We start from the raw sequence: 115343 nt of genomic DNA, 5'->3' as shown, positions 1-115343 counted from the left end.
ATTACACCAGCTTAGGGGCCGTGTGGGACGTGGTGCCGAGCAAAGTTTTTGTATTTTAATGACCGGGCATAAATTATCTAATGACAGTAAAACCAGGCTGGAAACCATGACCGCCACTAACGACGGATTTGAAATTGCGGAAGTTGACCTCAAACTACGTGGTCCCGGGGATATTATGGGCACACAACAAAGCGGCGTGCTCAACCTTAAAATTGCCGATATTGTAAAAGACAACCAGATATTAAAATCGGCGCGCTATCACGCGATGCAAATTTTAAAAGAAGATCCCAATCTGTCACTGGAGAAAAATAAGGTAATACGCTTTACTTATGCTCAGGTAGCCAAACATAAGAATATTTGGAATTATATTAGTTGAAGAAGCGGAAGACAAGAGACAAGATAATAGAACAAAGACATAAGAATCAAGAATCACTTTTCTGTAAATATTTCTCAAACTCCGGTTAAAAATCCCAATTTTTTATTTAATCTCAATACTAAATTTATTTTGAGTGTTGTATTTTTCGGGTTTTTCCTGAGAAACCATCCACCTGTCATAAGCGGCTTTTCGTAGCCATTGCACCTGGTAATCGTTCTGTAATCCCTCATCTTTCGCTGCTGCTGCGGCCAGTTTTGAAGCCATTTTATAATCAGCGCTATTATCGCTGTGATGATAAATAAAAGCGCTGTGAAATTTATCTCTGGATTTTGTGAGCTCTCCTTCGGCGTTAATTTGCTTTACTTTTTCCAGCCGCAAAACATCTCTTTCCTGCAGTTTACTAAACATGGGGATAAAAGATCTTAATTGCTTCCGGTCACTTTGATCTGTTTTGTATGCATATTCCAATTGTTCACTAATTGTTCCAGATTTTAGAAGCGCTGGTTCATAAGGCCTAAACAAACCAGCAAAAATCCCGATTAGACATATTCCAATTAGAAGAATTGCCGATTGAAAAAGGATTTTTTTAGACTTCCGGAATATTCTTATTAAACCCAGAATTATTAGGAAAACTAAGCCCAAAAATAAAACGGTAAGTAACAACCACTCAGACCAGCTTACCAGGTAAGAAAAGAGTACAGTGATAATTAATAAAGCGAAGATTAGTATTTTTTTCATAGCATCAAATTATTCAGGATAAATTTATCTACTACTATAAGTACGACGTAGATACCTGGATGTTACAGATTTTCCGAATTATACTTTTTTCGATTATCATCTTCAGAAATAACAAGTTTTAATTTTTGAATAATCAACTATGTTGGAATATTCCGCAATGCAACACATAGAATCGATTTTATAAATCTAGCGACAGTAAGCATCACTGCTATTTTCTATCAGTTTAAATCTCGATTATCGAGTAAACGTCCAGGAGATTCCTCCTTCGTCGGAATGACAGTACGAATGTCATTCAGAGTGGAGCTTGCGGAACGAAGAATCTCTCCTTTTACTGAGATCCCTCCTACCTTGGAATGAGCTAATTACAACTATAATAACTTTATTAAACTACAACCGATAAAAATTAAAATTTCAATTATGCCAAAACTATTCGTAATACTATCTTTGCGAATTGAAAATACGAAAACATGAAAATTTCATATAACTGGCTTAAGCAATTTATAAAACTACCGGAGGCTTCCGAAGAAACGGGGGAATTACTAACCGATCTGGGGTTAGAGGTAGAAGGTTTGCAAGGTTTTCAGAGTATAAAAGGGGGCCTGGAGGGCATTGTTGTGGGTCACGTACTGGAGTGTAAAAAACATCCCAATGCAGATAAATTACAGCTTACTACTGTAGATCTTGGTAACGGGGAGCAGGTTCAAATTGTTTGTGGTGCGCCAAATATTGCAGCGGGCCAAAAAGTTCCTGTGGCAACCATTGGCACTACCCTTTATGATGAAACGGGGAAAGAATGGCCTATTAAAAAAGGTAAACTTAGAGGAGAAGCCAGTTATGGGATGATTTGTTCTGAAAAAGAATTGGGACTGGGAGAAAGTCACGAAGGTATTATGGTAATGCAAGACGATCTTGTTCCCGGGACTCCCGTAGCCGATATTTTTGAAATTGAAAATGACAAAGTTTATGAAATTGGGCTAACACCAAACCGCGCCGATGCTATGAGCCATTGGGGCGTTGCCCGGGATATTAAAGCCGGTTACACCCAGCAGGGAAAAAACCTGGAACTTATCACACCTTCAGTAAGTAGTTTTCACGTAGATAACAGAAGCCTTAAAATACAAATTAAGGTAGAAGATTCTTCCCTGGCACCACGATATTGCGGGGTAACTATGTCTGGTTTAAAAATCGAAGAATCCCCAAAATGGTTACAAAACAGGTTAAAAGCCATTGGTATTGGCCCTAAAAATAACGTAGTAGATGCTACCAATTATGTGATGCATGAATTGGGACAGCCACTACATGCGTTTGATGCTGCCAAAATCTCCAGAAATCAAATTCAAGTGAAAACCCTGGAAAAAGGCACTAAATTCACCACTCTAGATGATGTGGAACGCGAGCTGCACGAAGAAGACCTTATGATTTGTGATGCAGACAAACCCTTATGTATTGCTGGCGTTTTTGGAGGCGCCAATAGTGGAGTAACTACCGCAACCACGCAAATCTTTTTGGAAAGCGCCTATTTTAATTCGGTAAGTGTTAGAAAAACAGCTAAAAGGCACGGTTTGAGCACTGATGCCTCCTTTAGGTTCGAGCGTGGTATAGATCCAAATATTACTGAGTATGCCTTAAAACGCGTCGCTCTTTTAATTAAGGAAATTGCAGGCGGGGAAATCACCAGTGATATAGATGATTTTTATCCAAAAAAAATTGAAGATTTCCAGGTTTTCTTAACCTTCGATAAGGTGAATAAACTAATTGGGGAAAACCTGCAGGAAGAAACGATTAAGTCTATTTTGGCTTCCCTGGAAATTAGGGTAAACAATGTTACCGAAACAGGGATGGGCCTAACTATTCCAGCTTATCGCGTAGATGTGCAGCGGGAAGCAGATGTAATTGAAGAGATCTTAAGGGTTTATGGTTATAACAATATTGAGTTTAGCGATAAACTAAATGCTTCGGTATCCATCTCATCAAAATTTGAAGATTACAAACTGCAAAATTTAATCGCCAATCAACTGGTGGGACAGGGTTTTTATGAGACTATGGCCAATTCGCTAACCTCTCCCCTTTATTCAGAATTAAGTGAGCAAACCAATGCTTCCCAACATGTAAAAATGCTCAATCCGTTAAGTCAGGATTTATCTGTTTTAAGACAATCCATGCTTTATTCGGGACTGGAGTCGGTAAGCTATAATATTAATAGAAAAAGAAGTAATTTAAAGTTATTTGAATTCGGAAAAACCTATCACGATTTTAATGGAAGCAGGGTTGAAAATAAACATCTTTCTATTTTTATAAGTGGTAACCGCAAAGCCGAAAACTGGAATAATGAACCTACAAAGACCGATTTTTTCTTTTTAAAAGGAATAATCACTGCGATTTTTTCAAGACTGGGAATTACAGATTTAAAACCGGCACCGGTAAAATCTGACGTCTTTTCTGAAGGGCTTATTTTCTATTCAGCAAAAAGCAATTTAGTTTCCTTTGGTGTAATACGTAAAAAAATATTAAAGCATTTTGACATTGAACAGGAAGTGCTTTATGCCGATTTTAACTGGGACGCGATGTTAGAAGTAATCAAATCCCGAAAAGTGGGCTTTAAAGAAATTCCTAAGTATCCCGGTATAAGAAGAGATTTTGCGTTGTTATTGGATAATGGCGTTTCTTATGAAGAGATTGAGCAAATTGCCCTTAAAACGGAAAAAAGACTATTAAAAGAAGTTTCGCTTTTTGATGTTTATAGAGGAGAAAACCTACCGGAAGGTAAAAAGAGTTATGCGGTAAGTTTTATGTTTCAGGATGAAAACAAAACCTTAACCGATAAACAGGTTGATAAAATGATGAAAAAGCTGCAACAAAGTTTTGAGAAAGAACTGCAGGCAGAATTGAGATAATTCAGAAGAAATAAAATGGCTGTTTAACCTAAATTAAACAGCCATTTTCATATTCATTTAAAAGAAATTATGGAAATTTCTTAAAAATCTCATCTACATAGTTTCTTAAATCCTTTTCCATTCTACGGGATCCTATTTTCTCATTGGCGGTACCTCGCCAAAGAATTTTATTTGTTCTGCGGTCTATAAAATCTATTACGATAGACTTTTCTTTATATGGTATTTGCTTAATCGCCGCATCGGCCGTAATACGCTGAATGGTAAAATAATTATCATAAGTATAATCCTCATAATATGACCCTATATGTAAACCGGGACGATAGTAAGAGAAATTAGTGTAAACGGGATTCGCATTTACTTCAACTTTCTCATCAAACATCGTGTGAATATAAATGAGCACGTCTGGCTGCCTATTATCTATAGCAAAATCTCCTGCTGCCATATTATTGTTAATCGTAGAAATAAGCACCTCATAAATACGTTCATTATCATATTTTTTGGTTGCGATAGTATCTTTATCGGGCAAATAAGAATAAGTATTGTACCGCTTAAGCTTTTTAGCCGATTCTTTTGAAATATCGCTACCTGAACCGCAGGAAATCATTACTGTGCCTGCAATAAATAATACAATTGCTAGTTTTACTTCTTTCATAAAATTAGATTTTTCTGAAAATAATATTTACAGGAGAATAAAAAAAGTTTCATTTAACTTTTGAGATTTAATTAACAGCATAGGACACTTTAAAACAGCTTTAAAGGCTTAGACGCCAGATTCTGAAGTGCTTAGTAGTCGCTTTTCATGAAAAATATATGCATCTAACAGAAAAATTGATTGCAGGAATCATCCTAATTATTTAATTTAGTGCGAGATGCTAAAGAAAAAGAATATGAAGTTGAAGTTGAGACGCACAAATTTAGAAGTCAAATTACACAAAACCCGTAATAAAAGAGTTCCATCTAAAAATATAATGTCCCAGGTAGCCGAGATTTTTGAAAAGGAACAGGACAAAGAAGCGCTTATTTTAGATGAAATTAAAAATGGCGGCAATGGCAATAACCATTTTCAATTAGATTTATTGGAAACCGATAGGATTTTTCATCTTTCTGATATTGAAAAAATTTGCGTTAACTATAGACTAAGATTTTTAGATAGTAGCTATTTTAAAGGTGAGATTCCTTATGAAGCAATTGCTAAATTAAAAAGTTTGGAAAAGCAACATCAAATTACCATTAAGAATTATAAGATTGTTGCTCCCGCAAAACTTTTTAAACTCGAAAATGCCGATGATCCCTTGTTATTGGCACCAATGGGAAATAATTATTACTATCTCATCCACAAATGGGGCAATGATCTACATCCATTTAGAAAATTAATGATGTGGCCTTTTAAATATATAGAAAACTTTGTGTTGCTTTTATTAGCTCTAAGTTTTCTACTGGCTTTATCTATCCCAGATGGGTTATTCTCACCAAACCAAACAACCAGTCAGTTTTTTATAATTTTCTTCTTTATTTTTAAATGGGTTGCCGGCCTTTCAATTTTTTATGGTATTAAAAAAGGAAAGAATTTTAGTTCTGCCATTTGGCAAAGTAAGTATTATAATGCGTAATCTGTTATCGGTTGTGAGTTGTGGGTTTTCAGTTTGGCTGCTCGATTAGTCGATGTTAATTAGTTAATTTAGGAATATGTTTGGTGTTTGAGGTTTAATTGTTCTGCCAACTGATTACTGCGACTGCTAACTGATTACTGCGACTGCCAACTGAATACTGCCTACTGAATCCTGCCTACTGGTTCTGGGTTTATATCACAAATCACGATTCTCGAACTAACGAATCAACAAATCACCAATCACTCCATCATCACATTAACACACCAGCACATTATCGCATTAACCTATCAAGAACGTTAATTTCTCTATAAAACTAAACTTGAGCTTACAGCTTATTTGTATTTTAGAATTTACTAAAAGATATACTTATGAGTTCTGATGAAAAATATGAAAGAGTCTATACCGGCTCTGAAACCAATGTGCAATATTTACAGGAGCTTTTTGCCAAAGCATCTATCTCGTCGCGGGTTAGAAATGATTTTGATTCTGGTTTAAGAAGCGGTTTTGGTGGTGGTATGCGCGGGCAGGTACAGCTTTTTGTCGTAAAAAACCACTACGACGAAGCCCTGAATATTGCTAAAACGACCTTCCCAAAAGATTATAACAATGAGTGACCAACAAGGGAAAAAAGATGGACGGCGGAATAAATGGTATTTAATTTTAGGAATATTATTTCTGGGTTACGGTAGCTACCGACTCTATTCCCATTTAACCGCTGTGGAAACCGATAATTTTGGTTCGGTATTAGCAATTGGGTTTATCGTTTTTGGAATTTATGACCTGTTTAGATATTTTAAAAAGATGTAATTTTTATTACAGAATAGCTGAAAAGAGTAATACCATTTATAAAAAACACCTATTCCCATTTTAAGTCATAAAAGCATCCCCAAATTCCTTACATTATACTTTGGTTTTTGAAATCCATGAAGCGTTTTCCAATAAGAAAACATGATCTGAATATCCTTAAGTAGTATTATTTTTAAAAGTTTATTCAGTATTAAATGCTATATAATAATTCTTAGCTATGAGAGACCTCACAGTTTTTGAAACCTGTGAGGTCTTATTTTTAATGAATTTGATTTTATGAATAAAAATGGACACAATCAGGTGTTTCAACTATTTCTTAGAATAAACTCTAAAAGGATTACCAACTTATCACCGCACTTGCCCAGGTGAATCCGCTACCAAAAGCGGCGAGCACCACTTTGTCACCCGCTTTAATCTTATCATTTTCCCAGGCTTCACAAAGCGCTATTGGAATTGAAGCTGCTGTGGTATTTCCATATTTCTGAATATTGTTATACACCTGCTCATTACTCAGTTTAAATTTCTGCTGAATAAATTGAGAAATTCTAAGATTGGCCTGATGCGGAATTAGCATATCAATATCTTTCACTTCCAAATTATTAGCTTTTAATCCTTCCATTATTACTTCAGAAAAACGAACCACAGCATTTTTAAATACAAATTGACCGTTCATATATGGATAATAAGGAATATCATCCCCCTGTGGATTTTCAGCAATAATTTCGGGCACCCAATGTTCGGTACTGGGTCCTTTGAGCGAAAGCTCCAAAGCGTGTTTCCCTTCAGAATGTAAATGAGTGGAAAGAATACCTTGTTCTTTATTATCGCTTCGTGTAAGTACTACAGCTCCTGCACCATCTCCAAATATTACCGAAACAGATCTTCCGCGGGTGGTAAAATCGAGCCCGCCGCTGTGGTTTTCACTACCAATCACCAGAATATTCTTATACATTCCGGTTTTTATAAATTGGTCGGCCGTGGAGAGTCCATAAATAAATCCGCTGCATTGGTTTCTCACGTCTAAAGCGGGACAGGTTTTAATATCGAGCATTTCCTGCACCTGTACGCCACATCCGGGAAAATAATAATCTGGACTTAAAGTTGCAAAAACGATTAGATCAATATCATCTTTTTTAACTTTAGCACGTTCTAAAGCAATTTTTGCAGCCTTTACCCCCATAATTGCAGTAGAATTACCATCCCCATCTTTAATGTGACGGCGCTCTTTAATGCCGGTCCTTTCCTGGATCCAGGCATCATTGGTATCCATCATTTCGGCTAAATCATTATTGGTGACCACATTTTCGGGAACATATTTCCCCACTCCGGCAATTTTAGATTGATACATATCCTATTTCTTTAGTATATTTAGTGCGAATTCTACTTAAACTTAAGCATTTAATAAAAATTGATACGCAATATAATAAAGATTAACCTTAAAAATATTGTTAGTTACTTTTTATTAGCTTTTAAAAACCACATTTTATGAAGAAAATTTTATTTAGCTTTTTAGGCCTTTTTGTAAGCTTTTCGGGCTTATTAGCACAAGAAAATCTTACGTACCAAAAACCTCCACAGGAAATCCTGGAATTGGTAGATGTACCACTGGCTCCTTCTACTATTCTAGATAGCGAGGGTGAGATGATGATCTTTCTATATCGCGATCAATATAAATCTATCGCCGAGCTTAGTGAAGAAGAGCTTAGGCTGGGAGGTTTAAGAATTAACCCGGTGACCAACATAAGCAGTCGTGCCCGGTATTACAATAATTTAAAAGTAAAAGCCATAGACGCCAAAACTCCCACCCAGGTAAAGGGATTACCGGAAGAGCCACGTCTGGCAAATTTTAATTGGTCACCAGATGAGTCTAAAATAGCCTTTACACATACAACAAATAATGGTGTAGAACTTTGGGTGTTAAATATTGAGGATGCCCGGGCAAAAAAATTGACCGATGCTAAACTTAACGCTAATATGCGCGACGTGATCAACTGGTTTAAAGACAACAAGAGCATCCTGGTAAAAATGCTTCCTGAAGATAGGAAGGAATTGATAAATCCTGAAACTGCAGTTCCCACGGGACCTACCGTTTCTGTAAGTGACGGGAAAGAAGCTCAAAACAGGACTTACCAGGATCTTCTTAAAAATCCTAACGACGAGTATAACTTCGAGCAATTGGCCAGGGCAGAATTGGTAAAAATAAATTTAGATGGTTCCTCAAAAAAATGGATGGAACCTAAAATGTTTGGAAATGTTTCTTTCTCTCCAAACGGAGAATATGTGATGGTAAGTCATCTAAAAAAACCTTTTTCATACCTGGTGCCATACTATAGGTTCCCTTCAGAAACAACTGTTTACACCAAAGATGCAAAATTGGTAAACCAGGTAAATGACGAGCCATTATTAGAGGATTTACCAAAAGGATTTATGTCCACCCAAACCGGTAGAAGAAGTATGCGCTGGCGTAATGATAAACCGGCTACTTTAGTTTATGTAAAAGCACTGGATGAAGGTGAACCCGAGGTAGAAGCTGAATACCGGGATGAGGTTTTTCTACTGAATGCGCCTTTTAAAGGAGAAGGAAAATCTATTCTAAAAACTATAGATCGTTTTTCTGGTATTACCTGGGGAAATGATAATATGGCTATAGCCGATGATTACTGGTGGAATAACCGAAACACCAGAACCTATGTTTTTAATCCTTCAGATGCTTCTGAAAAACCGGAAGTTATTTTTGATAGAAATTACCAGGATCGCTATAGTGACCCCGGAAGGTTCGTGACAACCAAAAATGAGTTTGGCCAGAGCATTTTAAAACTGGAAGATGAAAACGCGTTTTTGTTAGGTGCCGGATTTTCTGAAGAAGGACAGTTTCCATTTGTAGATAAAATTGATCTGGAAAATGGAGAAACCGAAAGATTATATCAATCCAAATACAACGATAAGAAAGAAACCTTGATTGAAGCATTGGCAATTGAAGATGGCGAAATCCTGGTAAGAATAGAATCGGCGGCAGAATACCCCAACTACTATATTAGGAATATTGATAACGATGAAGATCTTACACAAATCACAAGTTTTAAAAATCCTTTTAAAAGCCTGGAAGATGTAAGCAAAGAAGTAATCACCTATCAACGCGACGACGGATTGGAATTAAACGGCACACTTTATCTACCGGCAAATTTCGATAAAAATAATCCGGAAAAACTACCTATGATTATTTGGGCCTACCCGCGGGAATATAAGGACAAGAATTCGGCGTCTCAAAATACTTCAAACGCCAATGACTTTACTTATCCCTACTATGGTTCGCCAATTTATTGGGTAAACCGTGGTTATGTGGTTTTAGATGATGCTTCTTTCCCAATTATTGGTGAAGGCGAAGAAGAACCCAATGATAGCTTTAGAAAACAATTGGTAGCCAATGGTAAAGCTGCAATAGATGCAGTAGATGATTTGGGTTATGTTGATACAGATCGTGTAGCGGTTGGAGGCCACAGCTATGGTGCTTTTATGACGGCTAATTTGCTATCACATTCCAATCTTTTTGCGGCGGGAATTGCCAGAAGTGGTGCTTACAACCGCACGCTTACCCCCTTCGGATTTCAAAGTGAGGAAAGAAGTTATTGGGAAGCTCCCGACGTTTACTACAATATGTCGCCATTTATGCACGCCGACAAAATGAAAACGCCTTTACTTTTAATTCACGGGGAAGCCGATAATAATTCCGGTACTTACCCAATGCAGAGCGAACGCTACTTTAATGCTTTAAAAGGTTTGGGGGCAACTGCCAGGTTAGTAATGCTTCCTAAAGAAAGCCACGGCTATAGCGCTAAAGAATCTGTTTTGCACGTGCTTTGGGAACAAGACCAATGGTTAGAGAAATATGTAAAGAACAGAGAAGGGAATATTAATACTTCGGAAAAAGTAAAAGAATAATCCGGAGTTTTTGATTCTATAAAAGCCCAAATTCACGAATAATTCCAGTGAATTTGGGCTTTTTTTTCTGAAAATTTAGTTTAATCTGGATTGTTTTCAAAAATTATAGGGTGTGATTAACCAGTATTGACAAACATAAAAACTAATACGCAAGAAATAGAGAATTGAACAAATAACACTAATTTTGATAAATACCATAAATCGAATTAAAATGGATATGACTTCTCAAATAAAAAGCAACTTGATTTCGAGAATTAAGGAGTCTAAAGATTTAAACTTTTTAAAAGCCCTTCAGACAATATTTGACACATCCGAACAAGAGCTCTATCAATTATCCTCTGAACAAGAAGATGCAATTTCAATTGGTAGAGAACAAATAAAAAAAGGTCTGTTTTCAAATAACGAATCTGTAATTTCAGAAATGAAAGAATGTCTAACAAAAAAATAATTTGGTCGAATATAGCCAAATCGGAGTTTAGAGATATTCTTGAATTCTATATTGAAATAAATCTGCTGCATATAGTCTAATCCTTCTTGATGAAACAGAAGATTTACTAGATACTCTTTCAAAAAGTGAATTTATTGGACGTTTAACGTCAAATAAAAAAACACGCGTAATACCAATGAAAGTCTATCTGATTTTCTATGAAATTAAAAATGATACCATCGAAATAGTTTCATTTTGGGATAATAGGCAAGACAATAAAAAACAGCTCTAGTGTTGATAATATCACGAATTGTCATTCAGAACCTTTCGACTTCGCTCAAGACAAGCTAAGCTTGCGGAGTGAAGAATCTTTATTCTAAAAGAAAAGATTCCTCTTACGTCGGAATGACAGCTCCTGTAACACAGTACTTTTGAGATACCTTCATTATAGAGAGATTATTTTGATTTTGAAACAAGCACGAGAGCTTTAGAATAAGTGTAGAAATCTTGATTAATGAGTAAAACAGAAAAAGCGCACTTACCAAAGAAGGTAACCACGCTTTTTCACAACCTAACCAATAAATCAATAATCTAATTATGAACGTTTACATATAATTTTCGTAATTCTTTATTTTTACTTTTGCTTTAAGATCGTGCAACAGGTTATACAAGCCGAAAAAAGTACGATTTATATAAAGGAAGTGTTTACTTCCCCTATTACCATTCATCTTTCTTAACTCGCTATCTTTACTATATTTCTCACTAAGTTGAGTGATCGATTCCCAAAATTTTCCGTCGGCAAAATCGAAAGTTTTCTCGTGAAACGGACTGGTAAACAGACTTAACATCTCATAGAACAATTCAGAAAAATAAGTTATTTCCCGTTCAGAATCATCTTCTCGCAGTATTTCCAGCTGAAAAAGCTTTTTGTTGAAAAATTCCGGATCGTTTATATTCTCTCTCTTTGCCAGTTCAAAATACGGTACATAAAAATCTTCCGGCACTTTTTTAATGCATCCAAAGTCTATGGCTATTAGTTCCCCTGCATGATTAATTAGAAAATTTCCGGGGTGGGGATCGGCGTGCACTTCTTTTAGTTGGTGCATTTGGTACATATAAAAATCCCAAAGCGCCTGCCCTACTCTATTTGCTTTCTCCTGGCTAGTATTCTCTTTAGCAAATTCACTTAAGTGCTTGCCTTCCATCCAGTCCATCGTGATAATACGTTCGCTAGAAAGATCTTCATAATACTTCGGAAATTTAAGGTTGGAAATATGTGCGCAAGCTTCAGAAATCTCTTTACTCTGCTTTACCTCCAAAACATAATCTGTTTCTTCTAAAAGTTTTCCTTCAACTTCTTTAAAATATTTCTCAGAATCTTTACCCTGAAGATTGAACATTCTCGTCGCAATGGGTTTAACCATCGCTAAATCTGAACTTATACTATCTGCAACGCCGGGATATTGAATTTTCACAGCAAGTTTTTTCCCATTCTTCTCGGCCCTGTGCACCTGCCCAATACTGGCAGCGTTTACAGAATTTGTTGCAAAACTATCGTATAAATCTTCAGGGAAAGCTCCATTATATTTTTTAAACGTCTTTCTTACCAAAGGTGCTGAAAGCGGCGGCACGCTAAATTGCGCCAAACTAAACTTTTCAACATAAGCATTGGGCAATAAGCTTTTTTCCATAGACAGCATTTGCGCTACTTTTAACGCGCTACCTTTAAGGCTTTTAAGGCTATCGTAAATATCATCGGCATTACTCTGGTCTAATTCATCGCGGGTATGTTCTGAATTAAAAGCTTTTTTGCTGTAATATTTTAGATAGTTTCCACCTAATTTAGCCCCGGTTTGCACAAGTTTACTCGTGCGCCCTATCTTTCCAGTTGGTATGTTGTCTATTGTTTTCATAATTTTTTACGCCCTTTTTTCTTTCCACAGAAATTTTCCAAGGTCAATTACCCGCTCTAACGGGGTATTATCAAATACATCAAAAACTGTATTTACAGATTTTTCTATAGCTACATCGGTACTTTCAAATTGAGCGGAATTGTCGTCCATCCAAAATTTCATTAAAAACATAAGCTGTACCCAGGCCGCTTCAGAAAAAATTCTTTCAGATTGTTGTAATGCGCTTATCGATTTTTCAGCATTTTCATCCCTAATCAAATCGGCAGCAAAATGCTTTACATTTTTTCTAAGTCCGCTTAATTGTACAAGGTTTTTCATATTACTTTCATATTCCTTAAGCGAAAAAAGCACATAACTCCTGTTAGCGGTAAGCATTTCAAAAAAGGTGAAATAGAAAGTCAGCATTTTTTCCCGATTACCAAAGCTCTCATATTCCTTACTCTTGTTAATTGCTGCTATAGTATATTCGTAGAAGTTTTTCCAAATGCCTTTACGCAAACCTTCAAAACTTCCGAAGAAATTATAAAATTCTTCTTCTTTAATATTATGCTCCTTGCAAAACTTGTAAACCGTTTTAGGTCGCTTTTCATTTTCCAGAACGTAATCCATGTACATTGCGATTAGACGATCTCTACTTAAAGCTTTTTGTTGTACGGTTTTTTTTGTTGGAGTATTTTTTTTAGTCGTTGCCATAATTTCTAATTCTTTTTCAAAGATAAACCTTGTTTAACTTTAAATTCAAAATATTAAACAAATTATTTGTTAAATATTTTATGGGCATTTGTTTACCAAGAAATTAGACGAAAATAGACTTTCGTACTTACATCTTATGTCAGTTTGTCAGCGAGCATTTCGTGGTATTTTTTTTGACTATAGAATTGTACTTATAAATATTATTAAAAATCGAAAATATATGGCAACCGGAAAGATTAATGTATCTGTTGAGAACATTTTTCCACTGATAAAGAAATTCCTTTACAGTGACCACGAGATATTCCTTAGGGAGTTAATCTCTAATGCTACAGATGCAACCTTAAAATTAAAGCACCTTACTGATATTGGGGAAACCGATGTAAAATATGGCGATCCTGTAATTGAGGTGAAGATTGACAAAGAAGGAAAGAAACTTCACGTGATAGACCAGGGCGTGGGGATGACCAAAGAAGAAGTTGAAAAATACATTAATGAAGTAGCTTTTTCTGGTGCAGAAGAATTCTTGGAAAAATACAAGGACTCTGCACAGGATAGCGGTATTATTGGTCATTTTGGGCTTGGTTTTTACTCGGCCTTTATGGTAGCTAACAAAGTAGAAATCCTTACCAAATCTTATAAAGATGAGCCTGCTGCACATTGGGTTTGCGAGGGTACTACAGAATTTACCCTGGAAGATGCCGATAAAAAAGAGCACGGTACAGAAATCATTCTTCATATAAATGATGATGAAAAAGAGTTTTTGGAAGAAAACAGGATCCAGGAGTTATTAACCAAGTACAATAAGTTTATGCCTATTCCAATTAAATTTGGAACCAGGGAAGAAACTTTACCATTACCGGAAGATGCTCCCGAGGATGCTAAACCCGAGACTAAGACGGTAGATAACATCATCAATAATCCCAGCCCGGCCTGGACCAAGCAGCCAACCGATTTAAAAGATGAGGATTATAAGGGTTTCTACAGGGAGTTATACCCCATGCAGTTTGAGGAGCCACTATTTCATATTCACTTAAATGTTGATTATCCTTTTAACCTTACAGGAATTCTTTATTTCCCAAAGATGACCCAGGATATGAACATCCAGAAAGATAAAATTCAGCTTTACCAAAATCAGGTTTTTGTAACCGATAATGTTGAAGGTATTGTTCCGGAATTTTTAACGATGCTACGCGGGGTAATTGATTCTCCAGATATTCCGTTAAACGTTTCCCGTTCTTACCTACAGGCAGACGGCGCTGTTAAAAAGATTTCCAGCTATATTACTAGGAAAGTAGCCGATAAGCTAAAATCCCTTTTCAATAATAACCGTGAGGATTTTGAACAAAAATGGAACGATATTAAAATCGTTATTGAATATGGTATGCTTTCTGAAGATAAATTTTATGAGAAAGCGCAAAAATTCGCACTTTACCCAACGGTAGATAATGAGTATTATACTTTTGATGAACTGCAGGAGAAAATAAAAGACAACCAAACCGATAAGGATGGTAAACTGGTTGTGCTTTATGCATCCAATCAAGATGAGCAGCACAGTTATATTGAGGCTGCAAAAGCAAAAGGTTATAAAGTATTATTACTGGATTCTCCAATAGTATCGCACTTACTTCAAAAGATGGAAGGCGAGAAAGAAAATACTTCTTTTGTAAGAGTAGATTCAGATCAGGTAGATAACCTCATCAAAAAAGATGAAGAAAAGGTTTCAAAACTTTCTGATGAAGAAAAAGAGAAATTAAAAGAAGATTTCGAAAAGGTAATCCCTAAGGAAAAATATACCGTACAAATGGAAGCGATGGACAGTGATGCTGCCCCGCTATTAATCACGCAACCCGAGTTTATGCGACGAATGAAAGAAATGCAGCAAACCGGTGGCGGGGGTATGTTTGGCATGGGCAATATGCCAGAAATGTATAACCTTGCGGTGAACACCAACCACCCATTAATTTCAGAAATATTAAATACCAAAACTGCCAAGAAACAGGAACGTCTTATTAAGCATTCCCTGGATCTTGCGAGATTGTCACAAAACCTTCTAAAAGGAGAAGAGTTGACCAATTTCGTAAAACGCAGCTATGAAATGGTAAAATAATTGATTTTGTGAATATCCGTTTTCGGGTATAAAATCAAGAAAACCTCATAATCCTACAACCATCAGGATTGTGAGGTTTCTTATTTTAAGGATTTTTAGTAACGAATTTGACTTAGAAAACACAAAATAATCGGTATTCTTCTTTAAGGATATTCAGTTTAATTTTTGATTAAACTGAAGTTAATGGCTATCTCACGTATTCTGGGGATCGTCATTGCGCGGCACGAAGCAATCCTAAAACTATTACGACGTAAAGAGCTTACTTTATACTTTTTAAAACAGCTTTTTTATAAACTGATAAATTGAACATACAGTAAGAAAATTTGAAAAGATTAACTATGGTCTAATCAAGCTATTGCTGTTTTAATGAGCTGTCATTCCGACGTAGGAAGAATCTTCTCTCTTACTTAACTCTGGAAAACTTAGTCTACTGTTCTAAATTAAGACGAAAGATTCTGAACCATAAATTAAGATTTTATCAGCGCAGCCCTAAACTAGAACTAAAAGACTTCGAAATATTTTTTATTGAAGCTAAAAACTATTTTTCTGCAAGCACCTTAGAGCTTCCGCTAAGGTTTCGTCTTAGGATTTGATAGAAACGTTCCGGTTCATAAGGTTTTACAATAATATCATTCATACCAGACTCATAAATCTCCTTTCTCACTTCTTCAATCTCCACAGCAGTAAGCGCCACGATAGGCACCTCAGGATTAAACTCTCTTATTCGCTGTGTTGTTTCCATACCGTTAATTCCAGGCATATTAAGATCCATTAAAATAAGATCAAAATGGGCGGTCTGTACCCGCTCTATGGCTTCTACTCCATTTTCGGCAACCTCGCAAACAAAATTTTGTTTTTCTAAAATTCTTCGGGTGACTACCTGGTTAATCCTATTATCATCTACCACCAGGATTTTTTGAGGATTTTGTTCATTTTCTTCGTAAGCCTGGTGTGAAAATCCGGCAGATTTTTTTGGAGTTTGCTTCTCCTTTAAACTCAAACTAAAGCAAAAAACCGCACCCTGACCTTCCTTACTCTTTAAATGAATTTGAGAGCCAAACAGTTCTAACATTCGTTTTACAATAGGTAAACCAAGGCCGGTACCCTGGTAATTGTAATTGGCAGATTTTAACTGGGAAAATTCTTCAAAAATAAGTTTTTGCTTGCTTTTTGGAATCCCCATACCGTCATCTTTTACTTCAAAATATAAAATCGCCTTGCCATCTACTTTAGCTTGCAGGGCTACTCTTATATTAATATTTCCCTCTTCGGTAAATTTTACAGCATTTCCTACAAGGTTCATCAAAACCTGTGATAAACGCACGGGATCACCTATTAAATTTTCGGGAACATCGTCACCAATATGATACTGCAGGTTATTGTTATTTTGTAACCGGGTAAATTCAAAAGTGTTTACGATACTTAAAATTAACTCCCTAATATTAAATGGAATACTCTCCAGTTTCACCTGTTTAGACTCCATTTTATTCATTTGCAATACATCATTAATTAGCGCCAGGAGATAATCTGCCGAAAATTTTAAAGACTTTAAATCACTTTCGTGCTTTTTAAGGCTTTTATCATCTAACAGTAATGACGTAAGCCCAATAACACCATAAAGAGGTGTTCTCAATTCATGACTAACAGTTGAAAGGAAATCGGTTTTTAATTTAGACAAACGCTCGGCTTCATCGCGCGAGTCCAGCAGTTGTGTATTTCTATCTCTAAGTTGATCGATTAGTTTTTTTCGATCCTGATTAATTTTATTCAGGATTAAAAGCGTCACGATAAGCGCCAGGGAGGCGATTACCATAATCAAAATCTTCTCGGTAGATTTTTCGATAAGCTCGTCCTGATAGGCTTTTTCTTTCCGGGAAATTTCTAAATTTCTTTGATATTCGTTTACATCAAACCTGGCATTGGCAGCTTCAATTTGCGCCAACCTGTCTTTTTCAAAAACCTTTCCGTTATACTCGTTGTGTTTTTGTAGGTTTTTATAGGCAACTTCAAAATCACCTTTTTCAAAAAGCATATTTGCATAATCCTTACTTATAAGAGCAACAGGAAGCATTAAGGAATCTTCTTCGGCAAGCCTTAGTCCCTCTGTAAAATAGTAGGCTGCAGAATCTAAAGATTGTGTTTTATGGTGATACTTCCCCAACAGCATATACAGTTGGGAACGGGCATTATTATTTTCTTCACCTTCCTCTACTAATTTTAGCGATTTGTTTAAATATGGATAAGCTTTTCTATACCGTTCCCCATCCATATAAGTCCAGGCAATATTTACAGTAGGCACCAACTTTTCGTCTTCCAACTCTATTCTGTCGGCGAGGTCTATCACCTTGTTATAGTAATTGATGCCTTCTTTTTCATATCCTTTTCTTTCAGAATAAATATTCCCTAAATTGTTATAGATATAAATGAGCAGGGTATCATTTTTAAGCTCCTGCGCATAGGACAAAGCTTTTAAATAATTCTTTTCTGCCCTAACTGTATCCTTTAATTCATTATAAGCGATACCCAAAAAGTTATGAGCGTGAAAACCATAATAATCGTCATTTTGATTATGGGCGTGTTCCAGCAGTAGCATAGAATTCTCTATACCATCTTTGTATTTGTACTTATTTAAATATTCTGAAGTAATCTCGGTTAAATGATCCAGACTGTCTTTCGAAATTGGAGCACTATCCTGCGCCATTGACGGTATAAAAGGTAGAACGAATAGAAAAAATAGGGGGGAATAATTTTTCAATATTCAATAAGGTTAAGTGCAGGTTAAGACCTGCAATTTATTCTATTTTAATTAATTATACAATTTTTTAAAAATTTCACTATAAATAATCCCAAAATCGGTAGTATATTTTAAGCCTAAAACCTATATTTAATTTATGCAATATCCCTGGCATCTCTACCTTATGGGCGCAATGTATATCATTGCCGGTATTAATCATTTTAGAAAACCTATAACTTATATGCGCATTATGCCGCCTTATTTACCGGCGCATAAAATGTTGGTTTACCTAAGCGGTATAGCAGAAGTATTTTTTGGCTGTTTACTGTTTTTTCCTGAAACCAAGAATCTCGCTGTTTATGGGATTATCCTGATGTTAATAGTGTTTTTCCTGGTGCATTTTTATATGCTTTCTTCTAAAAAAGCCGGTGCCGGAGTGCCAAAATGGTTGCTTATCCTTAGAATTCCGCTACAGTTTTTTTTAATCTATTGGGCCTGGTTCTATTTGCGCTTTTAATTGGAAATATTTCTGAAGCTAAATATGCAGTCTCTCCCTTTTTCTTCGGAAAACAGCAATATTCCTCATTCTTTTTCCTGAAATTTAATGCTGAAAAACACGTTAAAGCCTGTTACTAGAATAAAATGAAATCGCAGCTTTTTAAATACCAAGATGCCGAATTAGTTTATTATCCAGACTTTCTAAAGCCTGAAGAAGCCAACTCACTTTACGATAGTCTGTATAGAGCTATTTCCTGGCAGCAAAAAAACATCAAAATTTTTGGCAAAAACATTCCTCAACCGCGACTGACTACTTTTTTTGCGGAAAAAGGAGTTTCTTACACCTACTCTGGCTTGCAATGGCAACCTGAAAGTTTTCCTTCAGAAATTAAGAAATTGATGAAAAAGCTTGAAGCGGTTTCCAGAGTTAAATTCAATACCTGCCTAGCCAACCTTTATCGCGATGGACAGGATAGTATGGGTTGGCACGCCGATGATGAAAAAGTACTGGGAAAAAACCCGGTGATTGCTTCCTTAAGTCTTGGTGGGAAAAGAAGGTTTCGATGGAAACATAAAACACAAAAATCCTTAAAAGATGAGCTAATTCTTAACCACGGCAGTTTATTATTAATGCAAGGTGGTATGCAACATCACTGGAAACACCAACTCCCAAAAACTAAAATAAAAGTTTCACCACGAATAAATCTCACCTTTAGAAAAGTTTACAATATGTGATTATCCGTAAATTTCGTTTAGGATTTTAGCCAGTCGAATTCCGCCTTTTTGCAATTGTTCTAGTACTGTAGGCAGGTAATTGTACATGTATTTATAACCCAATTTCTCTCCAATTTCTACCGAGTCATATAACTTAGTAGCTAGATCTTTAGATTCATAAACCCAATCAATAAGCTCTCCTTCTTCTATGGCTTTAATTTCTTTTCTGCTTAAATCAGGACTGTTTGCGGCTAATTCGGTATAACTCATTTGGTAGGAATTAAGCATTTCACTATCCCAAACCCTATGCAGGTTAGATCCTTTTTTATACCAGCGCACCTGGATGTCATTACCACCTTTATCGGCGCCACGCCCCACGTGGAAAGGTTGGTGAAGATCCCCAACAAAGTGCACCAGCATTTTTAAATAAAACTGCTTTTCCTTTTTCGTGGCAGACTTACTTTTAAGCACTTCTTTACACTTCATGATAGCCTGGTAAAGATCCCCTTTAGGATTGGCTGTTTCTGGATTATACTCGGTCTCTCCTTCAGCCAGGTTCACATAATGCCATGGGCTGTATTTTCTAAATTCAGGATCACTTTTAATATCATCGGCATAATTGGCTACAAATGCCAGGCCCTGTCCGTTTAATATTTTATTTACCGCCTTCTTAGCTTTCTTGCTCAAATAATTTTCGGCAATTTCACCGGTAGCACGATGCCCGGTTTTCCCCCAATCATTATCCAAATTCGCGAAACTTATGTTTATACTCAATAACATCAAGCTAAGGATCAGTATTTTTTTCATGTAACTATTATTTAGATAAGTTTTTAGCCTTTAAAAAGCTATTTTTCAGCAAAGATAAGGAAGACCGTATGTTTTTAATGTTAAAATTTAGTAGCTTATCATTTTAATATAATATATTTATGATATCAATTCAATATCAAATAAACTAAATCTTATGAATCAGGAAAAAGAACTTCAGGGCTCAAATGGCTACATCATGCTTTTCGTTTTTTTAATTTTATTCTTCGGAAGCATCGTAGGCTTTGTATTGTTAACAAACGGCTGGTTTATACTTGGCATCGTGATTGCCCTTTTTATCCTCCCGGGATTAATTCTTGTAAACCCTAATGAATCACGAGTGCTCCTACTTTTTGGGGATTATCGTGGCACTGTAAAACAAAACGGACTTTTTTGGGTAAATCCATTTTATACCAAGAAGAAAATTTCGCTTAGGGCACGCAATTTTGACAGCGAACGCCTCAAAGTAAATGACAAATTAGGGAACCCGGTAATGATTAGTACCATTTTAGTTTGGCGTGTTCTAGACACTTATAAAGCTTCTTTTGATGTAGATGTTTTTGAGAATTTCGTAGTGGTACAAACCGATGCAGCGGTGCGAAAACTTGCCAGTTTATACCCTTATGATAATTTTGCCGATGAAGGCCTGGATGAAGATATCACTTTACGTTCTAGTGTAAACGAAGTTAGTGACGCGCTGGAAAAGGAATTGGAAGAACGCTTAAACATAGCCGGAATTGAGGTTTTAGAAGCTCGCATTGGTTACCTGGCCTATGCCAATGAAATTGCCAGCGCCATGTTAAAAAGACAACAAGCTACCGCCATTGTTGCTGCGCGTCACAAAATTGTAGAAGGTGCAGTAAGTATGGTAGAAATGGCCTTAAACGACCTAAACGAAAAACAATTGGTAGAATTTGATGCAGAAAAAAGGACCGCCATGGTAAGCAATTTAATGGTGGTATTGTGCAGTGATAGGGATGCGACGCCGGTAATAAATACTGGCACGTTAAACCATTAGAAGATGAAAAAGCTAAGAGTTTTATTGTTTTGTTTGTGCTTCGGAGTTATTCCTGGTATAAGTGAAGCGCAAAATTTCACCGAAGATACGGTCACAATAAATAAATTCATTGAAGGAAATCTGGTTGTTCCATCCTCTAGTAAAAATGTCCCATTAATCATACTCATCCAGGGCTCTGGGCCAACTAACAGGAATGGAAATTCTCCAGCCGGTATGGGGAACAATAGCGATTTTGCAAAGGAAATCGCGCATCAATTAGCTGAAAATGGCATCGCGAGCTTTAGGTTCGACAAACGCAGCCTAAAAATGCAGGAACTAGGTTTAAAATCTATTTCTTTTGATGACTTTATTACCGATGCTAAAAGTATCCTGAATTACTTTAAAGCAGAAAATAAGTTTAGCCGCTATATTGTTGCCGGGCATAGCCAGGGCTCCCTAATTGGTATGGTAGCTGCAAAAAATAAAGCTGATGCTTTTATCTCTTTAGCCGGCTTAGGAGAAAGCGTAGATCACATTCTTGTAAAACAGCTTTCCCGGCAAGTTCCATCGGCCAGAGATGATTTAAAAACTGCTTTTAAAGAAATAAAAGAAAATGGCAGTACAGAGAATTATCCTGCTCTATTTGGATCTTTTTTCACTAAAGACTCCCAGGACTTTTTAGCCTCGTGGATAAAATATAATCCTTCCGAAGAAATTGCAAAATTAGATATACCGGTTTTAATTATAGACGGAACGAGGGATTTACAGGTAGAGGAAGACCAGGCTAAAATGCTGGATAGTGCCGCTTTAAATTCAGACCTGGTTTTGGTGAAAGACATGAACCATATATTTAAGGAGATTAAAGAAGAAGAGAAAGACCAAAATGCAGCAAGTTATAATTTGCCTGAGAAACCACTTCATCCCGAAATAATTTGGGTATTGACAGATTTTATTAAAAATTTGGAAAATAATTAAAATGAGTAAAAAAGCATTCGCGTTAAGGATAGATGAGAAGATGCTCAAAGCCATTGAGAAATGGGCTTCCGACGAGTTTAGGAGCACCAATGGACAGCTTGAGTGGATGTTGGATAAAGCCTTAAAGGAAGCCGGAAGACACCCTAGAAAGAAAAAAGAAGAAAAATAATGGAATACAAAATCGTTTTTACAGACATTGATGGAACTTTATTAAATTATGACCGGGAACTGTCCCCCACTACAATCAAAACCATAAAAACTTTAAAAGATGAATTGCCGTTTGTGTTGATTTCGGCCAGAATGCCGGCTGCCATGAGACATCTGCAAAAAGACCTGGATATAGAAAAACAACCTATAATTTGCTATAACGGCGGGTTAATCCTGGTTGACGGAGAAGCCGTATCTTCTACAGAAATCCCTCTAAATATCCTCGAATCCCTGCTGGATTTTAATCAGGAACAGAAATGTCATTTAAGCCTTTACCACAAAGACGAATGGTTTGTACCACAAAATGACCAATGGACCGCAAGAGAAGAAAATAACACCCAGGTAAAGGCACAGTTAAAAAGCAATCGGGAAGTCTTAGATACCTGGAAAAAGGAAGAAAAAGGCGCTCATAAAATTATGGCCATGGGAGATGAAGCGCATATAGATGCGATTAAAAATTTTCTGGATAAGCATTATGGAGCACAATTACATTTATATCGCTCTAAACCCACCTACCTGGAAATTTCTGATAAAAAAATATCTAAACTTACGGCCATTAAATATTTACTTGACAATCATTTCAACTTAAAAACTGAAGAAACCATAGCCTTTGGAGATAATTACAACGATGTGGAGATGATTAAGGGCGTTGGTCTCGGGGTAGCAGTTGGTAATGCCCGGGAAGAAGTTTTAGAAGTTGCCAATATTATCACAAAAAGTGGAAAAGAAGATGGTGTAGCCCAAAGCTTAAAGGAATTGTTTAAAATAGCATAAAACGGCTGGTAATTTGAGATTCACATCTAATTAATGAAGTTCAATTGAAATACTGCTGAAATTTCTTATTGACAGTACTTCGACAGGCTAAACCTGAGTTAACAATTCCATTTGAAGGTTACATTTTTTGCTTTTTATCATTAACCTCAATTCATTATACTCAGCCTAGCCTGTCAAGGTTTCTCACCTAACCATTATGCTATAAACCAAAGTCCTGGATGTAGAGAAAAAGACTTGGGAACCCGCCACAATTCGAAAAGCTCAGCGTAACCTAAAGAAAACCTCTACCCTATAATTTTCTAAAAACAAGCACCTTCTAGTTTAGTCTTTTTTCTTTTTTCCTGCAACGAAGCGGTCTTGAATCTTCAACTAGATAACTGTATTTTTCAATATCTGCATTTACAGACTTATTCCTTAAGAAAAGTTTAAGAAATATTGTATTTTGGCGCCGCTATAAAATAATTACAATGGAGAATACCCCGGTTTTTACTAATGATGCAATTGTCTTTGGATTATTAATGCTCGCTTTGGGCTTTGTATTTTTTACGTCTTCTAAAAAAGAAGGTTTTTGGAAAAAATTCTATGCGGTAGTTCCGGCTTTATTGATGTGTTATTTATTACCGGCAATTTTTAATTCCCTGGGCTTAATAGACGACAGTACTTCACAGCTATATTTTGTAGCCAGTCGGTATTTATTACCAGCCGCACTGGTCTTAATGACCTTGAGTATAGACTTAAAAGCCATTTTTAATCTGGGGCCGAAAGCCCTTATCATGTTTTTTGCCGGCACCATAGGAATTGTAGTGGGCGGTCCCCTGGCCATCTTAATCGTATCTGCCATCTCCCCAGAAACCGTTGGTGGAGCCGGCCCAGACGCGATATGGCGCGGACTTTCTACCATTGCCGGAAGCTGGATTGGCGGTGGGGCCAACCAGGCAGCTATGCTCGAAATTTACGAATACAACCCCGAGTTATACGGCGGGATGGTATTGGTAGATATTGTAGTGGCAAACCTGCTTATGGCCGGATTACTTATGGGGATTGGTAAGAGTGATAAAATCGACAAATGGCTAAAAGCAGATAACTCTGCCATAACAGAACTTAAAGAAAAAGTTTCTGATTATGCTGAAAGTGTTACGCGAAATCCCACCTTACCAGATTATATCATTATGCTGTCCCTGGCTTTTGTAACCGTGGGTCTGGCACATTGGGGAGCCGATAATATTTCGGTCTTCTTATCTTCAAATTTTGAGGTTTTTAACGACAAAAAAAGTGCGCTTTCCTCGTTTTCCTCCTCTTTCTTTTGGATGATTACCATTTCTACCGCGGTGGGAATTGCTTTTTCATTTACAAAACTAAAATCTTATGAAGGCGCCGGTGCCAGTAAATTGGGTAGTATTTTTATTTATATCCTGGTAGCTACAATTGGAATGAAAATGGATTTAGGAATGGTTTTCGACAATCCCGGGCTAATAGGAATTGGTTTGATTTGGATGTCCATTCACGTCATTTTCCTATTTGTTACCGCAAAGATTATAAAAGCACCTTACTTTTTCCTGGCCGTTGGAAGTCAGGCGAACGTGGGAGGAGCTGCTTCTGCGCCGGTAGTGGCAGCCGCATTTCATCCTTCCCTGGCAACAGTTGGTGTTCTGCTGGCCGTTTTCGGTTATGTAGTAGGAACTTATGGCGCTATCTTGACCACTATTTTAATGCAAATTGCTGCCGGAAGTTAAGTTGTCTTCAGCAATAAAAAATTCAGAAGAAATTATTTTTAAAGGTTTTCCTGAAGTTAAAAATAAAACGCAAGACCTGATAATAAATTGAAACTTATCCATGTAGATGAAAGTTCAAAATTTAAGTATTTAAATCTCGATTATCGAGTAAAAGTTTTACGCAACAACAACGCTAAAAACTAAAATTATAAGATATTTGTTATCTAATCTGAAACCAAAAAAATGAAAAAAATAAGCATTCTTTTACTGGCGATTATTGCCTTTAGTTCCTGTAACAAGAAAGAAAGCAACCTTGTAGTAAACGCGAATATCGAAGGATTGAGAAAAGGTACTGTTTATCTGCAAAAGATTGAGGATAGCCTTATGGTAAATCTAGACTCTGTTGTGGTGAGCGGCAATGATAACATCAGTTTAGAGACCTATATAGAGAGTCCGCAAATTATGTACCTCTACCTCAACAAAGTGGATAATTCACAGTATGATGATCGCATAGATTTTTTTGCTGAAAAAGGGGAAGTTACCATTAAAACCAGCCTGGAAAAATTTGGGACAGATGTTGAGATAACCGGAGCCAAAAACCAGGAAAAGCTGGAAGAATACCGCCAGATGATGACGCGTTTTAACGATAAAAACCTGGACCTAATTAAGGAAAACTTCGAAGCCCAAAAAGAAAAGGATGAAGAAAAAATAATGGCGATAGACAAGCAATATGAAGGCTTGCTTAAAAGAAAGTATCTTTATACCGTGAACTTTGCCATAAACAACAAAGATTTGGAGATCGCTCCATATTTGGCACTTTCAGAAGTATTTGATGCCAATATTAAATACCTCGATACCATCTATACATCCCTAAAGCCTAAGGTTAAAAAATCACTTTATGGCGAGCAGTTAAAAGACTATCTAAAAGAGCGAAAAAAGGAAGAAAAACAAAAAGAGAACATTAAAGAAGTTGAAACTGAAACCGAGAATTAATCGTTTTAATTCTGAAAAATTAGCGCCCCTGTTCCCTGACAGGTTTTTTTTATTTCAATAACATCTGCTTAAAGATTAAAGATCCTAAAGGTTACAGTATGTCTTTTTTCAAATGAGTATGATGAGTAAAAATAGGTATTACCTGAATTGATAAAATATAAAAGACTTTAAATAGATTTCAGTATTAAAAAAAGCACTTCAAGCTTTAATATTTTATTAGCTAAGATTTATTGCTTCTTTTTCTACATTTGGATAAAACCAAGCTATGTCGAAAAAAGTACACGAAGAAAACAATTACGACCTTATCTGTGCCGGGGGCGGAATTATGAGCGCTACCCTTTCCTTAATGCTAAAACTCATAGACCCAAAGCTTAAGATTATTATTTTTGAAAAACTCGATAAGGTGGCAGAAGAAAGTTCTGGCGCCTGGAATAACGCGGGCACGGGACATTCGGCTCTTTGCGAACTCAATTACACGCCACAAAAAGAGGACGGAAGCATAGATATAAGCAAGGCGCTAGAAATATTTAGTCAATTTGAAACCAGCAAACAATTTTGGAGCTATTTGGTAGAACAAAAATTGATTATAGAACCCAAAGATTTTATTCATTCGGTACCACATCATAGCTGGGTAACAGGCGAAGAGGATGTTACTTTTCTAAAAAAACGTTTTGAAGCCCTCACTAAAACCGCGATGTTTGAAGAAATGCAATTTTCTGAAGACCATAAGACATTAGCAAAATGGTTTCCACTAATTGCCAAAGGCAGGGAAAACCAGAAAATGGCCGGCACTCGTATGGAGATAGGCACCGAAGTGAATTTTGAAGATCTTACCCAAAAATATTTTAAAATATTAGAAAAACAATTCGATGTTCGGGTTTTGCGAAATACCGATGTTTTAGATGTAGATCCCGAAAAAGAACTGGAATGGTTGGTAAAAACAAAGGATCTTAAATCGGGGCAAATTACTTACTACGACGCCGAGCATGTTTTTATTGGTGCCGGTGGTGGCGCACTGCCATTATTGCAAAAAGTAGAAATTGAAGAAAAAGATGGCTATGGCGGGTTTCCGGTAGATGGGCAATGGCTTACCTGCAATAATCCCGAGGTCATCGCAAAACACGATGCCAAGGTGTACAGTAAAGCAGGACCCGATGCTCCTCCCATGTCCACTCCTCACCTGGACACAAGATATATTAATGGAAAGAAAGAATTGCTATTTGGACCTTTCGCAGGTTTTACCACTAAATTTCTAAAAGAAGGTTCAAAATTAGACCTTATAAAAAGCATCAATCTCGATAATATTCCTTCTATGTGGGGTGTATTTTGGCATAATCTTCCGCTTACAGAATATTTAATTAAGCAGGTGAGCATGGGGCATAGCGACAGAATGGAGGAACTTAGAAAATTTATAAAAGATGCTAAAGATGAAGATTGGGACTTAAAAGTTGCCGGCAAGCGAGTGCAAATCATAAAAAGGGACAAGGAACAGGGCGGCATCCTGGAATTTGGCACCGATGTGGTTCACAGTAAAGACGGTACCATTACGGCCTTGTTAGGTGCATCTCCCGGTGCATCGGTAGCTGTGCATATTATGTTGGAAGTTATCCAGCTTGCCTATCCCGAGAAATTAAAGCAACAGGAATGGCAAGATAAGCTGACAGAAATGATTCCATTCTGGAACAAAAGTATAAAAGACAATCCTGTTGAATTTAAAAAGGTACAGGCTAATTCTTCAGAAAAATTAGCATTGAATGTTATACATTAAATTGTAGTTGAATTTCTTTCGCTTTGTAAAATTCAGCGTAATTCACTCAGAAGATTCCGGAATATTCCCAACAAAAAGAGGCTGTCTAAAATATAAAATGTCAACGTCATTACGTCCCGATAGCCGGGAGAAGTGAAGTAATCTGCTTATTGATTTCCAACAGGTTGGAGATTGCTTCGTGCCTCGCAATGACGAAACACGGTATCTTTAAAGAGCCGATGGAGGGACTCCCTTCGATCCCGAAAAATGGAGGGACTCAGGATATCCCGAACCCTCGTCCCTTTATTTTAAAAAACTAAAGTCCTTAAAAAATCCTGAATTCTTCAATATTTTAAGAGCCGATGGAGGGACTCGAACCCACGACCTGCTGATTACAAATCAGCTGCTCTAGCCAGCTGAGCTACATCGGCGGTTATTAGAGCGCGTTAACCTTAGTCACTAAAGCTTCTGCCTTAGTTTCCAGCTCTTTTTGTATCGATTTAAAATGTTGCTTTTTATTTTCCACATTTTTTTGATTAATCTTAGTGATTAATTCATCAAAATTTGCAATTGCTTCGTCAACAATAGCTTCAGTCTTTTCAGCATCCTTAGGATTTGCCATTTGATGGATGTATGCCGCATCAATAATGTCTCCCATTACATAATTCACATCCCTTTTTAATAATCTCTTACTTGCCATATCACTTTATTTTCGGCTGCGAAATTACACTATTTTCTTTTATAAAATAACGGAAGTCTAAAAATTATTTCGCTGCTTTTTTTAATGCATTTAAAGCCTCTGGAATATGCTTTGAAGCCCCCATATTATTAAAACGATGAATTAACTTTTTATCCCTATCAAACACAAAAGTTTCCCTACCGGGGAGCAAACCCAGCATTCCCGCTTTTACACCAAAGGCTTCGCGAGCGCGTTTTTCTTTATCGGCAAGCAACACAAAAGGTAACCTCAACTTAGTTGCAAATTTTTTATGGGAATTTTCGTTATCTGTACTTATTCCTATCACTTCGGCTCCCAAATCCTGAAATTCTTCATAGCTATCCCTAAAGCCACAAGCTTGTTTGGTGCAACCCGGTGTAAAATCTTTTGGGTAAAAGAAAATCACTAAAGCCTTATCTTCCACCCTGGAAAAATGATAGTTTTCTCCATCCTGATCTTTCAAAGTTAAACGCGGTAGCTTATCCCCAATTTCAAGTGCCATTTTATTCTCCTTTATAGGTTACAAAATTTCTTGGAGTTTCATACAGGGTTACTTCCAGGTCTAAATTAGACCGCAGTTTATTCCGTAATTTTTTCCAAATAACTACAACAATATTCTCGGCGGTAGGATTAAGCTCGTCAAAAGGTTTTACCTCTTTATTGAGGTTTTTATGATCAAAAGGAACCTCTACTTCTTCGTAAATAAGTTTTTTTAACCTTTTTAGATCCATCACAAAACCCGTTTCAGGATCAATTTTCCCGGTTACTTTAACGATTAATTCGTAATTGTGCCCGTGATAATGCGGATTGCTGCATTTCCCAAAAATCTCCCGGTTTTTTTCGTCACTCCAGTCCTTGCGATACAAGCGGTGTGCTGCATTAAAATGAGCTTTTCTATTTACGCTTAATCTCATTTTTTAATACTTGAATAATACTTATCGAAAATTATCTTGAACCACTCGGTATATTCCTGTGGGTTCACCGCTATATCAGCTTTTATGTCTTCCAGGCTCATCCATTTCCAGTTGGCCACCTCATCTGGATTGGGTTTTGGATCGTCTTCATAATTTCCAATCATGATATAATCGTACTCATGCTCGGTGAGACCATTGCTAAAAGGTGCCTTATAAATAAAGGACATCACTTCTTTTAAATTGGTGCTAAACCCCATTTCTTCCTGAAGCCTTCGCTTCCCGGCTTCAATGTTGCTCTCCCCTTCCCTTTGGTGACTACAACAGGTATTGGTCCACAGGCCGGGCGTATGATATTTAGAAAGTGCCCGTTGCTGGATCATCAATTCATTTTTTTTATTAAAGACAAATACCGAAAACGCCCTGTGTAACAGAGCTTTTTCGTGGGCTTCTATCTTCTCCATTAACCCAATTTGCTCGTCCTTCTCGTTAACTAAAATTACTTTTTCTTTTTCCATTTTTTTATTTCAAACTCAAATGTACAAAATAGCTAACGCCATTTGCAAGTGTTTATAAACATAAGCCTTTTTTAGCTGTCAAACCCGGTAATTTTATGAATCGTCTAAAGTTTGTTCGCTTCAATATGCCTTCAGGATTCTAAAAAACAGACCGTGAGTAGAATATTGAGATAAAGAAACTTTTTCTTCGACTCTCTTGAAGTTACCCCAGATTCATCAGCTATAAAAATCAGTGATTTTCATTAAATTAATATTACTTTTGCCTTTGCAAAATAGGCTATAAAAAGTCAATTTCCTGTCGAGCATAAAGAAAGACAGGTAGCACCAATATATTTTATAGATGAAGAGTTTTCAGAAAGAATTAAACAGAAGAAGAACTTTTGGGATTATTTCTCACCCCGATGCCGGTAAAACCACCCTCACCGAAAAGCTTTTGCTATTTGGGGGCGCGATACAGGAAGCGGGAGCGGTAAAATCCAATAAAATTAAAAAAGGCGCAACCAGTGATTTTATGGAAATTGAACGCCAAAGGGGGATATCTGTAGCAACTTCGGTCTTAGGCTTTGAATACAAGGATATAAAGATCAACATTCTCGATACTCCCGGGCATAAGGATTTTGCTGAAGATACTTTTAGAACCCTTACCGCGGTAGATAGTGTGATTGTGGTGATAGACGTTGCCAAGGGAGTGGAAGAGCAAACCGAAAAACTCGTGGAGGTTTGTAGAATGCGAAATATCCCAATGATCGTTTTTATTAATAAGATGGATCGTGAAGGGAAAGATGCTTTTGAGTTGCTTGATGAAATTGAACAAAAATTAAACCTTACCGTTACCCCTTTGAGCTACCCCATTGGGATGGGCTATGATTTTAAGGGAATTTATAATATTTGGGAAAAGAATGTAAACCTGTTTACCGGTGATCCCAGGAAAGATATTGAAGACACCATAGAAATTTCAGATCTTACTTCTAGCGAGCTGGACGATTTAATTGGTGATGAGGCCGCCAACGAGCTAAGGGAAGAACTGGAGCTGGCGCAGGGTGTTTATCCTGAATTCGACAAAGACGCTTATCTAAGAGGACAGCTGCAACCGGTGTTTTTTGGTTCGGCCTTAAATAATTTTGGAGTTCGGGAGTTGTTAGATTGTTTTATAAGCATCGCCCCTACCCCGCGTCCCAAAGAAAGTGAAGAACGCATCGTTAAGCCTGAAGAGGATAAATTCACAGGTTTTGTGTTTAAGATTCACGCCAATATGGATCCCCGGCACCGAGACCGACTCGCTTTTGTGAAAATTGTTTCGGGTACTTTTGAAAGGAATAAGCCTTACCTGCACGTGAGAAACGATAAAAAACTAAAGTTTGCCAGTCCCAACGCATTTTTTGCTGAAAAGAAAGAGATTGTAGATGTTTCATATCCCGGTGATATTGTAGGATTGCACGATACCGGAAACTTTAAAATTGGAGATACACTCACAGAAGGAGAAGCTTTAAATTACCGCGGAATTCCAAGTTTCTCCCCGGAACATTTTAGGTATATTAACAACGCCGATCCTATGAAATCTAAACAACTGGCAAAAGGAATAGACCAGTTGATGGATGAAGGGGTTGCGCAGCTTTTCACGTTAGAACTTAACGGCAGAAAAATTATTGGAACCGTGGGTGCGCTACAATTTGAGGTAATTCAATATAGATTGGAACACGAATATGGTGCCAAATGTACCTACGAAAACCTAAATGTTCACAAAGCGACCTGGATTGAAGCTGAAGATGAAAAAAGCGAAGAGTTTAAAGATTTTAAAAGATTAAAATCTAAATTTCTCGCCAAAGACAAAAAAGGACAGCTGGTATTTCTCGCCGATTCGCAATTCTCTTTGCAAATGACCCGCGATAAATATCCATCCATTAAATTCCATTTTACTTCAGAATTTTAAGCTCCGGAAAACAATAACGGGTTGGTTTTATAAAAGATAAGACTTTGTCATTCAGAGTAGAGCTTGCGGAACGAAGAATCTTCAATAAGCCAGATTGGTGAGATCCCTCTTTTAATCAGAATGACAAAGTCTTACAATGACAGTACGCTTGTCATTCAGAGTGGAGCTTGCGGAACGAAGAATCTTCCACAAGCCTGATTGAAAAGATTCCTCCTTCGTCGGAATGACAAAGTCTTACAATGACAAAGCGGTACAACGACAGTACCCCTGTCATTCAGAGCGCAGCTTGCGAAGCGAAGAATCTTCCACAAGCCTGATTGAAGAGATTCTTCCTTCGTCGGAATGACAAAGCGTTGCAATGACAGTACCCTTGTCATTCAGAGCGCAGCTTGCTGAGCGAAGAATCTTCCATAAGCCTAACGTGAAAGATTCCTCCTTCGTCGGAATGACAAAGCCTTACAATGACAAAGCGGTACAACGACAGCACCCTGTCATTCAGAGCGCAGCTTGCGGAGCGAAGAATCTTCCACAAGCCTGAGTGAAGAGATTCCTTCTTCGTCGGAATGACAGAGCGTTAAAATGACAATACGCTTGTCATTCTTAGCGCAGCCTGCGGAGCGAAGAACCTACCACAAGCCAGATTGAAAAGATTCCTCCTTCGTTGGAATGACAAAGTCTCGGAATGACCAAGTGTTACAACGGCAGCACCCTGTCATTCAGAGTGGAGCTTGCGGAGCGAAGAATCTTCCATAAGCCTAACGTGAAAGATTCCTCCTTCGTCGGAATGACAAAGTCTTACAATGACAAAGCGGTACAACGACAGTACCCTTGTCATTCAGAGCGCAGCTTGCGGAGCGAAGAATCTTCCACAAGCCTGAGTGAAGAGATTCCTCCTTCGTCGGAATGACAAAGTCTCGGAATGACAAAGCCTTACAATAACAGCACCCTGTCATTCAGAGCGCAGCTTGCGAAGCGAAGAATCTTCATCGTGCTTCTCAGTTTCTTATTTTTATTTAAATTAGAACAATGAAAACTCTGGGAACCCATAATTACTATGTTTATATCTTAACTAATAGGTATAAAACCGTTTTATATACCGGTGTAACTAACAATTTAAAGAGACGCTTGTTTGAACATAGAAATCCAGAAGCCTTCTCCAAAGCTTTTACTACAAAATACAAATGCTTTTTTCTTATTTATCACGAACATTTTTTTAATGCGGAAACAGCAATTCGGAAAGAAAAGATTATTAAAGGCTGGTCACGAAAGAAAAAAAATAAACTGATATCAGCGTTCAATCCTGAATGGCGGTTTTTAAATGATGAGATTTGATTCATAGTAGTGAGGCTTGAAGAGATTCCTCCTTCGTCGGAATGACAAAGTCGTACAATGACAAAACGGTACAACGACAGCACTCTTGTCATTCAGAGTGGAGCTTGCGGAACGAAGAATCTTCCACAAGCCTGAGTGAAGAGATTCCTCCTTCGTCGGAATGACAAAGTCTCGGAATGACAAAGCCTTAACAGCACCCTGTCATTCAGAGCGCAGCCTGCGGAGCGAAGAATCTTCCACAAGCCTGAGTGAAGAGATTCCTCCTTCGTCGGAATGACAAAAGTCTCGGAATGACAAAGCGGTTCAATGACAAAGCGGTACAACGACAGCTCCCCTGTCATTCAGAGCGCAGCTTGCGAAGCGAAGAATCTTTCATAAACCTGATTGAAGAGATTTTTTCTTTCGTGGGAATTCTAAAAAAAGCTCCTGTTAAAAATAAAGACAGACTTACGGAGTGTAAATTACCGCATATTTTCATATATTTTCCGCGTAATTGTGGTTTATGGATACATTAGACGAACTTATCTCCCAATTCGCATCGGCGGTTTGGGGTCTTCCTTTGGTAATTTTACTCATAGGAGGCGGATTTTACTTACTTATTTTATCAAAATTTCTTCCGTTTAGATACCTGGGACATTCGCTGGACCTGCTAAGGGGGAAATACAATAACCCGAACGATCCCGGGGAAATAAACCATTTTCAAGCGCTCTCTACTGCCCTCTCCTCTACCGTGGGTATGGGGAACATTGCCGGCGTAGCCGTAGCTATCGCCCTTGGCGGGCCCGGTGCCATCTTTTGGCTTTGGATAAGCGCCATTGTAGGAATGGCTACCAAATTTTTCACCAATAGCCTTGCCGTGATGTACCGGGGGAAAGATACACAGGGAAACATTCAGGGCGGGGTGATGTATTTTATAGAAGAAGGACTGGGAAAAAAATGGAAGTTTATGGCCATCTTTTTTAGTGTCGCCGGTTTAATTGGGGCCTTGCCCGTTTTTAATGTAAACCAACTTACCCAGGCCATTAATTTTATTTTGTTAGAGCCCAATAATGTTCCTACGGGATTTACCACAAACCTTATCATTGGCATTATCCTGGTGATACTCACGGCTGTAGTGATTTTAGGCGGATTAAAACGGATTAGCCAAACCGTTTCCCGATTAGTACCGGCAATGGTGGTGCTTTACTTTATTTCAGTATTAATTATTTTAGTGGTTAATTTTGATGTAGTGCCCCAGTATTTCTCTATGATCTTTACCGATGCGTTTGCGGCCGAAAATTATAAAGGCGAACCTATGCTGGGCGGAGTTCTGGGCGGCTTAATTATTCTTGGCGTACGCCGGGGAGCTTTCTCTAACGAGGCCGGAATTGGAACTGCGACTATGGCACACGGCGCCAGTAAAACTTCAGAACCAATTAGAGAAGGACTGGTAGCCATGTTGGGACCTGCCATAGATACCCTGGTGGTTTGTACCTTAACCGCGCTTTGTATTCTGGTTACCGGGATTTGGCAAACTACAGATGTTAACGGGGTGAGTTTAACCGCTGCCGCGTTCGAGGATTCTATTCCTTACGTGGGCGATTACCTGCTATTGCTGTGTATTGCCGCTTTTAGTATTTCTTCGCTGTTTTCTTTTTCATACTACGGTACCAAATGTCTCTCCTACCTCGCGGGAGCCGAAAATAAACATTATTATAACTACTTTTATATTGTAAGTATTTTATTGGGCGCGACCACTTCTTTGAGCGCAATGATTAACCTCATTGACGGTTTTTTTGCCCTAATGGCTATCCCTACAATGATTGCCACATTGATTCTCGCGCCAAAAGTGATGAAAGAAGCCAGAAGATATTTTAAGAAATACCTGGGTTAATCGAAGAAACAAGATCGCTTTCGCTGCAAGAATATAGAATCAAGACTAAAACTACATAAAGAATAAAACTAGACTTAAAACACACCTTAGAAAAAACTTTAAAATTATTCAGAGTTAAGATTTTTCTACTACCTGAAAGACTTTTAGTTCTTTTCCGGTTACTTTTTGCAACAAATCTCTTTTCCTCAAGCATCCCCAGATCTCAAGTTCGGGGGCGCTGTGGGTGGTAATTAAAAGCCTTATACTTTCTTTGTTATTTTCAATCTCCAGTTTTTGGACATTTTGATAATGACTGCGATCCAGGCCGTCTGCAACCCTTAGTAGTGCCGAAAGCTTTTTTACCCTTTTTCGCAGCTTTTTACTCAGTTCTTTATAAGGAATATGTTTCTTGGTGGGCGCCGATTTACGGTGATACCTGGCTACATTGGCCATTAAATCTACTTCGTCTTCTTTAAAACCAAGTAAATCTGAATTCTTGATTAAATATAAAGCGTGTTTGTGGTGTTTTCTATAAGAAATATAATACCCAATATCGTGCATTAAGCTGGCATACTCCAACAGTTCCCTATCACCTTCTTTTAACTTTAATTCAGCTTTAAATTCATCGAAGAGCTGTAGGGCAAAATTAGCTACGTGGGTAGAATGGGCTTCCAGCCAGTCGCATTTTCGCAGTAATTCAAAAATACTTCTACGCCGCGGGTCTTTAAAATTGGCAACCAGGTCTAAGTTAAGCTGATCTTTTTCTGTTTCTATAAAGTTTAAGATCATCCCTTCCCGAAGCGCTTCTTCAGAAATTCTAATTTTTTTAATTTTAAATTCATCGACCAAGAACTTTAATAATACCATTCCCGGGTTTATGATATCTACCCGTTTTTCTTCTAATGCCTTTACTTTAAGTCGGTGTTTTTTATCCAGCTGAATAAAATCTTCGTACAGGTTTTTAAAGTCCTTAGCACTAAATTCCAGTTCATTCAGACTTCTATTGGCGGTAATCTCATTTTTTGAAGCAACCATCGCCCCAATATTTTCCATAGTGCCCGAGGAGCCGATGATGGTTTTTACCTTATGTTTTTTAGCCAGTTTGATCACCTCGGTGAGTTCTTCCCTAAAATGTTTTTGCAGTTCTTCTATTTCAGATTCTTTAATAGGATCAGACGCAACGAAAGCTGCCGCCATCCTGGCCACACCAAGTTTTAAACTATTATAGTAAATAAATTCCTTATTGTTCCCAATGATAAACTCTACACTACCGCCGCCAATATCTATCATAAGCACCATTTCCTCCCCCAACGCGATCCCGTGCCTTACCGCAAAGCCAATCATTTCGGCTTCCATTTGTCCGGAAATCGCCCTTACTTTAATCCCTACTTCTTCGCTAACTTCCTGGATAAAATCCCCTCCATTTTCGGCCTCCCGAATGGCACTGGTCGCAAAAGCAAGAATATTCTCCACCTCATAACTATCGCATAAAAACTTAATACGCCGCAGTGCTTCCAGCCCTCGGTTCATCGCTTCCCGGCTTAACTTATCTTCCAGGCCCTTTTCGGCGAGGCTCACCATTTCTTTTAATTTATTAACCGTTCTAAAACTACCATCGGGATAGATATCTACCAAAACGGCGTGAAAAGAGTTTGTTCCCAGGTCTATCGCGGCAATTCGCTTGGCTGGTTCTGCGCTGGCTTTAGTCATAAGCTGGTGGTTTTATGCTGAAAAGCTATTTTAAGATTGACTTCTAAAGTAAGTAATAATTATCAAAATATTCTTATTTCTAAAAGAAGTCGACTAGCGAGGAAAGCTTAGTTAGCTGGACACAAGATGGCCCATTTTCATCGGGGAAAGCTTACCACTCCCCATAGGGACACTGGACGAACAGCCGATTTAGTTAATCCCGCAAGTGCGGGACATTCATGTTAGGCTCCCGAAAAATCGGGACAGCCCGTACCGGCCCCCATTTTTATCGGGGAATGCTTAGTTATTAGCTACTGGCTTTTCCCTTCAAATATGTTTCAGGTGTAAACACAGCCAGTTTACTTTTTTTATAATCTTTTACGTTTCTTGTAAGTATAATACTTATTTGTCCGTTTTCTATAGCTGAAAAGTTTTGTAATGCATCTTCAAAATCCTTGAATTTTGAGTTTAGTGCTCCAAAAACAACTTCTTTATCCATAGAAGTAATATATATAATATTTAAAAGCTGTTTAATTTTCTCAATTATGATTTCGTGTTTTGCTGTTTTTCTAAGCAAGTAATAAACATTACAAATTATTACGGGTGTTGTAAATCCCTTAATTGTCTCAGATTCGCAAAGATTTAGAATTTCAGTCGCAAACTCAGCAAATGGCTCACGATCAAAAAAGAAATCTAAAATTACGTCAGTATCTATAAGAACTTTATCCATTTATGAATATTTTTCTTCTAACCTGTTTCTAAGTTCTTTTTTATATTCCATATCAGTTTTTGGCATTTTAAAAGATCCTTTTAAAGACTTAACGATTGGATTGAGTTTTTTAGCTTTTACTTTTTGCTCTTCTTTAGTTAGAACTTTCAAGTAGTTTTCAATTATATCTGACAAACTACGATTCTTATCCTTTGCGTATTTTTTAGCTCTTTTAATGATCTCTTGTTCAATCGTAAGTGTTAATTTAGTATTCATATCAGAATAGTTTTCGTTTACTAAAATACAAATATAAGTAGAAATTTTATTACACGTGTTAATTTATTAATAAAAACACGTATTTTAGTTTTAGCTTATGACTAACGGTTTTGTATAACCGTCAGCTACGGGTTAATATGCGTTAATTTTCGGTTTGGCACAGACGTTAGCAATTCCGCGTGGATTCGGACGTAGTCGAATCCGCCGTAATTGCGGTTATACAATGTTACTTGCAGTTTTTAATTCCTGTCAGTTTTCATTTTTATCAATTCTTCTCGGAAGCTTAAATTTTCTAATTTATCAAATTTGAATTTAGTAAGATGTTCTCTTTTCTTTCTCATATGTCTACTTAGTTCATACATTCCAGTTTTGAAAAGGTCGAGCTTTTTATTTATATTTTTTAACTCGTTTAATTCCATACTTAAATTGTATTGACTTATTCCTGTTCCAGAAATCCTAGTTTTTAATCCAAAAATAAATGGTTTTACAGGTTCCCCAACAGTTGTTCCAATCGCCCAATAACAATGAGTTACGACATTTCTAATTTCAATCAAATCAGAGAAGAGAGTAATCATCTTTTTTATTCTCTGTTTGTCATTTTCACTGTTGTAACTATGATTCATAGTCGACTGGAAAATTGATTTGATAGGTTCTGCCGTTAGTTTTTCAGTAAAGAAATCCGCATAAATCTGGTCTTTTAGTCCGTTGTTTATAAGAATGCTTTTAACACAAGATTTGAAATAATGAGTAGTCTGTTCAAAGTCAACATTAAATTTACCAAGTTCAGTATAAACTAAATTTGTGGTTTCAATAAATTCTTTTTCTTCGTCGTTCATCAAATTGAAGTAACTCGTTATATCCTGCACAATATAATTATTTAATCAGAAATATTTCGGAATAAACGCAGGTTTAGCTTGTTTTATTTATTTGAAATATTAGGTGTAAACCAAACTGCATTCATTCAAACAAAAAAAGCGCCCGGTAAGGACGCTTTTTATTTAATTTCCGAAGAAAATTTTTCTTAATTAAGCAGTTACTTCTTTATCTTCTTCTACTTCTTTCTTTTTAGATTCGATCTTAGATCTATCGCTTACACTGTCATACATTACGGGCGTTGCGATAAATAAAGAGGAATAAGTACCAACTATCACCCCAATAATCAAGGCAAACATAAAGCCTCTAATGCTTTCCCCGCCAAAGATAAAGATGGCAAGTAACACGATTAAGGTGGTAAGCGAGGTGTTTAACGTACGGCTTATGGTACTATCTAAAGCCACATTCACTGTTTTGCCAAGTGGCCAGCTGGTGTGCTCGTTTACAAATTCCCTTACCCTATCAAACACCACCACGGTATCGTTAAGCGAGTAACCAATTACGGTTAGAATTGCCGCGATAAACGCCTGGTTAATTTCCATATTAAATGGCATCACTTTATATAGCAGGGAGAAAATACCCAGTACAATAATAACATCGTGCGCTACTGCAGCTACCGCTCCAATACTAAATTGCCATTTTCTAAATCGTAATAAAATATATAAGAAAATCACTACCAGCGATCCTAAAATCGCCCAGAACGAGTCGTTCTTAATATCATCGGCAATTGTTGGACCTACTTTCATAGACTGCATAATTCCAAGATCCTTTCCTGCTCCCCCGGCGTTAAAGTCATCGTAACTCAAATCTGAAGGAAGGTAAGATTGTAAAGCATCGTAAAGTTTACGCTGAATTTCGTTATCTACAGCAGTACTCTCTTCGTTTACTTTATATTTTGTCGTAATTTTTAACTGGTTGTTAGGACCAAAAGTCTTTGCTTCGGCACTTCCAAATACCTCTACCAGGTCTTCTTCAACATCGGTTGGGTTTATATCCTGGTCGAATCGAACTGTATAAGTTCTACCTCCAACGAAATCAACTCCCTGGTTTAAGCCCTGAACTGCAAGCGAACCAATACTAATAACCAATAGCACTGCGGAAATCACATAAGCCATCTTACGCTTTTTAAGCCAGTCTATTTTTACATTGGTAAATAAGTTTTTGGTAGCCCCGGTAGCAAATTCCAACGATTTTCCTTTAGTACCATAACCATCTATAAACAACCTGGTAATAAAAATAGCTGTAAATAAAGAGGTTGCAATACCAATAAGTAAAGTAGTTGCAAAACCTTTAATTGGCCCGGTTCCTAAAATTAAAAGGATAAAACCAGTTAGACCGGTGGTAATATTCGCATCTAAAATGGAAGAAAGCGCATTGCTAAATCCGTCTTTAATGGCGTCTTTTTGCATTTTACCTTTTGCCAACTCTTCCTTAATCCTTTCGAAAATAAGTACGTTAGCATCTACAGACATACCAATGGTTAACACAATACCGGCAATACCAGGTAAAGTTAATACCGCACCAAGTCCTGCAAGGATTCCAAAGATAAGCAGGATGTTAAGTGCCAGGGCTACATCGGCGAAAAGCCCAGCTTTTCCGTAGTAGAAAACCATCCAAATCAATACAAAAACCAAAGCAATGGCAAAAGACCAAATCCCGCTGTCTATGGCTTCCTGACCTAAACTTGGCCCTACAATTTCACTCTGAATAATATCTGCGGAAGCAGGCAATTTACCGGCCCTTAGTACGTTGGCCAAATCCTGACCTTCGGTAATTCCAAAATCCCCGGTGATTTCACTTCGTCCCCCGGAAATTGCCCCGGTAGAAACCCCCGGTGCAGAATAAACCGTATTATCTAAGACAATCGCAATATTACTTTGTTGGTTAGAAGCCTGCCCGGTCATATCTTCCCAAATCTTTGCTCCACGGCCGTTCATTTGCATAGACACCGCGATACGTCCCATCTGGTCGTAAGTTTGTTGGGCATCGGTAATTACGTCCCCGCTAAGTGGCGGCTCCATATTACGATTTCCTTTAAGGGCATAAAGCCCTACAGCATCAGATTCGTCTTTTGGGATTCCCCATACAAACTTCGCATAGCGCTGTGAAGAAGGTAAAAGTGATCTTACCTGAGACATAGCAAGGTAATCGTTCACCTTTGCCGTATCCTGGGCAGAGAAATAAGCTAAAACCGGACCACCCTGAAAGCCGGGACCCTGTACCAAATCAAACAACGGATTGTTCCCGGTACTTACATCGGTAGTATCTTCGCTTTCGGCAAGTAATTCGTCTATATCACTTTGTGCATCATCGGTAGCAGTAGAATCTGATTGAGTTTCAGCTTTTTTGCTATCCTTATTTACAATGTTTTTTAGCACATTATTGGCCTGTCCTAAAAAGTTACCGAGTTCGGTATTTTTATAAACATGCCAAAATTCTAACTGGGCGGTACTTTGCAGTAAACCTTTCACCCTGTTAATATCTTTTGCTCCCGGTAATTCTACCAGGATCCTACCAGAGTTTCCTAAACGTTGAATGTTAGGTTGCGTAACCCCAAATTTATCGATACGTTTTCTTAATACTTCAAAAGCCGAAGTAATAGATTCGTCAACTTTTCTTCTAATAATGCCCTCTACCTCAGTATTGGACATTTCAAAATTAACCTCGTTGCTTAAAGTCTTATTGGCAAAAACATCTGGAGAAGCCAATTTCGCATCTGGAATATTATTAAAAGCCTGGAAGAACAGGTCTATATAATCATCCTGACTGTCTTTAGAAGCTTCGTCTGCTTCGGCAAGTGCCTTATTAAAAGCAGGATCGTTGGTGTTGTTTGCAAGTCCAGCAAGAATATCCTTTACCGAAATTTGAAGAATCACATTAATCCCTCCTTTAAGGTCCAGTCCTTTATTTAGTTCTTTTCCTTTTGCATCGTTGTAAGTAATTCCTGCAATAATCTCATTATTGGCAATAGAGTCGAGATACTTCTGCTCTTCAGCGTCTCTTATCGCTGAGTAATCCTCAACATTTTCGCTTACCTTTTGCCTGGCAAAATCTTCAGCTTCCCTTTCTACTTCAGCAGTAATAAAAGTAAAAGACAACTGATATAAACATACCAGCCCAAATAAAATTGCAAAAACCTTAATCAGTCCTTTGTTCTGCATTATTCCTTAAATTATATAATTAGGTCAATTTTAAAAACGGACAAATATAGGGTTTCAAAAATGAAATGCCAACAATTTTTTTTTGAATAATTTAACTTTTAAAACCGTGTTGGCCAGGAAAGAATTGACTGCAAAGAGCACCGGGATGCACACATAGAACACAGCAACAGTTTTTTGTTGCATCTTGCTAATACCCTGAATTCAAACCAAGAAAATCACGCAACCACCCCTTCTTCAGCGAAGCTAAATTCATCACCTTCTTGCTCCATAATAGGCAACATTACCGTTTTTAAAAATTTTGGTAAGGAGTCTCAAACTAATGGGCTTTGAACTTCAAGTTAGGAGGAACTGAGGTTAACATACAGCCAAAACCAGGCTCTGTATCCACAAAAAAACTGTCTTAAAAGTAAGTAAACGCCATTAACTCCCAAACTTAATAACTATTGGGGTTATTGGGGCAGCGAAGTAATCTATCTGTTGATTTCCAACAAGCTGGAGATTGCTTCGTTCCCCGAAATGACGAATCACATTACCTTTAAGACAGCCTGTAATTCTTATAAATATGAACTTTTATAACTAAAGCTCTAAAAGTCCGTTAGTTTTCTTTACTCCTTCCGCACTTTCTTTTATTTTGGCTTTCTCTTTGTCGTCTAATTCAATTTCAACGATTTTCTCGAGACCGTCTTTACCTATAATAGCCGGCACTCCTATACAAAGATCGTTTAGGCCATATTCACCTTCTAGCATAGCCGAGCAGGGGAACATTTTCTTCTGGTCGCAGGCAATGGCCTGTACCAATCCAGAAACTGCAGCTCCAGGAGCATACCAGGCACTGGTTCCCAATAATTTTGTAAGGGTTGCACCACCAACTTTAGTATCTTCTGAAACCTTATTTAAACGCTCTTCGCTTAAAAAAGCGCTTACCGGCACAGAATTACGCGTAGCAAGTCTTGTTAGGGGCACCATTCCCGTGTCACTATGACCACCAATTACCATCCCATCAACATCTGATGTTGGGCAGTCTAAAGCTTCACTTAACCTGTATTTAAACCTGGCGCTATCTAAAGCTCCACCCATTCCAATAATTTTATTCTTCGGAAGTCCGGTGGTTTTATGCACCAAATAGGTCATAGTATCCATAGGATTACTAACCACGATTATGGTTACATTTGGAGAGTGTTTTATAAGGTTTGCTGAAACTTCTTTTACAATTCCCGCATTGATCCCAATAAGTTCTTCACGCGTCATTCCAGGTTTACGAGGAATACCACTGGTAATTACCGCAACATCACTGTTGGCAGTTGTTGAGTAATCATTTGTAGTGCCTTTAATTTTAGTATCAAAACCATTTAGGCTGGCGGTTTGCATAAGGTCCATGGCTTTTCCTTCGGCTAAGCCGTCTTTAATGTCGAGTATCACTACTTCTGAAGCAAAATCTTTAATAGCAACATACTCTGCACAACTGGCACCAACTGCACCTGCACCTACTATAGTAACTTTCATATTCTAAATTTTAATCGGTTAATATTTCACCCTCAAAAATACGAATATTGCCCTAGTTTAGCCATAAGATATTGATAAATCTGCCCGATTATATCCTAAAATGGAGCCCTGCATTAATGTGAAAAAACTTACCAACCGTAGCCATGGTACTCACCTTAAAACGGTTAAAATAAAGATTAAAACCAACATCGGCTTTAAACTGTGTATTATCCTTATCCAAATCGTCTAAACGCTTATTAATTAGCGGTAAAAGGGTGCCATTACCACCCATCGCATAAGTAAAATTAGAGTTAGTAGCCCCCAGTGCTCCAAAAACCTCGAAAGTATCGCCATATCTTTTTGAGCCCAAAACCGAAGCCATCCAAAGATCTGAATTTACATCTACCAGATCTAAAGAACCGAGATTTTCATCGCCGGCGTCTAAAGTTACCGGGCCAAATTCATATTCTACATCAAATTTATTATAAGCGATGATAGCTGCTGCCTGAAAATCATCTTCGTCGTTAAATTTAAAATATTGAGAAAAGTTGTGTTTAACAGCTGCCCCATAAGTGCTAAAAGACACGCCATCTACGGTGAGCTGCGGTAAAAAACGCACGGCAAATTCGGTTTCATAAGGCAACCCAACATTGGCCTGTATAAAAGGATAAGCTAAAACAGTTTTATTTGCCCCCTGAAAAGCGTTGAACTCATAATTTTTACCGGCAAATTCAAAACCGTACCTCACACTGGTCTCTCCCCCCAAAGCTGTAGGTACCACGGCATTTTCTTCACCAATAATACTAATTACTGCATCCCCACCATTGGAGTGAACATTTTGAAAATCTCTGTTAGAAATTGTTGAAGTTTGTTTATTAGACGGTACAAATAAAGCGTTCCCTTTAAATGAAATATCCACTTTCCAGGGCTTTAATGCCGTTGCCGAGGTAAACCAACCGGCACCGGCTTCATAAGCAGCACCTTCTGCGGCAGGACTGGCAAATTGATCGGCTAGAAATAACATTTCGTCGGCCAGTCGGTCTAGTTTACCCTCTTGCGCAAAAACGGAAGAGGTAGTGATCATAAAAAATAATACGATAAAGAATGTGTAGTTTTTCTTCAAAATAAGTAGGTATTTAGATTAGGTGGGGTAAAAATAGGAAAAAAACTGTTTTTATAACAAATTAGCCAAAAGATAAAAAACCCGCAGAAATTCTGCGGGTTTTAAACAATGTAATATTATTGGCTATTATGCATCAATATTTGCATACTTGGCATTTTTCTCGATAAATTCCCGTCTTGGCGGCACCTCATCCCCCATAAGCATAGAGAAAATCCTATCGGCCTCCAGACTGTTATCTACTGTTACCTGTCTAAGTTTACGGCGTTCAGGATCCATAGTAGTATCCCAAAGCTGTTCAGCATTCATCTCACCAAGACCTTTATAACGCTGTATTTGTACACCACCGCTATAACTTTCAGCAATTTCATCACGTTCTTCCTCACTCCAGGCATAGCGTTTTTTGCTACCCTTTTTCACGAGGTATAGTGGCGGGGTTGCAATATAAATATTCCCACCTTCTATAAGTTCTTTCATATACCTATAGAAAAAGGTTAGGATTAGTGTTTCAATGTGACTACCATCTACATCGGCATCACACATAATCACAATTTTATGGTATCTTAATTTATCGGTATTTAAAGCTTTACTATCTTCTTCAGTACCAATAGTTACCCCAAGTGCGGTATAGATGTTTTTTATTTCCTCGTTATCAAAAACTCGGTGAGTCATTGCTTTTTCAACATTCAGAATCTTACCCCTTAAAGGTAAAATAGCCTGAAATCTACGATCCCTACCTTGTTTTGCTGTTCCACCCGCAGAGTCACCCTCTACCAGGAATACCTCACTTTGCGTAGGATCCTGCTCAGAACAGTCAGATAATTTCCCCGGCAAACCACCAATACTCATCGCTGTTTTACGCTGCACCATATCGCGGGCCTTCTTAGCCGCATTCCTGGCCTGGGCCGCAAGAATTACTTTTTGGATAATAGTTTTAGCGTCATTAGGATTCTCTTCCAGGTAGTTTTCCAACATTTCTGAAACGGCCTGTGACACCGCCGAAGTCACTTCACGGTTCCCCAACTTGGTCTTAGTTTGCCCTTCAAATTGAGGTTCGGCTACTTTTACCGAGATGATCGCGGTAAGACCTTCTCTAAAATCGTCTCCCGTTACCTCAAACTTCAATTTGTCTAACATCCCGGAAGCATCTGCATATTTCTTAAGCGTAGTAGTTAAACCCCGTCTAAATCCAGATAAGTGCGTTCCACCTTCGTGGGTATTGATATTATTTACGTAGGAATGTAAATTCTCGTTAAAAGAAGTGTTATAAACCATAGCCACTTCTACAGGAATCTCGTTTTTCTCGCCTTCCATAGCGATTACATCGGCAATGATTGGCTCCCTGTTTCCGTCGAGAAATTTTATAAATTCCTTTAAACCTTCTTCGGAATAAAATCTTTCTGAAAGAAACTCCCCTTTTTCGTTTGTTTCCCGCTTATCAGTAAGGATCATTTCAATTCCCTTATTCAAATAAGCAAGCTCCCGCATTCTACTGGAAAGCGTTTCATAACTAAACTCTACACTTTGCTGAAAGATAGAAGTATCTGGCATGAAAGTTACCATAGTACCGTTAAGTTCGGTTTCCCCAACGGGTTTAACCGGATACAATGGTTTTCCAAATTCATACTCCTGTTCCCAAATTTGATTATCGCGGTAAACGGTAGCCTTTAAAGAGGAAGAAAGTGCATTCACACAACTTACCCCAACCCCGTGGAGTCCCCCGGAAACTTTATAAGAATCTTTATCAAACTTTCCCCCGGCACCAATTTTGGTCATCACCACCTGCAAGGCAGAAACACCTTCTTTTTTGTGCAGGTCTATTGGGATTCCTCTACCGTTATCCTCGGTAGTTACCGAGCCGTCTTCATTAATGGTAACTTTAATAGAATCACAATGACCGGCCATAGCCTCATCTATAGAGTTATCTACCACCTCATACACCAAATGATGCAAACCTCTGGTACCGGTATCTCCAATATACATAGAGGGACGCATGCGCACATGCTCCATCCCTTCTAAAGCCTGGATACTATCGGCCGAGTAATTCTGTTTTTTGGCTTCTTCGCTCATATATTCTGATAATTAAATTCGTCTAATTTGAATAACGAACAAATATAACAAAACGCGCACTGGTATTAAGCAGGCAGGCTCGTTACGCGCCTTAAGTTATTAACAATTTGTGCAAAAAAAAGCCCACAACACAAAGTTTTCACTCTGTATTACGGGCATAACAAACCACACGATTGTTTAACTTAAGCTTTGGCTAATTCTTCAAGTTCTTTTTTAGCATTTGTTGCTACGTGAGAAGTGTTTGCTCTTCCGCTGGGATCTAAATCTGCCTGCCATTTAGGAACCCATCTCTTTACGGTTTTTGCAGCTTCTTCCTGCGGGAAGTGGCTTTCAAAAATTTCGCGGTAAAAATAGGCTTCTTTTGTTGCAGGAGTGTTATGTGGAAAACGCGTTTCAGCGGTTGCCATTTGCTCATCACTTACCCTGGCGGTGGCATAGGCGATAAGCTCATCTATCCAGTTATATCCAACGCCATCACTAAATTGTTCTTTTTGTCGCCACAACACTTCTTCTGGTAAAAATGGCTCTTCAGGCGTATCAAATGCTTTTCTTAAAATAAATTTCTCTACACCATCATAAGTTGTTGGCATTTTGTGTATTGCTTCGGTTTCCATGGCTGTTTTTAAGAATGCTTTATCTAAAAACGGAGCCCTGGCTTCCAGGCCGTGAGCCATCGTAGACTTATCTGCTCTTAGGCAATCTGCCGTGGCCAATCGCTGCACCCTTCTAATGGTTTCTTTCTGAAACTCATCTGGCGATGGCGCATTTTTAAAGTAAAGGTAACCTCCAAAAATCTCATCGGCACCTTCTCCACTTAACACTACTTTTACCCCGGTTTCTTTAATTCCTTTAGACAAAAAGTACATTGGGGTACTAGCCCTAATAGAAGTCACATCATAAGTTTCCAGGTGCCAAACTAATTTTTTAAGTATAGCGATCCCCTCCTCTACCGTAAAATTGAACTCTTTGTGATCTGTTCCAAGAAAATCGGCTACTTTTCTAGCGGCGATTAGATCTGGAGATGTTTCATCTAAACCTATGGAAAAGGAATGTAATTTTTGTCCACTATCCTTCATTAAACGGGCTGCGATAGAAGAAGTTAAAGAAGAATCCAAACCTCCGCTTAACAACACCCCTAAAGGAACATCGGCCATTAATCTTTTACGGGTTGCTTCCATTAAATCTTCCCTAAGTTTAGTAAGATCTAAGTCTTTAGTGGCTTTAGAATAATCATACCAATCTGGCGTATAATATTCAACAAAACCGGTTTTTGGCGTATAATAATGCCCGGGAGGAAAAGGAGCGAAACTGCTGCAATGATCGGCCAGGGCTTTCATTTCACTGGCAAACCAAATCGCACCGTCATCATCTGTACCATAATAAAGTGGTTTTACTCCAATTGGATCCCTACCTGCAATAAAATCTTTACCATCTGTTACTACAAAAGCAAATACCCCGTCTAATTTATCTACAAAATCATACCCAAATTCTTCATATAAGTGAACTATCACTTCAGAATCTCCTTCTGTTCTAAACTGGTGGTCTTTTAGCTCATTATTCCTTAAAGCACGGTGGTTATAGATCTCGCCATTATGAATCATCCAGGCAGTTGAAGTACCTTGAATTGGTTGTTTTCCGGTTTTAAGATCTACAATAGATAATCTTTCGTGACTTAACACATAACCTTCTTCGGTTACATGCACATCACTTTCGTCTGGACCGCGGTGTGACATTCTTTTTGAAAGTCCGCTAATCTTTTCTTCTGATAATCGTTCTCCGATTACTGCTAAAATTCCACACATAATAATTGCTTTAATAATTTGATACAAATATGGGCCATAGGTTACAACAAACAAACAGAACCAACGGAAATGGTTTTAAATGGAAAGATTAAAAATTAAATTAGAGTTCAAATATTAGAAATTCATCCGAAATCCCTTTAAAAAGTTTACGATTGTAAAAATCTGGTATTTTAACAGCATCTAAGTAAATTTTTAACATAAAAACATTATTTCTGAAGTATCTTTATAAATAAAACATATTACTATGAAGAGATTACTTTTAACTACTTTATGTCTCCTTGGCTTCCTTGGATTTCAAGATTTACAGGCACAGGAACAGGAACAATCAAAAAAAGGTATAAACTTTCCAAAAATGGACACGAGTCCAATGGATATGGTAGCCTATCGCAATGATAATAATGAAATTTTAATGCGGGTTATATATAGCCGCCCCCAAAAGCGAGATCGGGAAGTATTTGGCAAACTGGTACCCTATGGAGAAGTTTGGAGAACCGGCGCAAATGAAACAACCGAAATCGCCTTTTATAAGGACATGGAAATTGGTGGAAAAACCTTTGACGCCGGCACTTATGCCCTCTATACCATTCCAAACGAGAAAGAATGGACTATTATTCTAAATAAGAGTCAACATACCTGGGGAGCTTATGAATATACCGATGAGAAAGACATGGTTAGAATTAAAGTTCCCGTTAGAAACCTGGATCATCCATTGGAGAATTTCTCTATGACTTTAGAACCAGCTAACAAAGACAAAGGAATCAACCTGCTTATGGGATGGGACAACAAATATGTAAAAGTTCCATTTAGCCCGGCAGGATAAATAACAAACCTTTTTAAGGTTAGTATTTATTTATAAAATCACACTAGACCTCACAGTTTTTAATCCCGCATAGCTCCAGACGGTTATTGGGACAAGACCGTGAGGTCTCTTAGCGTAGCGACTTATTTTCTAAGGAATATTTAGATATTTATGGGTTTGCAGCGAAACTTTCCACTTGGGGTTTTCCATCACAAAATCAACTATTTGTGGCATCATTTTTTCCCTGTTGCTCCATTCTGGTTGTAGGTACAAATGACAATCTTTACTTACTTTCGCGGCTTGTTCTTCTGCAAATTTAAAATCGTGCTTGTTAAAGACAATCACTTTAAGTTCATTAGCCAACGGATAAATTTCTTCTGTAGGTAATTTAATTTTTTTGGGCGACAGGCAAATCCAGTCCCACTGTCCTGTTAATTTATAAGCTCCCGATGTTTCTATATGAATCGCACAGCCTTTTGCTTTTAAAGCCCCGGTAAGCCTTGTCATATCCCAGGTTAAGGGCTCTCCACCGGTAATCACAATTGTTTTACTTTTGGCTATCGCATGCTCCACAATTTCGCCAATATGCGTTGGCGGATGAATAGCCGGGTCCCAACTTTCTTTTACATCGCACCAGTGACAGCCCACATCGCAGCCCCCAATGCGTATAAAATATGCTGCGGTACCTTTATGATATCCTTCTCCCTGGATGGTATAAAATTCTTCCATAAGCGGAAGCATTATCCCATCATCTACCAATGTCTTCGTCTCTTCTGTAATCATAACCGGCAAAGATACGAAATCCCTTATTTTTAAATCGGGATTTATAGGAATTACTTAAGGGTTGTAATTATATCGGGAAGAGAAAAGATCGCAATTAGATTCTGCCATAGAAGAAAATTTGCGGTTAAGCTTTATTTTACCCAACCTCAACAAAAGAAAAGGTTTACTAATCTTCAGTAAAAGGCAAGAAACCACCTCGAGAAAAGCTTCGGAACTTCCATCAAGTATAGAAGCAAAACTTAATATTCGGATGCTTTCATCTTAGAATCAACGCATTATTTATTTCAAACTCTGTCCCAAATAAATCTATCAAATTGCCGTTTATAACTGCATATTTCAACTCTCCTTCCTTCTGAAGAAATAAATTTGCACCTAATGCATCTGAAACCTCAAAATCTTCAGCAACAATATTTATAGGTAAGTCAGAAAATTTTTGTTCCGGAAGTTCCTTTAATCGCACATAAGCGAACCCACTTTTAAGCAGTTCTTTAATATCCTCTTTTTTTAATTCAGCAATATCCTGAAAGCTTTCCGTATAAACTTTTCCTTTTATCAATCTATACCCAGTAGCATCTAAGGTTTTATAGGCATAATTGGTAGAAAGGTCACCACGATCTGCAATATACCCACGCTCATAATAGTGAAGACTATCAAGTTGAACCTCCCGCCTATTAAGCCCCAAATCTAAAATATAATCGTTTCCTTTTAATTCGCAGGTAAGTCCGGTTAACTTAAGATCAAATAGCTTACGATCGTTATGGGGAATTTCCTCATACTTTTTAACCGCTATATCTTTATAACTTTTATTGGCAATGGTAGAAATAGCAGAGAGGATACTTACAAAGTTTAATTTTCTAATCTCCTGTTTTTCGGGATCGTTGGGATAACCACCAGATTCGATTAAAATAGTACTGGTACCCCATTTTTGAATGTTATCACCAAAAGCTCTGGGTTCAAAATCGTCATTATACCGTGCCACCTGCCCGGGCGCATATTCCTGTAGTACTTTATTCATTGCTACAATGATTTTCATGGCATTTCCACGCACTTTATTTACAGACTTTTCGTAATTATAAGCCGGAGCCAAAAATGAAACACTAGCCGGTTTTGGTGTTCTTTCGGCATTGTAATAAGTACTTTGATCGTGCAGGTTAAATCCAAAATCGGCGTCCAGGCTATCGCGAACTCTTTTTAAGATTTTACCCGCCGGGGACTGCAATCTTAACGCATCCCGGTTTATATCTATTCCCAGGGCATTTCTACGTTGAAAATGCTGTGCCCCATCGGGATTTAACATAGGAAGGAAATGCAGTGTTACCTCACTTAATATTTCCTGTTTTTCTTCGGAAAAAGCTTCAGCATCAAAAAAATTGAGCAGATCAAAAATAGCCATTGTAGCAGTAGATTCGTCACCGTGCATTTGTGACCATAAAAAAACATTGGTATCGCCCGTTCCCAGGGAAATGAGGTTTAAGGTACGTCCTTCTATAGACTCTCCTACTTTTTTTACTGTGAAGCCTTCTTTCTCGCTAAACTTTTTAATTAAAGGTAGTATTTGACTATGGGTAAACCTTCTTTTCTCAATACTGGCTTCTTTAAAATCATTGTAGGCATCAAAAAGATCTTCGTGAAATTGTTCTTGAGCTGAAGTTATATTGAATATCATTACAGCAAATAAAAAAAGACCAACTCTTATTTTAATAATCTTCTGCATTTCTTTTATTTTTTGGGTACTGACTTGAAGTTTAATTCTTTCGTATTCTCTCTAACTTTTCGCATAAAATCTACACCGGGATCGGTTTTTTGAGTGCGATAACCATCGTCTTTTTCCAGCCATAATTCGTGACCTTCAAAATTTGGATATTCGTAATGTCCCAGGAGATAATCTATCTCATATTTTTTACTCAAATACTTTACTAAAACGATATTGGCTTCCAGCTGGGCATTGGTTAGCGGTGTATCTTTTGTTCCTCCTACATTTTCAACACCAATTGCAGCATGATTTAAGCCAATTACGTGCCTGGCCATAGTGGTCTCTGGCATTAACCTATAAATGGTGCCATCACGATCTACCAAAAAATGTGCAGAGACATTTAAAGCTCCGGCTTCCTGAATATCCTGCCGAGCACCGGGTAATTTTACAGGATTAAATGCCCTAAAGGAACCCTCTAAATCTGGAATCGCCGTCCAGTGTAAAACAATCATTTTTGGAACAATTTCAGGATAAGATTTTTCCAAACCATAGCGATCTTCTAAATAATCAAGGCTAAGCTGCGTGCGTTCTTCATTAAAAATAATTGGCCTATCTATAATATTTGGTTCAATTGACCCCGATTTACATCCTAGCACGAGAAAACAAAATATGATCAATGCATTTTTCATCCTTAAATTTTTAAATGAAAATCTCCCGTTTTCACCGGGAGACCTTCAACATAATCAATTTCTAAACTATTGAAACTTTATTTTTAATGCTTTTAGCAGTTTATTCATCCCACCAAACTTTGCCGTAAATACTATCATCACCGTTAAATTGACGCCCCACGGCTGCCTCATAATTAGCTTCATTATTAAAAGCTTCATTATCTGGGTAGCTTAAGCGGGTAGGAATTTCGTTTCCATTGGGTTCTACCAGGTCATTGGGATAGCCTGTCCTTCTCCATTCAGACCAGGCTTCATAACCAAACATATAAAGATGTACCCACCGCTGATTGGAAATTTGCTCCAGCGCATTACCAGCATCAAAAGCAATTTTAGGATTTGCCAGGAAATCTCCAGCTCCATCAGAGCTTCCTGTCCATTGTTCAATAGAGGCTTCAACAGCCATATTATAATTTGTTTCAGCATCTTCTTCAATCCAACCACGATGTGCTGCTTCAGCTTTTGCGAATAAAACCTGGGCATAAGTTACCAAATAAACCGGCGCATCCTGTGCAAAGATCTTTGAGCCAAGTAAGGCAAATTCTTCAGTTCCAATATTGTCTTCTTCTCCAAACTTCAGTCCGGTATATTCCCCGGTTTCCCTGGCCGGATCGCCATACACAGCTAACCTGGGATCGTTTACGGGTTTCATTTCTTCTACTAAATTTTCAGATAATGCCCACCATTCCCGGTTTCTTTCTACAACCTGGCTATACCAGTAATTCTGGTTATTGGCGTCTGCCAAATGTTCAAACACCAGGTTGTCATCATTTGAAGTAAAAACACCGGCACTTAGGGCAGCCGAAAATTCGGTTTTAGCCATCGCCGGGTCAACTTCAGAAAGTCTCAAAGCCATAAACAGTCTTATGGTATTGGCAAGCTTTTTCCACTTATCCATATCACCGCCATACACAATATCATTGGTAATGCTCCCCGAAACCATCATACTATTGGCTTCTTTTAATTCAGCAAACAAATCATTATAAATAGACTCTTGCGTATCGTAAGCCGGGGTAAAATTATCGGCTCCCTGTAGCGCTTCGCTATAAGGAATATCGCCCCAACGATCGGTAAGGTTCCAGTAATAATAAGCCTTTAAAATTTTGGCCACGGCCAATTGATTATCAATAGGACCATCGGCAGCATTGAGATCTTCAGCATCCAGTACAGTTTGCAGGTTTTCTAAAGGTCCCTGGTAATATCCGTAGAAACTAGTACTTTCTTGCGGGTATAGGGTTAGGCCAACATATTGCGTCTCGGCAAGGTATTGTGCCATCGACGATCCTTTAGGAGACGAAGCCAGCCCGGGAAGGCTTAGCTGTGCATTGGCAATTAACTGGGTGCCCGAAGCCTGGTTGGGTAAATTTGGATTTTTATTGATGTCTTCATCAAAATCACTACAGCTCCCCAACAAAAAGCCTGAAATTAAAAATAATATATATGCTTTTTTCATTGTGCTAATTTTTTAAAATGTAATGTTAAGGTTAATTCCGTAAGATCTTACTGTAGGCAATTGCCCAGATTCATACCAGCTTATAGACTGACTTCCGGTAGAAATAGAAGAAGGATCTATCCCATCTGGCGCTTTTTGCCAAATCATTGCAGGATTACGGGCAATTAATGCCACATTTACTGCATCAAACGGTAAACGATCTATTAAGTTTTTTCCAAAATTATAACCTAATTTCACTTCGCGTAATTTAATGTAGGAAGCATCATATAACCACTCCTCATAAATTCTTCTTCCTACAACATTTCTGTAATAAGACCTTGCATTTACATAAGCCTCTACTGGCTCACCTGTTTCCGCAGAAATTCCGGTAACCTTTACACCACCGCCATCTTCTAATGGATCCCTCACGTTTTGTCCTCTATCATTTATTTGAACAGTAATTGGATCCTGCCCGGTTCTTACCCCCAGCTGTTTCGATCGGCTAAAAAACTGCCCACCACCCTGAAAATCTATCATTGCAGCCAGGCTAAAGTTCTTATAGCGAAAAGTATTTTGAAAACCTCCTGTGAAATCTGGTAAAACTGAACCAAAATTATGGGTAGCATCGGTGTATAAAGGCATATTGTCTGAACCTAATAAGATTTCGCCGGTAGCTTCATCACGCTGATAAGCCTGTCCCACTAAACTACCAAAAGGCTCGCCTTCATAAGAATTTAAATAAGTAGTAACGCTAGAATAGGTTGATGAACCATAGGTATAAACATCGATTCCCGGGGCTAGCTCCACCACTTCACTTTTGTTGCTGTTAATATTAAAAACGGCATCCCATAAAAAATCTTCGGTTTTAATTGGCTGTCCGGTAAGGGTGATCTCAAACCCCTGGTTTTGGATAAGTCCTGCATTAATAGTACTTGAAGAATACCCACTTGCTCCTGAAACATCCAGGTTAATAATTTGGTTTTTATTCTTTTGCATGTAATACGTAAAATCCAAACCTAACCTATTTTTAAAGAACCGCATATCCAGCCCTGCTTCATAAGAATGAGAGAAAGAGGGTTCAATATCTGGATTATTTAAATTATTTGGCACAAACAAAGTGTTAGTGCTGCCATATACGGTACCCACTCCAAAAGCCGGTGTAGTTCTATACGGACTAAGGTCTGACCCAGCCTGGGCATAACTCGCTCTTATTTTTCCGAAGCTAAGCGGCTCCCAGTCGGTTAATTCACTAAAAATCATACTTCCAGAAACAGAAGGATAATAATAAGAATTATTGTCTTCTGGCAGTGCAGATGAATTATCATTTCTTATGGAAGCATCAAGAAAATAGGTATCCTGGTACCCCAAAGAAACCATCGCAAAAGCACTTCTTATCTGTTTTTCCAATAAATAAGAAGTAGTTTCGGGACGGTCAATGGAAGCTTCTATATTGTAAAAACCGGGAGATGATAAACCTCCTACGGTTTCCATATATAAATATGAATATTTTCGACTAAAAATGTTTCCTCCCAAAGTGGCATTTAGAGAAAACTCATCAAAATCTTTGTTGTATTGCGCGAGCAACTCATAGTTCCATTCTTTGTTTTGATATTTACCCACAGAATATTCTGGCGTATCTGTACCTCCAAAAGCCTGGCGACTTTCTATATTTTGCGTGTACATATCAGATCTTATCGCTCCAGAAATTTCAAGCTCTGGGGTGATCTGGTATTTTAAAGAAACATCCCCAAAAAGCCTATCCCGCCTATCTTCCGAAGTATTTTCATAAGCGTTAAAATAAGGGTTGTTCCAATATAAAGGATCAAAATTTGTGATTTCCCCGGTTGTAGAGCTGGGGTTTCGCAAGTTCCAGTGTAAAAAAGTACCGTCGTCATATTTGTAATCCTTTAAACGCTTCATATCCAAATTACGCTGAAACCATTGGTTTAGATAAGCTGCTCCAACTTCAGAACCCTGGCCCGGTCTTCTGGCATCGTTCCTGGCATAGTTAATATTGGTGGTTACTGTTAAATTTTCAACTAAATCTAAACTGGCGCTTAAACTCAGGTTATTCCTATCTAAGTAAGAATTTGGCTCCACGCCCTCAATTCTCGTATCATTCAAACTCAACCTATAAGTAGTATTTTCATTTCCGCCGGAAACGGTGATTCCGTTATTAAGATTATAACCGGTTTCATAATAATTTTCAATATTATCTGGATGCGGAACAAATGGTGTTAACTGTCCATAAGTTGGATCTTGCGGATAAAAACTAAAAACCTGCCGCACCGGGGTGCCGTCCATTCTTGGTCCCCAACTTTCATCTACACTCACCGCAACATAAGGGTCGCCATTAGGTAAGGTAGAAAAAGACTGGCTGGAGCCTCCTCCATACAAATTTTGTTTCGGAAGAAAATCTGCAGCGTGTTCTAAAGTAAAAGAAGAATTAAGTTGCACCTGTACATCTTTAACGCCCTTTTTTCCTTTCTTGGTGGTAATCATAATCACCCCATATTGACCTCTAATTCCATATAAAGCTGAAGCCGCAGGCCCCTTTAAAACGTTTACCGAAGCAATATCGTTGGGATTTACATCCTGCCCCAGGTTTCCATAATCTGCGCCGTCACTACCGGAGAAATTCGCGTTTGAGATTGGTGTTCCATCTACCACGATAAGCGGTTGGTCGCCCCCACTAATTGAATTTACACCACGAATCTTTATTTTTTGAGTTCCACCCATACTGGCGCCAGATGATCCTGTTACCTGCACCCCGGCTACCCGCCCGGCTAATGACCCCAAAACATTCTGTTCATTGGTAAGATTTATATCTTCCCCATCTACCTCCTGGGTAGCATAACCCAAAGATTTTTTATCCCGGGAAATACCAAGTGCGGTGACTACCACTTCGTCCAGTCCCTCTAAATCTTCAACCATAGCGACATTTATTTCGCTTCTTCCATTTACGGCTTGTTCCTGGTCTTCAAAACCTAAGGAAGAAAACACTAATGTAGCATCGGCTGCTACATTAATTGCATAGTTCCCGTTCATGTCTGTCACCGTCCCCTGGTTGGTTCCTTTTACCACGACATTCACGCCCGGTAAAGTCATCCCATCACTGGCTACGGTTACTGTACCACTCACTTCCCCTTGCTGCGCCATCATATTGAAGGCCTGAAAAAACAACAACAAGGCAATACATGTAATTTTGTTTCTCATTCTTTTTGTGTTAAATTTTCTGAATTAAAACTTAAATATATGCAAACTTCTGTATTTAGCGCAAGTTATTCGAGAAATAACCTCAAAAAGAGCCAAAAACACCTATCTCATGCAAGGAAAAACCTCAAAATTCAATAAAATATCCCATTTCTTAAACAATGATTAAATTTCTCGATATATATTAGCTATTTAAATTATTTCTTATTAAAAAAAATAAACAAACTGTACTCATTTAATTAAACCCCTGTATTGTGAAATGTCTGCACCTATTTCGTAACCTTTTAAAATTTAGTCTATTTTTATGTTTAATTTTTATTTTAAACGCCTGTGCTGCTAACCGAAAAATTAAGAAACCACTTGATGATATATTTGAGAATTCATTGGTCTTTAAAAAAGGTTTCGTTGGTTTTAAATTAATTGACCCAGCGGAAGAAAAAGTGCTCTATCGGCATAATGCCCATAAATATTTTACGCCGGCTTCAAATACCAAGCTCTTTACTTTTTATGCCGGTTTAAAGATGTTGGGAGATTCGGTGCCGGCCTTACACTATATAAAGCAAAATGACACACTTTTCTTTAAAGCAACTGGGGATCCTTCTTTTTTGAATGATGAATTACCAGAATCACAGGTGTATAAATTTTTAAAAGACAGCCAGGAGCAATTGGCTTATGTACCACCATATTTCACCGAAAAACATCTCGGCCCGGGCTGGGGTTGGGATGACTATAACGCCTATTATTCTGCCGAACGCAGTGCCTTTCCTATTTATGGGAACTTAGCCCATTTTCAGTTTCAAAAGAATAAAGAATTCCCAACGGTAACTCCCCGAATTTTTCAGGACTCTATCGCTGTATCAATGCAAAGAAAAGACGGTTCTGGTTTAAAAAGAGCTCTGGAAAAAAATCGGTTTGATTTTAATAATAAAAATAAGGGAGCCAGTTTTTCTCAAAATATCCCTTTAAAGTTTTCTTCGGAAACATTTATTAACCTCCTTGCCGATACCCTTAAGAAACCGGTTGCTTTATTGGAAGATCCAGAAAAAGCCAAAGAATTAACCCAGACGCTTTACAGTATTCCTGCAGATAGTATTTATAAAAAGATGCTAAAAGTAAGTGATAATTTTATAGCTGAACAAATTCTCTTACTAGCAGCCCAAAAAACCTCTGACACTCTAAAATCGCAAATCGCCATAGATTATATGAAAGAGTTTTACCTAAAGGACCTGCCAGACGAGCCTATGTGGTACGATGGCTCGGGGCTTTCCCGATACAACCTTTTTACGCCGGCTAGTATAGTAAAGCTTTTAGAGAAGATCAAAGAAGAAGTGCCGGAAGAAAAATTACTTGATATGTTGCCGGCCGGCGGACATTCTGGAACAATCAAAAATTATTACAAAGCCGATAAACCCTACGTTTTCGCCAAAACTGGAACGCTAAAAAACAACCACAGCCTTAGTGGATATTTAAAAACAAAAAGCGGTAAATTATTAATTTTCAGTTTTATGAATAGTAATTACACCGTTCCAACTAAAGTTTTAAAAGCAGAAATGGAGCAGGTGCTGCTTAACATTCGCGATAATTACTAACTTTAAATTCCAAAATTCATAGATCATGCAGCGTAGAAAATTTATTCAAAATATAGGAATAGGGAGCCTGGCTTTTCCCCTGGCAAATTTTAGTGATTTTGAGACTGGTTTTAAAAAGAGCGATATTATAATCCCGAAGGGACTAAAAGAAGGAGACACTATAGGAGTAATAAGTCCATCGAGCGCTATTTTTGAAACCGAACCTTACGAAATCGCCCGGGAAAGCCTGGAAGCCATGGGGCTAAAAGTGAAATTTGGAGAATTTACCAAGGCTCGCTACGGGCACCTGGCCGGCACCGATATGGAAAGGGCCGAAGAGCTAAATGAGATGTTTAAGGATAAAAATATTGATGGTATCATGGCTCTTCGTGGCGGCTCTGGTGCAGCCCGAATTTTAGATAAACTGGATTATAACGCTATAAAAAATAACCCTAAAGTTTTTATGGGATATAGCGACATCACTGCGTTGCATCTCGCAATCTATGAGAAGACAGGACTGGTTACCTTCCACGGACCTCTGGCGGTTTCTACCTGGAACTCTTTTAGTAGTGATTATTTTAAGCGACTGCTTTTTAACAAAGAGGAAATTACATTTTCCAATCCTACCGCCAAAGGCGATAACCTCGCACAAACAACTAACAGGATTAGAACTATAACTCCCGGGAAGGCATCCGGCAAGCTAATTGGCGGCAACCTTTCAGTATTAACCGGGATTATGGGTTCCCCCTATTTTCCCACAAACTGGGAAGACAATATTTTATATTTAGAAGATGTAGGGGAGCAAATTTATGCTGTAGATCGCATGATGAGTCAGTTGCAATTGGGAGGAGTTTTAGATAAAATTAGCGGCTTTATTTTTGGAAAATGTACCAATTGTAAACCCGGCGGTTCCGGTTATGGGTCACTTACTATGGAAGAAGTGATAGACCATTATATAAAGCCTTTGGAGATTCCTGCCTTTTCGGGAAGTATGATTGGACATATAGATGATAATTTCACCATTCCCAACGGTCTGGAAGCCAGAATAGATAGTAAAAAAGGCAGCATTAAATTGTTGCAGGCTGCCGTCAAATAGCTATTTTAGTGAGGAAATTAAGTAAAACCGACTTATTTTTGTGAACATTCTTATTTTTTAAAAATATTAAAACGTGGATAAAACCCGGGAATTTATAACACATATTAAGAAATCCTACCAAACTAAAGGAGATTTTATCCATTTGGGTGCAGCCATGCAAAATGGCAAAACCTATGCCGATGCTGCCGTAAAGATTCCTTTAAAAACGATGAACCGTCACGGTCTCATCGCCGGGGCCACGGGAACCGGAAAAAGTAAAACCCTGCAAATCCTGGCAGAAAACCTATCGCAAAAAGGTGTACCGGTTTTACTTATGGATGTAAAGGGGGATTTAAGTGGAATAGCTAAAGAATCTTCAGGAGAAGCTTTTCTGCACGAAAGACATGAAAAACTGGGCTTCCCATTCGAAAAAGCCAAATCCCCGGTTGAATTTCTTACAATTTCAGAACAGGACGGTGTTAGGTTGCGGGCTACCGTTAGTGAATTTGGTCCTATCCTCCTTTCTCGAATTTTAGATGCCACACCAACGCAAGAAGGTGTGCTGGCGGTAATTTTTAAATATTGTGACGATAATCAACTTCCTCTTTTAGATCTAAAAGATTTAAGAAAGATGCTTCAATACGTCACCAATGAGGGACGCGAAAATATTGAAGAGGACTACGGAAGAATTTCTAAAGCTTCCACAGGGGCTTTATTACGAAAAATTGTTGCCCTGGAACAACAGGGAGCCTCGCGTTTTTTTGGGGAACGCTCTTTTGAAGTACAGGACCTTACCAGAAAAGATCAAAACGGGAATGGGTTTGTGAATATCATGCGTCTTACCGATATCCAGGATAAACCCAAGCTGTTTTCAACATTTATGTTAAGCTTACTTGCCGAAATTTATAACACTTTCCCCGAAGAGGGTGACAGCGACAAACCAAAATTGGTGCTATTTATAGATGAAGCTCATCTTATTTTTAAAGAAGCTTCAGATGCATTGCAGGATCAAATAGAAAGCATCGTAAAATTGATTAGGTCTAAAGGAGTCGGCTTGTACTTTGTCACACAAAACCCTACCGATGTTCCTTCCGAAGTATTGGGACAACTGGGATTAAAAATTCAACACGCATTAAGAGCATTTACGGCCAAAGACCGTAAGGCCATTAAATTAACTGCAGAAAACTATCCCATTTCAGCATATTACGACACTAAAAATGAACTCACTTCACTGGGAATTGGAGAAGCCCTGGTTTCGGCATTAGATGAGAAAGGAAGGCCGTCTGCCCTGGCAGCTACTATATTAAGGGCGCCAATGAGCCGAATGGATGTACTTACCGAAGGCGAATTGGAAGAACTTATTGCATCTTCTAAATTAAAAGCTAAATACAGCGAAGATATTGATCGCGAGAGCGCTTACGAACTGTTGAACAAAAAAATTGAAGAGGCAACAGCAAGGGAAGGTAAAGAGAAAGCGGCAGCAGAAGCAGAAAAGTTGAAAAAAGTAAGTAAAACTACTTCAAGGACTTCAAAAAAAAGCAAAGGAGCTTTGCTCAAGGTACTCACCAGCGCAGCATTTATTAGGGGCGTGATGGGGGTTTTAAATAAATTATTGAAATAAAAAGTTAAATACAGCAATTCATATTTGTAGCCTCCTGGGAGGTATAAAATTAAATTATAGATCAATGAGAAAATATTTATTACTCGTAATAGGATTAAGCCTGGGATTTACCTCCTGCCAGAAAGAAGAGGATAATCCATTTAGAATTACTGCCAACCAGGTGGGACCGGTAAAGAAAGATGTTAGAATAAACCAATTGGATTCTATTTTTGCTGAAGATTCCCTGGTAAAGCAAAAAAGCGGCACTCGTGAATTGCGCGCTACCGATGAGATTAAAGTATTTGAAAAAGGCGGAAAAGCTTTAATGATCCTGGAACCTTTACAGGAGTTTGACACTACAAGTACCGTAGGTTATATTAGGGTTTTAGACCCACGTTACAAAACCAAAAGCGGGCTCAATACCAACAGTACGTTTAAAGATGTTATGGAAAACTACAACATCTCCCGAATTGAAAACACCTTAAATGCGGCAGTTGTTTTTATCGATGAAATTAATGTTTACCTTACTATAGATAAAAAAGAACTTCCCGCCGATCTTAGGTATGACACCAACTCTAAAATTATGGCCTCTCAAATTCCCGATGATGCAAAAATCAAATACTTTATGGTTTACTGGGAGTAAGGGATGTGTTTTACAATCACTATTGTTCGGTATAGAAACAAGCATGATCGCGGCTAAAAAAAGAGTAAAGACTAAACTCTAACTAACTGAGAATCCTGTTTTTTCACAAGGAATACTTATCAACCAACTCTTTTCGTTAAGATTTCTAATAACAAGGAGGTTAATCAGGAAATCGCTTGTAGAATTTGCTATAATGAGCACTTGCTAATTGGATGTCATTTTATTGCACATTAGTGAAGATAAATATAATGAATATCTAAAAACACGTTAATTCCCATTTCCACCAAAAAACTTTATTTATCTTTAAATTACTAACGAATACCGATTTTAAATATATTTTCATGTTAAATTGGTATAAAACCTTTAATTATGATTAAAACCTTAGGAATAATCTTAACCGTAGGAGGAGCTATAGCACTAGTTATGGGGATTCTGGGAATTTTTGGAAGTATTGGTCTGGCGATAAGCCCCTGGGCTTTAGCCATTATAGGCTTTATATTTTTTATTTCGGGAATCTCTCTAATAAAACGGCGCAAAGATACCGATGAGCCTAAATAGAATTAAAAAAGGTGCCTTTTCGGGCACCTTTTTTTTGAGCAGTATAACAACAGGTTAATCTACATTATCATGTAGAAAAGAATTATTTCTTCTAAAATGAAGATCATCATTATCATCTTTTCCCAGCGAGGTTCGGGATAACTTCCCTTCCCCGGGATTAGAAGAGTCTAAATCTACTCCCTGTCTTTTGTAAGCAGGTTGCTTTTCTATCTCATCAATTCGCGCGGCATTACTTCTAAATTTGTAATTAAATTCCTTCATTTTCGCTCTTCGTTCTGCAGCGCGTTCTATCAAAACCTCAGAAATAGGATTATTCATTGGGTCTTCATCTCCTTCTTCCTGGGGTGCTTCCGGTTCCTTTTTAGGTTGCGGCTTTACTGTTCTTTTCTCAAAAGCTACAGTTTCATCTTTAGGTTCTTCCTTTTTTTTAGGTTTTGAACTCTCTAAAGATTGCTCTACTTCCATATAATCGTCTAAACTATAGCGCTTTTCTGCCTGGGTTGAACCTCTGGTTTCCCCGGTATTTACTTCTACCGGTTCATTAACCTCTATATTTTTAGACTTATCCTCTTCTAATTGATGCCTTACTTCCTGCCTGGGCTTTTCTGTTCTTTCTTCCGGTTTGTTTTCTTCTTCTTCCTGATTGATAGGAAAATCGAAAGTGAACATAAATTGGTCATCATTTTCGTCCTGTATTTCTTCCGGCTCGTTTACCTCAACACTTCTAGTTTCTTCTGAAGTATCATTAATGATAAAATCCTCTGGATTTACTTCTTCAGCAGTCACTTCCATATCGCGGGCAGCCTGTGGAGTATTATATAACTCTTCCTCTTTTGTGTGAATATTTCCTACCGCATCTACTTCTTCCACACTATCATCTAAAGTATGCACAACTTTACTCTTCGGCTGTTCTGCCTGGGTTGCAGGTTCTTCTTTAGCTTTAGTACCCAACTCGGCATAAGAAGAACGTGTTTTCTTCGGATTTAAATTTTGCTCGGCTTTCTGCTCATCTTCCAGAGTATGGATTATCTTTTTGGTTTCAGTATTAACTATTTCGTTTTGCTGCTCTACGTTAAATCCGGTGGCAATAATAGTTACCGAAATAGCTCCTTCCAGGCCTTCGTCTTCCCCAACACCCATAATAATGTTGGCACTGTGACCTGCTTCTGCCTGGATATGATCGTTTATTTCCCCAATTTCATCAATCGTGATTTCTTCGGAACCTGAAACAATAAGTAATAGCACGTTTTGTGCTCCTGTAATCTTATTGTCGTTTAACAATGGAGAGTCTAAAGCCTGTCCAATCGCATCCTGGGCCCTGCTGGCACCTGTGGCCTGGGCAGACCCCATAATTGCAGTACCACTGTTGCTCAATACGGTTTTAGCATCCCTAAGGTCAATATTTTGCGTGTAGTGGTGGGTTATTACTTCGGCAATCCCCCTGGAAGCTGTGGCCAATACTTCATCGGCTTTAGAGAAACCGGCTTTAAAACCAAGGTTTCCATACACTTCTCTAAGCTTATTATTATTAATTACCACCAAGGAATCTACGTGGCTTCTAAGGTTTTCTACCCCTACCTGGGCCTGTTCGTTTCTCATCTTCCCTTCAAACTGAAAAGGAATAGTAACGATACCCACGGTAAGAATATCCATTTCCTTTGCCTGTTTAGCAATAACAGGAGCGGCACCGGTACCGGTTCCCCCTCCCATTCCGGCGGTGATAAATACCATTTTGGTATTTACATCCAGCATTTGCTTGATCTCATCGAAGCTTTCTACCGCGGCCTGCTCTCCAATATGTGGATTGGCTCCCGCACCTAAACCTTCGGTAAGGCTCACCCCTAACTGTATTTTGTTGGGAACGGGACTATTATCCAAAGCTTGTGCATCTGTGTTACAAACTACGAAATCTACTCCTTTTATCCCTAATTGGAACATGTGGTTTATGGCGTTGCTACCGCCACCACCTACACCAATAACTTTAATGACGTTCGATTGATTCTTAGGTAAATCGAATGCAATGTTGTCGAATTCTGTACTGCTCATAAATTCTGTTTTACTGGTTTTATCTTATACTCACTACGTGAGGTTATACTTTTTATTTTTTCGATTAAAAGCTTTTAAAGCCTATATCGAAATATTCTACTCTGCGTTATCTAAAAAATCTTTAAACTTCTCGGCCCATCGATCAAAAATACTTTTTCTCGGGGGACGTTTAGGAGCTTCTTCATCTTGTTTAAGATCATCTTCTTCAGCTACTTTCTGCTCAAAATCCTTCTGTAGCTCCTCTTCTTCTTTTTCTCTTTCTTCCTTACTTTTAAGTACTGCTTCTTCCTGAAATTTCTTCTCGCCGTGCTCCAGGCTATTCATTACCAGGCCAACTGCTGTAGCATATACAGGGCTCGTGGTCTCGCTATCATTGCTACCTGCAAGGTGTTCATTGGGATAACCAATCCTGGTATCCATTCCTGTAATATATTCGGCCAGCTGCTTAAGATGCTTTAATTGTGCGCCGCCACCCGTTAAAACCATGCCGGCAATCAATTTTTTCTTTTGCTCTTCGTGACCGTAATTTTTTATCTCCAGGTAAACCTGTTCAATAATTTCTACCACGCGGGCGTGAATAATTTTAGAAAGGTTTTTTAAGGTTATTTCCTTAGGTTCCCTTCCGCGAAGTCCGGGAATAGAAACAATCTCATTATCCTTATTTTCTCCCGGCCAGGCAGAACCAAACTTAATCTTTAACAGCTCGGCTTGCTTTTCAATTATAGAACAACCTTCTTTTATATCTTCGGTAATCACATTTCCTCCAAAAGGAATTACCGCGGTATGCCTTATCAAGCCATCTTTAAAAATGGCCAAATCTGTGGTACCACCACCTATATCTATTAAGGCTACCCCGGCTTCTTTTTCTTCCTGACTTAAAACTGCATTCGCAGATGCCAATGGTTCTAAAGTCACTGCGGAAAGTTCTAAGCCGGCGCTTTTAACACACCGCCCTATATTTCTTATGGAAGAAACCTGCCCCACTACAACGTGGAAGTTTGCTTCCAACCTTCCGCCATACATTCCAATAGGCTCTTTGATTTCGGCCTGTCCATCTACCTTAAATTCTTGCGGTAAAACGTGAATAATTTCCTCTCCCGGCAACATTACCAATTTATGAACCTGGTTACATAAACTGTGAATATCATCGGCATCTATAACATCTTCCGGTTTAGGCCTGGTAATGTAATCGCTGTGTTGCAGGCTTCTTATGTGTTGCCCGGCAATTCCTACTACCACATCACTTATTTGTAATCCAGAATCTGCTTCTGCTTCTTGTATGGCCTGTTGTATAGACTGGATAGTTTGCGTAATATTATTTACCACACCACGGTGTACCCCGAGGCTTTTAGATTTCCCAATCCCTACAATCTCTACCTTTCCATATTCGTTCTTAAGCCCAATCATGGCCACAATTTTAGTGGTCCCTATATCTAATCCTACGGCTATCTCCCTGTGTTCCATAATTTACTTTTTAGTGCAAACAACCTGATCTCCAAATTGTAAATTCACTTTTTTGTAGGTCTCTAATTTTTCGTCGTTCATTGCTTTTTTGTAAAAAGCTTTAAAATTGTTGAATTTTAAATCGAGGTTTTCGGCCTTACCCAGGTAAATTTTAAAATCCATTTCCCGCAACTCCAATTCAAATTTTGCTCCCGGCAAACGCCTAATTCCTGTAATATTCCTGGTTAAAAATTCATCATTATGAATATAGGTTACCAATGGAAAAGCCTCTCTTACATTCTCACTACTCATTCCTTCCAATAAAGGCACCCTGGCGGAATAATGTGTAGAAAGCGGCATCACTTCTCCATTTCGGTCTAGATAAAAGGAGGTTTCCCCTACACTTCTACCAATAGGTTTTCGCTGACTTATTTTAGTTTGAAGCTTACCATTTAAGCTTAAAAAAACTTCAGCGTTTTCTATCATATCATGCTGGTTCAACAGCTTTTCTACCCTATTCAAATCTAAAATTTCTTTACCTATCTCTGCCGAGGCTACCTCATTTTGTATCAACAACTTATTAACTGCTTCTTCGGTTACATAAAGGTTCTCACCCATCATAAATTCTACGTGCACTCCATTGATTTTGCGCGCATTATTCCTTTGTTCAGAAAAACCATAAAGGAAGGCCACTAAAACCAACAAAAAAGGAAGCTGTATGTAACTCCATTTAAACTTCATCTTCCAATGCTTTTTTTACTGTTTCTACCTCTTCTCCAATACTACCTGCGCCCATAAGCACTACCACCTCTGGGTTGCATTTTTTTACTTCTTCTGAAATTTCTTTTAGACCTATTATCCTGGCCAAAGGATTTTTTATTTTCTCTAAAAGCCACTGCGAATTAATTCCCGGTATGGGTTCTTCGCGTGCAGGATAAATATCCAATAGCATTACTTCATCGAATACACTTAGACTTTCAGCAAAATCATCAACAAAATCTTTAGTTCTGCTGAATAAATGTGGCTGAAAAACAGCTAAAGCTTTCTTCCCCGGATGCATTTCGCGTATTGCCTGGTGCACCGCGGCAATTTCGGCAGGATGATGTGCATAATCATCTATCAGCACCAAATTATTTGTCTTTATTTTATAGGAAAACCTTCGCTTAACTCCCATAAAGCTATTTAACGCCCTGGCCAGCTCAGTGGTTGGGGAGCCATACTGAATAGCCATGGCCAGGGCGGTAACAGCGTTTAGCAAATTATGTTTCCCGGGTAAATTAAATGTAAAACCTTCTAAAATTCCATGAGGCGTTTTTAGGTTGAAATGATAAGTACCATTGCTTATTTGAATATTGATTACTGAATAATCGGCGTTATCTTCAATACCAAAGGTTTTCCCCTCTAAAGCCAGGCCATTTTTCACAAATAGAGTTCCATCTTTTGGCACCAGCGCTGCAAAGCTTCTAAAAGTGTTTTCAAGTTCTTCTTTTGCGCCATAGATATCTAAATGATCGGCATCCATAGAAGTAATCGCCGCGATATTTGGAGAAAGATGTAGAAAAGACCTGTCAAATTCATCGGCTTCCACAACAATTACTTCATCTCCTCTTAAGATAAGGTTGCTTTGAATATCCTCAGAAATCCCGCCCAAAAAGCCGGTAACTTTTGCTCCCGTTTCTTTTAACAGGTGCCCCAAAATCGCGGTAGTCGTCGTTTTCCCGTGGGTTCCCGCCACAGCAAGGGTTGTTTTTCCTTTGGAAATTAAGCCCAGCACTTCGGCGCGTTTTTTAAAACTAAATTTATTCTGTTCAAAAAACTGAAGCTGTTCGTGCGACTGAGGTACTGCCGGGGTATATACTATAAGGGTCTCTTCTTTTTCTTTAAAACTTGCCGGTACTACGGCTAGGCTTTCATCATAAAATACAGGAATACCTTCGTCTTCCAGGACTTTGCTAAGCGAGGTAGTAGTTCTATCGTAACCGGCAACATTTTTACCCTGAAATTTAAAGTAACGCGCCAGCGCACTCATTCCAATACCGCCAATACCGATAAAATAAATGTTTTTTATGTCTTTTAAATCCTGCATTTATATTTTTTGTCTTAATTGAGACCGAGACCTCACAGGTTTTAAAAACCCGTGAGGTCTAATTCGAATATGCTTTATTTTATTATCAATTTTTCAACTTCATCTACAATTTTAGCTGTGGCATGAGGCAACGCTAATTTCTTAATATTCCTTCCCATTTTTCGCTGTTGCTCATCCGAAGCCATTAATTCCAGAAAAATATTTTTAAACTTTTCATCCAATTCATTTTCCTTCAGCATTAATGCGGCTTCTTTTTTTACCACCGAGCTTGCATTCTTAGCCTGGTGATCTTCGGCAACATTGGGCGAGGGCACAAATAAAACCGGCTTACCCACAATACTTAATTCTGAAACCGTACCTGCGCCAGCTCGTGAGATAATCACATCTGCAGCGCTGTACGCCAGATTCATCTCATTTAAATACAAATGAGTTTGTATTAAAGCCGAATGGTATTTTTTATATTCCTCATAATACAATTTCCCTGTCTGCCAAATCACCTGAATATCTTCTTCCTTAAACAGCTCTAAATTTTCTTCTACTAATTGGTTAATTCGCCTGGCGCCAAGACTTCCACCAAGCACCAAAACAACCTTCTTATCCTTATTCAACCCAAAATGAGACAAGGCTTTTTCCTTATTTTGATCAATTTTTAGCAAATCCTGTCTTACAGGATTACCGGTAATCACCGTTTTATCTGCCGGAAAAAACCGTTTCACCTCTTCATAAGCAGCACAAATTTTATCTGCTTTTTTTGCCAAAAGTTTATTGGTAATCCCCGGAAAAGAATTCTGCTCCTGGATAAGGCTGGGAATTCTCAGGGAACCCGCTACTTTTAGTAATGGTCCGCTGGCAAATCCACCGGTTCCAATAACCACGTCTGGCTTAAATTGTTTAATAATTCTTCTGGATTTTGCGAGACTACTCATTAATTTAAATGGAAACATCAAATTATCTAAACTTAGTTTCCGCTGAATTCCGCTAATCCATAATCCTTCAATTTCATAGCCTGCCTGGGGCACTTTTTCCATCTCCATCCTATTGCTCGCACCTACAAACAATATTTCAGTTTTAGGATTACGCGCTTTTATCTCATTGGCAATAGCGATCGCCGGGTAAATATGCCCGCCGGTACCACCTCCAGATAATATGACACGTAAATCCTTTTTCATTTGTTAATAATCTTGCCCCCTATTGTGGGAATTTATTACAGGAAACTATCATCTCCTGCGTTTTGTTTATTTTTTGCCCTCAGCATTAGTCTGGCTAAATTGCTTCACTTAATATATCTAACGGGTTTTCTTCATCTACCTCTTTTTCTGCTTCCTCCCGTTCTTTCATTTCTTCACGCTTTGCACTTACACTTAGAATTATGCCCAGTGCCATACACGTCATCCAAATGGAGGTTCCACCGCTACTAATAAGCGGTAAGGTTTGACCTGTTACTGGAAATAACTCTACCGCGACCCCCATATTTATTAGCGCTTGAAACACCACCGGTAAACCTACTCCCATAACCAGTAATTTCCCAAAAACCGTATTGGCTTTAGTAGCTACAATCACAATTCTAAAAAGCAACATCAAATAAGCCAGCATCACTCCAAAAGCTCCAATAAGTCCCATTTCCTCCACTATAATCGCATAAATAAAATCTGAAGAAGATTGTGGTAAAAAGTTACGTTGTACACTTTTTCCAATTCCTGTACCGGCTACTCCTCCTGTTGCAATAGCAATTTTCGCTTTCTCTATTTGATAATCTGCCTCGGTATCTTCCCCGTTGGTAAAACTCTCAATCCTATTAGCCCAGGTATCTACCCTATTGGGCAAAACCCCGGGAAATGCTTTGGCTGTTAAAATAAATAAGGTTAACAATAGCAAACCTGCCGCCATGATAATTCCTAGATATTTTATGGGATATCCTCCTAAAAACATCAATACCAGGATCATAGCGAAAATGATTGCAGTTGTCGAGAAATTGGCCGGCAAAATTAGTGATAATACCACACCTACGGGCAACCATAGCGGTAAAATTGACTCTTTAAAGCTAAGATTTTCATTCGTTTTTTTAGATAGGTAACGCGCTACATAAACCATGAGCACAACCGAGGCCAAAGTAGAAGATTGAAAGGTCACCCCTACAACCGGTATCTGAATCCAACGGCTGGCATAAGCACCCTCAATGACAGTACCTTGCGCTACAGTATAGATTAGCAACACAATAATTACCGGCAACAATAATATGGAAAGCCCCCTAAAATAATGATAGGGTATTTTGTGCACGGCAAATAACAGGCAAAAGCCCAAAAGCAAGTGGAAAAAATGCATCACCACATAATGGAACGTGCTACCGTCTCCATATAAATAAGCAAGATTACTACTGGCACTATAAACGGGCAAAAATGAAAATATCGCCAACAGCCCGGCCGTAGCCCAGATAACCTTATCACCTTTAAGATTTGAAAAAATGTTGCTCATTTAACTTCTACTCGATAATCGAGATTTAAATATTTTAAAGTTTATCTCAAAATTAAAAATCTTCTTTTATAATATCTCGTAATCTCTTTTACGAGATAGTTTACTTTAATACTATTTTAGTGACTATTTGCTTTGTAAAAAAGTCTATTCTAACTTCAACCTTTTAAAAAGCCACTTCATTTTAGAGGTTTCTTACTGCCTCTTTAAACTGTCGCCCTCTATCTTCATAATTTTCAAATAGATCGAAACTTGCACAGGCGGGAGAAAGTAGCACCGAGTTCCCTTTTTCAGCAATAGCGTAAGCCATGCTCACCGCTTCGCGCATAGATTGTGTCTCTAGAATGGTATCTACACAATTACCAAAATTGCGAAACAGCTTTTCATTATCTACTCCAAGACAAATAATCGCTTTTACTTTTTCGTTGATAAGTGGTAAAAGGTCATCATAGATATTTCCTTTGTCGGTACCCCCAACTATCCAAACAGTTTCCGTAGTCATACTCTCCAGGGCATAAAAAGTAGCATTTACATTAGTGGCTTTAGAATCATTAATGTACTGTACATTATTGATTTTTAGCACATTTTCCAGCCGGTGTTCTACTCCCTGAAAGCTCTCCATACTCTCACGAATAGTATTTTTTCTAATGCGCAGTAATTTAGATACTGTGGCCGCAGCCATTGCATTTTTTGTGTTGTGTTTACCTTGCAAATCTAAACTTGATGTTGGCATATTAAATTGATCGTTTTTAATGTTGACAATAATATTTTCGTTTTCTATATAAGCTCCGTTTTCCATTTTTTGCTGAAGGGAAAACGGCATTTTTTCTGACTTTATGGGATGATCTTCTAACCAGGACTTAATCAATTCATCATCGAAATCGTAGATGAAATAATCTTCTGCCGATTGGTTTTCTGCAATTCTAAATTTTGAAGCGATATAATTCTCCAGCTTATGTTCATACCGGTCTAAATGATCTGGTGTGATATTGGTTAAAACGGCAATTTCCGGTTTAAAATCCCGTATCCCATCCAGCTGAAAACTGCTTAACTCGAGTACAAACCAATCAGGGGCGGTTTCTGCTACCATTTTTGCAAAACTATCGCCTACATTTCCGGCCATCCCGGCTTTAATCCCGGCATGCTTAAGAATGTGATATATAAATTTTGTGGTCGTAGTTTTCCCGTTACTACCGGTAATTCCAATTATTTTTGCTGAAGTAAAAACAGCCGCAAATTCTATTTCTGAAATTACAGGTATATGTTTTGCCTCTAGTTTTTTAACAATAGCTACAGTATCCGGTATCCCGGGACTTTTCATCACCACATCGGCTTTAAGGATTCGCTCTTCACTGTGCTGGTTTTCCTCCCAGTCCACCTGCAACTCGTTTAGTACCGTTTTATACTTCTCCTTAATCGCTCCTTTATCTGAAACAAAAACATCAAAACCCTGTTTTAAACCTAAAATAGCAGTCCCCACCCCGCTCTCGCCGGCACCGAGAATCACTAAAGCATTCCCCTCATATCTCCCGCAGGAAGAGCGCTTTAGATCTTTAGTATTTTGGTTTTCTTGTGACACAGTTTTAAATATTTGATTAGCTCTTTTAATTCTATCCTAAACCTTACTTATTGATTCCGGATATTATATTTTGCTTCTATCCTGTTATTTGTTATCTATTTTCTTTTCTCTATTTTCTATTTGCGATTCTCTATTCCACTACCTTATCTTCAAGGTGATAATACTTACAATGGCCAGGAAAATTCCTATAATCCAAAACCGAACTACAATCTTACTCTCGTGATAGCCCCGTTTCTGGTAATGATGATGTAATGGCGACATTAGGAAAATTCGTCTTCCGGCACCATATTTCTTTTTGGTGATTTTAAACCATCCCACCTGCAACACCACCGAGAGGTTTTCCACTAAGAAAATTCCGCAGAGAAGAGGAATCAATAATTCTTTTCGGGTGGCGATGGCCATTACCGCTATAATCCCACCAATGGTTAAACTTCCCGTATCGCCCATAAAAACCTGGGCGGGATAGGTGTTGTACCATAAGAATCCTACTAAAGAACCCGCAAAGGCACTTATAAAAATTGTCATCTCCCCAGAGCGGGGGATGTACATAATGTTTAGATAATCTGAGAAAAAAATATTCCCCGAAACCCAGGCAAAAATCCCCAGGGTGAGCACAATTATTGTCGAAGAACCCGCGGCAAGGCCATCTATACCATCGGTTAAATTAGCACCATTGGAAACGGCAGTTACAATAAAAATCACTATGGGTATAAAAATTAACCAGGCATAGTTTTTTAGGGCAGGGTTTATCCAGGTAATTAAACTGGAATAATCAAACTCATTATTTTTCACAAAAGGAATGGTGGTCGCAGTAGATTTTTCTTCTGGTCCCAGCTCCCGTGCATTCTGAAAGGTTTGCACCAATTGTTGCTCTTCCTGCGCCGGTTTGTTTGTCTCCTCTTTTACTGTAATTCCCGGGTGAAAGAACATAGTACCGCCAACAATAAGCCCAAGCCCCACCTGGCCAATAACTTTAAATTTTCCCTGGAGTCCTTCTTTATCCTGCTTAAATGTTTTTATATAGTCATCTATAAACCCTATGGTTCCCATCCATAAAGTAGTGATAATGAGCAGGATCACATAAACATTTTCCAATTTAGCGAACAATAAAACAGGGACTAAGGTGGCAAAAATGATAATAACCCCTCCCATTGTTGGAGTCCCGGCCTTTTCACTTTGTCCTCTTAAACCTAAATCCCGTACGCTTTCCCCAACCTGTTTAGCCAACAAATAAGTTATAATTCTTTTACCGAAGATGGTAGAAATTGCCAGGGACAAAATAATCGCCATAGCAGAGCGGAATGAAATATATTCAAACAACCCTGCACCAGGCACCTGGTAATTTTCATTTAAATATTGAAATAAATAGTATAACATATCTTCGGTTGCGCTTTTTAAAAGCCTGGTATTACTTGTTTAATTGTTTTAAAAACCCGTTCACTATTTTTAGATCATCAAAGTCTTTTCGCTCTCCATTAATCTCCTGGTAGGTTTCGTGACCCTTCCCGGCAATAAGGATTATATCATTTTGCTTAGCCATTTGGCAAGCGGCTTTAATAGCCTGTTTTCTATTGGTTACCGAGGTAACTTTTTTGAAATTTTGCGGTTCTACGCCAGCCTCTACTTCTTCTACAATTTTATCTGGATCTTCTGTTCTGGGATTATCGCTGGTAAAAATCACTTTGGTGCTTAAAGCAGATGCGATATGTCCCATTTTAGGTCTTTTAGTACTGTCGCGATCCCCGCCACAACCCACTACGGTAATTAATTCTTCGTTTTTGGTGCGGATGTTATTTATAGTTTCCAATACATTTTTTAAAGCATCGGGCGTGTGGGCATAATCTACAATCGCAGTGATTTTTTCTTCCGCAGAAATCACATATTGAAAACGCCCGTTAACCGAATTGAGCTCGCTAATTATCTTTAAGCTTTCTAAAGTCTCCAGGCCTAATAATTCTGCAGCAGCATAAATCGCCAAAACATTATAAGCATTAAAAGAGCCTATTAACCTGGTCCAAAGCTCCTGGTCGTTAACTTTTAGCAATAAACCAGTGAAAGAATTTTCCAGGATCTGCGCTTTATAATCGGCGTAAGATTTTAAGGCATAGGTATATTTTTGTGCTTTTGTATTTTGCAACATTACCTGGCCGTTCTTATCATCTGTATTTACCAGCGCAAAGGCCGAAGCTGGCAATTCATCAAAAAACCGTTTTTTCACATCGCGGTATTCAACGAAACTGGAATGATAATCTAAATGATCGTGGCTTAAATTGGTGAAAATACCACCGGCAAATTCGAGTGCTGTAGTGCGATGTTGATCTATTCCGTGGGAACTAACTTCCATAAAACAAAACTCCACACCCTCATCGTTCATCTGCTTTAAATAGGCGTTTATGGTAATAGAATCTGGTGTAGTGCGCACCGCGTCAAAAGCTTTATCTCCTACTTTTACGTTTACGGTAGATAGTAAACCAACTTTAAACCCCGCTTTGGTAAATAGATTGTAGAGCAAGGTTGCGATAGTAGTTTTGCCGTTGGTTCCTGTTACACCAATTAGTTTTAATTTTTCAGAAGGATTTTCGTAATAATTAGCGGCCATAAATGCCAACGCCTGCTGGGTGTTTTTAACCTCAACGTAGGTTACTCCATTCACTATTTGCTCTGGAATTTCTTCACAAATAACAGCAAGTGCTCCATTATTTACAGCCTGTTCAATAAATTTATGCCCATCTGAAATGCTACCTCTAATGGCCACAAAAGCATCGTTTAACTCCACTTTCCTGGAATCAAATTGAAGTTTATTGATACTTACCGAAGTACTTCCTACCACGGCTTCTATCTGCACCCTATATAATATGTCTTTAAAGACTTTCAACCTATATTTAATTTTACCTGTTGATTATTTTTTATTTTCTGTCCTGCTGCCACCGATTGATTCTTCACCCGGCCCGTACCTCTAAAATTCACTTTCAAACCCATATTTTCCAGTAAAGAAACTGCATCCATGGCGGGCATTCCGGTGACATCTGGCATGGTTAGTTTTTCGGCTTCTATTTTGGCATAATAGGTTTCGAAATCATCTATTACCTTTTTATTCTGCACCTCTAAAGACGGCAGGGTATCCATTACAGGGGTATCGGTATATATTTTTTGAGCTATCTTCTTAAAAACGGGTGCCGCAACAGTGCTACCGTAATAACCAATTCTTCTATCTGGTTTATGAATTACCACAATGCAGGAATACTTGGGATCTTCTGCGGGGAAATATCCGGCGAAGGATGCTATATACCTTCCCGGTTCTATCCAATACTCCACCTGGCAGGTTCCGGTTTTTCCGGCCATAGAAAAGTTTGGCGTATATATACCAGAGCCGGTACCTTTCTCTACCGTATTCTTCATGATCTCCTGAAGCTTTTTAGCAGTTTCCGGAGAACAAATTCGCGGGTTCATTACTTCCTTTTCTACTTTTTGTATGGTTTTATCCCATTCCTTTACTTCTTTTATAAAGCGAGGCTTTACCATCTCACCGTTATTCGCAATCGCATTATAAAAGTTCAAAGTCTGCAAAGGTGTAAGGGAAACACCATAGCCAAAAGCCATCCAGGGAAGGCTTAATCCATTCCAATTTTTATCTTTAGGGTGAGGAATCCTGGGTTGCCCTTCTCCTTTTATATTGAGGCCAATCTTCTCATTGAGCCCCATATCATATAAAGTGTTCACAAACTTTGAAGGATTATCCTTATAACCTTCGGTAATAATTTTGGTAAATGCGGTGTTTGAAGAAACCTCAAAAGCACGGGCGGCAGAGATTTTCCCATAACCGCCGCGGCGGGAATCCCGCACCGGTCTTCCATAATACCGCACAACCCCATTTTCTGTATCCAACACAGCACTGGTGTCTATCACATTATCTTCTAAAGCAGCAGTTAACGCCATTAATTTAAAAGTAGAACCCGGCTCGTGAGATTCATAAACCGCATAATTCCTTTTTTCAAAATAATTCCCGTCTTCGGTGCGTCCTAGGTTGGACATCGCCTTTATTTCACCGGTTTTGGTTTCCATCACTACTACGGTCCCATGTTCGGCTTTAAAATCTTCCAGTTGTTTTAACAATGCGTGATGAGCAATATCCTGAATATTTACATCTATGGTAGAAATCACATCATAACCGTCCCTGGGCTCTACTTCGTTATTGTCGCTAATTGGCTTCCATTGGCCTTTGGCAATCTTTTGTTTTAAGCGACGACCATCGGTGCCTCTTAGGTAAGAACTAAAAGCTCCTTCTAAACCAACCCGTGTGAAATATCCATTTTCGTCCTGGCGCTCATACCCCACGGTTCGCTCTCCCATCTTACCTAAAGGATGCTCCCTAACCGTTCTTTGCTCCACGATCATCCCGCCTTTATAAGTGCCAAGATTGAACATGGGAAAAGATTTTATTTTTAAATAATCTGAGTATCCCAGGTTTTCGGTAATCAATAGATAGCGTTGCCCGTTGGCGCGTGCCTGACGTAACCGCTGCGAATAATAAGTAGTCGATCTTCCCAGCATCTTTGATAATTCTTTTGAAAGACCTTTAATATTATTCTGAAAATCTTTATCGGAAACCGTCACGGCATCAAACCTAATATCATATTTAGGTACAGAGGTAGCCAGCAAATTTCCATTGGAATCATATAAATTCCCCCGACTGGCAGGAATTTTAAAACTCCGCACCGTACGTTCTTCGGCAAGCTCCCTGTAATGATCCCCATCTACAAACTGAATATCCAGAAGCTTAATACCCACCGCTATAGCAAATAGGAACATAAAAGCTGCCACGAAGTACAATCTATTCAATATGCCTTTTTCGGTTGTTGCCATTTACTCCTTAATCTTTACTTTAATTTTATACGGCGGATTTTCAGAAGGTAAAACCCCACGTTCTTTCATTTTTTGCGTTATTGTAGATTCCATTTTCACCCGCATTAAAGCAGATCGTCTATCTACAAATTCACTTTTTAACTCCCTCACTTCTTTATGTAGCTTAGCTATTTTATGCACTTTGCGTTCTGCACTGTGGGAACTGGCAATCATAATAATGGCCAGCCCGGTACAAAAAACTATAAACCACCAGTTGTTTTTAGCATCACGACTAATTAAAAAATTAGCTCTTAGTATGTTGTAAAAACCTTTTTTCATCTTTTCCTATTCAAATTTCAGAATACCTGAAATCCACATTATATTTTTTTCGCTATTCTAAGTTTTGCGCTTCTCGCCCGGTTGTTCTCTTTTATTTCTTCGGAAGAAGGCACAATTAATTTTCCTACTTTCTTAAACGGAACAGAAATATTTCCGTAGAAATCTTTTTCTGGCTCCCCTTCAAAAAGTCCGCTTCTTATATATCTTTTCACCAACCGATCTTCCAGCGAGTGGTAAGAAATAAGACTTATTCTCCCATTTTTTACCACCAGGTCTTCGGTTTGCTTTAAAAAATCTTTTAATACTTCCATCTCCTGGTTTACCTCTATGCGAATCGCCTGGTATATTTGCGCCAGGATTTTATTCTCCTTTCCTTTAAACAAATGAGGCTTCAATAATTCGTTTAGGGTTTCACTATTAGTTAAAGGTTCCTGCTCCCGGGCTTCTACGATTAAGTGGGCCAGTTTTGGCGCATTCTTAAGATCGGCATAGGCGTAAAAGATACCCTTAAGCTGTTCTTCTTCATATTCATTAATCACTTCGTAAGCGCTTAAAGCACTATTTTGATTCATTCTCATATCCAAACGCGCATCAAAACGTGTAGAGAAACCTCTTTCAGCTTCATTAAATTGGTGAGAAGAAACCCCAAAATCCCCCAGGATACCATCTACTTTTTTTACGCCATAAAAACGTAAAAAGCGTTTTATAAATTTGAAATTCTCATGGATAAGTGTAAACCTGGGATCTTCAATTTTATTCTGCAACGCATCTTTATCCTGATCGAAAGCTAAAAGCTTCCCGTTAGGCCCCAACCTATTGAGAATCTCCCGTGAGTGGCCGCCACCGCCAAAGGTCACATCCACATACACGCCATCTTCCCTAATATTAAGGCCATCTACAGATTCTTTTAACAAAACAGGTTTATGATATTGCATCTAAATCGTCATTACCCATAACTTCTTCAGCCAATTCTGCAAAATCGTCCTGGCTCTCGTCTATGGTGCTTTCGTATTTCTCTTTATCCCAAATTTCAATAATATTCACAGCAGAAGACAACACGATTTCTTTGCTTATCCCCGCAAATCCAATAAGGTCCCTGGGAATCAACAAACGACCGTTAGAATCTACTTCCACCACTTTTACACCGGCGGTAAACCTTCTTATAAAATCGTTGTTTTTCTTTTTGAAACGGTTTAGTCCGTTTATTTTCTGCATTAAAACATTCCATTCCTGCATAGGATATAACTCTAAACAAGGCTGAAAAACCGAACGTTTTAGCACAAAACCTTCCTGAAGCATAGGCGCAAGCTGCTTTTTTAATGCTGAAGGCACCATTAAGCGGCCCTTCGCATCTGCTTTGCACTCATATGTTCCAATTAGATTTACCACAGTCTTCCTTTATAAAGCCAAATATATTGAAATTTTTACCACATTTTACCACTTTCTACCACTTTGTTAATAAGTTTTCCCATTCTATTTAGCTGAAAGACTTTGCAATAGCGCTATTTGTTTAACTTTCAGAGGCTTGGTTTTTATTGCAATTTTCTTGTTAAAAGTTATAAAAACGGCTAAAAAAAGCATTTTAAAATCACTTTGCTATTTCTTAAAAATGATTATACTTGTAATGAAATCGCTATATTTGCGATTGCGAAACGCAAAGCCAATCAATGAAAAGTAATTTAAGGCAAGAGGGAAAGTTTAAATACCTGGAGCAAGGAGAAGGAACCCCAATAGTTATTTTATACGGACTTATGGGCGGACTAAGCAATTTTGATGGAGTGATAGATTACTTCCCAAAACAGGGTTATAAGGTAGTTATACCAGAGCTTCCTTTATACTCCATGTCGCTATTAAAGACCAGTGTGGGAACCTTCGCAAAATTTTTAAAAGAGTTTATAGATTATAAGGGTTATGAAAAAGTTATACTTCTTGGAAATTCCCTGGGAGGCCACATCGCTTTATTAGCTACCAAATTATACCCCGAAACCGTCAAGGCTTTAATCATAACCGGGAGTTCTGGACTTTACGAAAATTCTATGGGTGAAAGTTACCCGCGACGGGGAGACTATGAATTTATAAAGAAAAAAGCACAGGACGTATTTTATGACCCCGAAGTAGCCACCAAAGAAGTTGTGGATGATGTTTATAAAACGGTAAGTGATCGCAACAAGCTGGTAAAAACCCTTGCCATTGCCAAGAGCGCCATAAGACATAATATGGCTAAGGACCTTCCAAAGATGGAAACTCCAACCTGTATCATTTGGGGAAAAGATGACAATGTTACCCCTCCTGAAGTTGCCGAAGATTTCAATCTATTACTTCCCGATGCCGATCTTTACTGGATTGATAAATGTGGCCACGCAGCGATGATGGAACATCCAGATCTTTTTAATGAAGTGCTGCACACCTGGTTAAAAAAGCGGAATTTTTAAATAGAAAATTATTTTGATATTCCCGGAGTAATGAGGAATTCCAAAAGAGTTAATCTCAAGCAATAAGCTGTTTCCTAATCCATTAGACAACACAAAGCTTAATCAAATTTTACAAAAATGAAAATCAAGTCGGCCGAATTTGTGATAAGCAATGCTAAAGTAGAAAAATGTCCCGATAGCAAGCTACCCGAATACGCTTTTATAGGCCGTAGTAATGTAGGCAAATCTTCTTTAATCAATATGCTTACCGGCCGTAAATCTCTGGCCAAGACCTCGGCGAAACCCGGCAAAACGCAACTTATAAATCATTTTTTAATCAATAAAGACTGGCATTTAGTCGATTTGCCCGGGTATGGTTATGCAAAAGTTTCTAAATCTTCAAAAAAGGTTTTTCAGAAATTTATCACGGCCTACTTCCGGGAACGCAAGCAAATGGTTTGTTGTTTTGTTTTAATAGATAGCAGGCACGCCCCGCAGCCTATAGATATGGAGTTTATGCAATGGCTGGGAGAGAACAACATTCCTTTCAATATCATATTTACTAAGGCAGATAAGCTGAAGCCTAAAGTTTTAGAAAGGAATATAAATGCTTATCAAGATAAAATGCTGGAAACCTGGGTAGCCATGCCAGAATTTTTTGTGAGTTCTGCCAATTCTAAATTGGGACAGGAAGAAATTTTAGAGTACATAGAAGCTATTAACGAAGAATTGAAACCTGAATAAGTTCAGGCAGTCCTGAATTTCTAGTTTCCCAAAATACGTTGTCCTAATTGCCCCAATAACTTTTTAGCGTCGCTGGGTCTTTTTTTGGTTTCTGTTGCTTTTATTTCGCCGTTTTCTTCTTCCAGTTTATAGCTAAAAGCAAAGTCTGCGTTGGTATCTGCTACGGGACTTAAAGTTCCAAAACGTAAGTCATTAAAATACAGATTTCCATCTTTTTTAGAAATAGTGTACCAGCCTTCGGCAATTGCTATGAGTCGGTTAATGTTTCGTTTATCCTTCCAATCTCCCAGTAACTGGTGATTTTTGGGATAAGAAACAAACTGAATAGGTTGCGTATCGAAAATTGAATAATTTCCAATTAAATAGGCATCTTCAACCTCCACATTTGCCGTCCAGAGCATAGCGTTTAAAGGTGACGGTTTGGTTTCAATTTTACGATAGTTGATTTCCTGATTTTCCAGGGCGTCGGTAAATTTATTAAAGGTATAAAGTTTTAATGCCGGCGTGATCAATAACAAATAAATACTACTCACAATTAGCCCGAGATTATTTAATTTTCTTCTTTTTTTAGTGCCCCTTTTTTGTCGCATTGCCAGGATTAGAAAAATCAAAAAAGGCAGCGTGTAAAGTGGATCTATCACAAAAATATTCTTATACGCCAGGCGTGTTTCCAATGGCCAAAACAGCTGAGTGCCCCAGGTGGTATGTGCGTCTAAAAGCGGATGCGTAAAAAACCCCCAAAACATTAACCAAGACCAGTTTTTCCAGGTGGCTATAGATTTTCGCTCAATTTTGGAAATAAGCCAACCAAACACGGGAGCAAACAAGACCGAAAAAACAATAGAATGGGTAAAGCCGCGGTGTATTTCGGTAGCGGTTATGGTATCTGTAAAGGCACTTGCAAAGGTATCTAAATCTGGGATGGTGCCGGCAATCGCGCCATAAAGCATCGCCTTATTTCCTACTTTTTTACCGAGTACAGCCTCCCCTACCGCGGCGCCAAGTACTATTTGAGTTAATGAATCCATATTTTATTTATACCAAGCGTCATCTCGAGCGCAGTCGAGAGATTAATCGTCTACAATTTCCATTTTTCGCAGCAGGAAAGAAGCATTCATATTTTGACAAACACCATCTTTAAACCTATAGTCAAAATGCAACTCATTATTTATGATTTCAGCGTCGAAATAGTGATTTTTTACCTGCTCTAATTCTGAAGTGATTTCGCATAAACTTAAATCGTGTGTGGCGATAATTCCTGTGGAATTCGATTTGACCAGTTTTCGTATAAATTTTTTGGAACCAATGGCTTTATCACTGCTATTGGTACCTTTTAAAATTTCATCGAGAATAATAAAATACCGGTCGGTTTTAATTTCATCTACAATAAACTTAAGGCGTTTTAATTCTGAAAAGAAGTAAGACTCATCGTCATTTAATGAATCGCTGGTGCGCATACTGGTTATCAATTTTATTGGGGAATACTGGCAGGCATCGGCGCAAACCGGCAAGCCAATATTACTCATTAAAATTTGCAGGGAAACAGTTCTTAAAAAGGTACTTTTCCCAGCCATATTTGCTCCGGTAATGATAAAAAATTCTTCGTCCCCAATATTAAAATCGTTCGCAACCCGTTTCCTGGGGTCCAATAATGGATGTGCGAGGTTTTTAGCTGAAATTCCATTTTTTTGCGGTTGTATTTCCGGAAATACATAGGCAGGATGGTTAAATACGAAATTTCCCAGGGAATTGTAGGCATCGGTAAATTCTATAACTTCAAACCAATTGGCTACATTTTGCCCATAAGCTGTAATCCATTTTTCCAACTTATAACTCTGCTTGAGGTCCCAAAGTAAAAAGCCATTGGCAAGCACTCCAAAGAGAAAATTATTTCTTTGGTCCAGTGAATCTATCGCCCTTGAAAATTCCCTGAAGATTTGAGATGCCTTTTTCTTTTCAGCGTGAATCCTGGCCTGGTTCTTTTTTAAAATTTCCGAAGAAAATTCTTCTCTTTCCAACAATTCCATTAAAAAATGATACTGATGGAAAGTGTCCTGTATTTTGCTTACACTTCCAGAAAGTAAATTAATTTTTTTAAGATAGATACCGGTAAAGAGTACACCTACTAAAAACCACAGTAACAGGTGAATTCCCTTAATATAATCGAAAGAATAGGCCGCGATAAAAATTACAGAAATTACCGAAAAAACCGGCGGTAACCATTTGATAAAGTTTGGTACAAATTTTCTATAATTCTTAAACCAATTCACCACTACTTTAGAAGGAGTTTCAGTTTTCACAAGACCTGCAAGCGCAGTAAATTCCTGGCGCCACTTTGGTTTTTGCGCTAGTTCTTTTATCGCTTCCTGTTTTCGCGGGATATCGTCAATACTATTTTCAGTAAAAATTGCAGCAAGTTTATTGGTACCTTCATAAAGCGCGGTTCGGTTGGCATATTGAAAAAAAGACCCTCGTCCAAATAAATCTACATCCTGACTAAAAGCGTGAAGGGGATCATCAAACTGACTCCCATCTGGCAAATCCTGATAATTGCGATGCTCCAAAATTTCTATTTCCAACTCATTAAGTCGAATGCTTTCTTTGTGTTTATCGCTTTCATCTTTTAAATCGCTATGCCGCGAAACCAGGTAAAGAAATAAAGCAATACCGCCAATTACCGCCGGCACGATGATATTCATATTTCCGAAGAAATAATATACAGCAAAGCAAATAAGCAGAAACAGCAAAAGCCTAACCAGGCTGGAAACCAAAAGTTTTTTGGAAATTTTATCTAATGCTTTCTGGTGGGCTTCTCTCTGTTTTTTATAAAATTGAAGGGGTTTATTATTCGTCAAAATCTTTAATTTCTTTTTGTTGTTTTTTAGTTAATCCACGCACCACTAAATCGTAAGAATCGTCTATCATAGTAAGGATTAATTTTGGAGCTAAACGCCCATCTAAAATAACCGTATTCCAGTGCTTTTTATTCATATGATAACCCGGCAAAATATTATCTTCGTAAGCTTCACGCAATTTTACCGCTTTCTCTGGATCACATTTTACATTTACACTAAGTGGTACTTTATCAAGACCTGTTAGTGCAAAAACTTTGCCCATAACTTTAAAAACCAGGGTATCTGGACCAAAAGGTAATTCTTCTGTAACCGCTTTCTTGCAAAGGCAATAATCCCTAAGGTTTTCAATATTCATTTTACCTGATATTTAGTCGATTTTTCCCGGTAATCCCGAAACTAATTTTCCAGTTTTTCCTGTGCTTTATCTCCTAAGGTTAACGCGGTATAATCTAAACGCCAACCAATAGTTCCTACAATTTTCTCCATAAGCAAAATCGTATCCAGTGCTTCTTTCCGCGCCTGGTCCATTAATCCGCTTTGCGGGATTTTATCTACAATATAGCTTTTGGCATCCCGGTTAATATCGGTTAAATCTGAAGTAGTAAAAGGATTGGCCCAGCCTTCCCGCTTGTCATAATACTTAAAATCGGTTTCTACGGTAAGCAGTTCGGGTTGCGGAAAATTAGTGAGAATAATAACCCGCTTTTCGTTCTCACTACTCATCTTAATTTTGCTCAAATCGAAACCTACGTGAGCTTTGGCATTCACAAGAACAATGGCTTTTTTCTTACCCAATAATAAGCTAAGGTATTTTTCTTTTAGGTTTTCGTAATGGTAAATTTCAGAGAAATCCCCTTCTACCGTAATAAATTTACAGACACTTTTTATTTTATCCATAATCACCAAGGATTGTTCATTGGTTTTAGATTTAGATTTTTCTTTGTTGAACCGGGCAAAAACAAAGTAAGCTACTACTGCTCCCACGGCCAAACCGATAAATAAAAACTCCATATTAATTTCCTATTTCTCCCAAATGAGTGAATTTAAAACCTTTTTGAGTTTTGAGCCCATAGCCCAAAATACGATCAAAAGCGGCGTGTGAGAACAAAATTACGCCTATTAATTGAAAAAGCTCATCCTTAAGATAAAATCCTGCAAACCATATTAAGACGGCTATACCCCTATGGTGACAAAGATTGTAGGTAATGGCTCCAATTCTCCTATTGAAAAGATAACCTATCATTCCGAAATCTGGTGTAAAAAACAGCACTAAAAACCACCACCAGCTAAAGCTTAATTGACTAAAAGCAAAGATCCCCAACAGTAACAAAGCAAATTCTTCTAATTCAAGCGTAAATTTCATTTTTCTATGATTTTATATAAAACTGGTTTTGATGGGGTTGCATCGTTTTCAAAAGGAGCAATTTGAAGGTTTAGAAAGTAATCCCCATCGGGAATTACATTGGGCACGTAGATCAATTCTGTGATCGTGGCATCGTGGCGAATGTTTTTTGGATAGTCCCAAAACGCTTTATGAGCTAAGAGCCTCCCGTCGTCTTTCTCTTTATCAACCGAAGGCAAATCAATCAACAAATGCTTTATACCGTTATTTCGAATATAAGTCGCAGCAGCTTCAGTCAAATAAGGCCAGTTGGTATGGGAGTAATTTCGTCCTATTTTTTCTTGTGGATTTGGAAGCGTTCTGATTATAAGTGCTTCGGAAATTCCTTTCTGAAGTTGCTTCTGAAGTATTTCTTCAGAAATCACTAAATCTTCACCTTTCTTTTGGGGTGTAACCGAGATCAATTTAGCCTGAAAAAAGAATTGTTTTAAAGCCTGGTTAATACTGAAGAATTCAGTAGAAATATGCCCCACACACTCGGTATGTGTCCCGTGGGCGTGCGGATTAAACTGAATATTATTAAAATTCACTGAAGCACCTTCGCTTACTTTCCCCACAAAATCCCCATCCCTTACTGCATTTATTTTTGGTGGCTTTAAATACCAGGCGATAGGATTTTTTTCATTCCCGCGCAAACCAATGGAAATATCAAGAGGCTCCGAAAGGTCAATATTATAGACCTTTTTATTTATTTCTAGTTGTATTTTCACAAGCTAAATGTATTAAAAACTTTACTCGATAATTGAGATTTACCTCAATACTTATCGGGAGCTTCGAGGCTTGCTCGAAGCTGTTTATTTTTTTGCGCTATTTTTAAATAAGAAAGAGAACTTAAAAACGAAAAAATACCAAAAAACCCCTTCTCTACATCTACTAACGAAAATGACATTAACCTATTCCTTTTCCTCAGACTTCCTATAATGATAGCGATAGGTAACCCCTGCTTCACCTTCTCTATCTTCCTGAAAAGTTGAATCGTCTATCGGTTCGGGAGGTTCCGGTCTTTGTTCCACAAAATTACCGTTTTCATCAAAATGCTGCATAAAGAGATCTTCTTCCTCGTTATATTCGGGCTTTTCCCATTCATATTTAGGGCTTTTTGCAATCTTAGTACGGTAGATTAAAGAAAGTGTAAAACCAGAAATCAAGCCTGAAAGGTGACCTTCCCAGGAAATTTCAGGATTAATGGGCGTTACATACCAAAGCATACCGCCATAAAGAAAAACAACAATTAGGGAAAGCGCTACCAATCTATAATGTTTGGAAAAAATACCTTTAAAAAACAAAAAAGCAGCGAGCATATAAATAATCCCGCTAGCACCAATATGATTTGCCGGCCTGCCAATTGCCCAGGTAAGGATACCGGTGAGCAATAAACCAAAGAGCAACACCTGCCAACTTATCCTTTTATAAAAATAGAAAAGCGCCATAGAAAGCACAAAAAGCGGGATAGTATTATTGAACAAATGTTTGAGATCCCCGTGAATAAATGGAGAAAAAAGAATTCCACGTAAACCTTTTATTTCCCGGGGACGCACGCCAAAATCATTAAAACTTACCCCAAAACGTACTTCAAACCAAAAGACAATCCAAATGAGCAGCACAAACAGTACTGGATAGCCCAGAACGCCGGTTGTGAATTGAAATGGTGAAGCCTTTTCCAAAGGTTTTAGTTTCTTCTAATATTACAAAAAAGAATCCATTTTAACGGGAAAGGTTAAATTGTCAGATTCAAAATGGTATTTGGTGTTTGGTATCTACTGCTAACTGCATACTGTAACTGCTAACTGCAAGCTGCGTCTGCATACTGGGTTTTGGTGTTTGATAGCTTAAACTCTAAAATTGATCAACTTCCTTTTTTGCGGACTGCTGTGCGTTTCACTAATTTTGCAGCATGAATAAACCATTAGCAGAAAGATTACGGCCGCAAACCTTAGACGATTACTTGAGTCAGCAGCACCTGGTTGGCCCAAAAGGAGCTTTAAGACAACAGCTAAAGCAAGGGATAATCCCATCAATCATCTTTTGGGGACCACCGGGAGTAGGTAAAACCACCCTGGCCAATATTATCGCCAATACATCAGATAGACCATTCTTTACTTTAAGTGCTATTAGTAGCGGCGTTAAGGATGTAAGGGAAATTATTGAAAAGGCCAAGAAAAGTGATGGTTTATTTACCACAAAAAACCCTATTCTTTTTATCGATGAAATTCACCGGTTTAGTAAATCTCAGCAAGATTCCCTGCTGGGAGCCGTAGAAAAGGGGTGGGTTACTTTAATTGGCGCCACCACAGAAAACCCCAGTTTTGAAGTGATCTCGGCTTTACTTTCACGTTGCCAGGTTTATATCCTTAAACCATTCAGCGAAGATGATCTAATAGCCTTATTGAACAGGGCGATGAAAGACGATAAAATTATTGTTGAAAAAGATGTAAAGCTGAAAGAAACGGAAGCTTTGCTTAGGTTAAGTGGTGGCGATGCGCGGAAATTACTAAATATGTTTGAACTTTTGGTGACTTCTGCAGCAGTAGGAACCGAAATAACCAACGAGCTCGTTTTTGAAAAAGTTCAGCAAAATACTGTATTATACGACAAAGATGGTGAACAGCATTACGATATCATTTCAGCATTTATCAAATCTATTCGCGGGAGCGATCCCAACGCGGCTGTTTATTGGCTCGCCAGGATGATAGAAGGCGGCGAAGATGTAAAATTTATAGCCCGCAGATTACTAATTTTAGCCAGTGAAGATATTGGCAATGCTAACCCTACTGCTCTTGTTATTGCCAATAACACCTTCCAGGCCGTAACTACGATAGGTTTTCCCGAAGCCCGGATTATTTTAAGCCAATGTGTCACTTATTTAGCGACTTCTCCAAAAAGTAACGCGGCTTATATGGCGATTAACCAGGCCCAGAGCGCTGTAAAGAAAACGGGGAATTTATCGGTACCATTACCCATTAGAAATGCACCTACCAAATTAATGAAGGATATTGGCTACGGAAAAGACTATAAATATGCTCATAATTATGAAAACAACTTTGCCGAAGCCGAGTTTTTACCCGATGAACTCAAAGGCACTGCATTTTATGTCCCGGGAAATAATCCGCGGGAAAATGCACAACGGGAATTTTTAAAAAAACGCTGGAAAACTAAATACCGGTATTAATTACCGGTTTATGGTGACTAATCCGCTATGATAATTCAACAATAAGCAGGTATTTCTTCTATGTTAAAATGATGGTTAATTACACAGAAATAACCCCATTAAAATTTAGCTGAATTATTTATTTAAAAGCTTATAAGTGATGCTTACCGGCTTATTGGTTTCATTATTTAAATACTCCACAATCAAATTCCCGGCAGAATTAAAGCGGGCAACCCCCTGCCTGGTAAGGGATTTATAAATAAAGCTGTTTTTATCGCTAGAAGATACCAAAACAGCTATTGGTTCTGTTCCATTTTTTTGAAATAACGCATAACCATTAGAATTTTTCTTTAAAGTAAACTCCTGATTATCTTTTTTGAGCATTATAATATCTGCAAGTACGGCTTCATTGTTCCCGCGTTGCTTTTCTCTAAATTCTTTACTATTCGTTGGGTTTTGCACCACAACTTCGGCCGGGGTTGCATTTTTATCTTCTTCGCCCGGCTCCTCTTCTGGTACACTACTGGAAACTTCAGCTTCTTCTACAGATGATGGTTTAGGATTATTGGCTTGTGGCGCGGCAGCTGCCACCTCTGCAGGTGTATAGTTATAATCTAAGGCAGCCACAGTTTTAAAAGCATCTCTTAGCGCCTCGTGATATGCCTTTTTATAATCTTTCTCCCTACTTCTTCCCTCGTCACTTTCAAATACCATATTTCCACGACAGTCTTCCAGTTGTACCCTTAATTTGGTAACAAACAAACCAGAATCTTCAATAACATTTGCTTTTAAACCCTTGCAAATATCATCTTGCAGATCCTGCGGTTTTTCTTCGCTTTTCATATAGGCCTCAAACCCGTATTTTTCAAAAAGAAACTGCGTTAAACTATTTAATTGATATTGGTCTTCTTCCTTGGAAAACTCATAAGTATCTGGAACGATTACATATTTATAATCATTAATATTTTGGGCAGGCATTAACCCTAATCCCATAAAAAACAATAGAATAGAAAATCCTTTCTTCATTTTATTTATTTTTTCAGCAAAATTTAAAGTAAGAAAAATATGTGAATTTATCTTTTCTCACCAAAGAAAATAAAGCCTGTGGTTTTACACTAATTTTCCCTGTTAAAAACAAATTGCATGCCCAACTGCAGGGAAGCATTATTTGCTTTGGCCAAATTAGGAAAAGCCAGAAGATTATTTACTGCAAGATAGATATTAAATTTTTTAAATGTGGTCGTGTACATTAAACCTATGTTAGTAAAGGAATAATCGTCTATGGAATAGCCTACTTTAAGGCGATGTTTTTCATTAATTTTACGATCCCAATAGGTTGTAAACCGGGTCACAAATCCTTTTGGCCGCCTTACCCCGTTTAGCTGCATCCCAATTAAGTTCATATATCGCACTTTTTTTACTGTGAGGTAATTACAGGGCAAAAATGCGGCGCCAAAACCAAATTGTATTCCAAGATTTGCTTTTACCGGTCGCCAGGTACTGTAAGATTCATTAGTAGTTTCATCCTGTAAATTTTCATTTACTTCGTCTTCAAATTCGTCCCAATAAGGCTTTGAGCCATTTTCAGGAAAAAGCGGTTCTATACCACTAGTTTTGTAAGAACCAAAATAGCGGTAATTTTCTACTTCAGATCTTTGAAAAACAGCTCCCACATCCTGTACCGATCCAGACACTATAAACTGTTCGTCAACGATATAGGAAAAACCCAGATCCAAGCCAAAACCAACATTTCCGCCAAAAAATGATCTACTCAACAACTCAGCGGTAGCTTTTTCTACTGTCATACTATCTTTTTCCTTTAATGGGGCAAATCCAGCAGTATTTACTAAAACATCAAGGTTATCTATTTCGTGCTTATAATAGTTTCTTCCGTTGGGAGTAGTTCTTGTGATAAATCTTCCAGTATTTCCCGTGCTTTCCACATTAAAAATACTGGAGTATAGTTTGGCCCTGGCACCTACGGTTAAGCGTTTATCGAATTTATGATTTATCCCCAGATGATACACCGTCATAATTTCGGCGGTAAGGGAAAGGTCGTCGAAGTAAAAATTTTCATCCAAATAATTACTATTTCCTTCATTCACTAAAATTGCCGGATCTTTTGGAAAATAGGAAAATAAATCGAGTTCCTGGTAGATCCCCATAGAGAGATAATTCTTTCTATCCAGTTTCCAGCCCAGGGAGAGCACCTCCAATTGTTGATTTACCGAGAAATAATCGGTATTGTCCATTTTTTGCATCGCCTGCCTAATACGCATATTTATATTAGACCCATCGTCCCGAAAGATATCGTGTAAAGTGACCCCGGTAGATCCAGCCGAGAGGTGTATTTGTGAAAAAAAAGGTAAGCCTATATGTCCGGTAAAATTTATTTGTGCCCCGGGATTGGTCATTAAGGTTTGGGGAAGATCATCTACATTATAAAGCAGTGGTTTATCCTGGGCAAAAGCCGATTTTATTATGACTATTGATATGAGACAGCAGACAAGTCTTATCATTTAAAATCAAACCTAAAAAGACCTCGCGAGGCAAAATCTAATTCCCCTTCAAATGTGCTTCCATTTGGTTGCACCTCTAATTCTACCACCATTTTAATCGACCTGCGTACCAACTGAATACTATCATTTTCAATTAACTTTGTTCTTTCTATAGTTTTAGGATTATTATGTGCTCCTGCAGATATTGTGTAGTTTTTAGAAAACTGCTCCTGATTTCTTTCTGAAAGAAACCTTATCTTACTTTCTATCTCCCTGGGAAATGTATTTTTATGCTTAAAGAAAAGCTCCACAGAAGTAAGGTCTTTTTGGATGTAATCATCGTCCAGAAATTCCAGTCGCACTGTGTCGCTAATAACGGTTTTTAAAGCACCGGTAAGGGAATCTTTAAAATCATTTTCGTCAAGCTGATAAATTACAAGATCAACATCTGCCGCGGGGCTTAACACAATGTCATCTTTTTGATTAATATCAACATCTTTCACGCAGGCCAAAAAAGTCGTGGCAAGTATCGCCAGCAAACTAAGCTTTTTAAAGGCCAGGAGATAAGATTTCATTAGTTGATTAAATTGAGTTTTCAATCAACAAAATTAACAAAATTTTATAGCTACAAATAGGTCTTTAGTTCATTTAACGTTTTTATTTGTATTACGTCGATTTTTTCACGATTAGCGTAATAGTCGAAAAAGATAGATTTTATACCACAGGTCTTGGCACCGGTACAATCGGCTTCGTAATTATCGCCAATCATAAGACTGTTCTCTGGCCGGGCTGCCGATTTATTTAAAGCAGTTTCAAAAATTTTAGGATGAGGTTTCTTTACCCCCGCTTCTTCTGAAGTTGTTACTGTTGAAAAATAATCACTAATGCCGGCATTTTTAAGTTTTTTATGCTGAACCTCTTCAAAGCCATTGGTAATAATATGTAACTGATAAGTTTTATTTAAGTAGTCAAGGATATCTTTTCCTCCATCAAGCAAGTGATTATTTGCCGGGAGCAAATCTACATAATCTACCGCCAGTTCATCAATTAGATCATCGGTTACTGTATATTTTAAGCTATCAAAACTATCCTTTAACCTCCCGTAGCGCAAAGCTTTTTTAGTCACTTCATCTTTTCTATACCGCTCCCAATATTCAAAATTTATAGGCTGATAAACCTTGAGAAAATCTGCTAGATTCAAGTCTATTTTCCTGTTACTAAAAATGTTTTGAAATGCCAGCGCCGAATTTTTATCGAAATCCCAAAGCGTATGATCGAGATCGAAAAAGACGTGAGAGATGTTTTTAATTTTCATTGTTATACTTTTTTAAGTAGAAATTATTATTTGTGCTAAGACCTACGGATATCACTACCTATAAAGGGCTAAAAAACTTGAAGATGATTATCCTCTTTTTAAGTAGTGGTATTTTAGCCTCATAGGAGAGCCATAGATTATGAACCGGGAAGTTACTTCTTATAAACCTTTTTTAAAAGGGAGAAATATTGATTATAGTCGGCATATTCAGAGAAATCTTCATTTTTAAAAACCGCTTTAAAACTTCCATCCACGGCTTTTACCTGCTTAATTAATTTAGAAAGGACTTTAGCGGTTTCTTTTGCTTCTTTTCTTTCAGCAAAACTGGAATCGAACATGTAGGGATAAACAGTTAAAGGCAAAGTAGATTCAGTATTTATATCGTAAAATAAAAAAGGTCTGCAGGTGCCGGCTCTAAAGCCGGGAGCATCTGGATAACCCATGGAATAGTCTTTGGAAATTTCCAGTTCAGTCAAAAAGTTATAGAATTCGGGAATATTTAAATTGTGGTTAAGGTTCATGACGCGCTCTAAAGGCATATGAACAATATTTTCCATTCGCAACTTCTCTTTTCGAAGTGTTTTTTTACTTTCAAAAGCATAGTGCCCGGGAATAAGTCCTACTTCAGAATAATCTCCCACGTACTTAATCACCGATCTATAGGGACTGCGATTGTAATTTATATTGCGGTCGTGAACCGAAAAATCACTTAATTGAAACATAAATACCAGGGGCACTTTTTGTTTCTTGTGAAAGTTGATAAGCGCTTCAAAGGTATTGTAAGGATCTTTTTTTAGCCGAAGTAAAACCTGAATCCTATGTGCTACTTTTTGAAACTGCAATTTCACAAAATCCCGTTGTAACCCCATAAGGCTCCTTATAAAACCTTTATTTTGAAAACTAAACACATGATCTACCGCAATAACCGCCCTGGTATCGTATTTGCGTTTTTTAAGTTTTAGGTTCGGAAAACGATCTTCAACAAGTTCTTTAAACTTATATGCCCAAATATCTACTACCGGTGCTCTCAAAAAATCTTCCTGAAAACCCACACTTTCTGAAGCAGGGAATCGTCCCTGTTCATCCTTTACGTGGGGAAGGTATTCCTCATACCTACTCAATAAGAAAAACGAGGCCGCAAAAATATCGAAAGGTAGTGCACTTTTTTCTGAAACAGGAAAGAAACAAAAGCTGTCGCCCCAAGGTTGTACTTTTATCTCAACTTCGCTAACTCCCTGCGCTAATAACAGGTCTATTTTTTCGATAAACAGTTCATTTCCCAGCGCTTGTTTTCCGTAGGAAAGCTTTACACCTTCATGGGCTATAAATTCTTCAATTTTTGTGGTGAACTTTATTGGGATTCCCAAAATATTAGTGCAAATATGTTTAAAAACATATACTATTCGCGGAGTGATTTTTTGGGTATAAATAAGTAGCATCTGGAAATTTTAGAGTACGCCTTCATCTGCGAAGCTAAAGTATGATTTTTCGGTTACAATAAGATGATCCAGCACTTTAATATCTAAACTTTGAGCTCCTGTCTTAAGCTTTTGTGTTAGTTTTTTATCGGCTTCGCTGGGCTTTAAGGTGCCAGATGGATGGTTATGGGCTAAAATTATGGCTGTTGCACCAACTTCCAGCGCTTTTTTGAGCGTAATTCTAACATCTACCAGAGTACCAGTAATGCCGCCTTTGCTTAACTGCATTTGCACAATTACCTTATTAGAATTATTGAGGTAGATTATCCAAAATTCTTCGTGAGCCAATTCACCAATTACGGGTTGCATAAGTTCAAAAACCGAAGCACTGGAAGTTATTTTTTTCCTCTCCAGGGCCTCTTCGGTGCGCCTGCGACGCCCCAATTCCAAAGCAGCAACAATGCTCACCGCTTTAGCGGGGCCAATTCCTTTAAATTCACAAAGTTTTTTTATGGAAAGTTTCCCCAAGGCACCAAGTTGATTTCCTGTAGAAGCTAAAAGACGCCGGCTTAATTGCACTGCAGATTCATTGCGACTTCCAGAACCAATTAAAATGGCAATAAGCTCTGCATCACTTAAACTTAATTTTCCTTTCTGAAGAAGTTTTTCCCTGGGTCGATCTGTCTCTGCCCAGGATTTAATTCCAAAATTATGCTGTTTCTCCTCCCCCATTGTATAAAGATAAAAAAATGTCTCTTTACTTTTACAGGATATTCAGAATTTAAAATCCTAAGTAACGCTTTAGATGTTCTATTCCAAAACTAACTTAATTTTGCAATTTACCTCTGCAAAATTTAAGGCTCAAATTCTATGATAGCTTCGTAAAAATCATCTTCATCTATCCCCATATGTTGGCATATCCACTTTGCACCAGCCAAACTGGAAAGCTGTTTTTTCTGAAAATTTTCAAGCGGCATATCCCCTTCGGGGGTTTCGAGGTAAATTTCGTTGTCCACAATTTGATAAGCCGGGGTAGCGTAAGGATGTTTTCTAATTTGATTCTCTGTCGCTTCTGCTAGTTTTACCAGCGTTTCATCTTCTTCGTTATAAACCAGTATTCCTCCTTTTACAATGGAAGCTATAAATTCCTGAAATTTTGCTATATATTTTTCTTCAGAAGGAAAACCTTTTTGATTATTCCATTTAATCTCACTTAATAACGCGATGTTTGGCTGATAAACTTGAAATGCGGGAGTGTCATTTCCTGTACCCTGTAAAAACTCATCGCCTTCAATTAAAATAAAATCATTGTGGGCACTAAGGTTTAAACTCTCTTCTTCTGAATTTAAGGGTTTATTGATTAAGAAATCAATATCTTTCTGGTGATATTGCATCACGTGTAAAATCACGGCAGCCACGTCACTCTTTGTTTGCGAACCGCCTATTACCACCCGGGTTTTATCTTTGCAAAATTCAAATAAAAATTCTGGATAGGTGAAAAACTTCACCTCTAAATCTTTGGTTCTTTCTAATTCGGGATTATTTTCCTGAACCTCTGTTCCTATAATTACTGCATCAAAATCATTTTTAATTTTATCTGGATCCCAGCCTTTTTCTTCCGGCAAAAGACTATATTTTTTAAGTTTTGTTAGCGCTGGTTCTTCAATTACCTGGTCACTACCACTAATCTTGTACCCAAAATTTTTCAAAATCACTGCCAGATCACACAAAATTGGTTCTCCAACACCTATAAAATGAATTTTCATTCCTTACTTAGTTTATCGAGCCTTTTAAATAAGCGTTGGCTCTATTCTTTAGGAATACAAATATAAATAAGGCCTGTAGAAATAAGCATTTACATCTCTAATATTTTAAGTTTAAGTTTTTCGGCTTCCGGGAAACCAAATTTCACACTCAGGGCCTTATTAATATTATACAATGCCTCTTTCTTGTCATTTTCTTTCGCTTCAATTTTAGCGATATGAAAATAGGCCCATGCCGGGGATTTTAAATCTTTATAACTGTAATTTTTAATATAGCTGTTAAGAAAATCGACGGCCAATTTAGGCTTAAGGTTTAAGTTGGCTGCCTGCTCCCCCAATTCATAAAAAAGATAATTTCTCACTAACAGCTCCCTATTTTGGGCAGCGGCATTTAAGGCTTTTGCAACAGCCTTACGTTTTAACTCCTCATTTTCTTCATAATTATGTATGTAAGCTTCGGCAAGATGCGCATCTACTGCGTTTAAATTGTGTAATTCTAAAGCATATTGCTGCGCAACCTCTTTACTTCCTCCTACAATAGCAGGCAACTCCATATATAATTCAACCAGGGCACGTCTCACCTCGGCGTGATTAGCATCTAAACTAGCAGCCTGGTTTAAATACTTTTTTACATCACCAATCATAAGCGCCGCCGAAAACTTAGAAACTTCCATAGCCTTCATCCCCATGGCACCACCTAATTTAAAATTATAATTAGCCGATTCTGGTCTTGTTTTTAATAATTTCCTATAATGTTTTATAGCTTTATCCCATTTTTTTTCAAAAACAGCAATATCACCAAGATACTCTATCGCCTCAGGGTTTTTAAGATGATTTTGAAGCTCACTTTTAGCTTTTTTAAGTTCATTATTTTTAAGGTATTCCTCTACCCCTCCCAGGCTCTGACTCTGGACAAAAGACACGATAAACAAGTTTAAAAACACGAAAAACAGTTTTTGCTGCCACATACTATTAATTTTTTCTTAATTTTATAAAAATTCCTACTGCATCAAATGCTAATATTTTTAACATAATATCATAAACTGCGCTATGAATGGTTAAAGTTCGCAAACTGAGCTTTAATTTAACGCGTAATGTTAAAAATTATTTTGATATTTGCGCTGCTAATTTTAAATCTAATATTGAATTTTAACACCTAGCCTATGCAAAATTTTACTTTTGGTAGAAAGGGAACGAACTGGTTCCTTTTCACCTTTTTATTGTTAATTGGAACTCTGCCTTCATTTGGGCAGAATGACTGCCCCGAAGTAGGAGATTTTCCCACTTCCCAAACCTTTTGTTTTACACAAACGGTAAGTGAATTAGATACTAACGGTTATCCGGTTTACCAAACGGATAAGAACCAAGATGACACCCAAGCCCTTCCGGATGATGAACTCCTTGTAGATGGCGTGACTTATTATGTAGGAGGAGATTCTGGTACCTGCACCCGTTTACCTGTTACTGTAACCGTGAATAGTGCGACAAGACCTTCTAATGATGTTACCGGCAGTATAACTACAGGATTTGAAATATCCTCTTGTACCCCGGCAGATTTTGATAATGTTGCACTTGCTGACTTATTTAATCCAATATCTGGATATACCATTGAAGTTTACGACTCTGAGTTTGGCACTACTCCATTTACCGGAACGCTTCAACCTGGAGGGAGTTATTTTGTAGCTCAGGTACCAAACACTCAAGATGCCCAGAATAATGTATGCCCATCTAAAAGGGTTGCTGTTGGTTTTAATCCCAATCAAATTGGGGCGCCAGACACCGAAAATGCCCAAATTTTCTGTGCAGATGCTACCATAGCCGATTTACAAGTCGAAGGAACGTACAACAACACTCAAGATATTAGATGGTACCGTTCTCAAAATGGAAATTCCCCATTAGCAGAAGATACCGAGTTAATTAACGGAGCAACGTACTATGTTGGCCAGGTAGTTAACGAAAGAGGAAGCCCAATGCCTCCTTGTGAAACCCCTGCAGAAGATAGAGCTCCAGTAACGGTATCTTTAGAAGATTTTGATGCAGGGAACGATGTTAATGAAACACTTTGCCAGTCAGAAATACAAACAAGACTTGATGCCGGGGAAACTCCAACTGCAATTTTTTCAAGCTATATTGAGGTAGAAGAAGAAATAGCTGGAATAACTTTTAGCCCCTCCATTTCCAGCCTCGTGTCAGATTATAACAGTAATCCTTTTCAAACCTTTACAACCAACGCGACAGTAACTACTGAAGCAGGTTGTGAGGATACCGTGCAAATTACTTTAGAAATAGTTGAAGAATTTGAAGCTGGAGATGACAATACAACCACGGTTTGCCGATCAGATTTACCTGAAAGTCCGACTGAAACACAAGTTGAGGGCTTCTTTAGAGGACTTTTAGGTTCTGATGCTGATACCAATGGTACTTTCGATAATGAATCTATTGCAAATATTACAACAAGTTTTAATAATGGAGACGGAACTGGCACTTATTCTACTACTTATACAGTAGGAGAAGGTACATCATGTGAAGATACCGCGCAACTTTCTGTAACTGTTACAGGAGCGGCAGATGCCGGAAATGATGTTGAGGGTTCTCTTTGTCTTAGTGAAGTTGAAGAAATCGCCAATGATTTTAATCCTCAAAATCCAGATGCTACATTAACAGATTTATTTGAAAGGTTTAATTGGACTGGTGATCTTAATGGAACATTTGCGCCAAGCCCCACTGCTTTAGGTTTGGAATTGTTAGCATATTATAACAATGATGACCGAGCTCCTTCTTTAACTTTAGAAGGGACTTATACCGTAGGTGAAGCTGAAAGCGAATGCGGTATTGATTCTGCAGAATTTAGTATTACTATTACAGATGATAAAGAAGCAATTGCAAGTGCAAACAACCAAACAATTGATGTTTGTACCAGCGATGCAAGCTTTAACCTGTTTGACGCCTTAAGTGAGAATACGACCCTGGGAGGAAGCTTTACTTTAAACGGGGAAGCATTCGAAGGAAGTTCCTTTGATGCATCTAGCTTAGAAGAAGGTGATTATAACTTCACTTACTCTGTAAATGGTGATGAACTCGAGTGTATAGAAGGCGAGGCTGAAGCTGATTTCACCATTAATGTGACTTCAGATTTTGACCTGGAAGGATCTATAACAAGCACTCTTTGTCGAGCAGATCTTAATGACCAGTACTCTGAAACTGTAGTGAAAAATTACTTCCTGGGACTATTGAGCGGGGAAGTAAGCAGAAATGGAAGCTTTGACGATGATTCAATAGCTGAAATGACTGCCCGTTATAATAATGGAGATGGTCTGGGAACCTATACCACTACCTACACCGTAGGCGAAGGAACTTCTTGTGAAGCTTCTGTAGAAATTTCTGTAACCGTACAGCCAAGTGGCGATGCAAATGCAGGAGATATTGCAGACCAGGTAATTTGTGCTTCTGAAGAAATGATAAACCTTTCTCAGTACTTACAAGATACAGACGCTCAAGAAGGCGGGGTATTCTCTGGGGACGGAGTAAATGAAAATGGAGAATTTGATGCTTCCATGGAGACAGGAATTTATACTGTTACCTACACCGTAGATGATAGCGTTTCCTGTGTAATTGAAGGCACTTCAGATTCAACCAACTTTGATATCCGGATAATCGAAGGAGGACAGGCAATTGCAAGTGCAAACAACCAAACAATTGATGTTTGTACCAGCGATGCAAGCTTTGACCTGTTTGATGCTTTAAGTGATGATACGACCCCGGGAGGAAGCTTTACTTTAAACGGAGAAGCATTCGAAGGAAGTTCCTTTGATGCATCTAACTTAGAAGAAGGTGATTATAACTTCACTTACTCTGTAAACGGTGATGAACTTGAGTGTATAGAAGGTGAGGCTGAAGCTGATTTCACCCTTAATGTAGTTTCAGATTTTAACCTGGAAGGACCTATAACAAGTACACTTTGCCGGGCAGATCTTAATGACCAGTATTCTGAAACTGTAGTGAAAAATTACTTCCTGGGACTATTGAGCGGGGAAGTAAGCAGAAATGGAAGCTTTGACGATGATTCAATAGCTGAAATGACTGCCCGTTATAATAATGGAGATGGTCTGGGAACCTATACCACTACCTACACCGTAGGCGAAGGAACTTCTTGTGAAGCTTCTGTAGAAATTTCTGTAACCGTACAGCCAAGTGGCGATGCAAATGCAGGAGATATTGCAGACCAGGTAATTTGTGCCAGCGAAGGAATGATCAATTTAAATGATTACCTTTTAAGTACAGACGCTCAAATGGGCGGAACTTTCTCTGGAGACGGAGTTGAGGACAATATGTTTAACGCTTCAATGGGTGAAGGCAATTATACCATCACTTATACAGTTGACGATAGCGCTCCTTGTGTAACACCAGGAACTTCAGACTCGACAAGTTTTGATATCGAAGTGATTGAAGACGGTGAAGCAGTTGCTGAAGCTAATAATCAAGCAATTAATGTTTGTACCAGCGAAACAACTTATGACCTGTTCAATGCATTGTCGGACAATACAACCCCGGGAGGATCATTTACCTTAAATGGTGAAGCCTTTGAAGGAAGTTCTTTTGATGCAAGCAATATGGAAGAAGGTAATTATGACTTTACTTATTCTATAAGTGGAGAAGAGTTAGTTTGTGTTGAAGGGGAGGCTACGGCTGATTTCACTATCAACGTAACTTCAGAAAACTTCGATGCAGGAGATGATGCAAGTGTAACAGAATGTGCTGCTACCTTAGACCCCAATCCAAGCCTGGAAACGGCAAGAGGTTATTATATTAACTTACTATCAAGTGGGGTTCCAACTAATGGAACTTTTGAACCAAGTATTGAAATAATTCGTGCAGCGTATTTAGAAAATCAGGTTGGAACATTTACAACTACTTATACTTTAGGTAGCGGTTCTTGTTCAGATTCAGTAGAACTAACCGTAAATGTTATTGATGCAATTGATGCAAACGCGGGGGAGATTGAAGACCAAACCTTGTGCTCAAGTGATGCCGATTTGAATCTTTATAGCTTATTGTCAGATGATGCTAATACCAATGGTACTTTCGAAGGTTATACTAATGGTATTTTTAGTCCGTCTGAAATTGGAGCAGGAACGTATGAAGTAACTTATTCAGTTACCGAAGATGCTCCTTGTGTTACAGGTGAGGCAAGTACTACATTCACAATAGACGTGATTCAAGGTGCTAATGCCGGGGATGATATGGAGGTTGCTTTGTGTGACAATGAGGAAGCACAAGACCTTTATAATTACATCTCTGCAGATGCAGATATGGATGGTACATTTACCGATCTTGCAGATGGAATCTTTAACCCTGCAGATTACGATGCTGGTTCTTATGAGTTCATTTATACAGTAACCTCAGATGATGACCAATGTGGTGGTGATGATACCGCTACCATAACGGTAAACTTAGGAGTAGCCCCTGCAGCACCTGTTGCAGCAGAAACCAGAGCTTTCTGTACTATAGATGTTCCAACAGTAGCATTGCTTAGTGCAGAGGGTACCAATTTAACCTGGTATGCCGATGCTGAGTTAACCACTATGCTTAGCGATGAAGATGTATTGGAGAGCGGTGATTATTATGTAACTCAAACTTCAGACGAAGGATGTGAGTCCAATGCAGCAATGACTACGGTTAATGTTGTAGATTCTCCTGCACCAACCATTAATTCAGATTACGAACTATGTGAGTTTGATGATCCTACAATTGCAGATCTTACTGCCGAAATTAATGAAAGCGGTGAAGTAACCTGGTATGCTGCTGCCGATGCTACAACACCATTGAGCAACAATGAGATGTTAAGCGATGGTACCACATACTATGCTACTCTTATTTCAGAAAACGGTTGTGAGAGTTCAGAAAGATTAGCTGTTACAGTTACTCTAGAAGACTGTGAGTTACTATTCCCAGAGGCAATTACACCAAACGGAGATGGCAGGAACGACACATTTGTAGTTGAAAAAATTGAAGGGGAATATCCTAATTTCAACATCACAATCTTTAACAGATGGGGTAATGCTGTTTATAAAGGCAATGCTTCAACTCCAGAATGGGATGGAACTTCAAACCAATCGGGTAACCTCGGTGACGATGTACTACCTGTAGGTGTATATTTCTATGTAGTGGACTTCAATGACGGAAGCACTAAGCCACGTCAGGGAAGAGTTTACTTAAGCAGATAATATAAAAGGATAAACATTAGAAAGAAATGAAAAAAATAATCACAAAATATTTAATATTCGCAGGCATTATCCTTTTCTCAATTAAAGGTATGGCCCAGCAAGACCCTCTGTTCACTCAATATATGTACAATATGAGTGTCATTAACCCGGCCTACGCTACCGATGATCCCGGTATGCTAAACCTGGGGGGTATTTATAGATCTCAATGGCAGGATGTTGACGGTGCACCAAGCACCGCCAACTTCTTTGCCCACACTCCGGTGCGTGAAAGAGTTGAATTAGGTTTAACAGTGGTTCACGATGAAATTGGAAATATTGTAAAAGAAAACAATATCACTGCAGATTTCGCTTATGTACTACCGGTTTCAGAAAGAAGTAAACTTTCCTTTGGTATCAAAGGGGGGCTTACTACTTATGATGCCAACCTAACAGGTTTAAACGTTAACGACCCATCTGACCCCGCACTTCAAAATATAAACGAAGTGCTTCCGGTGGTTGGTGTTGGTGCGTTTTGGTTTGGAGACAACTATTATCTTGGTGCTTCTGTTCCCAATCTTTTTACGTCAAAATATCTTGACGATGCAGAGGGAGTGAAAGCCATTGGTGAAGAAGCGATTCACTATTATTTAACCGGTGGATATGTTTTTCAACTCAACCCAAATCTTAAATTAAAGCCGGCCTTTATGGCCAGAGGAGTTGAAGGTGCACCCTTAGCAGTAGATGTTACTGCAAACGTGTTGTTATATGACAGGTTGGAAGCTGGTGTTGGTTACCGATTTAACGAAACCATTACCGGTTTGGTTAATTTTAAAATCACCCCTTCCCTAAGAGTAGGCTATGCTTACGATCACTTTACTTCAGATTTTGCTACCTATGACTTAGGTGGAACACACGAAATTATGTTGCTGTTTGATCTCGACCTATTTGGACTTACCAAAGGATATGACAAATCACCAAGATTCTTCTAAAAATCGATAAATATGAAAAATTTATATAGTACCCTTTTTATTCTCTTAATAAGCATTACGGCTTTTGGCCAGAAGGCTGAAATAAGAAAGGCCAATAAAATGTTTGCGAAAAGAGCTTACGTTGATGCTGCCAATACTTATGAGAAAGTTGTAGATAAAGACCAGGAAGTTTTACAAAACCTGGGAGATGCTTATTTCTACACGAACCAAATGGAACAAGCTGTCGATGTTTATCAAATGCTTTTTCTAAGACATGAAGCGAATACCGCTCCAGAATATCAGTTTAGGTTTGCACACGCATTGCGCGCGGTAAACAAACAGGATAAAGCCGACGAGTATATGAGTGCTTATACCGGTGAAGATATCAATTATGAGGATTTCGCTAAGAAAATGGACACGGTAAATAAACACGTTTACACTACCAACCAGATCATGAACAATAGTGCTTCAGCAGATTTCGGTATTTCTTTTTACAATGATAGGATTGCGTTTGCTTCTACAAGAAACCAGGAGCGCCCAATTTATCCATGGAACAAGAAGCCAACTTTAGATTTATATAGTGCTGAAATTTCAGACGATGGTGAGTTAAGCGATATCGTATTATTTTCAGAAAATATCAATACAGACCAACATGAGAGTTCTGCTACTTTTAGCCAGGATGGACAGGTGATGTATTTTGACCGCACCAGTGAAGATCGCGTAAAAAATGAAGATGATGTAAAAGTTGCCCATATCAAACTATTTCGTGCCGAAATGGTAGATGGTGAATGGGATAACATTGAAGCACTTCCATTTTCTAGTGACGAGTACTCCACTGAGCATCCAAGCCTTAATGCAGATGGCACAAAACTTTATTTTGCCAGCGACATGCCGGGATCTCATGGTTCTTTTGATATCTATGTAGTTGACGTAAATGAAGATGGGACCTTTGGTGAACCAGAAAATTTAGGAACGGGAGTTAACACAAAACACCGTGAACAATTCCCTCACATTAGTAAAGACGGCGTTCTTTACTTTTCTTCTGATGGTCACCAGGGATACGGTAATTTAGATGTTTACCGAAGTGAAGGAGACTTTACTGAAGCACAAAACCTGGGGAACACTGTAAACAGTGGCCACGATGATTTCGCTTTCGTTGTTGATGAAGAAAACAGCAAGGGCTATCTAGCTTCTAACCGAAGAGGTACAGACAATCTTTATGCCTTCTCCAGGGAAGATTATGTACCACCGGTGGTAGATTATGATGACAGGGAAACCAATCTTGAAACAGGAAGACAACAATTAAGAGATGTTGGTAATATTTACTTCGATTTTGATAAGTCAACAATCAAAAAAGAATCTGAACCAACGCTAGACAAAGTTGTAGCCATCATGAATAAATATCCTGAACTTCAAATTGAAGTTGGCTCTCACGCTGATGCCAGAGGATCTGATAAATATAACATGGGTCTTTCTGAAAGACGTGCAGCTTCTACCTTAGAATACCTTGTTGAGAATGGTATTGACCGCAGCAGGTTAACTTCTAAAGGTTATGGTGAAACTATGCCTCTTAACGATTGTACCGAACCTACAGGTTGTACTTCGAAACAATATGCTAAAAACAGACGTAGTGAATTCACCATTATGAACAATGAATAGTGAAGACTATGAATGCTGAAGAAATGGGCAGACAAAACTAAGTCTTACCAGGTTGACTACTAACTAACCAACCAAATGTGAAAAGCCCCGGAAAATTTTCCGGGGCTTTTTTATTTCTAAGAGCTTTAGTTTCACATCGCGTTAATAATATCGCGAATTGTCACTCAAGACCTTCCCCCACCTTCTTTCCTACCGCCTTCGCGGCCATCGAAAGGTTCAAAACAGCCTGCAGGGTAAAGAACCCTTATTCTAAAATAAAAGATTCCCCTCCTAATTCCTAGAGCCATCGAGATTATCGCGACGGGATCACGACTCATTATAACCGTTGTCGCTTTATTAAACTACAGACTTTTTTAATCAAAATTAATATAGAAATTAACCTGGTAAATATTCTTCATCCAGGCTGGAAAAGACTGCATATTTCCCAACTAACGAATCCCGATTGCCAAATTAATGACTCACGAGCTAAAATACTATTCGGGTGGATATCCTTCTAAAGCTTTCTCGACGATTTCATTAAACAAAGCACGGCGTTCCTGGGGGGAAGCTTTGGGGTTCACTTTAGTTTCTACCACGGCTTGCCATATTAATGCATCTTTTTCAACATTAATAAAATCTATAGTGATTTCAAGAATTAACCTATTACTTTCAATTGGAATTCCGCCAGAAACCCCTACTCCAACATTTCTACCACCGCTTCCTATTCCTATTCCCAGACTACTTCTATTTCTATCAACTCGTTCCTGGGAGTAAGCATTTATATACAAATCTGGTTTTTTAGATTTTGATATTCCTTTTTGTTGCAATTTCTTTTCTAAACTTGCAATAAGCCTGGTCTCATCCAATTGGGAAAGTCCAGATTGGAAATCGGGAAAAAGTTGATAGGTTGTATAAGTACTAAAATTAGTGGTACTATCATAATCATATACTGCTTTGGGCGCATTACAGGAAGTTAAGATTAAACACAAAGCCAGTAATTTTATTAGTTTCATAAGCAAGTATTTTAAGCCAGAAGCACTATTGTGCATATGGCTATTGCCTAAATTTAAGCAAAATTTATTCCGAAGTAGTATAGATTAACAAAATAGAAAACCTTTTAAACTACCTAATTCTAATCATTTTAAAACAGATGTAATGAAGCATCAATCTTTATTATTCAGAAGAAGCTAGAATTTTCGGGAAAACCGCAAAATATAAGTGAACTCATACTATCCACCCATAACAACAAAAATTATGCGGGTTTAAACGACTTGATTTGGATGTATTAGATAATTGAATCGAAATATGTGATCGTCTTTTTCAACCCCTCTTCCAAGGTGATTTTTGCCTCCCATCCATCTAACTTTGCCTTTGCCAATGAAATATCGGGTTGTCGCTGTCTTGGATCGTCCTGGGGTAAAGGCTTAAACACAAGTTTAGATTTTGAACCCACAATTTCAAGAATGTTTTCAGCCAATTGAAGCATGGTAAATTCATTTTGATTACCAAGATTAACCGGCCCCATAAAATCATCAGTATTCATCATACGTATGGTACCTTCAACCAAATCATCTACATATTGGAAAGAACGGGTTTGCTTGCCATCCCCGAATATGGTAATATCTTCTCCTTTTAGGGCTTGCACAATAAAATTCGAGACAACTCTTCCATCATTTGGATTCATGTTAGGCCCGTAAGTATTAAATATTCTAATAATCTTTGCATCTACATTATTTTGCAAGTGATAGTCCATAAATAAAGTTTCCGCACATCTTTTCCCCTCATCATAACAAGAACGGTCTCCTAACGGGTTCACATTTCCCCAGTAAGTTTCTGGTTGTGGATGCACCTCCGGGTCACCGTAAACCTCACTAGTACTGGCCTGAAGGATCCTTGCTTTGATTCTTTTGGCTAGGCCCAACATATTTATAGCACCCATTACCGAAGTTTTTATTGTTTTTATGGGATTGTATTGATAATGTACGGGAGAGGCAGGGCAGGCAAAATTATATATTTGATCTACCTCAATCATAAAAGGATTAGTGAGGTCATGCCTTATTAATTCAAAATAAGGATTATCCATTAAATGAACGATATTCTGCTTATTGCCGGTAAAAAAATTATCAAGACAAATCACCTCATTGCCTTCTCTAAGTAATCTTTCACAAAGATGAGAGCCTATAAACCCTGCTCCACCGGTAATCAAAATTCGTTTCATTATTTGCATACTTATGATGAAAATTTATTAGAGACCATTCAATAAATCTAATCAAAAAATAAAAATTCGCTTACTGTGGTTATCACTATAAACTTCAAAAGTTTCGATACTTCAGAGCAAAGTATATAAGCACTCTAATATATTCTCAATAAAAGTATGAAACTATTTATTTCAAACAATATCCTTATTTAACATTTCCCAAAGCCTATCCTTAAGTTCTGTAAGTCCCTGTTGCGCTACAGAAGAAATAAATAAGTAAGGGGCACCAAGATTTTTATCGAGCTCATGTTTTAATTCCACCTTCAACTCGGCGTCTAGCATATCACTTTTTGAAATTGCAACAAGCCTGTCTTTATCCAACATTTCGGGGTTATATCTCCTTAGTTCATCCAGCAGAATCTCATATTGTTTTATGATATTTTGCGCATCGGCAGGTATTAGAAACAATAAAGTAGAATTTCTTTCTATATGTCTTAAGAATCTATGGCCAATCCCTCGACCTTCAGCAGCACCTTCTATAATACCCGGAATATCAGCTACTACAAAAGTTTTGAAATCACGGTATTCTACAATCCCTAAATTGGGTTTCAAGGTTGTGAATTCATAATCGGCAATTTTGGGTTTTGCCGCAGTAATTACAGAAAGTAAAGTAGATTTACCTGAGTTTGGAAATCCCACCAAACCAACATCGGCAAGCACTTTTAACTCTAGCGTAATATCTACTTCCTCACTGGGAATACCGGGCTGGGAATAGCGGGGTGTTTGATTGGTAGAACTTTTAAAATGCCAGTTTCCTTTTCCGCCCATACCACCTTCAGCGATAAGGTATTCCTTACCGTCTTCTGTGATTTCATGTATAATCTCCTGGGTTTCGGTATCTCTAATTACAGTTCCTAAAGGAACTTCAATATACTCATCTGCTCCTTCGGCACCGGTTCTTCGTTGTTTGGCTCCATTTCCGCCGTGTTCGGCCCTAATATGTCTTTTAAATTTTAAATGATAAAGTGTCCAAAGATTTTTGTCTCCTTTTACGATTACGTGACCTCCACGACCACCATCTCCCCCATCGGGACCACCTTTGGCGATATATTTTTCACGGTGTAAATGTGATGAACCACTACCACCTTTTCCAGATTGGACGTGAATCTTTACATAATCAACAAAATTTCCTTCAGTCATAATTTAAAAAACTAGCTTGTAGCGTTCACTATTTTATTGAAAAAGCGCTACAAGTTATAATAAAAAGTTTCAGTCCGTTTTACAAAAACGGGTTTATTCCTATTGATAATTTTCAGGATCAATTCAAAACAAAATTTATTTTTTCGCCTGCAATTTATCGATCACTTCACTAATACGGGTGGTAATCTCTTCAATAGAACCAACGCCATCTATTCCGTAGAATTTATCCCGCTTTTTATAATACTCCTTTAAAATAGCAGTTTCATCATAATATACTTTAATCCTATTTCTAATTACCGCTTCATCGGCATCATCTTTTCTGCCCGAAGTTTTCCCGCGCTCTAAAAGACGTTTTACCAATACCTCATCATCTAATTCTAAGGCAATCATTGCAGTTACCGCAGTATTCTTTTTTGCTAAAAGTTCTGCCAGGGCATCTGCCTGTGCTTCAGTTCTTGGGAAGCCATCAAAAATAAAGCCTTTTACTCCAATATTCTTATCAACTTCAGCATTCAACATTTGTATCGTGATTTCATCTGGCACCAACTGTCCTTTATCGATAAAAGATTTAGCGTGAACACCTAAATCGGTTTTATTCTTAATATTATGCCTAAAGACATCACCGGTAGAAATATGTACCAGGTTATATTTTTGTTTTAAAACTTCTGCCTGAGTTCCCTTGCCGGCGCCGGGTGGGCCAAACAAAACTAAATTTGTCATGTTGCTTTCTTTAAGTTTATAGACTTCTGTGAGGTTTCTGCCTAAACCATCATAATCCAGGCCGTAACCTACAATAAATTTATTGGGAATATCTATTCCCCTGTATTTTATATTAAATTCTTTTTTGTAAGCTTCGGGTTTGTAAAATAAACTGGCAACTTCATAATCCACTACTTTTTCATCCAAAAGAATCTTATTTATCTCCTGCAAAGTATTACCAGTATCTACAATATCTTCCAATAAGATCACCCTTCTACCTGCTAAGGATTGGTTTAACCCTAAAAGGGTCTTTACCTCTCCGGTAGTATTAGTACCCAGATAAGAACCCAACTTTACAAAACTTACTTCACAATCTCCTTTAAACCTTTTAATTACTTCACTGGCAAACATAAAAGCACCATTTAAAACGCCCAAAAAGATAGGATTATCATTCTGGTAATCCCTGTTTAAATCTTGAGCCACTTTATCTATGGCGGTGTTAATTTCTTCTTCTGAAATATAAGGTTCAAATTCTAAATCGTGTAATTTTACCAAAACTTTATTTTTTTAAAAAGGCAAAGATAAGGATTCTTAACCTGCATTATTCATATTTATCAAGTAGTTTCTCTAATCATATAGGTAAATCCCTCCCAATATCTCATAAGGATTGTTGTACCCATTTTTTTAGGATCAATCCCAAGAACTCGAGATGGTAAAACTTAGTCGCAGTCACGGCATAAAACCAATTTCGCAAATATACCGGGTTAAAAAACCGAACTGCCAGATCTTCATAAGAATAATAGCGCAGCTAAGCTTAACCCGCACAATCCACTTCAATTATGAAAAGTGTTTCTTTAGTGCGGGATATTCCCGAATTATCCCGAGCATTCAGAATCTTTCTTGAGTATCAATCTCGAATTCTTGGGATAGTTGAACTTAATCGCTTTAGACCATTTAGGAATTTTGATGAATAATCCGGATTAAAAATTTATTTTTGCTAAAACTTAATACAATGCTTAATTATTTTTCTTCAAATTTTAGTTTAGGAATTCTAGGTGGTGGTCAACTGGGCAAAATGATGCTCTATGAAACCCGAAAATACGATATTAAAACCAGGGTTTTAGACCCAAATCCAGAAGCTCCCTGTAAAATTGCCTGCGACCATTTTACTACCGGCGACCTTATGGATTACGATACGGTAGTTAACTTCGGAAGAAAAGTAGATGTGCTCACTTTTGAAATTGAAGGAGTAAATGTAGCAGCCCTTAAACAATTAGAACAGGAAGGAATTAAAACCTGGCCTTCGGCTGATACTCTAGAGAAAATTCAGAATAAGGGAATTCAGAAAAATTTCTATAAAGAGCACCAAATCCCAACGGCCGATTTTCAAGTTTTTAAAACCAAAAACGATTTATTAGAAGCCTTAAAAACCGAAAAAATAAACCTGCCTTTTGTTTGGAAAAGCACCACCGGAGGCTACGATGGGAAAGGAGTTTCGGTAATTAAATCGCAGAAAGATCTACAGGAATTAAGCGATGGCGAATGTCTTGTGGAAGATTTAATTCCGTTTAAAAACGAATTGGCAGTGATCGTGGCGCGATCTGTTTCAGGAGAAGTTAAAACCTATCCGGTCGTGGAAATGGAGTTTCACCCCACCGCCAATCAGGTAGAATATGTAATATGCCCGGCAAGGATTGAAGATAAAGTAGCTAAGAAAGCCCGCGAGCTGGCGGTAAAAGTTTCTCAAGCATTTGAACACGTGGGTTTATTAGCTGTAGAAATGTTTCAAACTGAAGAAGATGAAATCCTGGTGAACGAGGTAGCGCCAAGACCTCATAACAGCGGACATTACAGTATTGAAGCCAGTTATACGAATCAATTTGAACAACAAATTAGGGCGATATTAGATCTTCCGCTTGGCAACACCGAAAGTAAAGTTGGCGGAATTATGGTAAATTTAGTAGGCGATGCTGAACACGAAGGAGAAGTGATTTATAAGAATATTGAGCAAATAATGAAGATGCCCGGGGTAACCCCGCATATCTATGGCAAAAAGATCACCAGGCCATTTAGAAAAATGGGGCACGTGACCATTGTAAACGAAGATTTAGCTGAAGCCAGAAGAATAGCCGAAGAAGTTAAAAATTCAATTAAAGTAATCTCGAAAGAATAAAAAACTATGAGCAAGGTAGCAGTAATTATGGGGAGCACCAGCGACCTAAAAGTAATGCAGGATGCAATAGATGTTCTCAAAGAACTCGAACTGGAGGTAGAAGTAGATATCGTTTCGGCGCATCGCACCCCAGAAAAACTATTTGAATATGGCAAGAACGCTCACCAGCGCGGTATAAAAGTGATTATTGCCGGAGCCGGTGGCGCTGCACATCTTCCTGGGATGATCGCTTCCCTCTCCCCGCTTCCGGTTATTGGAGTGCCGGTGAAATCCAGTAATTCCATAGATGGGTGGGATTCTGTTTTATCTATTTTACAAATGCCCGGTGGCGTTCCCGTAGCAACAGTAGCCTTAGACGGCGCTAAAAACGCCGGAATTCTCGCTGCGCAAATTATTGGAACCTCCAACGAGAAAACCTTAAACAATATAATTAGCTATAAAGAAGCACTTAAGAAAAAAGTTGTGGATGGAGCTAAGGAAGTTAGCGGGGCTCAGTAAGCAGTTGGCAGTATTCAGTAAGCAGTTTGCAGTAGCAGTGGGCAGTAAATAGTCTCAATAAATTAGCTAAGGGAAAATCCACGAGGTATATAACAGGAGGGTTATTATGATTTCGAAGCAAACCTTGGAGCTTCCAATATGTTTAGGAATAAATTTCGATTATCGAGTAAAAGAAAAAGCCACGTTCAAAACGTGGCTTAATTGTAGTAAACTCACCTAACTCTGTACAAATTATTTATTAACCATTCTAAATATTTAACCAGAAAAACTCTAAAAGCTACTACAATATCGTATTAAATTAACCCTGAAATACAGGTTTAAATTGTACCCTTTTAACTTAAAAGTTCAGAGCTTATTCTTTTTTCAAATTTTCGAAATGCAAATGTAGGAGATTTTATTAGAAAAATAAGCTTTTGTGTTAAAAAATATAGTCAAAAACGTCAAAGTTAGGTTAAGCAGTTTTAAATGATGGCTCAAGCAGTTTTTATTAAATAAATTTGTCCTGTTTTTATAATCAAAATTAAAGAGCGCTCATGAGCAATGAAAATAACCCATTATTACAGGATTTTAATTATGCACCTTTTTCAAAAATTGAAAACAAGCATTTTAAACCGGCCATTTCAAAAGCTATAGCAATAGCCCGGGAAGAAATAAACGCAATCACAGAAAACCCAGAAGAACCCACTTTTCACAATACGATTGAAACGTTAGAATTTAGTGGCGAGAAGTTAGATAGGATTGCCGGAATCTTTTTTAATCTTAATTCCGCTGAAACCAATGAAGAAATTCAAAAGATAGCCCAGGATGTCTCTCCACTTCTATCGGAATTCAGTAATGATATTATTCTTAATAAAGCCCTATTTGAACGAGTAAAGTCGGTTTACGATAATAAGGATAACTTATCCCTTAACACCGAACAGAAGACTTTATTAGATAGAAAATATAAAGCTTTTTCCAGAAATGGGGCCAATCTAGCTTTAGATAAGCAAAATGAACTGCGAGATCTGGACAAGCAACTTTCTAAACTAAGTCTAATTTTTGGTCAAAATGTACTTGCTGAAACCAATAAATTTGAGTTACACCTTACCGAGGAAGAAGATTTAGATGGTTTACCCGATAGCTTTAAAGACGAAGCCGCCCAGGTAGCTAAAGATCGCGAGAAAGAAGGTTGGATATTTACCTTAGAGTATCCAAGCTATTTACCATTTTTGAAATATGCCAAAAACCGCGAATTACGTAAAAAGATGGCATTGGCTTTTGGTGCTAAAGGTTTTCATAACGATAAACTGGACAACCAGGAGAACGTATTAAAGATTGCAAAATTAAGATACCAAAGAGCACAACTTTTAGGATATCAAACCCACGCTCATTTTGTACTTGAGGAACGCATGGCCGAAACGCCAGAAAAAGTCGAGCAATTTCTTGACGAAATATTAGAAAAAGCAAAACCGGCAGCCGAAAAGGAATTTGCCCAACTTGAAAATTTTGCTAAAGATCTCGACGATATTGACCAACTGCAAAAGTGGGATGCTGCCTATTACAGTGAAAAGTTAAAGCAAAAACTATTTGCCTTAGATGATGAAAAGTTAAAGCCATATTTTAAACTGGAAAGTGTAATTGATGGTGTGTTCACGGTAGCCAATAAATTATATGGCCTAAGTTTTAAAGAAGTTTTCGATATCGATAAATATCACGAAGATGTAAAAACTTTTAAAGTTGTAAATGAAGATAAAAACGAGATAGCACTTTTTTATGCCGATTTCCACCCAAGGCCCGGAAAACGCGACGGTGCCTGGATGACGGGCTACAAACCACAATTTAAAAAAGATGGAAAAATAGAGCGGCCCCACATTTCCATTGTTTGTAATTTCACCAAACCTTCAAAAAATGAACCTTCATTATTAACTTTTAATGAAGTAACCACGCTTTTTCACGAATTTGGTCACGCGCTGCACGGAATGTTGGGTGACACCCAGTATCCAAGCCTTTCTGGCGCGAACGTATATTGGGACTTTGTAGAACTGCCCAGCCAGTTATTAGAAAACTGGTGTTACGAAAAAGAAGCGCTCCAACTATTTGCCAAACATTACAAAACAGGAGAAGTGATTCCCATGGAATTAATTCAGAAAATTAAAGATTCGGCTAATTTCCAGGAAGGAATGTTCACGGTAAGACAATTAAGCTTTGGCTTACTGGACCTCAGTTGGCACGGAGTTGACCCTACGGACATAACAGACGTAAAAGCCAATGAAGACAAAGCTTTTGAACCTACAAAACTCTATCCCAACGTGCCAGAAAACTGTATGAGTACCGCTTTTTCCCATATTTTCCAGGGAGGTTATTCAGCAGGATATTATTCCTATAAATGGGCCGAAGTTTTAGATGCCGATACTTTTGAATACTTTAAGGAGCACGGTATTTTTAGTAGGGAAATCGCCGATAAATTTAAGGCCAATATTTTATCACAGGGCGGAACACAGCACCCCATGACGCTTTATAAAAATTTCCGCGGAAAAGCACCAAAACCCGATGCCCTATTAAAACGCGCCGGCTTAATTTAGCTTGAAGCAAATTAATTAAAGGCACCGTTCAATCATTATTAGAACCAGTGTTTGAGCGGTGCATTTTGATTTTAAAACCAATTATCCATGATTACATTTAATAGAATTTTCGTTAATTTTGATTAGCCTTTTTAAACAAGCCTATGCCAACTCATAAACTCGATCCTACTAAATGGGTTGATAAATATTCAGATTATCTATTTAACTACGCAATTGTTAGGGTTAACGATCGTGAGGTGGCCAACGATTTAATTTCTGAAACTTTTCTTGCCGGGTTAAATTCTAAAGATAATTTTGAAGGTCGTGCTGCAGAACGTACCTGGTTAATTTCTATTTTAAAAAGAAAAATAATAGATTACTACCGGAAAATAAATTCGCAAAAAGGTCAGGCTGAAGTTAGGATAAATTATTCTGATACTGAAAATGAAGGAGACTGGTTGGAAGAGCAAGTAGCCGATTCTTTTGATCGTACTGCAGAAGATGAATTGGAAAACCACGAATTAGGGATGGCTATTTTAGAGTGTCTAGATCAAATAAACGAGAAACACGCGGCTATCTTTAAAATGAAAACTATTGACAATGCAGATACCGAAGCTGTTTGTAAACAATTTAATATTAGTCCGTCTAACCTTTGGGTAATTATTCACAGGGCGCGCACCGCATTGGCTGCCTGTCTTGAAAAAAACTGGTTCTAAATTATGCCGAATACAAATTTTTTTATTTTTAATTGTACTAAAGCAAGAAATTGTTGCGATAAAATACAGTACAACGAGGCAGGAAAAGGTGAAAAAGCTTCTCTTTTATTTCATATTCTCTTATGCAAGCCTTGTAGAAAATATACATCTAAAAACACTAAACTCACGGCATTGCTAAAAAAATGCAGCATAAAAACCTGCACCGAAAAGGAAAAGAAAGCGTGGAAAAATCGCTTAAATAAAGAAATCTCTAAAAAAAACAGCTAACTCCCCACCAAATTAACAACCAAAGTACAGGAATGCCTTCTACCCAAAATGAAGCGAAATAATCTTGCTGATTCGTTTTAGAATATTTTACAAAAAGCCCGGTAACCCCTATAATTAGTAGCAGTGCAATCAATTCTACTAAAACGAAATCCTTCCAAAACTCCAAAAATAAGGTCACTGCCAGTAACAAATATCCGGCAGTTTTTGTTCTTCGCACCCCTATTTGTTGCGGCAATGTTTTTAAAGTTCCCGCGTCAAATTTTAAGTCTCTAATCTCAAAAGGAATGGTAAGGGCGATCACAAAACAAAACTTTTGTAAAAATTCTAATATTAATTGGTTTAATTCCACCTTATCCAGTAGTGGAAAAATAACCGTGACCCCGGCCCAAACCAGCGCGATCACATAAATTTTAATACCACTGGTATTTCTTAAGTTTTGATTATTTTTTCCAGGAGGAATGGCATAAAGTAAGGTAAAGATCCCAAAAACAGCAGCAGCAAATAGTATCTCTAATTTTTGCTGAAGCGCGAAATAAACAAAGCCCAAAAAACAAAGCAAGGAGAACACCTGAATTAATTTTAAATTTCGAGCCAGGCTGCGATGATGTAATTTGGCAATACCTGCATATTTCACAAAATTATAGCCCGTAATACTTCCCAAGAAAATAAAAAGCAGCAGGTTAAAATCTACAACAAGGTTAAATTCAAGAAAACTAAGTAAACTTAGGGATACCACCGCAAACGCTACGTGAATACTGCTGTTTATATAGAAATTTAAAAAACACCGAAAGAATTGCATCCTACAAAATTAAGCATTCTAAGCTATTGATAATTCCAAAATAAGCTGAAAAGGAAAACAGAAACGCTTCACTACTAAAAATAAGAAGCAAGACTAATATGGTAAAAATATGAGTTTTAAAATAAGGTAAATTGCCAGTATTGTGGCTTTATGAAAACTGCGAAGTATCGTATATAAAACCTCAAAAAATACATCAATTTTGTTTACTTTTGCAGCTCAAAACACAACTTTATTTTAATGAGAACAGATTCTTTTGCCCTACGCCATATTGGCCCCAGAGAAAGCAATCTCCAGTCAATGTTAGACACCATTGGTGTAGATTCGTTAGAACAGTTAATCTATGAAACTATCCCAGATGATATTCGTTTAAAATCCCCTTTAAATTTACCATCTGCGCTCAGTGAAAATCAATATGCCGAACATATTGGAAAACTTTCGGCTAAGAATAAGGTTTTTAAAACCTACATTGGTCTTGGGTACCACCAGGGAATCCTGCCGGCTGTAATCCAAAGAAATGTTTTGGAAAATCCGGGTTGGTACACTGCCTACACGCCCTACCAGGCAGAAATTGCTCAGGGACGCTTAGAAGCTTTACTCAATTTTCAAACAATGGTAAGCGACCTTACCGGGATGGAAATCGCCAATGCTTCCCTTTTAGATGAATCTACTGCAGCAGCCGAGGCTATGGGATTGTTGTTTGCCGTTCGAGACAGAAAGCAAAAGAAAAATGATGTTAATAAATTCTTTGTTTCTGAAGAGACGCTGCCACAAACCATAGAACTTATAAAAACCCGTGCCAATTTTATGGGGATTGATCTTGTGATTGGAAATCATAAAGAATTCGATTTCAATGAGAAATTCTTCGGTGCCTTAGTACAGTATCCCGGAAAACACGG

The 115343-nt window shown here is 38.1% G+C and carries 96 protein-coding genes and 1 tRNA gene (2 of these 97 only partly in view); 38 read left to right on the top strand and 59 right to left on the bottom strand.

Translation table 11 applies throughout. From position 1 onward, the window contains the following. Window positions 1–376 carry the end of an ATP-dependent DNA helicase RecG gene (recG, locus tag BUA71_RS09350; protein WP_072879000.1) on the top strand. Its footprint begins 1724 nt before the window's first position, so 376 of the gene's 2100 nt are visible here — the last part of the coding sequence; the start codon falls outside the window, past its left edge; its stop codon occupies window positions 374–376. 102 nt (window positions 377–478) lie between these two features. On the opposite strand, the gene BUA71_RS09345 is transcribed toward recG, so the two are convergent. After that, window positions 479–1114 (bottom strand): hypothetical protein, encoded by a 636-nt coding sequence (locus BUA71_RS09345; RefSeq protein ID WP_072878998.1) that lies wholly within the window; start codon window positions 1112–1114, stop codon window positions 479–481. A gap of 467 nt (window positions 1115–1581) precedes the next feature. Here BUA71_RS09345 and pheT point away from each other — a divergent pair, with 467 nt between their 5' ends. Then, entirely contained in the window at window positions 1582–4008 is a 2427-nt protein-coding gene (gene pheT / locus BUA71_RS09340; protein ID WP_072878996.1) for a phenylalanine--tRNA ligase subunit beta, read from the top strand. 67 nt (window positions 4009–4075) lie between these two features. Here pheT and BUA71_RS09335 read toward each other — a convergent pair whose 3' ends face one another. Continuing rightward, window positions 4076–4660 (bottom strand): DUF4136 domain-containing protein, encoded by a 585-nt coding sequence (locus BUA71_RS09335; RefSeq protein WP_072878994.1) that lies wholly within the window; start codon window positions 4658–4660, stop codon window positions 4076–4078. 235 nt (window positions 4661–4895) lie between these two features. Here BUA71_RS09335 and BUA71_RS09330 point away from each other — a divergent pair, with 235 nt between their 5' ends. The 3 genes from BUA71_RS09330 to BUA71_RS09320 all read left to right on the top strand — a co-directional run bounded on the left by BUA71_RS09330 (window position 4896) and on the right by BUA71_RS09320 (window position 6425). Continuing rightward, window positions 4896–5618: a hypothetical protein gene (locus BUA71_RS09330; RefSeq protein ID WP_072878992.1), complete on the top strand. Its 723-nt coding sequence runs from the start codon at window positions 4896–4898 to the stop codon at window positions 5616–5618. Window positions 5619–5986: 368 nt separating this feature from the next. Further along, the gene (locus BUA71_RS09325; RefSeq protein ID WP_072878990.1) at window positions 5987–6232 is read left to right on the top strand and encodes a DUF2007 domain-containing protein; all 246 of its coding nucleotides are present in this window, start codon (window positions 5987–5989) and stop codon (window positions 6230–6232) included. Next, on the top strand, window positions 6225–6425 hold the full coding sequence (locus tag BUA71_RS09320; RefSeq protein WP_072878988.1) for a hypothetical protein: 201 nt from the start codon (window positions 6225–6227) through the stop codon (window positions 6423–6425). The genes BUA71_RS09325 and BUA71_RS09320 overlap by 8 nt, the downstream gene beginning before the upstream one ends. Before the next feature lie 337 nt (window positions 6426–6762). Here BUA71_RS09320 and BUA71_RS09315 read toward each other — a convergent pair whose 3' ends face one another. Beyond that, entirely contained in the window at window positions 6763–7773 is a 1011-nt protein-coding gene (locus BUA71_RS09315; protein ID WP_072878986.1) for a 3-oxoacyl-ACP synthase III family protein, read from the bottom strand. Between the two features lie 137 nt (window positions 7774–7910). On the opposite strand from BUA71_RS09315, the gene BUA71_RS09310 reads away from it, so the two are divergent. The 3 genes from BUA71_RS09310 to BUA71_RS18000 all read left to right on the top strand — a co-directional run bounded on the left by BUA71_RS09310 (window position 7911) and on the right by BUA71_RS18000 (window position 11083). Beyond that, the gene (locus BUA71_RS09310) at window positions 7911–10364 is read left to right on the top strand and encodes a S9 family peptidase (protein ID WP_072878984.1); all 2454 of its coding nucleotides are present in this window, start codon (window positions 7911–7913) and stop codon (window positions 10362–10364) included. A gap of 211 nt (window positions 10365–10575) precedes the next feature. Next, on the top strand, window positions 10576–10812 hold the full coding sequence (locus BUA71_RS09305; RefSeq protein ID WP_072878982.1) for a hypothetical protein: 237 nt from the start codon (window positions 10576–10578) through the stop codon (window positions 10810–10812). A 79-nt stretch (window positions 10813–10891) separates the two neighbouring features. After that, on the top strand, window positions 10892–11083 hold the full coding sequence (locus tag BUA71_RS18000) for a type II toxin-antitoxin system RelE/ParE family toxin (protein WP_217653612.1): 192 nt from the start codon (window positions 10892–10894) through the stop codon (window positions 11081–11083). A 313-nt stretch (window positions 11084–11396) separates the two neighbouring features. Here the strand turns inward: BUA71_RS18000 and BUA71_RS09295 are convergent, their stop codons facing one another. Further along, window positions 11397–12704 carry an ABC1 kinase family protein gene (locus BUA71_RS09295; protein WP_072878980.1) on the bottom strand — a complete coding sequence of 436 codons (1308 nt, stop codon included), beginning with the start codon at window positions 12702–12704 and terminating at the stop codon, window positions 11397–11399. A gap of 6 nt (window positions 12705–12710) precedes the next feature. Beyond that, window positions 12711–13397 (bottom strand): TetR family transcriptional regulator C-terminal domain-containing protein, encoded by a 687-nt coding sequence (locus tag BUA71_RS09290; RefSeq protein WP_072878978.1) that lies wholly within the window; start codon window positions 13395–13397, stop codon window positions 12711–12713. A gap of 220 nt (window positions 13398–13617) precedes the next feature. Here BUA71_RS09290 and htpG point away from each other — a divergent pair, with 220 nt between their 5' ends. Continuing rightward, window positions 13618–15504, top strand: coding sequence for a molecular chaperone HtpG (gene htpG, locus BUA71_RS09285; RefSeq protein ID WP_072878976.1), 1887 nt, complete (start codon window positions 13618–13620; stop codon window positions 15502–15504). A 538-nt stretch (window positions 15505–16042) separates the two neighbouring features. Here htpG and BUA71_RS09280 read toward each other — a convergent pair. Continuing rightward, a complete protein-coding gene (locus tag BUA71_RS09280) occupies window positions 16043–18205 on the bottom strand; it encodes a tetratricopeptide repeat-containing hybrid sensor histidine kinase/response regulator (RefSeq protein ID WP_083572067.1) in 2163 nt (720 codons plus the stop codon). A 190-nt stretch (window positions 18206–18395) separates the two neighbouring features. Between BUA71_RS09280 and BUA71_RS09275 the strand changes: the two genes are divergently transcribed. Together BUA71_RS09275 and BUA71_RS09270 are read left to right on the top strand one after the other, a co-directional pair. After that, window positions 18396–18755 carry a DoxX family protein gene (locus BUA71_RS09275; RefSeq protein ID WP_072878972.1) on the top strand — a complete coding sequence of 120 codons (360 nt, stop codon included), beginning with the start codon at window positions 18396–18398 and terminating at the stop codon, window positions 18753–18755. Window positions 18756–18880: 125 nt separating this feature from the next. Further along, window positions 18881–19471 (top strand): alpha-ketoglutarate-dependent dioxygenase AlkB family protein, encoded by a 591-nt coding sequence (locus tag BUA71_RS09270; RefSeq protein ID WP_072878970.1) that lies wholly within the window; start codon window positions 18881–18883, stop codon window positions 19469–19471. Here BUA71_RS09270 and BUA71_RS09265 read toward each other — a convergent pair whose 3' ends face one another. Next, window positions 19472–20257: a S1/P1 nuclease gene (locus BUA71_RS09265; RefSeq protein WP_072878968.1), complete on the bottom strand. Its 786-nt coding sequence runs from the start codon at window positions 20255–20257 to the stop codon at window positions 19472–19474. It abuts the gene before it with no gap. Between the two features lie 154 nt (window positions 20258–20411). On the opposite strand from BUA71_RS09265, the gene BUA71_RS09260 reads away from it, so the two are divergent. The 7 genes from BUA71_RS09260 (at window position 20412) to mqo (ending at window position 27680) form a co-directional block, all read left to right on the top strand. Beyond that, window positions 20412–21272 carry an SPFH domain-containing protein gene (locus BUA71_RS09260; protein ID WP_072878966.1) on the top strand — a complete coding sequence of 287 codons (861 nt, stop codon included), beginning with the start codon at window positions 20412–20414 and terminating at the stop codon, window positions 21270–21272. A 3-nt stretch (window positions 21273–21275) separates the two neighbouring features. Beyond that, window positions 21276–22226: an alpha/beta hydrolase family protein gene (locus BUA71_RS09255; protein WP_072878964.1), complete on the top strand. Its 951-nt coding sequence runs from the start codon at window positions 21276–21278 to the stop codon at window positions 22224–22226. A gap of 1 nt (window position 22227) precedes the next feature. Beyond that, window positions 22228–22395, top strand: coding sequence for a type II toxin-antitoxin system antitoxin (locus BUA71_RS09250; protein WP_072878962.1), 168 nt, complete (start codon window positions 22228–22230; stop codon window positions 22393–22395). Beyond that, window positions 22395–23207, top strand: a complete 813-nt coding sequence (locus tag BUA71_RS09245; RefSeq protein WP_072878960.1) for a Cof-type HAD-IIB family hydrolase — start codon at window positions 22395–22397, stop codon at window positions 23205–23207. Before BUA71_RS09250 ends, BUA71_RS09245 begins: the two co-directional genes overlap by 1 nt. A 467-nt stretch (window positions 23208–23674) precedes the next feature. After that, window positions 23675–24940 carry a DUF819 family protein gene (locus BUA71_RS09240; RefSeq protein WP_072878958.1) on the top strand — a complete coding sequence of 422 codons (1266 nt, stop codon included), beginning with the start codon at window positions 23675–23677 and terminating at the stop codon, window positions 24938–24940. Window positions 24941–25162: 222 nt separating this feature from the next. Beyond that, window positions 25163–25912 (top strand): DUF4369 domain-containing protein, encoded by a 750-nt coding sequence (locus tag BUA71_RS09235; RefSeq protein WP_072878956.1) that lies wholly within the window; start codon window positions 25163–25165, stop codon window positions 25910–25912. Between the two features lie 265 nt (window positions 25913–26177). Beyond that, window positions 26178–27680, top strand: coding sequence for a malate dehydrogenase (quinone) (gene mqo / locus BUA71_RS09230; protein ID WP_072878954.1), 1503 nt, complete (start codon window positions 26178–26180; stop codon window positions 27678–27680). A gap of 336 nt (window positions 27681–28016) precedes the next feature. Here mqo and BUA71_RS09225 read toward each other — a convergent pair. From BUA71_RS09225 to idi, 5 genes are all read right to left on the bottom strand, one after another. Continuing rightward, a tRNA-Thr gene (locus BUA71_RS09225) sits at window positions 28017–28090 on the bottom strand. Between the two features lie 5 nt (window positions 28091–28095). Beyond that, complete coding sequence (locus tag BUA71_RS09220; RefSeq protein ID WP_072878952.1) at window positions 28096–28359, bottom strand: hypothetical protein; 264 nt, start codon at window positions 28357–28359, stop codon at window positions 28096–28098. 64 nt (window positions 28360–28423) lie between these two features. Then, entirely contained in the window at window positions 28424–28879 is a 456-nt protein-coding gene (locus tag BUA71_RS09215; protein WP_072878950.1) for a peroxiredoxin, read from the bottom strand. 1 nt (window position 28880) lies between these two features. Further along, window positions 28881–29291: a 6-pyruvoyl trahydropterin synthase family protein gene (locus BUA71_RS09210; RefSeq protein ID WP_072878948.1), complete on the bottom strand. Its 411-nt coding sequence runs from the start codon at window positions 29289–29291 to the stop codon at window positions 28881–28883. Further along, window positions 29288–29806: an isopentenyl-diphosphate Delta-isomerase gene (gene idi / locus BUA71_RS09205; protein WP_072878946.1), complete on the bottom strand. Its 519-nt coding sequence runs from the start codon at window positions 29804–29806 to the stop codon at window positions 29288–29290. The genes BUA71_RS09210 and idi overlap by 4 nt, the downstream gene beginning before the upstream one ends. A 340-nt stretch (window positions 29807–30146) precedes the next feature. Here idi and BUA71_RS09200 point away from each other — a divergent pair, with 340 nt between their 5' ends. The 3 genes from BUA71_RS09200 to BUA71_RS09185 all read left to right on the top strand — a co-directional run bounded on the left by BUA71_RS09200 (window position 30147) and on the right by BUA71_RS09185 (window position 34941). After that, window positions 30147–31736 (top strand): peptide chain release factor 3, encoded by a 1590-nt coding sequence (locus BUA71_RS09200; RefSeq protein WP_072878944.1) that lies wholly within the window; start codon window positions 30147–30149, stop codon window positions 31734–31736. Window positions 31737–32762: 1026 nt separating this feature from the next. Further along, window positions 32763–33068: a GIY-YIG nuclease family protein gene (locus tag BUA71_RS09195; protein ID WP_072878943.1), complete on the top strand. Its 306-nt coding sequence runs from the start codon at window positions 32763–32765 to the stop codon at window positions 33066–33068. Window positions 33069–33570: 502 nt separating this feature from the next. Next, window positions 33571–34941, top strand: coding sequence for an alanine/glycine:cation symporter family protein (locus BUA71_RS09185; RefSeq protein WP_072878939.1), 1371 nt, complete (start codon window positions 33571–33573; stop codon window positions 34939–34941). Window positions 34942–35055: 114 nt separating this feature from the next. On the opposite strand, the gene BUA71_RS09180 is transcribed toward BUA71_RS09185, so the two are convergent. The 9 genes from BUA71_RS09180 to asnB all read right to left on the bottom strand — a co-directional run bounded on the left by BUA71_RS09180 (window position 35056) and on the right by asnB (window position 48102). Further along, the gene (locus tag BUA71_RS09180) at window positions 35056–36630 is read right to left on the bottom strand and encodes a Ppx/GppA phosphatase family protein (RefSeq protein ID WP_072878937.1); all 1575 of its coding nucleotides are present in this window, start codon (window positions 36628–36630) and stop codon (window positions 35056–35058) included. A gap of 286 nt (window positions 36631–36916) precedes the next feature. Continuing rightward, complete coding sequence (locus BUA71_RS09175) at window positions 36917–37339, bottom strand: type II toxin-antitoxin system VapC family toxin (RefSeq protein ID WP_072878935.1); 423 nt, start codon at window positions 37337–37339, stop codon at window positions 36917–36919. Next, complete coding sequence (locus BUA71_RS09170) at window positions 37340–37594, bottom strand: DUF6364 family protein (RefSeq protein ID WP_072878933.1); 255 nt, start codon at window positions 37592–37594, stop codon at window positions 37340–37342. 239 nt (window positions 37595–37833) lie between these two features. Continuing rightward, a complete protein-coding gene (locus BUA71_RS09165; RefSeq protein ID WP_139277080.1) occupies window positions 37834–38430 on the bottom strand; it encodes a hypothetical protein in 597 nt (198 codons plus the stop codon). Between the two features lie 189 nt (window positions 38431–38619). After that, entirely contained in the window at window positions 38620–41628 is a 3009-nt protein-coding gene (secDF, locus tag BUA71_RS09160; RefSeq protein ID WP_072878929.1) for a protein translocase subunit SecDF, read from the bottom strand. Between the two features lie 576 nt (window positions 41629–42204). Further along, window positions 42205–43131: a malate dehydrogenase gene (locus BUA71_RS09155; RefSeq protein ID WP_072878927.1), complete on the bottom strand. Its 927-nt coding sequence runs from the start codon at window positions 43129–43131 to the stop codon at window positions 42205–42207. Between the two features lie 88 nt (window positions 43132–43219). Next, window positions 43220–44233: a DUF6588 family protein gene (locus BUA71_RS09150; RefSeq protein WP_139277079.1), complete on the bottom strand. Its 1014-nt coding sequence runs from the start codon at window positions 44231–44233 to the stop codon at window positions 43220–43222. 126 nt (window positions 44234–44359) lie between these two features. Further along, a complete protein-coding gene (gyrB, locus tag BUA71_RS09145; RefSeq protein ID WP_072878924.1) occupies window positions 44360–46300 on the bottom strand; it encodes a DNA topoisomerase (ATP-hydrolyzing) subunit B in 1941 nt (646 codons plus the stop codon). Between the two features lie 182 nt (window positions 46301–46482). After that, window positions 46483–48102, bottom strand: coding sequence for an asparagine synthase B (asnB, locus tag BUA71_RS09140; protein ID WP_072879105.1), 1620 nt, complete (start codon window positions 48100–48102; stop codon window positions 46483–46485). A 244-nt stretch (window positions 48103–48346) separates the two neighbouring features. Here asnB and BUA71_RS09135 point away from each other — a divergent pair, with 244 nt between their 5' ends. Beyond that, window positions 48347–48922 (top strand): DUF2911 domain-containing protein, encoded by a 576-nt coding sequence (locus BUA71_RS09135; RefSeq protein WP_072878922.1) that lies wholly within the window; start codon window positions 48347–48349, stop codon window positions 48920–48922. A gap of 129 nt (window positions 48923–49051) precedes the next feature. Here the strand turns inward: BUA71_RS09135 and BUA71_RS09130 are convergent, their stop codons facing one another. The 5 genes from BUA71_RS09130 to BUA71_RS09110 form a co-directional block, all read right to left on the bottom strand. Then, window positions 49052–49684 carry a 7-carboxy-7-deazaguanine synthase QueE gene (locus BUA71_RS09130; protein WP_072878920.1) on the bottom strand — a complete coding sequence of 211 codons (633 nt, stop codon included), beginning with the start codon at window positions 49682–49684 and terminating at the stop codon, window positions 49052–49054. 256 nt (window positions 49685–49940) lie between these two features. Beyond that, window positions 49941–51398, bottom strand: coding sequence for a M14 family metallopeptidase (locus BUA71_RS09125; protein WP_072878918.1), 1458 nt, complete (start codon window positions 51396–51398; stop codon window positions 49941–49943). 5 nt (window positions 51399–51403) lie between these two features. Next, complete coding sequence (locus BUA71_RS09120; RefSeq protein WP_072878916.1) at window positions 51404–52066, bottom strand: peptidoglycan recognition protein family protein; 663 nt, start codon at window positions 52064–52066, stop codon at window positions 51404–51406. Between the two features lie 100 nt (window positions 52067–52166). Beyond that, window positions 52167–53555, bottom strand: a complete 1389-nt coding sequence (locus tag BUA71_RS09115) for a SusD/RagB family nutrient-binding outer membrane lipoprotein (protein WP_072878914.1) — start codon at window positions 53553–53555, stop codon at window positions 52167–52169. Window positions 53556–53567: 12 nt separating this feature from the next. Further along, entirely contained in the window at window positions 53568–56750 is a 3183-nt protein-coding gene (locus tag BUA71_RS09110; RefSeq protein ID WP_072878912.1) for a SusC/RagA family TonB-linked outer membrane protein, read from the bottom strand. Window positions 56751–57001: 251 nt separating this feature from the next. On the opposite strand from BUA71_RS09110, the gene dacB reads away from it, so the two are divergent. From dacB to BUA71_RS09085, 5 genes are all read left to right on the top strand, one after another. Then, entirely contained in the window at window positions 57002–58336 is a 1335-nt protein-coding gene (gene dacB, locus BUA71_RS09105) for a D-alanyl-D-alanine carboxypeptidase/D-alanyl-D-alanine endopeptidase (protein ID WP_245812561.1), read from the top strand. A 25-nt stretch (window positions 58337–58361) separates the two neighbouring features. After that, entirely contained in the window at window positions 58362–59411 is a 1050-nt protein-coding gene (locus BUA71_RS09100; protein ID WP_072878910.1) for a S66 peptidase family protein, read from the top strand. 73 nt (window positions 59412–59484) lie between these two features. Beyond that, a complete protein-coding gene (locus BUA71_RS09095) occupies window positions 59485–61011 on the top strand; it encodes a helicase HerA-like domain-containing protein (protein WP_072878908.1) in 1527 nt (508 codons plus the stop codon). A gap of 64 nt (window positions 61012–61075) precedes the next feature. After that, window positions 61076–61633, top strand: a complete 558-nt coding sequence (locus BUA71_RS09090; protein ID WP_072878906.1) for a hypothetical protein — start codon at window positions 61076–61078, stop codon at window positions 61631–61633. Window positions 61634–62002: 369 nt separating this feature from the next. Next, window positions 62003–62191, top strand: coding sequence for a hypothetical protein (locus tag BUA71_RS09085; RefSeq protein ID WP_072878904.1), 189 nt, complete (start codon window positions 62003–62005; stop codon window positions 62189–62191). A gap of 54 nt (window positions 62192–62245) precedes the next feature. Here the strand turns inward: BUA71_RS09085 and ftsZ are convergent, their stop codons facing one another. The 13 genes from ftsZ to mraZ all read right to left on the bottom strand — a co-directional run bounded on the left by ftsZ (window position 62246) and on the right by mraZ (window position 78384). Continuing rightward, window positions 62246–64237 (bottom strand): cell division protein FtsZ, encoded by a 1992-nt coding sequence (gene ftsZ, locus BUA71_RS09080; protein ID WP_072878902.1) that lies wholly within the window; start codon window positions 64235–64237, stop codon window positions 62246–62248. A 96-nt stretch (window positions 64238–64333) separates the two neighbouring features. Beyond that, window positions 64334–65701: a cell division protein FtsA gene (gene ftsA / locus BUA71_RS09075; protein WP_072878900.1), complete on the bottom strand. Its 1368-nt coding sequence runs from the start codon at window positions 65699–65701 to the stop codon at window positions 64334–64336. A gap of 3 nt (window positions 65702–65704) precedes the next feature. Next, on the bottom strand, window positions 65705–66421 hold the full coding sequence (locus BUA71_RS09070; protein ID WP_072878898.1) for a cell division protein FtsQ/DivIB: 717 nt from the start codon (window positions 66419–66421) through the stop codon (window positions 65705–65707). Next, window positions 66411–67766: a UDP-N-acetylmuramate--L-alanine ligase gene (murC, locus tag BUA71_RS09065; protein WP_072878896.1), complete on the bottom strand. Its 1356-nt coding sequence runs from the start codon at window positions 67764–67766 to the stop codon at window positions 66411–66413. Before murC ends, BUA71_RS09070 begins: the two co-directional genes overlap by 11 nt. 74 nt (window positions 67767–67840) lie before the next feature. Further along, window positions 67841–68935 (bottom strand): undecaprenyldiphospho-muramoylpentapeptide beta-N-acetylglucosaminyltransferase, encoded by a 1095-nt coding sequence (gene murG / locus BUA71_RS09060; RefSeq protein ID WP_072878894.1) that lies wholly within the window; start codon window positions 68933–68935, stop codon window positions 67841–67843. A 94-nt stretch (window positions 68936–69029) separates the two neighbouring features. Continuing rightward, the gene (locus tag BUA71_RS09055) at window positions 69030–70238 is read right to left on the bottom strand and encodes an FtsW/RodA/SpoVE family cell cycle protein (RefSeq protein ID WP_072878892.1); all 1209 of its coding nucleotides are present in this window, start codon (window positions 70236–70238) and stop codon (window positions 69030–69032) included. 181 nt (window positions 70239–70419) lie between these two features. After that, window positions 70420–71742, bottom strand: coding sequence for a UDP-N-acetylmuramoyl-L-alanine--D-glutamate ligase (gene murD / locus BUA71_RS09050; RefSeq protein WP_072879101.1), 1323 nt, complete (start codon window positions 71740–71742; stop codon window positions 70420–70422). Window positions 71743–71952: 210 nt separating this feature from the next. Next, complete coding sequence (gene mraY, locus BUA71_RS09045; protein ID WP_072878890.1) at window positions 71953–73191, bottom strand: phospho-N-acetylmuramoyl-pentapeptide-transferase; 1239 nt, start codon at window positions 73189–73191, stop codon at window positions 71953–71955. Window positions 73192–73222: 31 nt separating this feature from the next. Continuing rightward, on the bottom strand, window positions 73223–74689 hold the full coding sequence (locus BUA71_RS09040) for a UDP-N-acetylmuramoyl-L-alanyl-D-glutamate--2,6-diaminopimelate ligase (protein WP_072878888.1): 1467 nt from the start codon (window positions 74687–74689) through the stop codon (window positions 73223–73225). After that, on the bottom strand, window positions 74686–76677 hold the full coding sequence (locus tag BUA71_RS09035; protein ID WP_072878886.1) for a penicillin-binding protein: 1992 nt from the start codon (window positions 76675–76677) through the stop codon (window positions 74686–74688). Before BUA71_RS09035 ends, BUA71_RS09040 begins: the two co-directional genes overlap by 4 nt. Then, window positions 76678–76995: an FtsL-like putative cell division protein gene (locus tag BUA71_RS09030; RefSeq protein ID WP_072878884.1), complete on the bottom strand. Its 318-nt coding sequence runs from the start codon at window positions 76993–76995 to the stop codon at window positions 76678–76680. It lies immediately after the preceding gene. A gap of 38 nt (window positions 76996–77033) precedes the next feature. After that, window positions 77034–77930, bottom strand: coding sequence for a 16S rRNA (cytosine(1402)-N(4))-methyltransferase RsmH (rsmH, locus tag BUA71_RS09025; protein WP_072878871.1), 897 nt, complete (start codon window positions 77928–77930; stop codon window positions 77034–77036). Further along, window positions 77917–78384 carry a division/cell wall cluster transcriptional repressor MraZ gene (gene mraZ / locus BUA71_RS09020; protein WP_072878869.1) on the bottom strand — a complete coding sequence of 156 codons (468 nt, stop codon included), beginning with the start codon at window positions 78382–78384 and terminating at the stop codon, window positions 77917–77919. The genes rsmH and mraZ overlap by 14 nt, the downstream gene beginning before the upstream one ends. Before the next feature lie 278 nt (window positions 78385–78662). Between mraZ and BUA71_RS09015 the strand changes: the two genes are divergently transcribed. Further along, a complete protein-coding gene (locus tag BUA71_RS09015) occupies window positions 78663–79427 on the top strand; it encodes an alpha/beta fold hydrolase (RefSeq protein WP_072878867.1) in 765 nt (254 codons plus the stop codon). Window positions 79428–79544: 117 nt separating this feature from the next. After that, complete coding sequence (gene yihA / locus BUA71_RS09010; protein ID WP_072878865.1) at window positions 79545–80150, top strand: ribosome biogenesis GTP-binding protein YihA/YsxC; 606 nt, start codon at window positions 79545–79547, stop codon at window positions 80148–80150. Between the two features lie 20 nt (window positions 80151–80170). On the opposite strand, the gene BUA71_RS09005 is transcribed toward yihA, so the two are convergent. From BUA71_RS09005 to BUA71_RS08975, 7 genes are all read right to left on the bottom strand, one after another. Continuing rightward, window positions 80171–81178 carry a metal-dependent hydrolase gene (locus tag BUA71_RS09005; RefSeq protein WP_072878863.1) on the bottom strand — a complete coding sequence of 336 codons (1008 nt, stop codon included), beginning with the start codon at window positions 81176–81178 and terminating at the stop codon, window positions 80171–80173. 42 nt (window positions 81179–81220) lie between these two features. Then, window positions 81221–83005 (bottom strand): MutS-related protein, encoded by a 1785-nt coding sequence (locus tag BUA71_RS09000; RefSeq protein WP_072878861.1) that lies wholly within the window; start codon window positions 83003–83005, stop codon window positions 81221–81223. Continuing rightward, window positions 82995–83360, bottom strand: coding sequence for an MmcQ/YjbR family DNA-binding protein (locus BUA71_RS08995; protein ID WP_072878859.1), 366 nt, complete (start codon window positions 83358–83360; stop codon window positions 82995–82997). The genes BUA71_RS09000 and BUA71_RS08995 overlap by 11 nt, the downstream gene beginning before the upstream one ends. 41 nt (window positions 83361–83401) lie before the next feature. Further along, window positions 83402–84016 carry a DUF4230 domain-containing protein gene (locus BUA71_RS08990; protein WP_072878857.1) on the bottom strand — a complete coding sequence of 205 codons (615 nt, stop codon included), beginning with the start codon at window positions 84014–84016 and terminating at the stop codon, window positions 83402–83404. Window position 84017: 1 nt separating this feature from the next. Beyond that, entirely contained in the window at window positions 84018–84368 is a 351-nt protein-coding gene (locus tag BUA71_RS08985) for a DUF4260 domain-containing protein (protein ID WP_072878855.1), read from the bottom strand. Continuing rightward, window positions 84365–85117 (bottom strand): cyclase family protein, encoded by a 753-nt coding sequence (locus BUA71_RS08980; RefSeq protein ID WP_072878853.1) that lies wholly within the window; start codon window positions 85115–85117, stop codon window positions 84365–84367. The genes BUA71_RS08985 and BUA71_RS08980 overlap by 4 nt, the downstream gene beginning before the upstream one ends. A gap of 183 nt (window positions 85118–85300) precedes the next feature. Continuing rightward, a complete protein-coding gene (locus BUA71_RS08975; RefSeq protein WP_072878851.1) occupies window positions 85301–86071 on the bottom strand; it encodes a rhomboid family intramembrane serine protease in 771 nt (256 codons plus the stop codon). Between the two features lie 230 nt (window positions 86072–86301). On the opposite strand from BUA71_RS08975, the gene BUA71_RS08970 reads away from it, so the two are divergent. Then, window positions 86302–87576 (top strand): replication-associated recombination protein A, encoded by a 1275-nt coding sequence (locus tag BUA71_RS08970; protein ID WP_072878838.1) that lies wholly within the window; start codon window positions 86302–86304, stop codon window positions 87574–87576. 114 nt (window positions 87577–87690) lie between these two features. On the opposite strand, the gene BUA71_RS08965 is transcribed toward BUA71_RS08970, so the two are convergent. The 8 genes from BUA71_RS08965 to BUA71_RS08930 all read right to left on the bottom strand — a co-directional run bounded on the left by BUA71_RS08965 (window position 87691) and on the right by BUA71_RS08930 (window position 95517). Next, on the bottom strand, window positions 87691–88581 hold the full coding sequence (locus BUA71_RS08965; RefSeq protein WP_072878836.1) for a hypothetical protein: 891 nt from the start codon (window positions 88579–88581) through the stop codon (window positions 87691–87693). Window positions 88582–88670: 89 nt separating this feature from the next. Beyond that, entirely contained in the window at window positions 88671–90074 is a 1404-nt protein-coding gene (locus BUA71_RS08960; protein ID WP_072878834.1) for a DUF5723 family protein, read from the bottom strand. After that, window positions 90071–90628: a hypothetical protein gene (locus BUA71_RS08955; RefSeq protein WP_072878832.1), complete on the bottom strand. Its 558-nt coding sequence runs from the start codon at window positions 90626–90628 to the stop codon at window positions 90071–90073. The genes BUA71_RS08960 and BUA71_RS08955 overlap by 4 nt, the downstream gene beginning before the upstream one ends. 50 nt (window positions 90629–90678) lie before the next feature. After that, window positions 90679–91368, bottom strand: a complete 690-nt coding sequence (locus BUA71_RS08950; protein ID WP_072878830.1) for a YjjG family noncanonical pyrimidine nucleotidase — start codon at window positions 91366–91368, stop codon at window positions 90679–90681. A gap of 152 nt (window positions 91369–91520) precedes the next feature. Beyond that, window positions 91521–92807, bottom strand: a complete 1287-nt coding sequence (locus BUA71_RS08945) for a polysaccharide deacetylase family protein (protein WP_072878828.1) — start codon at window positions 92805–92807, stop codon at window positions 91521–91523. Window positions 92808–92816: 9 nt separating this feature from the next. After that, window positions 92817–93518 carry a RadC family protein gene (gene radC / locus BUA71_RS08940; protein ID WP_072878826.1) on the bottom strand — a complete coding sequence of 234 codons (702 nt, stop codon included), beginning with the start codon at window positions 93516–93518 and terminating at the stop codon, window positions 92817–92819. A gap of 122 nt (window positions 93519–93640) precedes the next feature. After that, the gene (locus BUA71_RS08935; RefSeq protein WP_072878824.1) at window positions 93641–94552 is read right to left on the bottom strand and encodes a Mur ligase domain-containing protein; all 912 of its coding nucleotides are present in this window, start codon (window positions 94550–94552) and stop codon (window positions 93641–93643) included. Between the two features lie 89 nt (window positions 94553–94641). After that, on the bottom strand, window positions 94642–95517 hold the full coding sequence (locus BUA71_RS08930) for a tetratricopeptide repeat protein (protein ID WP_083572064.1): 876 nt from the start codon (window positions 95515–95517) through the stop codon (window positions 94642–94644). A gap of 195 nt (window positions 95518–95712) precedes the next feature. Here BUA71_RS08930 and BUA71_RS08925 point away from each other — a divergent pair, with 195 nt between their 5' ends. The 3 genes from BUA71_RS08925 to BUA71_RS08915 are packed head-to-tail and all read left to right on the top strand — an operon-like array spanning window position 95713 to window position 103379. Next, window positions 95713–100773 (top strand): T9SS type B sorting domain-containing protein, encoded by a 5061-nt coding sequence (locus BUA71_RS08925; RefSeq protein WP_072878822.1) that lies wholly within the window; start codon window positions 95713–95715, stop codon window positions 100771–100773. Window positions 100774–100799: 26 nt separating this feature from the next. Next, window positions 100800–101741 carry a PorP/SprF family type IX secretion system membrane protein gene (locus BUA71_RS08920; RefSeq protein WP_072878820.1) on the top strand — a complete coding sequence of 314 codons (942 nt, stop codon included), beginning with the start codon at window positions 100800–100802 and terminating at the stop codon, window positions 101739–101741. A 12-nt stretch (window positions 101742–101753) separates the two neighbouring features. Next, window positions 101754–103379, top strand: a complete 1626-nt coding sequence (locus tag BUA71_RS08915; RefSeq protein ID WP_072878819.1) for an OmpA family protein — start codon at window positions 101754–101756, stop codon at window positions 103377–103379. Window positions 103380–103852: 473 nt separating this feature from the next. Here BUA71_RS08915 and BUA71_RS08910 read toward each other — a convergent pair whose 3' ends face one another. The 4 genes from BUA71_RS08910 to BUA71_RS08895 all read right to left on the bottom strand — a co-directional run bounded on the left by BUA71_RS08910 (window position 103853) and on the right by BUA71_RS08895 (window position 108009). Beyond that, entirely contained in the window at window positions 103853–104371 is a 519-nt protein-coding gene (locus BUA71_RS08910) for a DUF4136 domain-containing protein (RefSeq protein WP_072878817.1), read from the bottom strand. Window positions 104372–104643: 272 nt separating this feature from the next. Next, entirely contained in the window at window positions 104644–105576 is a 933-nt protein-coding gene (locus BUA71_RS08905; RefSeq protein ID WP_072878815.1) for a UDP-glucuronic acid decarboxylase family protein, read from the bottom strand. 171 nt (window positions 105577–105747) lie between these two features. Continuing rightward, entirely contained in the window at window positions 105748–106755 is a 1008-nt protein-coding gene (gene obgE / locus BUA71_RS08900) for a GTPase ObgE (RefSeq protein ID WP_072878813.1), read from the bottom strand. Window positions 106756–106890: 135 nt separating this feature from the next. After that, complete coding sequence (locus BUA71_RS08895) at window positions 106891–108009, bottom strand: adenylate kinase (RefSeq protein ID WP_072878811.1); 1119 nt, start codon at window positions 108007–108009, stop codon at window positions 106891–106893. Window positions 108010–108466: 457 nt separating this feature from the next. Between BUA71_RS08895 and BUA71_RS08890 the strand changes: the two genes are divergently transcribed. From BUA71_RS08890 to BUA71_RS08875, 4 genes are all read left to right on the top strand, one after another. Then, on the top strand, window positions 108467–109627 hold the full coding sequence (locus BUA71_RS08890; RefSeq protein ID WP_072878809.1) for a 5-(carboxyamino)imidazole ribonucleotide synthase: 1161 nt from the start codon (window positions 108467–108469) through the stop codon (window positions 109625–109627). Window positions 109628–109633: 6 nt separating this feature from the next. Then, window positions 109634–110125 carry a 5-(carboxyamino)imidazole ribonucleotide mutase gene (gene purE, locus BUA71_RS08885; protein WP_072878807.1) on the top strand — a complete coding sequence of 164 codons (492 nt, stop codon included), beginning with the start codon at window positions 109634–109636 and terminating at the stop codon, window positions 110123–110125. Between the two features lie 533 nt (window positions 110126–110658). Continuing rightward, a complete protein-coding gene (locus BUA71_RS08880; RefSeq protein ID WP_072878794.1) occupies window positions 110659–112686 on the top strand; it encodes a M3 family metallopeptidase in 2028 nt (675 codons plus the stop codon). Window positions 112687–112829: 143 nt separating this feature from the next. Continuing rightward, window positions 112830–113381: a sigma-70 family RNA polymerase sigma factor gene (locus BUA71_RS08875; RefSeq protein ID WP_072878792.1), complete on the top strand. Its 552-nt coding sequence runs from the start codon at window positions 112830–112832 to the stop codon at window positions 113379–113381. Window positions 113382–113631: 250 nt separating this feature from the next. On the opposite strand, the gene BUA71_RS08865 is transcribed toward BUA71_RS08875, so the two are convergent. Beyond that, the gene (locus BUA71_RS08865) at window positions 113632–114447 is read right to left on the bottom strand and encodes a UbiA prenyltransferase family protein (protein WP_072878788.1); all 816 of its coding nucleotides are present in this window, start codon (window positions 114445–114447) and stop codon (window positions 113632–113634) included. A 237-nt stretch (window positions 114448–114684) separates the two neighbouring features. On the opposite strand from BUA71_RS08865, the gene gcvP reads away from it, so the two are divergent. Further along, a protein-coding gene (gene gcvP / locus BUA71_RS08860) for an aminomethyl-transferring glycine dehydrogenase (RefSeq protein WP_072878786.1) crosses the window boundary here: on the top strand, window positions 114685–115343 show its start. 2188 nt of this gene lie beyond the right edge of the window; the window shows 659 of its 2847 coding nt (coding positions 1–659); its start codon is at window positions 114685–114687; its stop codon lies beyond the right edge, outside the window.

It is taken from the genome of Salegentibacter echinorum (assembly GCF_900129445.1).
Lineage (GTDB): Bacteria > Bacteroidota > Bacteroidia > Flavobacteriales > Flavobacteriaceae > Salegentibacter > Salegentibacter echinorum.
The sequence above is the reverse complement of the archived record's forward strand: the minus strand, read 5'-3'. Positions and strand labels throughout refer to the sequence as shown.

Bases quoted from the DNA above. Each gene is read 5' to 3' on its own strand.
- BUA71_RS09320 (WP_072878988.1), top strand. From the start codon at position 6,225: ATGAGTGACCAACAAGGGAAAAAAGATGGACGGCGGAATAAATGGTAT.
- BUA71_RS09235 (WP_072878956.1), top strand. From the start codon at position 25,163: ATGAAAAAAATAAGCATTCTTTTACTGGCGATTATTGCCTTTAGTTCC.
- gyrB (WP_072878924.1), bottom strand. From the start codon at position 46,300: ATGAGCGAAGAAGCCAAAAAACAGAATTACTCGGCCGATAGTATCCAG.
- BUA71_RS09275 (WP_072878972.1), top strand. From the start codon at position 18,396: ATGCAATATCCCTGGCATCTCTACCTTATGGGCGCAATGTATATCATT.
- BUA71_RS09315 (WP_072878986.1), bottom strand. From the start codon at position 7,773: ATGTATCAATCTAAAATTGCCGGAGTGGGGAAATATGTTCCCGAAAAT.
- BUA71_RS09115 (WP_072878914.1), bottom strand. From the start codon at position 53,555: ATGAAAAAAGCATATATATTATTTTTAATTTCAGGCTTTTTGTTGGGG.
- BUA71_RS08920 (WP_072878820.1), top strand. From the start codon at position 100,800: ATGAAAAAAATAATCACAAAATATTTAATATTCGCAGGCATTATCCTT.
- ftsZ (WP_072878902.1), bottom strand. From the start codon at position 64,237: ATGAGCAGTACAGAATTCGACAACATTGCATTCGATTTACCTAAGAAT.
- yihA (WP_072878865.1), top strand. From the start codon at position 79,545: ATGAAAATCAAGTCGGCCGAATTTGTGATAAGCAATGCTAAAGTAGAA.
- BUA71_RS08955 (WP_072878832.1), bottom strand. From the start codon at position 90,628: ATGAAATCTTATCTCCTGGCCTTTAAAAAGCTTAGTTTGCTGGCGATA.
- BUA71_RS08890 (WP_072878809.1), top strand. From the start codon at position 108,467: ATGCTTAATTATTTTTCTTCAAATTTTAGTTTAGGAATTCTAGGTGGT.
- pheT (WP_072878996.1), top strand. From the start codon at position 1,582: ATGAAAATTTCATATAACTGGCTTAAGCAATTTATAAAACTACCGGAG.
- BUA71_RS09030 (WP_072878884.1), bottom strand. From the start codon at position 76,995: ATGAAAAAAGGTTTTTACAACATACTAAGAGCTAATTTTTTAATTAGT.
- purE (WP_072878807.1), top strand. From the start codon at position 109,634: ATGAGCAAGGTAGCAGTAATTATGGGGAGCACCAGCGACCTAAAAGTA.
- BUA71_RS09220 (WP_072878952.1), bottom strand. From the start codon at position 28,359: ATGGCAAGTAAGAGATTATTAAAAAGGGATGTGAATTATGTAATGGGA.
- BUA71_RS09265 (WP_072878968.1), bottom strand. From the start codon at position 20,257: ATGAAAAAAATACTGATCCTTAGCTTGATGTTATTGAGTATAAACATA.
- murG (WP_072878894.1), bottom strand. From the start codon at position 68,935: ATGAAAAAGGATTTACGTGTCATATTATCTGGAGGTGGTACCGGCGGG.
- BUA71_RS08945 (WP_072878828.1), bottom strand. From the start codon at position 92,807: ATGCTACTTATTTATACCCAAAAAATCACTCCGCGAATAGTATATGTT.
- BUA71_RS08915 (WP_072878819.1), top strand. From the start codon at position 101,754: ATGAAAAATTTATATAGTACCCTTTTTATTCTCTTAATAAGCATTACG.
- BUA71_RS09125 (WP_072878918.1), bottom strand. From the start codon at position 51,398: ATGCAGAAGATTATTAAAATAAGAGTTGGTCTTTTTTTATTTGCTGTA.
- BUA71_RS09165 (WP_139277080.1), bottom strand. From the start codon at position 38,430: ATGAACGACGAAGAAAAAGAATTTATTGAAACCACAAATTTAGTTTAT.
- BUA71_RS08905 (WP_072878815.1), bottom strand. From the start codon at position 105,576: ATGAAACGAATTTTGATTACCGGTGGAGCAGGGTTTATAGGCTCTCAT.
- BUA71_RS09135 (WP_072878922.1), top strand. From the start codon at position 48,347: ATGAAGAGATTACTTTTAACTACTTTATGTCTCCTTGGCTTCCTTGGA.
- BUA71_RS09035 (WP_072878886.1), bottom strand. From the start codon at position 76,677: ATGGCAACAACCGAAAAAGGCATATTGAATAGATTGTACTTCGTGGCA.
- BUA71_RS08930 (WP_083572064.1), bottom strand. From the start codon at position 95,517: ATGTGGCAGCAAAAACTGTTTTTCGTGTTTTTAAACTTGTTTATCGTG.
- BUA71_RS09180 (WP_072878937.1), bottom strand. From the start codon at position 36,630: ATGACTAAAGCCAGCGCAGAACCAGCCAAGCGAATTGCCGCGATAGAC.
- BUA71_RS09175 (WP_072878935.1), bottom strand. From the start codon at position 37,339: ATGGATAAAGTTCTTATAGATACTGACGTAATTTTAGATTTCTTTTTT.
- BUA71_RS09255 (WP_072878964.1), top strand. From the start codon at position 21,276: ATGAAAAAGCTAAGAGTTTTATTGTTTTGTTTGTGCTTCGGAGTTATT.
- BUA71_RS09295 (WP_072878980.1), bottom strand. From the start codon at position 12,704: ATGAAAACAATAGACAACATACCAACTGGAAAGATAGGGCGCACGAGT.
- BUA71_RS09330 (WP_072878992.1), top strand. From the start codon at position 4,896: ATGAAGTTGAAGTTGAGACGCACAAATTTAGAAGTCAAATTACACAAA.
- BUA71_RS09185 (WP_072878939.1), top strand. From the start codon at position 33,571: ATGGATACATTAGACGAACTTATCTCCCAATTCGCATCGGCGGTTTGG.
- BUA71_RS09335 (WP_072878994.1), bottom strand. From the start codon at position 4,660: ATGAAAGAAGTAAAACTAGCAATTGTATTATTTATTGCAGGCACAGTA.
- BUA71_RS09270 (WP_072878970.1), top strand. From the start codon at position 18,881: ATGAAATCGCAGCTTTTTAAATACCAAGATGCCGAATTAGTTTATTAT.
- BUA71_RS08995 (WP_072878859.1), bottom strand. From the start codon at position 83,360: ATGAATATTGAAAACCTTAGGGATTATTGCCTTTGCAAGAAAGCGGTT.
- obgE (WP_072878813.1), bottom strand. From the start codon at position 106,755: ATGACTGAAGGAAATTTTGTTGATTATGTAAAGATTCACGTCCAATCT.
- BUA71_RS08970 (WP_072878838.1), top strand. From the start codon at position 86,302: ATGAATAAACCATTAGCAGAAAGATTACGGCCGCAAACCTTAGACGAT.
- BUA71_RS08985 (WP_072878855.1), bottom strand. From the start codon at position 84,368: ATGAAATTTACGCTTGAATTAGAAGAATTTGCTTTGTTACTGTTGGGG.
- BUA71_RS09280 (WP_083572067.1), bottom strand. From the start codon at position 18,205: ATGGCGCAGGATAGTGCTCCAATTTCGAAAGACAGTCTGGATCATTTA.
- BUA71_RS09305 (WP_072878982.1), top strand. From the start codon at position 10,576: ATGGATATGACTTCTCAAATAAAAAGCAACTTGATTTCGAGAATTAAG.
- BUA71_RS09090 (WP_072878906.1), top strand. From the start codon at position 61,076: ATGAGAAAATATTTATTACTCGTAATAGGATTAAGCCTGGGATTTACC.
- BUA71_RS08880 (WP_072878794.1), top strand. From the start codon at position 110,659: ATGAGCAATGAAAATAACCCATTATTACAGGATTTTAATTATGCACCT.
- BUA71_RS09120 (WP_072878916.1), bottom strand. From the start codon at position 52,066: ATGAAAAATGCATTGATCATATTTTGTTTTCTCGTGCTAGGATGTAAA.
- BUA71_RS09110 (WP_072878912.1), bottom strand. From the start codon at position 56,750: ATGAGAAACAAAATTACATGTATTGCCTTGTTGTTGTTTTTTCAGGCC.
- mqo (WP_072878954.1), top strand. From the start codon at position 26,178: ATGTCGAAAAAAGTACACGAAGAAAACAATTACGACCTTATCTGTGCC.
- BUA71_RS09325 (WP_072878990.1), top strand. From the start codon at position 5,987: ATGAGTTCTGATGAAAAATATGAAAGAGTCTATACCGGCTCTGAAACC.
- BUA71_RS09240 (WP_072878958.1), top strand. From the start codon at position 23,675: ATGGAGAATACCCCGGTTTTTACTAATGATGCAATTGTCTTTGGATTA.
- BUA71_RS09155 (WP_072878927.1), bottom strand. From the start codon at position 43,131: ATGAAAGTTACTATAGTAGGTGCAGGTGCAGTTGGTGCCAGTTGTGCA.
- BUA71_RS09100 (WP_072878910.1), top strand. From the start codon at position 58,362: ATGCAGCGTAGAAAATTTATTCAAAATATAGGAATAGGGAGCCTGGCT.
- BUA71_RS09310 (WP_072878984.1), top strand. From the start codon at position 7,911: ATGAAGAAAATTTTATTTAGCTTTTTAGGCCTTTTTGTAAGCTTTTCG.
- BUA71_RS08965 (WP_072878836.1), bottom strand. From the start codon at position 88,581: ATGAAGAAAGGATTTTCTATTCTATTGTTTTTTATGGGATTAGGGTTA.
- BUA71_RS09085 (WP_072878904.1), top strand. From the start codon at position 62,003: ATGATTAAAACCTTAGGAATAATCTTAACCGTAGGAGGAGCTATAGCA.
- radC (WP_072878826.1), bottom strand. From the start codon at position 93,518: ATGGGGGAGGAGAAACAGCATAATTTTGGAATTAAATCCTGGGCAGAG.
- BUA71_RS08865 (WP_072878788.1), bottom strand. From the start codon at position 114,447: ATGCAATTCTTTCGGTGTTTTTTAAATTTCTATATAAACAGCAGTATT.
- secDF (WP_072878929.1), bottom strand. From the start codon at position 41,628: ATGCAGAACAAAGGACTGATTAAGGTTTTTGCAATTTTATTTGGGCTG.
- BUA71_RS09055 (WP_072878892.1), bottom strand. From the start codon at position 70,238: ATGAGCAACATTTTTTCAAATCTTAAAGGTGATAAGGTTATCTGGGCT.
- rsmH (WP_072878871.1), bottom strand. From the start codon at position 77,930: ATGCAATATCATAAACCTGTTTTGTTAAAAGAATCTGTAGATGGCCTT.
- BUA71_RS08910 (WP_072878817.1), bottom strand. From the start codon at position 104,371: ATGAAACTAATAAAATTACTGGCTTTGTGTTTAATCTTAACTTCCTGT.
- BUA71_RS09200 (WP_072878944.1), top strand. From the start codon at position 30,147: ATGAAGAGTTTTCAGAAAGAATTAAACAGAAGAAGAACTTTTGGGATT.
- BUA71_RS09245 (WP_072878960.1), top strand. From the start codon at position 22,395: ATGGAATACAAAATCGTTTTTACAGACATTGATGGAACTTTATTAAAT.
- BUA71_RS09210 (WP_072878948.1), bottom strand. From the start codon at position 29,291: ATGAGATTAAGCGTAAATAGAAAAGCTCATTTTAATGCAGCACACCGC.
- BUA71_RS08950 (WP_072878830.1), bottom strand. From the start codon at position 91,368: ATGAAAATTAAAAACATCTCTCACGTCTTTTTCGATCTCGATCATACG.
- BUA71_RS09130 (WP_072878920.1), bottom strand. From the start codon at position 49,684: ATGATTACAGAAGAGACGAAGACATTGGTAGATGATGGGATAATGCTT.
- BUA71_RS09170 (WP_072878933.1), bottom strand. From the start codon at position 37,594: ATGAATACTAAATTAACACTTACGATTGAACAAGAGATCATTAAAAGA.
- ftsA (WP_072878900.1), bottom strand. From the start codon at position 65,701: ATGGAACACAGGGAGATAGCCGTAGGATTAGATATAGGGACCACTAAA.
- BUA71_RS08925 (WP_072878822.1), top strand. From the start codon at position 95,713: ATGCAAAATTTTACTTTTGGTAGAAAGGGAACGAACTGGTTCCTTTTC.
- BUA71_RS09015 (WP_072878867.1), top strand. From the start codon at position 78,663: ATGAAAAGTAATTTAAGGCAAGAGGGAAAGTTTAAATACCTGGAGCAA.
- asnB (WP_072879105.1), bottom strand. From the start codon at position 48,102: ATGTGTGGAATTTTAGCAGTAATCGGAGAACGATTATCAGAAGAAAAG.
- mraY (WP_072878890.1), bottom strand. From the start codon at position 73,191: ATGTTATACTATTTATTTCAATATTTAAATGAAAATTACCAGGTGCCT.
- BUA71_RS08875 (WP_072878792.1), top strand. From the start codon at position 112,830: ATGCCAACTCATAAACTCGATCCTACTAAATGGGTTGATAAATATTCA.
- htpG (WP_072878976.1), top strand. From the start codon at position 13,618: ATGGCAACCGGAAAGATTAATGTATCTGTTGAGAACATTTTTCCACTG.
- BUA71_RS09250 (WP_072878962.1), top strand. From the start codon at position 22,228: ATGAGTAAAAAAGCATTCGCGTTAAGGATAGATGAGAAGATGCTCAAA.
- BUA71_RS08960 (WP_072878834.1), bottom strand. From the start codon at position 90,074: ATGATAAGACTTGTCTGCTGTCTCATATCAATAGTCATAATAAAATCG.
- BUA71_RS08935 (WP_072878824.1), bottom strand. From the start codon at position 94,552: ATGAAAATTCATTTTATAGGTGTTGGAGAACCAATTTTGTGTGATCTG.
- BUA71_RS09195 (WP_072878943.1), top strand. From the start codon at position 32,763: ATGAAAACTCTGGGAACCCATAATTACTATGTTTATATCTTAACTAAT.
- BUA71_RS09005 (WP_072878863.1), bottom strand. From the start codon at position 81,178: ATGGATTCATTAACTCAAATAGTACTTGGCGCCGCGGTAGGGGAGGCT.
- BUA71_RS09215 (WP_072878950.1), bottom strand. From the start codon at position 28,879: ATGGCACTTGAAATTGGGGATAAGCTACCGCGTTTAACTTTGAAAGAT.
- idi (WP_072878946.1), bottom strand. From the start codon at position 29,806: ATGGAAAAAGAAAAAGTAATTTTAGTTAACGAGAAGGACGAGCAAATT.
- murC (WP_072878896.1), bottom strand. From the start codon at position 67,766: ATGCAGGATTTAAAAGACATAAAAAACATTTATTTTATCGGTATTGGC.
- BUA71_RS08990 (WP_072878857.1), bottom strand. From the start codon at position 84,016: ATGGAGTTTTTATTTATCGGTTTGGCCGTGGGAGCAGTAGTAGCTTAC.
- BUA71_RS09290 (WP_072878978.1), bottom strand. From the start codon at position 13,397: ATGGCAACGACTAAAAAAAATACTCCAACAAAAAAAACCGTACAACAA.
- BUA71_RS09345 (WP_072878998.1), bottom strand. From the start codon at position 1,114: ATGAAAAAAATACTAATCTTCGCTTTATTAATTATCACTGTACTCTTT.
- BUA71_RS09070 (WP_072878898.1), bottom strand. From the start codon at position 66,421: ATGAAGTTTAAATGGAGTTACATACAGCTTCCTTTTTTGTTGGTTTTA.
- BUA71_RS09260 (WP_072878966.1), top strand. From the start codon at position 20,412: ATGAATCAGGAAAAAGAACTTCAGGGCTCAAATGGCTACATCATGCTT.